Origin of the sequence: Amycolatopsis sp. w19 (assembly GCF_051373225.1) — a bacterium.
GTDB classification, from domain to species: Bacteria; Actinomycetota; Actinomycetes; order Mycobacteriales; family Pseudonocardiaceae; genus Amycolatopsis; species Amycolatopsis japonica.
This window is the reverse complement of sequence record NZ_JBPQFM010000002.1, coordinates 115,344-230,686: the sequence shown is the minus strand read 5'-3', so window position 1 is coordinate 230,686 and position 115,343 is coordinate 115,344. Positions and strand designations below refer to the sequence as shown.

92 protein-coding genes (1 of these 92 only partly in view) are annotated in these 115,343 nt (G+C 69.9%); 56 read left to right on the top strand and 36 right to left on the bottom strand.

What is annotated here, in order from left to right:
• Window positions 1–251, bottom strand: partial view of a cellulase family glycosylhydrolase gene (locus ACSMFO_RS05565; protein WP_436457230.1) — the start only. 1,591 nt of this gene lie to the left of the window's left edge; only the first 251 of its 1,842 coding nucleotides appear in the window; it begins with the start codon at window positions 249–251; its stop codon lies off the left edge, out of view.
• Window positions 252–312: 61 nt separating this feature from the next.
• Between ACSMFO_RS05565 and ACSMFO_RS05560 the strand changes: the two genes are divergently transcribed.
• The 3 genes from ACSMFO_RS05560 to ACSMFO_RS05550 all read left to right on the top strand — a co-directional run bounded on the left by ACSMFO_RS05560 (window position 313) and on the right by ACSMFO_RS05550 (window position 2,345).
• A complete protein-coding gene (locus tag ACSMFO_RS05560) occupies window positions 313–861 on the top strand; it encodes a cysteine hydrolase family protein (protein ID WP_360129377.1) in 549 nt (182 codons plus the stop codon).
• A gap of 63 nt (window positions 862–924) precedes the next feature.
• On the top strand, window positions 925–1,911 hold the full coding sequence (locus ACSMFO_RS05555) for an aldo/keto reductase (RefSeq protein ID WP_436457229.1): 987 nt from the start codon (window positions 925–927) through the stop codon (window positions 1,909–1,911).
• Window positions 1,911–2,345 carry a VOC family protein gene (locus ACSMFO_RS05550; RefSeq protein WP_125737675.1) on the top strand — a complete coding sequence of 145 codons (435 nt, stop codon included), beginning with the start codon at window positions 1,911–1,913 and terminating at the stop codon, window positions 2,343–2,345. Before ACSMFO_RS05555 ends, ACSMFO_RS05550 begins: the two co-directional genes overlap by 1 nt.
• A gap of 2 nt (window positions 2,346–2,347) precedes the next feature.
• Here the strand turns inward: ACSMFO_RS05550 and ACSMFO_RS05545 are convergent, their stop codons facing one another.
• From ACSMFO_RS05545 to ACSMFO_RS05530, 4 genes are all read right to left on the bottom strand, one after another.
• Window positions 2,348–2,932 (bottom strand): hypothetical protein, encoded by a 585-nt coding sequence (locus ACSMFO_RS05545; RefSeq protein ID WP_436457228.1) that lies wholly within the window; start codon window positions 2,930–2,932, stop codon window positions 2,348–2,350.
• A gap of 230 nt (window positions 2,933–3,162) precedes the next feature.
• The gene (locus tag ACSMFO_RS05540) at window positions 3,163–5,472 is read right to left on the bottom strand and encodes a PQQ-dependent sugar dehydrogenase (protein ID WP_436457227.1); all 2,310 of its coding nucleotides are present in this window, start codon (window positions 5,470–5,472) and stop codon (window positions 3,163–3,165) included.
• Window positions 5,473–5,586: 114 nt separating this feature from the next.
• Window positions 5,587–6,009 carry a YkvA family protein gene (locus tag ACSMFO_RS05535; RefSeq protein WP_436457226.1) on the bottom strand — a complete coding sequence of 141 codons (423 nt, stop codon included), beginning with the start codon at window positions 6,007–6,009 and terminating at the stop codon, window positions 5,587–5,589.
• Window positions 6,006–6,578: a Chromate resistance protein ChrB gene (locus ACSMFO_RS05530; RefSeq protein ID WP_436457225.1), complete on the bottom strand. Its 573-nt coding sequence runs from the start codon at window positions 6,576–6,578 to the stop codon at window positions 6,006–6,008. Before ACSMFO_RS05530 ends, ACSMFO_RS05535 begins: the two co-directional genes overlap by 4 nt.
• Before the next feature lie 151 nt (window positions 6,579–6,729).
• Between ACSMFO_RS05530 and ACSMFO_RS05525 the strand changes: the two genes are divergently transcribed.
• Window positions 6,730–7,764 carry a sensor histidine kinase gene (locus tag ACSMFO_RS05525; RefSeq protein ID WP_436457224.1) on the top strand — a complete coding sequence of 345 codons (1,035 nt, stop codon included), beginning with the start codon at window positions 6,730–6,732 and terminating at the stop codon, window positions 7,762–7,764.
• A complete protein-coding gene (locus tag ACSMFO_RS05520; RefSeq protein ID WP_436457223.1) occupies window positions 7,761–8,423 on the top strand; it encodes a response regulator in 663 nt (220 codons plus the stop codon). Before ACSMFO_RS05525 ends, ACSMFO_RS05520 begins: the two co-directional genes overlap by 4 nt.
• Before the next feature lie 386 nt (window positions 8,424–8,809).
• On the opposite strand, the gene ACSMFO_RS05515 is transcribed toward ACSMFO_RS05520, so the two are convergent.
• Together ACSMFO_RS05515 and ACSMFO_RS05510 are read right to left on the bottom strand one after the other, a co-directional pair.
• Window positions 8,810–9,667 carry an alpha/beta fold hydrolase gene (locus ACSMFO_RS05515; protein ID WP_436457222.1) on the bottom strand — a complete coding sequence of 286 codons (858 nt, stop codon included), beginning with the start codon at window positions 9,665–9,667 and terminating at the stop codon, window positions 8,810–8,812.
• Between the two features lie 114 nt (window positions 9,668–9,781).
• Complete coding sequence (locus ACSMFO_RS05510; RefSeq protein ID WP_378418715.1) at window positions 9,782–10,411, bottom strand: TetR/AcrR family transcriptional regulator; 630 nt, start codon at window positions 10,409–10,411, stop codon at window positions 9,782–9,784.
• Between the two features lie 98 nt (window positions 10,412–10,509).
• Here ACSMFO_RS05510 and ACSMFO_RS05505 point away from each other — a divergent pair, with 98 nt between their 5' ends.
• Window positions 10,510–11,952, top strand: coding sequence for an MFS transporter (locus ACSMFO_RS05505; protein WP_436457221.1), 1,443 nt, complete (start codon window positions 10,510–10,512; stop codon window positions 11,950–11,952).
• A gap of 17 nt (window positions 11,953–11,969) precedes the next feature.
• Window positions 11,970–13,136 (top strand): FAD-dependent oxidoreductase, encoded by a 1,167-nt coding sequence (locus tag ACSMFO_RS05500; protein ID WP_436457220.1) that lies wholly within the window; start codon window positions 11,970–11,972, stop codon window positions 13,134–13,136.
• 8 nt (window positions 13,137–13,144) lie between these two features.
• Here ACSMFO_RS05500 and ACSMFO_RS05495 read toward each other — a convergent pair whose 3' ends face one another.
• The gene (locus tag ACSMFO_RS05495; protein WP_436457219.1) at window positions 13,145–13,582 is read right to left on the bottom strand and encodes a hypothetical protein; all 438 of its coding nucleotides are present in this window, start codon (window positions 13,580–13,582) and stop codon (window positions 13,145–13,147) included.
• Between the two features lie 172 nt (window positions 13,583–13,754).
• On the bottom strand, window positions 13,755–14,186 hold the full coding sequence (locus tag ACSMFO_RS05490) for a PPOX class F420-dependent oxidoreductase (RefSeq protein ID WP_436457218.1): 432 nt from the start codon (window positions 14,184–14,186) through the stop codon (window positions 13,755–13,757).
• A 185-nt stretch (window positions 14,187–14,371) separates the two neighbouring features.
• On the opposite strand from ACSMFO_RS05490, the gene ACSMFO_RS05485 reads away from it, so the two are divergent.
• Window positions 14,372–15,151, top strand: a complete 780-nt coding sequence (locus ACSMFO_RS05485) for an endonuclease I family protein (protein ID WP_073842268.1) — start codon at window positions 14,372–14,374, stop codon at window positions 15,149–15,151.
• Here ACSMFO_RS05485 and ACSMFO_RS05480 read toward each other — a convergent pair.
• Together ACSMFO_RS05480 and ACSMFO_RS05475 are read right to left on the bottom strand one after the other, a co-directional pair.
• Complete coding sequence (locus tag ACSMFO_RS05480; RefSeq protein ID WP_436457217.1) at window positions 15,148–15,639, bottom strand: N-acetyltransferase family protein; 492 nt, start codon at window positions 15,637–15,639, stop codon at window positions 15,148–15,150. The two genes, ACSMFO_RS05485 and ACSMFO_RS05480, sit on opposite strands and share 4 nt — an antisense overlap.
• A 34-nt stretch (window positions 15,640–15,673) precedes the next feature.
• A complete protein-coding gene (locus ACSMFO_RS05475; RefSeq protein ID WP_436457216.1) occupies window positions 15,674–16,414 on the bottom strand; it encodes a dienelactone hydrolase family protein in 741 nt (246 codons plus the stop codon).
• A gap of 135 nt (window positions 16,415–16,549) precedes the next feature.
• Between ACSMFO_RS05475 and ACSMFO_RS05470 the strand changes: the two genes are divergently transcribed.
• Window positions 16,550–17,521 carry a GlxA family transcriptional regulator gene (locus ACSMFO_RS05470; RefSeq protein WP_400564309.1) on the top strand — a complete coding sequence of 324 codons (972 nt, stop codon included), beginning with the start codon at window positions 16,550–16,552 and terminating at the stop codon, window positions 17,519–17,521.
• A 61-nt stretch (window positions 17,522–17,582) separates the two neighbouring features.
• Here ACSMFO_RS05470 and ACSMFO_RS05465 read toward each other — a convergent pair whose 3' ends face one another.
• From ACSMFO_RS05465 to ACSMFO_RS05450, 4 genes are all read right to left on the bottom strand, one after another.
• Window positions 17,583–21,239: a DHA2 family efflux MFS transporter permease subunit gene (locus ACSMFO_RS05465; RefSeq protein ID WP_436457215.1), complete on the bottom strand. Its 3,657-nt coding sequence runs from the start codon at window positions 21,237–21,239 to the stop codon at window positions 17,583–17,585.
• A complete protein-coding gene (locus tag ACSMFO_RS05460) occupies window positions 21,236–21,829 on the bottom strand; it encodes a PadR family transcriptional regulator (protein WP_436457214.1) in 594 nt (197 codons plus the stop codon). The genes ACSMFO_RS05465 and ACSMFO_RS05460 overlap by 4 nt, the downstream gene beginning before the upstream one ends.
• Before the next feature lie 141 nt (window positions 21,830–21,970).
• The gene (locus ACSMFO_RS05455) at window positions 21,971–22,267 is read right to left on the bottom strand and encodes a DUF1330 domain-containing protein (RefSeq protein ID WP_436457213.1); all 297 of its coding nucleotides are present in this window, start codon (window positions 22,265–22,267) and stop codon (window positions 21,971–21,973) included.
• Window positions 22,268–22,301: 34 nt separating this feature from the next.
• A complete protein-coding gene (locus tag ACSMFO_RS05450) occupies window positions 22,302–23,639 on the bottom strand; it encodes an MFS transporter (protein WP_436457212.1) in 1,338 nt (445 codons plus the stop codon).
• Window positions 23,640–24,033: 394 nt separating this feature from the next.
• On the opposite strand from ACSMFO_RS05450, the gene ACSMFO_RS05445 reads away from it, so the two are divergent.
• The 8 genes from ACSMFO_RS05445 to ACSMFO_RS05410 all read left to right on the top strand — a co-directional run bounded on the left by ACSMFO_RS05445 (window position 24,034) and on the right by ACSMFO_RS05410 (window position 31,143).
• Window positions 24,034–24,954 carry a phosphotransferase enzyme family protein gene (locus ACSMFO_RS05445; protein ID WP_436457211.1) on the top strand — a complete coding sequence of 307 codons (921 nt, stop codon included), beginning with the start codon at window positions 24,034–24,036 and terminating at the stop codon, window positions 24,952–24,954.
• Window positions 24,955–25,036: 82 nt separating this feature from the next.
• Window positions 25,037–26,506, top strand: coding sequence for a 2-hydroxymuconic semialdehyde dehydrogenase (locus tag ACSMFO_RS05440; protein ID WP_436457210.1), 1,470 nt, complete (start codon window positions 25,037–25,039; stop codon window positions 26,504–26,506).
• Window positions 26,503–27,435, top strand: coding sequence for an acetaldehyde dehydrogenase (acetylating) (locus tag ACSMFO_RS05435; protein WP_436457209.1), 933 nt, complete (start codon window positions 26,503–26,505; stop codon window positions 27,433–27,435). Before ACSMFO_RS05440 ends, ACSMFO_RS05435 begins: the two co-directional genes overlap by 4 nt.
• Complete coding sequence (gene dmpG, locus ACSMFO_RS05430) at window positions 27,432–28,439, top strand: 4-hydroxy-2-oxovalerate aldolase (protein ID WP_436457208.1); 1,008 nt, start codon at window positions 27,432–27,434, stop codon at window positions 28,437–28,439. Before ACSMFO_RS05435 ends, dmpG begins: the two co-directional genes overlap by 4 nt.
• On the top strand, window positions 28,436–29,203 hold the full coding sequence (locus ACSMFO_RS05425; RefSeq protein WP_436457207.1) for a 2-keto-4-pentenoate hydratase: 768 nt from the start codon (window positions 28,436–28,438) through the stop codon (window positions 29,201–29,203). Before dmpG ends, ACSMFO_RS05425 begins: the two co-directional genes overlap by 4 nt.
• Complete coding sequence (locus ACSMFO_RS05420) at window positions 29,200–29,628, top strand: RidA family protein (RefSeq protein WP_360127787.1); 429 nt, start codon at window positions 29,200–29,202, stop codon at window positions 29,626–29,628. The genes ACSMFO_RS05425 and ACSMFO_RS05420 overlap by 4 nt, the downstream gene beginning before the upstream one ends.
• Window positions 29,625–30,146, top strand: a complete 522-nt coding sequence (locus ACSMFO_RS05415; RefSeq protein ID WP_360127790.1) for a 3-hydroxyanthranilate 3,4-dioxygenase — start codon at window positions 29,625–29,627, stop codon at window positions 30,144–30,146. The genes ACSMFO_RS05420 and ACSMFO_RS05415 overlap by 4 nt, the downstream gene beginning before the upstream one ends.
• A gap of 1 nt (window position 30,147) precedes the next feature.
• Window positions 30,148–31,143, top strand: a complete 996-nt coding sequence (locus tag ACSMFO_RS05410; RefSeq protein WP_436457206.1) for an amidohydrolase family protein — start codon at window positions 30,148–30,150, stop codon at window positions 31,141–31,143.
• A gap of 5 nt (window positions 31,144–31,148) precedes the next feature.
• Here the strand turns inward: ACSMFO_RS05410 and ACSMFO_RS05405 are convergent, their stop codons facing one another.
• The gene (locus ACSMFO_RS05405; protein ID WP_436457205.1) at window positions 31,149–32,072 is read right to left on the bottom strand and encodes a LysR substrate-binding domain-containing protein; all 924 of its coding nucleotides are present in this window, start codon (window positions 32,070–32,072) and stop codon (window positions 31,149–31,151) included.
• 26 nt (window positions 32,073–32,098) lie between these two features.
• On the opposite strand from ACSMFO_RS05405, the gene ACSMFO_RS05400 reads away from it, so the two are divergent.
• Window positions 32,099–33,271, top strand: a complete 1,173-nt coding sequence (locus ACSMFO_RS05400) for a carboxylesterase family protein (protein ID WP_436457204.1) — start codon at window positions 32,099–32,101, stop codon at window positions 33,269–33,271.
• A gap of 353 nt (window positions 33,272–33,624) precedes the next feature.
• Here ACSMFO_RS05400 and ACSMFO_RS05395 read toward each other — a convergent pair whose 3' ends face one another.
• A complete protein-coding gene (locus ACSMFO_RS05395) occupies window positions 33,625–34,182 on the bottom strand; it encodes a hypothetical protein (protein ID WP_436457203.1) in 558 nt (185 codons plus the stop codon).
• A gap of 136 nt (window positions 34,183–34,318) precedes the next feature.
• Here ACSMFO_RS05395 and ACSMFO_RS05390 point away from each other — a divergent pair, with 136 nt between their 5' ends.
• The 3 genes from ACSMFO_RS05390 (at window position 34,319) to ACSMFO_RS05380 (ending at window position 37,813) form a co-directional block, all read left to right on the top strand.
• A complete protein-coding gene (locus ACSMFO_RS05390; RefSeq protein ID WP_436457202.1) occupies window positions 34,319–34,978 on the top strand; it encodes a DUF4255 domain-containing protein in 660 nt (219 codons plus the stop codon).
• Window positions 34,975–36,963, top strand: a complete 1,989-nt coding sequence (locus ACSMFO_RS05385) for an ATP-binding protein (protein WP_436457201.1) — start codon at window positions 34,975–34,977, stop codon at window positions 36,961–36,963. The genes ACSMFO_RS05390 and ACSMFO_RS05385 overlap by 4 nt, the downstream gene beginning before the upstream one ends.
• Before the next feature lie 112 nt (window positions 36,964–37,075).
• Entirely contained in the window at window positions 37,076–37,813 is a 738-nt protein-coding gene (locus ACSMFO_RS05380; protein WP_436457200.1) for an eCIS core domain-containing protein, read from the top strand.
• A 54-nt stretch (window positions 37,814–37,867) separates the two neighbouring features.
• Here ACSMFO_RS05380 and ACSMFO_RS05375 read toward each other — a convergent pair whose 3' ends face one another.
• A complete protein-coding gene (locus tag ACSMFO_RS05375) occupies window positions 37,868–38,914 on the bottom strand; it encodes a HEAT repeat domain-containing protein (protein WP_436457199.1) in 1,047 nt (348 codons plus the stop codon).
• A complete protein-coding gene (locus tag ACSMFO_RS05370) occupies window positions 38,911–42,171 on the bottom strand; it encodes a hypothetical protein (RefSeq protein ID WP_436457198.1) in 3,261 nt (1,086 codons plus the stop codon). Before ACSMFO_RS05370 ends, ACSMFO_RS05375 begins: the two co-directional genes overlap by 4 nt.
• A gap of 189 nt (window positions 42,172–42,360) precedes the next feature.
• Between ACSMFO_RS05370 and ACSMFO_RS05365 the strand changes: the two genes are divergently transcribed.
• The 15 genes from ACSMFO_RS05365 to ACSMFO_RS05295 all read left to right on the top strand — a co-directional run bounded on the left by ACSMFO_RS05365 (window position 42,361) and on the right by ACSMFO_RS05295 (window position 60,551).
• Complete coding sequence (locus ACSMFO_RS05365; protein WP_436457197.1) at window positions 42,361–43,902, top strand: phage tail sheath family protein; 1,542 nt, start codon at window positions 42,361–42,363, stop codon at window positions 43,900–43,902.
• A gap of 15 nt (window positions 43,903–43,917) precedes the next feature.
• Window positions 43,918–44,361: a phage tail protein gene (locus tag ACSMFO_RS05360; protein WP_436457196.1), complete on the top strand. Its 444-nt coding sequence runs from the start codon at window positions 43,918–43,920 to the stop codon at window positions 44,359–44,361.
• Window positions 44,362–44,365: 4 nt separating this feature from the next.
• Window positions 44,366–44,806, top strand: coding sequence for a hypothetical protein (locus ACSMFO_RS05355; RefSeq protein ID WP_073842281.1), 441 nt, complete (start codon window positions 44,366–44,368; stop codon window positions 44,804–44,806).
• On the top strand, window positions 44,803–44,961 hold the full coding sequence (locus ACSMFO_RS05350) for a DUF6760 family protein (protein ID WP_016333592.1): 159 nt from the start codon (window positions 44,803–44,805) through the stop codon (window positions 44,959–44,961). Before ACSMFO_RS05355 ends, ACSMFO_RS05350 begins: the two co-directional genes overlap by 4 nt.
• A 7-nt stretch (window positions 44,962–44,968) precedes the next feature.
• Window positions 44,969–47,299, top strand: a complete 2,331-nt coding sequence (locus ACSMFO_RS05345; protein WP_436457195.1) for a hypothetical protein — start codon at window positions 44,969–44,971, stop codon at window positions 47,297–47,299.
• Window positions 47,300–47,310: 11 nt separating this feature from the next.
• A complete protein-coding gene (locus tag ACSMFO_RS05340; protein WP_016333594.1) occupies window positions 47,311–47,757 on the top strand; it encodes a phage tail protein in 447 nt (148 codons plus the stop codon).
• Between the two features lie 2 nt (window positions 47,758–47,759).
• The gene (locus tag ACSMFO_RS05335) at window positions 47,760–48,524 is read left to right on the top strand and encodes a CIS tube protein (RefSeq protein WP_436457194.1); all 765 of its coding nucleotides are present in this window, start codon (window positions 47,760–47,762) and stop codon (window positions 48,522–48,524) included.
• On the top strand, window positions 48,517–50,337 hold the full coding sequence (locus ACSMFO_RS05330; RefSeq protein ID WP_436457193.1) for a VgrG-related protein: 1,821 nt from the start codon (window positions 48,517–48,519) through the stop codon (window positions 50,335–50,337). Before ACSMFO_RS05335 ends, ACSMFO_RS05330 begins: the two co-directional genes overlap by 8 nt.
• A gap of 183 nt (window positions 50,338–50,520) precedes the next feature.
• Window positions 50,521–50,802 carry a PAAR domain-containing protein gene (locus ACSMFO_RS05325; protein ID WP_037344462.1) on the top strand — a complete coding sequence of 94 codons (282 nt, stop codon included), beginning with the start codon at window positions 50,521–50,523 and terminating at the stop codon, window positions 50,800–50,802.
• Between the two features lies 1 nt (window position 50,803).
• Complete coding sequence (locus ACSMFO_RS05320) at window positions 50,804–51,214, top strand: GPW/gp25 family protein (protein ID WP_037344464.1); 411 nt, start codon at window positions 50,804–50,806, stop codon at window positions 51,212–51,214.
• Window positions 51,214–53,175 carry a putative baseplate assembly protein gene (locus tag ACSMFO_RS05315; RefSeq protein ID WP_436457625.1) on the top strand — a complete coding sequence of 654 codons (1,962 nt, stop codon included), beginning with the start codon at window positions 51,214–51,216 and terminating at the stop codon, window positions 53,173–53,175. Before ACSMFO_RS05320 ends, ACSMFO_RS05315 begins: the two co-directional genes overlap by 1 nt.
• The gene (locus ACSMFO_RS05310) at window positions 53,172–53,711 is read left to right on the top strand and encodes a phage tail protein (protein ID WP_038515057.1); all 540 of its coding nucleotides are present in this window, start codon (window positions 53,172–53,174) and stop codon (window positions 53,709–53,711) included. Before ACSMFO_RS05315 ends, ACSMFO_RS05310 begins: the two co-directional genes overlap by 4 nt.
• Window positions 53,712–53,714: 3 nt before the next feature.
• Window positions 53,715–54,689 carry a zinc ribbon domain-containing protein gene (locus ACSMFO_RS05305; RefSeq protein ID WP_436457192.1) on the top strand — a complete coding sequence of 325 codons (975 nt, stop codon included), beginning with the start codon at window positions 53,715–53,717 and terminating at the stop codon, window positions 54,687–54,689.
• Window positions 54,690–54,700: 11 nt separating this feature from the next.
• Window positions 54,701–58,705: a DPP IV N-terminal domain-containing protein gene (locus tag ACSMFO_RS05300; protein WP_436457191.1), complete on the top strand. Its 4,005-nt coding sequence runs from the start codon at window positions 54,701–54,703 to the stop codon at window positions 58,703–58,705.
• Window positions 58,706–59,231: 526 nt separating this feature from the next.
• The gene (locus ACSMFO_RS05295; RefSeq protein WP_436457190.1) at window positions 59,232–60,551 is read left to right on the top strand and encodes a COG1470 family protein; all 1,320 of its coding nucleotides are present in this window, start codon (window positions 59,232–59,234) and stop codon (window positions 60,549–60,551) included.
• 7 nt (window positions 60,552–60,558) lie between these two features.
• Here the strand turns inward: ACSMFO_RS05295 and ACSMFO_RS05290 are convergent, their stop codons facing one another.
• The 3 genes from ACSMFO_RS05290 to ACSMFO_RS05280 form a co-directional block, all read right to left on the bottom strand.
• Window positions 60,559–61,182 (bottom strand): response regulator transcription factor, encoded by a 624-nt coding sequence (locus ACSMFO_RS05290; RefSeq protein ID WP_436457189.1) that lies wholly within the window; start codon window positions 61,180–61,182, stop codon window positions 60,559–60,561.
• A 99-nt stretch (window positions 61,183–61,281) separates the two neighbouring features.
• Window positions 61,282–61,932, bottom strand: coding sequence for a response regulator transcription factor (locus ACSMFO_RS05285; RefSeq protein ID WP_360127840.1), 651 nt, complete (start codon window positions 61,930–61,932; stop codon window positions 61,282–61,284).
• A 5-nt stretch (window positions 61,933–61,937) separates the two neighbouring features.
• Window positions 61,938–62,615, bottom strand: a complete 678-nt coding sequence (locus ACSMFO_RS05280; protein WP_360127843.1) for a sensor histidine kinase — start codon at window positions 62,613–62,615, stop codon at window positions 61,938–61,940.
• Between the two features lie 364 nt (window positions 62,616–62,979).
• Here ACSMFO_RS05280 and ACSMFO_RS05275 point away from each other — a divergent pair, with 364 nt between their 5' ends.
• A complete protein-coding gene (locus tag ACSMFO_RS05275) occupies window positions 62,980–63,747 on the top strand; it encodes a twin-arginine translocation pathway signal protein (RefSeq protein WP_436457188.1) in 768 nt (255 codons plus the stop codon).
• Window positions 63,748–63,833: 86 nt separating this feature from the next.
• On the opposite strand, the gene ACSMFO_RS05270 is transcribed toward ACSMFO_RS05275, so the two are convergent.
• From ACSMFO_RS05270 to ACSMFO_RS05260, 3 genes are read right to left on the bottom strand one after another with little or no spacing between them, the layout of a single operon-like run.
• Complete coding sequence (locus tag ACSMFO_RS05270) at window positions 63,834–64,703, bottom strand: hypothetical protein (protein ID WP_436457187.1); 870 nt, start codon at window positions 64,701–64,703, stop codon at window positions 63,834–63,836.
• A complete protein-coding gene (locus ACSMFO_RS05265) occupies window positions 64,700–65,935 on the bottom strand; it encodes an RNA polymerase sigma factor (RefSeq protein WP_436457186.1) in 1,236 nt (411 codons plus the stop codon). Before ACSMFO_RS05265 ends, ACSMFO_RS05270 begins: the two co-directional genes overlap by 4 nt.
• Entirely contained in the window at window positions 65,932–66,306 is a 375-nt protein-coding gene (locus tag ACSMFO_RS05260) for a YciI family protein (RefSeq protein WP_037348370.1), read from the bottom strand. The genes ACSMFO_RS05265 and ACSMFO_RS05260 overlap by 4 nt, the downstream gene beginning before the upstream one ends.
• A gap of 267 nt (window positions 66,307–66,573) precedes the next feature.
• Here ACSMFO_RS05260 and ACSMFO_RS05255 point away from each other — a divergent pair, with 267 nt between their 5' ends.
• Window positions 66,574–67,764, top strand: a complete 1,191-nt coding sequence (locus ACSMFO_RS05255) for an NAD(P)/FAD-dependent oxidoreductase (RefSeq protein WP_436457185.1) — start codon at window positions 66,574–66,576, stop codon at window positions 67,762–67,764.
• 27 nt (window positions 67,765–67,791) lie between these two features.
• Here ACSMFO_RS05255 and ACSMFO_RS05250 read toward each other — a convergent pair whose 3' ends face one another.
• Window positions 67,792–68,592, bottom strand: coding sequence for an SAM-dependent methyltransferase (locus ACSMFO_RS05250; protein WP_436457184.1), 801 nt, complete (start codon window positions 68,590–68,592; stop codon window positions 67,792–67,794).
• A 249-nt stretch (window positions 68,593–68,841) separates the two neighbouring features.
• Between ACSMFO_RS05250 and ACSMFO_RS05245 the strand changes: the two genes are divergently transcribed.
• The gene (locus ACSMFO_RS05245; protein WP_436457183.1) at window positions 68,842–69,621 is read left to right on the top strand and encodes a S1 family peptidase; all 780 of its coding nucleotides are present in this window, start codon (window positions 68,842–68,844) and stop codon (window positions 69,619–69,621) included.
• A 52-nt stretch (window positions 69,622–69,673) separates the two neighbouring features.
• On the opposite strand, the gene ACSMFO_RS05240 is transcribed toward ACSMFO_RS05245, so the two are convergent.
• Window positions 69,674–70,651 carry a hypothetical protein gene (locus tag ACSMFO_RS05240; protein ID WP_436457182.1) on the bottom strand — a complete coding sequence of 326 codons (978 nt, stop codon included), beginning with the start codon at window positions 70,649–70,651 and terminating at the stop codon, window positions 69,674–69,676.
• Between the two features lie 1,170 nt (window positions 70,652–71,821).
• Here ACSMFO_RS05240 and ACSMFO_RS05235 point away from each other — a divergent pair.
• From ACSMFO_RS05235 to ACSMFO_RS05200, 8 genes are all read left to right on the top strand, one after another.
• The gene (locus tag ACSMFO_RS05235; RefSeq protein ID WP_436457181.1) at window positions 71,822–75,250 is read left to right on the top strand and encodes a beta-ketoacyl synthase N-terminal-like domain-containing protein; all 3,429 of its coding nucleotides are present in this window, start codon (window positions 71,822–71,824) and stop codon (window positions 75,248–75,250) included.
• Entirely contained in the window at window positions 75,247–78,708 is a 3,462-nt protein-coding gene (locus ACSMFO_RS05230) for an amino acid adenylation domain-containing protein (protein WP_436457180.1), read from the top strand. Before ACSMFO_RS05235 ends, ACSMFO_RS05230 begins: the two co-directional genes overlap by 4 nt.
• A gap of 13 nt (window positions 78,709–78,721) precedes the next feature.
• Window positions 78,722–84,037 (top strand): SDR family NAD(P)-dependent oxidoreductase, encoded by a 5,316-nt coding sequence (locus tag ACSMFO_RS05225; RefSeq protein WP_436457179.1) that lies wholly within the window; start codon window positions 78,722–78,724, stop codon window positions 84,035–84,037.
• 327 nt (window positions 84,038–84,364) lie between these two features.
• On the top strand, window positions 84,365–87,403 hold the full coding sequence (locus tag ACSMFO_RS05220) for a non-ribosomal peptide synthetase (protein WP_436457178.1): 3,039 nt from the start codon (window positions 84,365–84,367) through the stop codon (window positions 87,401–87,403).
• Entirely contained in the window at window positions 87,400–92,829 is a 5,430-nt protein-coding gene (locus ACSMFO_RS05215) for a non-ribosomal peptide synthetase/MFS transporter (RefSeq protein WP_436457177.1), read from the top strand. Before ACSMFO_RS05220 ends, ACSMFO_RS05215 begins: the two co-directional genes overlap by 4 nt.
• Window positions 92,826–94,097: an ATP-grasp domain-containing protein gene (locus ACSMFO_RS05210; protein ID WP_436457176.1), complete on the top strand. Its 1,272-nt coding sequence runs from the start codon at window positions 92,826–92,828 to the stop codon at window positions 94,095–94,097. The genes ACSMFO_RS05215 and ACSMFO_RS05210 overlap by 4 nt, the downstream gene beginning before the upstream one ends.
• Window positions 94,094–95,359, top strand: coding sequence for an ATP-grasp domain-containing protein (locus tag ACSMFO_RS05205; RefSeq protein ID WP_436457175.1), 1,266 nt, complete (start codon window positions 94,094–94,096; stop codon window positions 95,357–95,359). Before ACSMFO_RS05210 ends, ACSMFO_RS05205 begins: the two co-directional genes overlap by 4 nt.
• Window positions 95,356–96,291 (top strand): TauD/TfdA family dioxygenase, encoded by a 936-nt coding sequence (locus tag ACSMFO_RS05200; protein WP_378414866.1) that lies wholly within the window; start codon window positions 95,356–95,358, stop codon window positions 96,289–96,291. The genes ACSMFO_RS05205 and ACSMFO_RS05200 overlap by 4 nt, the downstream gene beginning before the upstream one ends.
• 301 nt (window positions 96,292–96,592) lie before the next feature.
• On the opposite strand, the gene ACSMFO_RS05195 is transcribed toward ACSMFO_RS05200, so the two are convergent.
• Window positions 96,593–97,624, bottom strand: coding sequence for an AsnC family transcriptional regulator (locus tag ACSMFO_RS05195; RefSeq protein WP_436457174.1), 1,032 nt, complete (start codon window positions 97,622–97,624; stop codon window positions 96,593–96,595).
• Between the two features lie 116 nt (window positions 97,625–97,740).
• On the opposite strand from ACSMFO_RS05195, the gene ACSMFO_RS05190 reads away from it, so the two are divergent.
• Together ACSMFO_RS05190 and ACSMFO_RS05185 are read left to right on the top strand one after the other, a co-directional pair.
• Complete coding sequence (locus ACSMFO_RS05190) at window positions 97,741–98,967, top strand: M20 metallopeptidase family protein (RefSeq protein ID WP_436457173.1); 1,227 nt, start codon at window positions 97,741–97,743, stop codon at window positions 98,965–98,967.
• Window positions 98,964–100,301: an MFS transporter gene (locus ACSMFO_RS05185; RefSeq protein WP_436457172.1), complete on the top strand. Its 1,338-nt coding sequence runs from the start codon at window positions 98,964–98,966 to the stop codon at window positions 100,299–100,301. The genes ACSMFO_RS05190 and ACSMFO_RS05185 overlap by 4 nt, the downstream gene beginning before the upstream one ends.
• Window positions 100,302–100,400: 99 nt before the next feature.
• Here the strand turns inward: ACSMFO_RS05185 and ACSMFO_RS05180 are convergent, their stop codons facing one another.
• A complete protein-coding gene (locus ACSMFO_RS05180) occupies window positions 100,401–101,000 on the bottom strand; it encodes a TetR/AcrR family transcriptional regulator (RefSeq protein WP_073842301.1) in 600 nt (199 codons plus the stop codon).
• 83 nt (window positions 101,001–101,083) lie between these two features.
• Here ACSMFO_RS05180 and ACSMFO_RS05175 point away from each other — a divergent pair, with 83 nt between their 5' ends.
• Both ACSMFO_RS05175 and ACSMFO_RS05170 read left to right on the top strand, forming a co-directional pair.
• Window positions 101,084–102,175: an FAD-dependent oxidoreductase gene (locus tag ACSMFO_RS05175; protein ID WP_436457171.1), complete on the top strand. Its 1,092-nt coding sequence runs from the start codon at window positions 101,084–101,086 to the stop codon at window positions 102,173–102,175.
• 162 nt (window positions 102,176–102,337) lie between these two features.
• On the top strand, window positions 102,338–102,655 hold the full coding sequence (locus tag ACSMFO_RS05170) for a GNAT family N-acetyltransferase (protein ID WP_436457170.1): 318 nt from the start codon (window positions 102,338–102,340) through the stop codon (window positions 102,653–102,655).
• 27 nt (window positions 102,656–102,682) lie between these two features.
• Here ACSMFO_RS05170 and ACSMFO_RS05165 read toward each other — a convergent pair whose 3' ends face one another.
• From ACSMFO_RS05165 to ACSMFO_RS05140, 6 genes are all read right to left on the bottom strand, one after another.
• Window positions 102,683–103,189 (bottom strand): tetratricopeptide repeat protein, encoded by a 507-nt coding sequence (locus tag ACSMFO_RS05165; RefSeq protein ID WP_436457169.1) that lies wholly within the window; start codon window positions 103,187–103,189, stop codon window positions 102,683–102,685.
• 90 nt (window positions 103,190–103,279) lie between these two features.
• The gene (locus ACSMFO_RS05160; protein WP_436457168.1) at window positions 103,280–104,677 is read right to left on the bottom strand and encodes a tryptophanase; all 1,398 of its coding nucleotides are present in this window, start codon (window positions 104,675–104,677) and stop codon (window positions 103,280–103,282) included.
• A complete protein-coding gene (locus ACSMFO_RS05155; protein ID WP_436457167.1) occupies window positions 104,670–105,839 on the bottom strand; it encodes a cation:proton antiporter in 1,170 nt (389 codons plus the stop codon). The genes ACSMFO_RS05160 and ACSMFO_RS05155 overlap by 8 nt, the downstream gene beginning before the upstream one ends.
• Window positions 105,832–107,196, bottom strand: a complete 1,365-nt coding sequence (locus ACSMFO_RS05150) for a tryptophan 7-halogenase (RefSeq protein ID WP_436457166.1) — start codon at window positions 107,194–107,196, stop codon at window positions 105,832–105,834. Before ACSMFO_RS05150 ends, ACSMFO_RS05155 begins: the two co-directional genes overlap by 8 nt.
• Window positions 107,196–108,947: an amino acid adenylation domain-containing protein gene (locus tag ACSMFO_RS05145; protein ID WP_436457165.1), complete on the bottom strand. Its 1,752-nt coding sequence runs from the start codon at window positions 108,945–108,947 to the stop codon at window positions 107,196–107,198. Before ACSMFO_RS05145 ends, ACSMFO_RS05150 begins: the two co-directional genes overlap by 1 nt.
• Complete coding sequence (locus tag ACSMFO_RS05140; protein WP_436457164.1) at window positions 108,940–109,671, bottom strand: thioesterase II family protein; 732 nt, start codon at window positions 109,669–109,671, stop codon at window positions 108,940–108,942. Before ACSMFO_RS05140 ends, ACSMFO_RS05145 begins: the two co-directional genes overlap by 8 nt.
• 628 nt (window positions 109,672–110,299) lie before the next feature.
• Between ACSMFO_RS05140 and ACSMFO_RS05135 the strand changes: the two genes are divergently transcribed.
• From ACSMFO_RS05135 to ACSMFO_RS05120, 4 genes are read left to right on the top strand one after another with little or no spacing between them, the layout of a single operon-like run.
• On the top strand, window positions 110,300–111,646 hold the full coding sequence (locus ACSMFO_RS05135; protein ID WP_436457163.1) for an MFS transporter: 1,347 nt from the start codon (window positions 110,300–110,302) through the stop codon (window positions 111,644–111,646).
• Entirely contained in the window at window positions 111,643–112,107 is a 465-nt protein-coding gene (locus ACSMFO_RS05130) for a hypothetical protein (protein ID WP_436457162.1), read from the top strand. The genes ACSMFO_RS05135 and ACSMFO_RS05130 overlap by 4 nt, the downstream gene beginning before the upstream one ends.
• Window positions 112,052–112,783 carry an ROK family protein gene (locus tag ACSMFO_RS05125; RefSeq protein WP_436457161.1) on the top strand — a complete coding sequence of 244 codons (732 nt, stop codon included), beginning with the start codon at window positions 112,052–112,054 and terminating at the stop codon, window positions 112,781–112,783. The genes ACSMFO_RS05130 and ACSMFO_RS05125 overlap by 56 nt, the downstream gene beginning before the upstream one ends.
• The gene (locus tag ACSMFO_RS05120) at window positions 112,780–113,517 is read left to right on the top strand and encodes an SDR family NAD(P)-dependent oxidoreductase (protein ID WP_436457160.1); all 738 of its coding nucleotides are present in this window, start codon (window positions 112,780–112,782) and stop codon (window positions 113,515–113,517) included. The genes ACSMFO_RS05125 and ACSMFO_RS05120 overlap by 4 nt, the downstream gene beginning before the upstream one ends.
• Here the strand turns inward: ACSMFO_RS05120 and ACSMFO_RS05115 are convergent.
• Window positions 113,495–114,358 (bottom strand): aminoglycoside phosphotransferase family protein, encoded by an 864-nt coding sequence (locus ACSMFO_RS05115; RefSeq protein WP_436457623.1) that lies wholly within the window; start codon window positions 114,356–114,358, stop codon window positions 113,495–113,497. The genes ACSMFO_RS05120 and ACSMFO_RS05115 overlap by 23 nt on opposite strands.
• 210 nt (window positions 114,359–114,568) lie before the next feature.
• Between ACSMFO_RS05115 and ACSMFO_RS05110 the strand changes: the two genes are divergently transcribed.
• The gene (locus ACSMFO_RS05110; protein WP_436457159.1) at window positions 114,569–115,213 is read left to right on the top strand and encodes a lytic polysaccharide monooxygenase auxiliary activity family 9 protein; all 645 of its coding nucleotides are present in this window, start codon (window positions 114,569–114,571) and stop codon (window positions 115,211–115,213) included.
• Window positions 115,214–115,343: the final 130 nt, after the last annotated feature.

Below are 115,343 nucleotides of genomic sequence, written 5' to 3'. Positions count from 1 at the left end.
TGGTAGGCGATCTCACCGGCGTGGTGCGCGGCCGGATCGTTCACGCCACCCGAACCGGTCCATGTCCCGCTCGCGCCGTGCCAGTTGGCGGCCTTCAGCTTGAACCGGTCGCCCGCCGCGTCGACGATGTAGCGGCCGCGCGTGCTCAACGGCGCCACCCAGCCCGACGGATCCGCCGAGGCGACGGCGGGCGGGGGAATCACGATTCCGGCGGTCGCCAGGACGGCGAGCAGCACACTCTTGATCCTCACCCGCCGGAGGCTAGCCACTCGCGCGGCCGGTTGTATACGGACGATCGGGTAGCTTGCCCGCATGACCACCGCGTTGATCATCGGTGACCTGCAACGAGGCATCACGGGCACTTACCCGTTCACCGGAACAGTCCTGCCGCCGATCAAGAGCCTGCTGCCGCGGGCGCGGGCGGCCGGTGCGCTCGTCGTGTTCGTCCACTTCGCACTCCGCGGCAACGGGACCGACCTGCCCGCCGGGAACGCTCTGTTCAAGTCGTTCCACGAAGCGGGGGACACCTTCCACGAGGGCTCGGCCGGGACCGAGATCGACCTGCCGGTCGCCGACGAGGACGTGGTCGTGCTGAAACGCCGGGCCAGCGCGTTCGCCGGCACCGATCTCGACCTCGTGCTCCGGGCCCGGGGCGTCGACACCGTCGCGATCGCCGGGGTCGCGACCAGCGCGATGGTGGCCGCGACGGCCTACGACGCGGCGGATCGCGGCTATCACGTGACCGTGCTGCGCGACGGTTGCGCCGACGGGGATCAGGCGATGCACGACTTCTTCGTGGACACGGTCTTCCCGAGCCGGGGGTTCGGGGTCGTGACGTGCGCGGATTGGCCCGGCGAATAAATCGCGCGAGCGCAGCGCCCGGATGTGGCACGGTGATCGGCGAGCTGATCAAGGGGGCCGCGGATGGAGACGAAGCGACTCGGGCGCACCGACGTCGAGGTGACGAGGCTGGGCTTCGGTGGCGGACCGCTCGGGGGCTTGTTCGCGCCGCTGGACGACGACACCGCGGCGGGGGCGCTGGCCGCGGCCTGGGACGGCGGGATCCGGTACTACGACACGTCTCCGCACTACGGGATCGGGCATTCCGAGCGCCGCATCGGCGAGTTCCTGCGTTCGCGGCCGCGAGATTCCTACGTCCTGTCGACGAAGGTCGGCCGACTGCTGATTCCCCAGGATCCGGACGGGAAACCGGATCCGGCGGGCTTCCACGTCCCCGCGGCGCACCGCCGGGTCCGCGACTTCACCCGTGACGGGATCCGCCGCAGTGTCGAGGATTCGCTGGAGCGGATGGGCCTGGACCGGATCGACGTGCTGTACCTGCACGACGCCGAGGAGTACTTCGACGACGCGCTGCGCGACGGCTATCCGGCCCTCGCGGAGCTGCGGTCGGAAGGGATCGTCGGCGCGATCGGCGCCGGCATGTACGACACGGCCATGCTGACCACTTTGGTCAGGGAGACCGATGTCGACGTGGTCATGCAGTCCGGGCGGCACACGCTGCTCGACCACAGCGCGCTCGACACCTTCCTTCCGGCGTGTGAGGAACGCGGTGTCTCGGTGATCGCGGCGTCGATCTTCAACTCCGGGCTGCTCGCCGTGCCACGGCCGGCCGAGGGTGCGTACTTCGACTACGCGGCCGCCACACCGGAGGTCGTGGAGCGGGCGAACCGGATCGCCGACGTGTGCGAGGCGCATGGCGTGACGCTTCCCCAAGCGGCGATGGCCTTCCCGCTGCAGCATCCGGCCGTCGCCGGTATCGCGGTCGGGATGCGGTCCGCCGAAGAAGCGCGAAGCAACTTGGAATCCTTCGAAGTGAAGGTCCCCACACAGGTCTGGGCCGATCTGCGGGCCGCGGGCTTGATCCGTTCGACAGCGATTAGGGTGGACTGATGGTGTCGGTCAAACAGGTACAGGTCACGTTCGATTGCGCGAAACCCGAGCGCCTCGCCCGGTTCTGGTGCGAGATCCTGGGTTACGTCGTGCCCTCGCCGCCGGAAGGATTCGACACCTGGGACGACTACAACCGCACGTTGCCGCCCGAGAAGCAGGACGCCGGCTTCGTCTGCAGTGACCCTACCGGCGTGGGTCCGCGGCTGTACTTCCAGCGCGTTCCCGAAGGCAAGGTCGTCAAGAACCGTGTGCATCTCTGCGTGCGGGCGGGCACCGGCCTGGTGGGGGAGGAGCGCCTCGCCGCGCTCCAGGCCGAATCCGACCGTTTGACGGCGCTCGGGGCGGTGCAGCAGCGTGTCCTGCTCGCCGACGAGGAGAACGAGTCGTGCATCGTGATGCAGGACATCGAGGGCAACGAGTTCTGCCTCGACTGACATCAGCCGGTGGTGCGGATGCTGAAGTTCGTGACGCAGAAACCGCCGTCCGCCTTGAGATCCGAGATCACGATGCCCTTCGCCGACCGTCCTTTGGCGACTCCGGCGACGTCGGCGAGGACGAACCTGGACGTCCCGTTGACAGAGGTCACCTGAACACGTGACCCCAGCGGGATCAGGGAATCGATCTTGTCGTCCATGAACCTCTTCTGCGCCTCGCAGGCCAACGCGATCGCCCCCGGCTTGTCGCTCCCGGCGATCTTGGTGAGGAAGTCCACGATCACCTGAACGCCCAGTGCCGGCGGCGTGGCCGGGTTCCTGGTGGGGGTGATCCTCGGGCGGCTGACCCTGGTGCTGGTCGGGCTTTCCGTGGTGCTCGTTGGCGAGGAGGTCGTCGTCGCCGGGCTGGAGGTGGGGGTGGGCAACGAGAGCCCGGGACCCTTGCGGAGCAGGAAACCGGGAGCGGCGAAGCCGGTGATGCAGAAGGCGACCAGTGCGATCACCGCGACGAGGATCCCGACGGCCACGCCGGGCTTGACGGTCGCGGGGCGGGGGTTCTGCTGGTCGGGCAGGCCTGGGTAGGTCATCGGAGGCACCTTCCGTGCGGGATCTGGATGGGCGATCCGACGGGGTCTCTCCGGTGGGGGTTCCGATCCTTTCGGGGTTCTTACGGCTTCGCGAAAACGTGCTGGCGTGCTCCATTATGGACGGTTTCGGTGCCGCGCCGGGTGGGGTCGGTGGCGGGCTGAAGGCTCCCTTCGCCGAGTCTGATGCGACGAAAGGAGCCTTCGGCCCTACCGCTGAAGCTCACGACCGGTCAGCAGGGGTTCAACAGCCAGCAGAGCCGATAGTTCGCCTGGTAGGTGGTCGACGTGCCGGGCGCGATGATGTTCTGCGTCCGCGCGCCGCCGTGCGCCCAGCCGGTGAAGGCGTACTTCAGGTTGAGCGGGGGCAGTTTCTGCGGGCTGTCCGCGCTGATCGAGTTGGTGGATCCCGCGATCACCGTCCGGGAGAACGGCGTGCGTTGCTGCGTGCCACCGACGGTGAGCGTCGCCTGGCTGGGACTGGAGGCGAAGTTCAGCGACACCGTCTTCGGCTGGAGGTCGACGGTCTTGCTGCCGGTCCGGCCGGTCGAATCGGTCGCGGTGAGGGTCAGCTGCAGGTACGACGGGTAGTCGTGGTCCGGCGCGACGAACGACCCGGACGCGACGCCGGGGAAGTCCTGGACGTTGTGCGTATGGCAGGTGCCGTTGGTCGCGCAGTGCCGGATCGCGAGCCGCCACGACAGCGCCGACGCCGGGAGCTGCCCGTCCTGGGCGTCGACCGCGCGGCCGGAGAAGGACACGGTCTGACCGACCGACCAGGTCAGCGTGCCCGCCGGGCTGTCGATGACCGGCACCGGGTCGAGGCCCTCCGGGTTCCCGACGGTCACGCGCACGGTCGTGGTCGCGCTCGCGCCGTGGGAGTCCGTCACCCGGAGCCCGGCGTCGACGGCGGCTGCCGCGGTGTAGGTCCAGGTGGGGTCGGCGGCCGACGAGTCGTCGTACGCGCCGTCGGCGTCGAGGTCCCAGGCGTAGGACAGGGTGTCCCCGGCGTCCGGGTCGGTGGACGCGGTGCCGTCGAACCGCACCGTCAGCGGCGCCGGTCCGCTCGACGGGGTCGCCGTGGCCACCGCGGTGGGCGGCCGGTTGGTCCCGCCGGGATGGCTGACGCGGCGGAGTTCGCCGCTGCCGAGCGCGACGTAGAACAGATCGCCGCCCGGGCCGGTCAGCACCTGCACCGGGACGTTGACGCCGGTCACGAAAGGCACGAGACGGCTCGCATTCGGCTGGCCGTCGACGGTCTGCATGGCCCAGATGCAGCCACGGGAGGAATCGGCGAAGAACAGCGCGCCGGAGTACTCGGCGGGGTAGTTACTGCCGGATTCGAACGCGATGCCGCTGATCGAAGAGCCGCCCGTGGGGCACGGGTCGCTCGCGACCACCTTGGCGCGGTGGTTGTAGGCGTAGTACGGGGCGGAGTGCCCGCCGGAGGAGTAGAGGGATTCGCACCGGTCGAGGTTCGCGCCGTCGTAACCGGCCTGCCTGGCGTTCCCTTCGAAACAGGGCCAGCCGAAGTTCTCCGCCACGCTGTCGCCGACGTCGGCGACGCGGTTGATCTCTTCCCACGTGTCCCAGCCGACGTCGCCCGCCCAGAGCTCGCTGGTGCCCGGCCGGAAGCCGAAGCGGAACTGGTTCCGCGCGCCGTAGGCGATCACACGCCGGGCGTTGGCGTCGGCGCTGTTCGCGAAGGGGTTGCCGGGGACGCCTTCGCCGGTGTCCGGGTCGATGCGCAGCAGCGTGCCGTTGAGCAGGACCGGTTGCCCGGCGGCGCGTCGCGGCGACTGCGAACGCAGCGCGCCGCCTTCGGCCGACGGCGGCGTCAGGTTCGTCCCGGCGGGCGAGGGCGGATCGGCACAGGGGTTCCCCACCTGGCCGTAGTCGGCGAACGTGAAGCTGGCGCCGTCGCCGCCTCCCGCGTACAGGGCGCCGTCCGGGCCGAAGGCGAGTGCGCCGACCGAGTGGCTCGGGAACTGCTGACACCAGCCTGTGACCAGCGGTTTCTCGCTCACGGCCGTGCCCGCCGAGCCCATCGTCAGCTGGGAGACGCGGCCGGTCACGACGCAACCCTTGTCGGTCGCGCCCGGCGGGGTCGGGCAGGCGTCACCCCAGCGCGGCGCGGTGCCGCCGGGCTCCGCGTCGAGGGTGTACGAGACGTAGACGTACGGCCTGGCGGGAAAGGCGGGGTCGACGGCGAGCCCGAGCAGACCGCGGTCCCAGAAGTCCTGTGTCTGCGTACGGAGGTCGGCGAACACCGTCGCCGTCGGGTCGGCGAGCGAGTCGAAGACCTTGACCAGGCCGCTCTTCTCGGCGACGAACACCCGGCCGTCCGGTGCGAACGCGGTGGCGGTCGGCGAGCTGAGCCCGCTGATCGCCACCGTGTCGGTGAAACCTGTGGGCACGGCGGCGTCGGCCGGTGCCGTGGCGACGAGCCCGACCGCGAGCGCGCCGACCAGCGGGCCGATGACACCCACCGCCAGCGCGCGTCGCGATCTTCGGGGGAACAGGAAACGACGGGATCTCGACACGCGAATCCTCCTGCGGCGGGGACCGGACAGAACAAGACAGCTCTCCGGTATGCCGCAGGAAGGCCGAAAGTTGTTACGCCTCTGACAGAAAATGCGCACAACTCGCTAAACGGATCAGGGTGTGGCGGCGGGAAATCCGGTCAGGCGGGCGAGTGCGTCGAAACCGTCGTCGGTACCGGGCCAGTGCGCGCGGACGGCGTCGAGCCCGGCGCGGCGGACGACGCCACGCAGCACGAGGGTGACGATGATGGCGTCGTCGGCGTAACCCAGAACGGGGATGAAGTCGGGGACGAGGTCGATCGGCAGGGCGAGGTAGACCATCAGCAGCGCGAGCCTGATCCGGACGCCGCGGGGCAGCGTCTTGTCCGCGGCCAGACGGCGGATGAGCCGCAGCACGTCGGGCAGCAGCCGCAGCGCTTCCCGGAGCAGCCCGCCCCGCGGCCGGGCGAGCACGAGTGCCACGACGAGCACGAGCCAGGCCAGGACCAGCGCACCGGCGATGCCGAGCAGCAGATCCCACCAGAACGACCCGGTCATCGCTTCTTCCCCGCCCGGATCTCGGGAGCTTCGGCGCGCAGGGCGGCTTCCTCGAAGGCGGCGAGTTCGGCCGCGGCCAGCTCGACGGCGTCACGGGCTTCCTGGCCGCGTGGGGCGCCGAAGTAGTCGCGGGCGGCGATCTTGGCCAGCCAGCTGCGGAACCGGTGCAAATCGGCTTCGGATTCCTCGACTTCCGCGTAGGTGGCGTTGCCGCGGGCCTGTTCGTCCGCCAGTTCCCGGCGAAGCTCGGGCAGCCGCTCGAGGACCTCGGCGTACTCGGCGTCGCGGGCCGCGTTCAGTTCGGCGATCACCGCACGCTCCTCGGCCGGGTCGGTGAACGCCATCGGCAGCGCGCGGGCCGTCCCGCCCTGATGGCGGACCCGGTCGAGCAGACGGCGGATCTCCCGCACCACCTCCGCCCGCGCGGGCAGCAGGCATACCGATTGCTGCAGGTAGAGCGCGCCGAGGGAGCGGAGTTTGCGCCAGACCTGAACCCGCAGCGAGTCCGGTCCGCCGGCGGTGGACACGCTGATCACCAGCCAGTTCCGGCCGTCGGATTCGTCAGTCACAGTTCCATGTTACGCCCGTAACATCGCCGATCGGCATACGGGCGATTCACCCGTTCGGAATAAGATCCGCTGCGTGGTCAACCTTCGGTGGGTCTCGAGGCAGTGGCGGTGTGGCCCGGTCTGGTACCTCCCGGTCGCTGTGACTCTCTTCGTGGGATCTCTGGTCCCGGCGTTGCAGAGCCACGGAACGCAGTTCGGCGGCCTGCCGAACCGCCCGTACGACGCACTGGCCGTCGTGGGGATCGCTCTGCAATGCGTCCCGCTCGTCGTATGCCACCGGTGGCCCGTCGCCGGTTTCGCCTTGGTATCGCTCGGGTTCGCCGTCGACCAGTTCGGCGGCTATCACTCGTTCGCCGGCACGGCCCTGCCGATCGCCCTGCTGACGGTGGGACTGCGGCTGGAGCGGCACCGCCGCGTGGTGGCGATCGTGTCCACCGCGGCGTTCCTCGTGTCGGCGATCGCGTTCGCTTCGCTCGGCGGGACGGAACCCCTCACCGGCTACGTGACCTTCTATCTCGCGCTGGTGCTGGCCTGGGGGATCGGGACGGCGTTGCGGTCCAACCGGGTCGCGGAAGCGGAACGTCGCCGCAGCGTCGCCGAGGAGACGCGGGCGGCCGAGCGCGCCCGCATCGCCGCCGAACTCCACGACGTCGTGACCCATCACGTCACGGCGATGGTCGTGCAGGCCGAAGCCGCCCGGTATCTCACCGACGCGCGGCTCGACCAGAGCCTGACCGCCGTGGCCGACACCGGACGGCTGGCCATCACCGATCTGCGTCACTTGCTCGACGTGATCGATCCCGGCCGCGGCGCCGAGGCGATCCCGACCCTCGTGGAGCGCACACGCCGGGCAGGGCAACCGGTGGAGTTCTCCGAGCGGGGCGAGCCCACGGCGGGTGACGCCGGACCGGTGGCGTACCGCGTCGTGCAGGAGGCGTTGACCAACGCGCTGAAACACGCGCACGGCAGCCGCACCTCGGTGCTGGTGCACCACGGAGACGGGGAGATCACCGTCGCGGTGGACACGGAGGAAGCCATGTCCACAGTGGACTCTCCAGGCGGTGGACGGGGCCTCGCCGGGCTGCGCGAACGGATCGACGTCCTGGACGGCGAATTCAGTGCCGGCCGTAGAGGGGACGGCGGGTTTTCCGTCCGTGCCCGCATTCCCGCGGGAAACCCGTCGTGACCGCGCCGACGCGGGTGCTGGTCTGCGACGACCAGATGCTGGTGCGCACCGGCCTGGTGACGATCATCGACGCCCAGCCCGACCTCGAAGTGGCGGGCGAATGCGGTGACGGCCGGACCGCCGTCGACCTCGCCGCCCGGCTACGCCCGGACGTCGTGGTGATGGACGTGCGCATGCCGGTGCTCGACGGCATCGAAGCCACCCGCCTGCTGGCGGGCGCCGGCGTGGCCGAACCCGGCAAGGTCCTGGTGGTCACCACGTTCAACCTCGACGAGTACGTTTACCGGGCGCTGCGCGCCGGTGCGAGCGGGTTCCTGCTCAAGGACAGCCCGCCCGACCGGCTGCTGCACGGGATCCGCACCGTGGCCGCCGGCGCCGCCCTGCTGGATCCCGAGGTGACGCGGCAGCTGGTGGGCCGCTACGCCTCCCGGATCCGGCCCGCCGAGGACGAAGGCCCGCCCGAGAACCCGCTGACTCCCCGGGAACTGGAGGTCCTCCGGCTCATCGCGGACGGCCGTTCCAACAGCGAGATCGCCGCGACGCTCATGATCAGCCAGGAGACCGTCAAGACGTTCGTTTCGCGCATGCTCGCGAAACTCGGGCTCCGCGACCGGGTGCAGGCGGTGATTTACGCCTTCCGCCACGGCCTCGTCACCTGACCGTCCTATTCGGACGGTAACTGGACCGCGCGGCCTGGCTCTTCACGAGAGGGCGACTCGCACCTGACCTGGGCCGAAGGCGTCCTTCGCCGCATCAGACGCGGTGAAGGGAGCCTTCAGCCCGCCACCGGCCCCGCCCATGAACACGCCACATTTGCGCCCCTTTGACCAGACGTGTGGTGACGAGGCGTCCCCAATGTCGCATCTGTGACGCTCAGCGTCACAGATGCGACATTGGGGACATCGCGATCGGGTCCTTCGCCGCCGAAACGCCACGCGCGACCCCGTACCCGGCCTGTGCTGAAGGCTCCCTTCGTCGCATCAGACGCGGTGAAGGGAGCCTTCAGCCCGCCAGCGGCCCCGCCCATGAACACGACACGCCGGTCCTATTCGGACCTGGCCTCGTCCGCGACGCGCTGGATCGCCCGGAGGGCGAGGTCCGGCTGGTCGACATAGATGTAGTGCTCGCTGTTCGCCGCGACGCTCAGGTTGCTGCGCCCGGACAGCGCGAGCCACTTCCGCTGCCCCTCCGACCACGCCTGCTCCAGGCCCGCGCCGTACTCGGGAACGGCCGTGAGGTACTGCTTGCCGTGCTGGATCACCTCGACCGGGATGTTCCCGGCGGGGCGGACTTCGGCGTCGGTGACCACCAGCTTTTCGGGGCCCTGTCCCGCGAACACCGCCAAGGTCTGCGCCCGCAGTTCGGCCGCCATCCCGGTGGCCGAATCCGGAATCCGTTGCCGCAGATCGGCTTCCTGGGTCGGCGAGGTGGCGTCCATCAGCACCAGCCCCTTGACCCGGTCCTGGTGGTCGGGGGAGTACCTGGCGGCGATCAGCCCGCCGAGCGAATGCCCGGCCAGGACGACCGGCTCGCCGCCGGCGACCTGGTCGAGCACGCTGGTGAGGATCTTCCCGGTGCTCTCGAAACTCTGCGGCCCGTCGGGCTGGTCGCTGGCGCCCGCGCCGAGCCGGTCGTAGGAACAGACCCGGCCTTGCGCGGCAAGGGTGTTCTGGAGCCCGCTCAGTTTCCCGAGATCGTCGCCCCCGCCGTGCAGCAGGACGACGACCGGCCGCCCTTCGGCCGCGTTCCCCGCGCACGACACGTTCACCGAACGCTCGCCGACCTTGATCTTCTGTGTTCCGGTGAACGCGGACTCCGCTTCCGTGGCTTCGTCGCAGGCCGACAGCGCGACGCCTGCCACTGCGCAGCACAGCGCGATCAGAGCGGATGCCTTACGGGACATGGTGAACTCCTGGTACAGGGGAACGATTCACCTGGCACGCTACGGATCCGGCGGCCGGGAATCGTCACCATGCGGAGGACACCTGCGGGTAGCTCTCAAGGGTGACAAGGCGCGTCAGCGGTAGGCACGCAGGAACACGTCCACCCCGTCGGTGAGGATCTCGAGGATCTCCGCCTTGCCCACCGTCTGGTCCTCGTCCGTCACGTCGAGGACGAGGCGCATGGTCAGGGCGACGAAATGCTGCATGGCACGTCGCGGGTCACTCACCCGAAGCTTGCCGTCCGCCGCGAACTTCGCGAACCGTTCCTCCATCATCCGTTCCGGTTGGTCACGTGCCGCTTCCGGCAACCGCGGCGCCACCGGTGCCTGGGAACCCAGCCGCCGGAACGTCGCGTAGTCCGAAGTCGGGAACATCCCGGTCGTCACCCGCCGCGCGAAGCCGAGCAACGCGTCGCGGATGTCGCGATCTTCGGTGAGCTCCTCGTCGATCGCCTTGCGCACGGTCGCGACCACGGCGTCGTTGGCACGGCCGAGGACAGCGCGGAAGAGGGTCTGCTTGTCGCCGAAGTGGTCGTAGACGGTGCGTTTGGACACCCCGGCCCGTGCGGAGATCGCGTCGACGCTGGTGAGTTCGTAGCCGTCCGACACGAACAACGCCTCGGCGGCGTCAAGGATCGCCGCCTGCTTGGCCTCGGCCTGCAGACGCCTGCCCGGGGTTCGCGCGGTCGCTCGCGGGGTCGCCATGTTCTCATCGTATTCTCAGTTCCAGAAAACTGCACCGTGTAGTGTAGTTTTTGAGGCGGGGGGGCCGCCTTTCCCTGAATCCCGCACAAGGAGTCTTCATGCAGGAGAGCAGGATCGGCGCAGGACCACACACCAGATGGAGCGGGCGGCTCGTCGGCCTCGTCGCGGTCCTGGTGCTCGTCAACTTCATGGTCGACACGGCGATCACCGCGCCGCTGCTCGTCCTCCCGGAAATGCTCGACCATTTCGGCACCGATCAGACGGCGTGGCTCAACGCCAGCGCGATGCTGGCGGGGGTGATGTGGGCGCCGCTGCTCGGCAAGAGCGCGGACGTGCACGGCAAACGCAAAGTGCTCGTACTGACCTTGCTGCTCAGCTGCGCGGGCGCGCTCGTCTGCGCGGTGGCACCGAATCTGTGGGTCTTCGTACCCGGACGTCTGCTGCAGGGTGCGGCCGTGGCCGCGTTGTTCCTTTCCGTCGCGATCGTCCGCGAGCTCTGCGCGCCCCGGATCGCGATGGTCGTCGTCGGCATCGTGACCTCGGGGTCCGCGGTGCTCAACATCGGTTCCCGGTTCCTTACTGAGAAACTCGCCGCCGAGTTCGGCTTCCAGATCTTGTTCGTCGTCTCGGCCGTCGTCGCGATCGCGATGGCGATCTGCGTGCGTGGCGTCATTCCCGAATCCGTGGTCAGGACACCGGGCCGGATCGACGTCGGAGGCGCGCTGCTTCTCGGTGGTGGCCTGGCCGGAGTGCTCGCCTACGTCAGCCTCGGCTCGGAGTTCGGCTGGCTCGCCTTCGCTCCGCTGGTTCTGCTCGCCGGTGGCGGCGCCGCGTTGTCGCGGTGGCTCCTGGTTTCGAGCCGCAGGCCCGATTCGCTGATCGACATCCGGAACATCGGGGCGCCCTTGGCGCTCACGTTGCTCGTGCTCGTGCTGAGCACCGGCTCCTACCAGAGCATGCTCCAGCTCATTCCCCTGGTCAGCGACGTTTCAGTGGACCAGGGCCTCGGGTACGGACTGGCCGGCCAGGGAGCGCTGGCGCTGCTGCTCGCGGCGCCCGGCGTGGGCGTCATGATCGGCGGCCCGGTCGCCGGAGTGCTCGCCACCCGGGGCGGGCCGGCGATGACCTTGGCGGGCGGAATCGCGCTCGGAAGCGTGGGGACCGTCGGGATGTTCGCCGGTGTCTCGCAGTTCCCCGTCGCCGTGTTCTTCGCCTTCCTGCTGGGTTTCACGGTCGGCGTGCTCGGGACCTCCGGCTTCAACCTGGCGGGCAGCCTGGCGCCCGCCGAACGGCAGGGCATCGTCTCCAGCCTGGTGATGGTCGTCGTCGCGATCGGTTCGGTGGTCCTGGATTTCGTGGGCGCCGCGGTGCTCAAGTCGACCGCCGTATCCGTCGGCGGCGAAACGGTGAACTCGGGAACGGGCGTCTTCAGCTACATCGCGATCGCTTCCGTCGCCTTCGCGATGGCCGCGGTCCTCGTCGTCTTGCTGGTGCGAAAGTCGCGCTCCGGCAAGGAAACACAAGTACTGGCGTCTCTCTGAGAGAAATGAGGAAACCCATGAAGGGCACAGTTCTGGTCTCCGGCGCGAGCATCGCCGGTCCCGCGGTCGCGTTCTGGCTGCGACGGCACGGATTCTCCGTGACAGTGGTGGAAAAGGCGAGCGGGTTGCGCGGCGGCGGCTATCCGATCGACGTCCGCGGCACGGCGTTGGAAGTGGCCGGCCGGATGGGAATCCTGCCGCTGCTTCGGGAAGCACGTATCGAGACGCGTTCCCTGACCTTCGTCGACGCCGAGGGTGGCGAGGTCACTTCGCTGAATCCGCAGACGGTGACCGGCGGGGTCGATGGGGACGACGTCGAGGTGCGGCGGGGCGATCTGGCGGAAATCCTGTACGGAGCCACCCGCGACGACGTGGAATACGTCTTCGACGATTCGATCGCGACGCTCACCGAACACGAACACGGCGTCGAAGTCACCTTCCGCGGCGGAACGCGGCGCGAGTTCGACCTGGTGGTGGGAGCCGACGGCCTGCACTCGCGCACCCGGGAACTCGTTTTCGGCCCGGAGCACCGATTCCACCGTTATCTGGGATATTGCTTCGCCGGATTCACCATGCCCAACGAATTCGGCCTCTCACGGGAAGGCGTGATCTGGAACGCGCCCGGCCGAGGGGCGGCGCTCTACGCGGTCAAGGGAAGCGACAAGGTGCACGGATTCCTGGTCGCCGCCCGCCCTGAACCGCCGTACGAGGTACTCCGCGATGCCGGCGCGCAACGTGACCTGATCGCCGCGACCTTCGACGGCGACGGCTGGGAGATCCCGGCCATGATCGGCGCCCTGCGCGACGCGGACGACCTGTTCTTCGACACCGTCAGCCAGATCCACCTGCCGCGCTGGTCCCAAGACCGGGTCGGCTTGGTCGGCGACGCCGCCTACGCGCCGTCGTTCCTGACCGGACAGGGCACCAGCCTCGCACTCGTCGGGGCCTACATGCTCGCCAGGTCATTGGCCACCACCGGCGCTTTCGACGCCTACGAACGGGAGACGCGGGAATTCGTCGAACGGAACCAAGCACAGGTCGGCGTGGGCGACGCGGCGCTCTTCCCGGTCACCGCCGAAGCCCTGGCGCGGCGCGACAGCCGACTTCGAGGCCTGACCGCATCGGCGCCGGACACCGGACGTCCGGCGCACACGGCTCTGGTGCTGCCTGATCCTGTCGCGTAGCCGCAGGATCAGCGCGGCATCAACGTCGGTGCCGCCGGGATCGAGTCGCGGTCCACGGAAAAGACGGTGAGGAAGTAGTTCGCGGTAGCGCAATTGACGTTCTCGCCGCCGGTGAGTTCCGCCCTCAGCGTGTCGCGCTCGATGGTCAGTTCGGCGCCGTCCTCGGCGCAACCGGGCATGACGAAGGCGAAGGCGCGCCGATCGGCCGCCGGTGCGAACGACAAGGCGGCACGGACTTGGTCCGGTTTCGCGACCTTGGCGCCTTCCAGGATGCGCTGGAACTCCTGCCCCTCGGCCGTCCCCAGTTCCGCGGATTTCGACCCCGCCGGCCGAGGGGCCGAGCCGAGTTCCACGAAGGCCTCCAGTTTCACCTGACTTGCGCCGGGTCCGGTGCCGACGCCGCATCCCGCCAGGACCAGGAGTAGGCACAGTGCGATCCATCTCATGTGCCGAGGACGTAGTGGACGGGTCATTCGGTTGCGTCGCCTTGGTCTCGAACCGGCATCCGGCCGCGAAAGCCTCGCGCCGGCGTTGCGAAAGCCACTTTCGCAACCTTCAACGTTGCGAAAGTGGCTTTCGCAACGTGCCACCAGCGCATGCGTCCACAAAGGACTCGCCTCAGCCGAGACGTCCCCGCCGGAAAGGCTCGACCCCGACGACATGGCGGACGCGGGTCGGCTCGACGAGAACCTTCACTCGCCGTTCTCCGGGAATTCGCCATTCGAACCGGTCGGTGCCGACGTATTTCTTCGCCAGCCGGTCCATGCAGCGATCCGCTTCGTCGCCTTCGACGAACTCGACGGCCCGGCCGTGGATCACCACCCGGTCGTAGGGGTCGACCGTGTCCAGGCATGACAACGAGACACGAGGATCGCGGCGCAGGTTCTCCTCCTTCACCCTGCCGATGGCGGTGTTGAACACGATGAAGTCGCCTTCGACGTCGATCCACATGGGGGAGACCTGAGGCGAACCGTCCTGGTTCACCGTGGCCAGATGCCAGAAGTTCGGTGCCACGACCCACTCGCGGATCTGCTCGCTCAACTCGGCCACACGGCCCTCCGGTGAGTCACGATCAGAACGTCGATTGTCGCGTGACCGGCAGCGGATGTCACCAGCCGAAAGTGGGTGTTGACAGACATGACAGTATTTTTCCAACTAGCTGACTAGTGCGTTGCCGGGGCCGTGGTCGAGCGGACGACGATCCGGGTAGGCGCCTCTGGGGAGAGGAACTGTGCATGCAGCCGACCCGCCGTATCTCCTTCGTTCTCGCGCTCGGCGCCGCGGCGGGGCTCGCGTTCGCGCCACCGTCTCTCGCGGGGCCGGTGTCGGGTGACGACTACTACCAGGACGCGCTGGGCAAGACCGGCCCGGAACTCAAGGCCGCGTTGCACAAGATCATCAGCACCAACACGAAACTGACCTACGACCAGGTGTGGGACGGGATCAGGGCCACCGACGAGGATCCGGCCAACAAGGCGAACGTCGTCCTGCTCTACAGCGGCCGTTCGCAGGCGAAGACCGCCAACGGCGGGGGAGTCGACGACTGGAACCGGGAACACGTCTGGGCCAAGTCGCACGGCGACTTCGGCACGGCCGTCGGGCCGGGGACCGACCTGCATCATCTGCGCGCGGAGGACGCGTCGGTCAACAGCACCCGAGGGAACAAGGACTTCGACGCCGGAGGCTCTCCGGTCGAGGAGGCGCCCGGCAGCCTGACCGACGACGACTCGTTCGAGCCGCGGGACGCGGTCAAGGGCGACGTGGCGCGCATGATCCTGTATATGGCCGTCCGCTACGACGGCACCGACGGTTTCCCCGATCTCGAACCCAACGACGCCGTCGACAACGGCTCCAAGCCCAACATCGGCCGGCTCTCGGTACTGCTGACCTGGAACACCCAGGACCCGCCCGACGCCACCGAGCAGCGCCGCAACCAGGTCATCTACGACCAGTTCCAGCACAACCGCAACCCGTTCATCGACCACCCGGAATGGGCGGCCTCCATCTACGGCTAGCCGGTGAGCTTCCGGAAGAAGCACACCCGGTCCTGGCCGGGGCCGTCATAGTCGCAGTGCACGGGAAGGCCGTCGATCACCCGGTCGCCTGTTTCGAGCGTGAACCCCATGGCGCGATGGAAGGCGATGGATCCGGTGTTCGCCGGGGAGGTGATCGCGCGGACCTCCGTGCGGCCCTCCTCGGCGGCGTGCCGGAAGAAGGTCGTGTACAGGCGGCGCGCCGTCCCCTGTCCGCGGAGTTCGGGATCTACGCCGACAAAATGGATATACGCCTCGTAGTCGTTGTCGGGGGCGTGAAAGCCGACAAGAAATGCCCTGATGCCGGTTTCGTCTTCCAGGACCAGGCTCGTCCTGGAGAAGAACTGGAGGAACAGCTTGGGCAGCAGCAGCGAGAGTTCGCGTGCTTCGGCGGGGGTGCGCGAGTCGCCCCACCACCGCTGGACACGGTCGACGATCGCGCTGTGGTCGGCGACGTCGGCTCGGCGCATGTCGTTCTCCTTTCGATGCCATGGCCGTTCGTTTCTACAGGCGCTCGGTGAGGAACGCGAGGATCTCGTCCCTGGCCCGCACCGTGGGGTGGCCTTCGGCGTCGACGAAGTGGGCGGTCACGACGCTGTGCGGGCTGCCGACCACGTCACGGAAGAACGGCGGCGGGTCGGTGTTCGCGGCGGTGTCCGGCAGGACGCGCCCGTCGAAGGCGTCACCGAGGAGAGCCTGGTACGCGGCGAACCGCTGTCCGGTGCACCAGCGGTCGCCCTCGAAGCGATAGGCGAGCACCTTCAGTCCGTCGCGTGAGATCCGGTCCCGGAGCGCGGCCGCGTCATCGTCGCCGAGTTCGAGGCCGCCCGGGTCGTCCAGCGGCAGTGACGGGTGGTTGACCACGGGGGCGATCACGGCGGGTTCGAGCGCCATGGTGAGCGCGAAGTTGCCGGTGAAGCACAGGCCGATCGCGCCGACGCCGGGACCGCCGCATTCCGCGTGGGCGATCCGCGCGAGCCCGCGCAGCCACCGGGTGACGGGGCTGGTGCCGCCTCCGGCGAACGCCCGGAATTCGGCGCTGACGCAGGCGCGGCGGACCACTTCTTCGCCTGCCTCGGCGGCGGGATAGGCACCGTCGACCCCGAAGAGCGAGGGGACGTAAACGGTGAACCCCGCGTCTCGCACCCACCGCGCGAACCGGAGGACGTCGGGACTGATGCCGGGCATTTCCGGCATCAGCACCACGCCGGGGCCGGAACCCGCGACGTGAACGGTCTTCGTCACGCCGTCCACCTCCACCGGGCGGTGGGAGAAGTCGGCGATCGCATCATCGGAGTGTTCGCGCATGACCGCAGCTTCGACGAGGGCCGCGGTCGAGGGAATGGGCCGGATCGCCGGATATCAGGGTAATCTCGCCACGTGTTGCGAGTCGGTGTCCTGGCGTACCCGGGCTGCTTCGCGTCCGAAGTCTTCGGTGTTCCCGATCTGCTCACCATGGCCACGTACGTCGCCGGCCCGGACCATGCCGGGTACGAGGTTTCCGTCGTCTCGCCCCGCCGCCGTGTCGTCGCGTCGGGCGGTGTCACGTTGACCGTCTCGCCGCTGCGCGAGGTCGACGTCCTCGTCGTGCCGGGATTCGAGCACATGCCCGGCCAGGACATCGACGCGAAGCTGGCGCGTCTCGCTGGAGAGGTCGAGGCGATCCGCGCCCACGCGGCCGCGGGCAACGTCGTCGTCTCGATCTGCGTCGGCGCGTTCCTGCTCGCCGAGGCCGGGCTCCTCGACCATCGCCGCGTCACCACCTCGTGGCTCTTCGCGGACGAGCTGGCCCGGCGTCGTCCTGAAGCCCTGGTCCAGCCAGAGCATCTCGTCGTCACCGACCGGGGAGTCACGACGACGGCGGCCTTCAGCGCCATGTACGACTTCGCGCTCGGACTGATCCGGGAACACAACGGTGCCGAAGTGGCACGGAAGACGGCGCGGGTGGCGCTGGTCGACGACGCGCGGTCATCGCAGACGCCGTACGTCGACGCGCGGCTGCTTCCCAGGCCGGGCAACGGGTTCGCCCGCCCGGTCATGCGATGGCTCGACCAGAACCTGGCCGCCCGCTACGACCTCGCCGCGTTGGCCGGACGGTTCAACGTCAGCACCCGGACGATGTTGCGGAGGTTCGCGGCGGAAGCCGGGCAGAGCCCGCTCGAATACCTGCATTCCTCACGGGTCCGGCGCGCCCGCCATCTCCTGGAGACCACGGACCGCACGGTCGCCGGGATCTGTGCCGCCGTCGGCTACCGGGACCCGGGGACGTTCGCCGCTCTTTTCGCGAAGCACACGGGACGGCGGCCCAGGGACTATCGCGCCGCCTTCCGGCGGTCGTCGCCCGGTCCGTGAAGGCCCCCTTGAGGGACCCAGAGTCCCTCAAGGGGGCCTTCACGGACCTGCCACCAGAGGCTCAGCAGCTGATGTACGGCATCACCCAGTCACCCCAGTCATCGGCCGAGCCGTCGCCGGCGTCGTCCACGGCGAGCGCGAGCACCTGCACGCCCGTCAGCGGCACGACCAGACGCTGCGTGGCGTCCCCATGCCGCATGTCCCCTGTGGCCTCCAGTTCGACGCCGTCACCGAGCACCCGGAACCCGAGTGTCCCGTTCGGCCCGCGGTCGTCGACACCGACGGTCGCGGTGAACTGCTTGCATTTGCCGCCGAGGTAGTACCGCACGACCGACGGCGCGTGGGCCCCCAGCCCGCCGCGCGTTTCGACCTTTCCGTTGATCGTGAACGGATGGCCGTTGCCGATACTGTCCCGCTCCACCGGGCCGAGGCCGTTCTCCGTGGAGATCCACGGCTGGGTGCTCAGCAAGCCGTTGCTGTACGGCGGATTCGGCGCGAGCATGAGCGGCGACTCGGCCGACGCGGTCGCGGTCCGCGGGCCCTGCGCGGTCGTGTAGGTCACCGTGGCCGGCATCTTGAACGGCTCGGTCGCGGTCGAAACCGGGCGCAGCGTCACCGCGGTCTCCCAGGTGGCGCCCGGTTCGACGGTCTCCGTGGTCGCTTCGGCGGGGCCGTCGAACTGCCACTGCGCGGGCGCGGTCAGGCGCAGGTGGGCTCCGGTGATCGGCGTCGAGCCGGAGTTGGTGAACTTGACCGTGGTGGTCACCGGCTGGGACGGCGGCACGGAGTCGGGCAGGCCGACGGTCAGCGACGTCCGCGGCGCGGCGGCCACGTTCGTCGGCCACACCCGCAGCACGGTGGCGGCGTGCCGCCCTACAGTGCCGCCGAGCGCGCCGGTCGTCACGGTCTCGTCGCCCGTCCACAGGTCGCGCACGCGATATCCGGACGCGGCGGGGAGTCCGGCGTCGGCAACGGAGGTGGTGATCGGCGCGGCGAGTTCGCCGCGGTTGAACAGCACCAGGACGGCCGAGCCGTCGGACATCGGTTTCGTCCACACCTCGGTCCAGCCCGTGTCGCGGACCTTGTGCCCGGCGACCCCCGCCCAGTCCTGCTGGACGGCGATGATGTCGCGGTTGCTCATCTCGGCGGCGGGAAGCGTGATGTCGGCCGTCAGCGCCATGTCGGCGACCAGTGGCGCGTTGAGCACCGCCCACAGCCCGAGTTTGGCTTGGCGCTCCGCGGTGTCGAGGTAGCTGAAGGTGAACGGGCCCGGCATGTTCCAGCCGCCCGGGCCCTTGTAGCCGTCGAGTCCGTACTGCTTGTCGAGACTGTTCGCCGAGTAGCCGAAGTTGGTGGTCGAGTTCTTGTAGGTGCGCCAGATCTGTGCGCCCGCCGCCCGTGCCCACAACCACGGCTTCTGCTCGCGGTCGTAGTCGTCGATTTCGAGGGTGATCGGACGGCCGGTGCGCTTGATCGCGTCCGCCATTTTCTTGACCCGCGCGGGCGCGTCACCGTTGACGCTGTAACAGGTGTCGTAGCGCAGGTAATCCGCGCCCCAGTCGGCGAAGGTCTGGGCGTCGAGGTCTTCGTGGTCGAGCGAGCCCGCCGCCTGACGGCTGCAGGTCGTCGCCCCCGTACCGCTGTAGAAACCGATCTTGAGCCCGCGCGAGTGCACGTACTCCACCAGCGCCGGGATGCCCGACGGGAAACTGGCGCGGGCGGTGAGCTTGCCGTCGGCGTCACGCTGAGCCGCCTGCCAGCAGTCGCCGAGCATGACGTACTCGTATCCGGCGTCACGCAGCCCCGAGCTGACCAGCTGGTCCGCCGCGGCCTTCACGGCGTTCTCGCTGTATTGGTAGACGCAGTAGGGATCCCCAGTCGCCCAGGTGATTCCCAGCGGGGGTCTTTCGCCGGGAACCGGATCGGACGGTGTATCGGCCGCCGCGGGGACGGCCGTCGCGAGCAGGAAAAGGGCGCAGAGAAGTACGAAGAGTCGTCGCATGGTTCCCCTCCGGAAAAGCAGACAAGACTCCCAGCATCGTCTCGCCGCTTGCCCCAGGTCAAGAGGGGTTTTTTGCCCTAGCGCCGGGGCGGACAGCTGTTCCGCCGTGCTGTCCGGTGCGGCCGGAGCCGGTGGCCGCCTGCGTTTGGCCAGCAGTGCGCAGACGGCGCCGAGGAGCACGGCGGTGATCGGCAGGACCATCGCGCCGTGCATCGCCGCGACGTAACCGCCGGAGAACACCTCGTTCGCCGCCGCCGTGATCTGCCGGGCGACCGCCGGGGTGGTCCCGCTCGGGACCGGCACCGCGGTGCCCGCCTGCAGCTCGGCGAAGTCCAGGCCACTGCCGGTGGCACGCCGTACTCCGTCGACGAATTCCCCGCGTACCTCGGGAGGCAGCGTCGCGGCCACCGACCCGGCGCGCGTCAGCAGGTTGCCGACGAGCTGATTCTGCAGCAGCACACCGAAACCGGCGGTGCCGAGCACCGCGCCGATCTGCCTCGTCGCGTTCAGCACGCCGGCCGCCGAGCTCGCCATCATCGGCTGCACGTCGTACATGGCCACCGTGGTCAGTGGTGCGAACGTCGCGCCGAGCCCGAGCCCCATCACGATCATCGCGGGCAGCAGTGTCCACACCGTACTGTCCACAGTGGACGTCAAAGAGAAGATCAGCAGGCCGAGACCGAACAGCAGCAGGCCGGTGACCACGATCGGCTTGCCGCCCACCTTGTCGCCGAGCCTGCCCGCGTACGGGCCGAGCACCACGGAGATCGCCGACATCGGCAGGCTGATCATGCCCGCGGCCAGCGCCGAGAAGCCCAGCACCGACTGCGCGTAGAGCTGGAAGCCGATCGCCATGCTCATGATGCCGACCGACAGCCCGATGGCGCCGGCGTTCATCAGGCTGAAATTACGGTTGGTCAGCAGCGCGAACGGCACCATGGGCGCGCGCGTGCCGGGCCTGCGCTGGGTGAAGCCGAACGCGACCAGCAAGGCCACGCCCAGCACCAGCAGCAGCGGGATGCTCACGAAGGACCAGATCGTCCCCCAGTGGTAGCGCTGTCCTTCCTGCAGGCCGAAAGCCAAGCAGGACAGGCCGAGGATGACCAGTGCCGCGCCGGGGACGTCGAAACGGCCGGTCCTAGGCGGTTTCGCCCCGGCCGGAATGATCATCGGCGCGAACACCAGGATCAGGATCCCCAGCGGCACGTTGAGGGTGAAGATCCAGCGCCAGTCGAGCGCGCCGACGAGGAAGCCGCCCAGCGGCGGTCCGGTGATGGTGGCGACGCCGGCCACCGCGCCCCAGACGCCGAGCGCGGTTCCGCGCCGCTCCGGCGGGAAGATGCTCATGATGATCGACATCGTCTGGGGGATCAGCAAAGCGGCGCCGAGGCCTTGCAGTGCGCGGGCCGCGATGAGCTGGCCGGGATCCCGCGCCAGCGCGCACAGCAGGGACGCCAGCGTGAACACCGCGACCCCGGCGAGGTAGACGCCGCGTTTGCCGAACATGTCGCCGAGCCTGCCGCCGGTGATCAGGAAGACCGCCAGCACCAGGACGTAGGAGTTGCTGACCCAGAGCACCTCGTTGTAAGACGTGCCCAGCCGCTCGACGATGTTCGGAATCGCGACGCCGACGACCGTCGTGTCGAGCAAGGTCATGAAGAACCCGAGACAGAGGGCCACCAGCACGGCCCAGGGATTCCCCCGCAGTTTGCTCATCCGTCCGCTTTCTCTTCGGTCGCTGATTCGCCGGGCTGCCAATCCAGGCGTCCTTCGTGGATGTCCTGGACGATCGCGCGTGTCAGGTCCAGGTCGGCGCGCAGATGCGCTTGCAGATGCCGGATCTCGACGATGTCGATCGCCGCCACGCCGCGTTTGACGAGCGCGTCGCTCCCGGCCGTCGCCGACGCCAGTGACGCCTCCAGGAGCACGGCCCGGCGCTCCAGCTGGGCGACCGCGTCCTCCTTGGGGAGCAACGACATGAAGGCGAGCGCGGCACAGTAGGTCGGGTACTCCGGCTGGAGCGTGGAAAGCAGTTCCCGTAGCCGTTCGAGGGCGACTTCGCGCCCTTCGTCGGTGATCGCGTAGACCGTCCGCTCCGGACGCTTGCCCTCGCGGGTGGTCTCGACCGTCTCGATCAGCTCGGCCTTCGCGAGCACGTCGAACGTGTGATAGAGCGCGCCGTGGGTGACCTTGATCAGGTGATCGAGTCCTTCTTCCCGCAGGCGCTGCCGGACTTCGTAGGGGTGCTGGGGTTGCCGGCTGAGCAGTCGCAGCACGGCCAGCCCGAGGATGGTGAGGGTTCGCAAGGGCGCTTCTCCGATCTAGTCCGATCAGCATAGTCTAAACAGACTATTTTGTTCGGACGGGTCTGCGATCGGGGTGCGACCAGGGCGGACGCAGAAAACCCGCGCCGGGAGGTCCTCCCGGCGCGGGTGTCGGCTAGAACGTCAGTCGAGGCCTTCGACGATGCGGAAGTCGCGCTCGAACCCTTCGGGGAGTGTGGCCAGCGCCTCCCGGTAGGCCGCGCTCTCGTAGGCGGCGACCGCTTGTTCGAAACTGTCGAACTCGATCAGGACGACGCGCTCGGCGATCCCGGCTTCGTGGGCGACGACCCGGCTGCCGCCGCGGGCGAACGTCCGCCCGCCCGCGGCCTTGACGGCCCGGCCGGCCAGCTTGTTGTAGGCGTCGAGCGCCTCGGGGTCCGCGATGGTGGGGTAGACGCTGACCCAGTAGCCCTTGGGCATGGAACCTCCACTGTCGAGATGCGTGCATCCTGACTTACAGGATGGTCCCGGATGAGCGTTGAAGGGTGTGGCTTTCGTCGCGCGATCCGTCCATTGTGGATTCCGCGGCGCCGGAGGGGACCAGGCGGAACAGGGCCATCGCGCTGACCATGCTGACGCCGCAGATCGCGGCCAGATACCAGGTGATGCCGGTGGTCGAGCCGGTGGAGTTGAGCACCGCGGTGGCGATCATCGGGGCGAGCCCGCCGCCGAGGATCGCGCCGCCCTGCAGCAGCAGCGACATCCCGGAGAACCGGACGTTGACCGGGAAGGTGTCCGCGATGATCGCGCCCTGCACGCAGTGGGTGATCGGGACGACCAGGCCCATGCCCGCCAGCGCGAGCATCGCGAACCCGGTGTTGCCGGTGTTCAGCAACGGGAAGAAGGCGAGGCACCACAGCAGGAGCGCGGCCGATCCGGCGACGAACATGGTGCGCCTGCCGTGGCGGTCGGCGATCCGCGTCCAGAGCGGGATGGTGGCGAACCACAGCACCGCCGATCCGGTCACCGAGAGGATCAGGAACTGCCGGTCGTAGTGGAGGCTCTGGGTCCCGTAAGAGAGCGTGAAGACCATGAACACGTAGGCGACCGCCGAGTTCGCCACGCCGACCAGCAGGGTCAGCGCGAGCCTGCCGAAGCCGACCTTGAACGCCGCGCCGAGGGGGAACCGGACCACCTTGTCGTTCTGCGCCGCCTTGGTGAACGACGGTGATTCGGTGATCCGCAGCCGGATCAGCAGGCCGATCGCGACCAGCACGAAGCTCAGGAGGAACGGGATCCGCCAGCCCCAGGCGGCGAACGCGCTCGCGGGCATCACCGCGCTGCTGCCGAGGAACAGCAGATTCGCCAGCACGAGCCCGGCCGGCGTGCCCATCTGCGGGAAGCCGGCGTACCGGTTCCGCTGGCCGGCCGGCGCGTGTTCCATCGACATCAGCGTCGCTCCCGCGCCTTCGCCGCCGAGCCCGATGCCCTGCACGATCCGCATCGCGACCAGCAGGATCGGGGCCCAGATACCGATCGCCTGGTAGTTCGGGATCAACCCGATCAACGTGGACCCGACGCCCATCAGCATCAGCGAGACCACCAGCGTGGATTTGCGGCCGATCCGGTCGCCGAAGTGGCCGAACACCAGACCGCCCAGCGGGCGGGCGATGAAGCCGACGGCGAAGGTGCTGAAAGCGGCGAGGGTGCCGACCGCGGGGCTGAGCGAGGGGAAGAACTGCTTGTTGAAGATCAGCGCGGACGCGGTGCCGTAGAGGAAGAAGTCGTACCACTCAAGGGTGGTTCCGGCGAGGGTGGCGGCGGCGATCTTGCGGGGCGCGGGTGCGTTCATCTGCGATAACCCAATCGAGTCGGGCGACAGCCGAGCGCGGCTGCTGGCGATTGGGCAGAAGCCTGACATCGTGAGGCATAGGCCACAAATGCCGAATCGACGGTCTGTTATGTCCATATGGGCATAGCTGGCGGCTGATATCAGTGAGTGGGGAGGATTCCGGACGTTCAACGGCCGGAATCCTCCCCACTCGACAGGCTCGTCGATTCCGGACCAAGATCAACGGAGGATTGGGGACACTCAACGTCTCCAATCCTCCGTTGATCTTGGTCCGGGGCGAGTTCGTGTCTCGTTCCGCGCGTGAAGGCCTCCTTCCCTCGGCTCAGCCGAGGGAAGGAGGCCTTCACGCGCAAACCCGGGCGCGGGAGGACGGCGAACCTGGCACAGTCCCCTCGTGGCGTTGAACGATCTACCGGACTGGCTGCCGGTCTGGTGTGCGGAGCATTTGGGGGCCGAGCCCGTCGGCGTCCGGTTCGAACTGCGGTCGATGTCGACGGTCTTCGGCCTGCGGCTGGCGGACGGACAAGACGTCGTGGTGAAGGCGCGCGAGGACGACGGGCGGGCCGCGTCCTGTGTCGCCGCGCAGACCTGGTTGGCGGACAAGGGGTTCCCGTGTCCGCGGCCGCTCACGCCTCCGGTCGGTGTCGGCGCGCTGGCCGTGCACGCCGAGGAGTTCCGCCCCGGCGGTGAGCTGCTGCCCGGCGACTCGCCGGACGTCGCCGCGCGCTACGCGGAGGTGTTCGCCCGGTTGATGGCCGGGCTGGCCGGCTTGGCCGTCCCGCCGCCGTTGCCGAATCCGCGCTGGTCGCGGTGGGATCACCGGGATCCCGGGGTGTGGCCGTCGATCCGGTCTCTCGACGAACTGGATCAGAGCGCGGTGCCCGCGTATGTCGTCGACACGGCGCGCCGGGCGCGCGAGCGGCTGCTGGCCGCGGGCCTGCCGTGCGTGCTGGGCCACGCGGACTTCGAGGCGCAGAACCTCTGCTGGCACGGCACGCAGGTGTGCTCGGTGCACGACTGGGACAGTCTGGCCTGGCAGCCGGAGGCGGCGCTGGTGGGCGGCGCGAGTGGCGTGTTCCCCAAGACCGGTCCCGCGAGGCTGCCGCCGATCGCGAGTTCCGCCGCGTTCCTGGCGGCCTACCAAGACCATCGTGGGCGCCGGTTCACCGAGGAGGAGCAAGAAGTCGCGTGGGCGGCCAGCCTGTGGACGGCGGCGCACGACGTCCGCTGGGAAGCCCTGCACGGCACGGCTCCGAAGGCCGACGACGCTCTTCGTGCGCAGGCCGCTGAACGTCTTCGGCGCGCGAACGCCTGACACTTCGATATGTTCATTTCGGCATATCAGGAGAGCGGATACGCATTTGTTCCGCATGGCCCGGCAGGCCACAGTGGACGGCATGACGCAGTCAGTGCGGTGGATCCGCAACTTCGTGGACGGTGAGTTCGCCGAGCCGGATGGGCCGGGGTTCCCGGCGATCGATCCGGCGACCGGTGCGGAGTTCGCCCGGGTGCACGAGGCGGATCGTGCGCTGGTGCACCGCGCGGTCACCGGCGCCCGCGCCGCGTTGCACGACGGCTGGGCGGACACTCCGGTGCGGGAGCGGACGGCGCTGCTGCGCCGGGCGGCCGACCGCATCGAGGCGCGGTTCGAGGAGTTCGTCGCGGCCGAGGTCGCGGACACCGGAAAGCCGGTCACCCAGGCACGCGAGCTCGACGTGGCCCGCGCGGTGGCGAACTTCCGCACGTTCGCCGACGTGATCGCGGCCGCCGGCCAGGAAGCGTTCGTCACCGATCTGCCGGGCGGGGCGCAGGCGCTGAACTACGCGGTGCGCAAACCGCTCGGCGTGGTCGCGGTGATCGTGCCGTGGAACCTGCCACTGCTGCTGCTGACCTGGAAGGTCGCGCCCGCGCTCGGCTGCGGCAACGCGGTCGTGGTCAAACCGAGCGACCAGACCCCGTCCACCGCGACCCTGCTGGCCGAGGTGCTGGCCGAAGCCGGATTGCCCGCGGGTGCCTACAACGTGGTGCACGGGTTCGGCGGCGATTCGGCGGGGCAGTACCTGACCGAGCATCCCGGCATCGACGGAGTGACGTTCACCGGCTCGTCGGCCACCGGGACCCAGGTGATGCGCACCGTCGCGCCCCGGGTCCGGCCGGTTTCGTTCGAACTCGGCGGGAAGAACGCCGCCATCGTGTTCGAGGACGCCGATCTCGACGAGACGCTCGCCGGGCTGACCCGGTCGGTGTTCGCGAACACCGGGCAGGTGTGCCTGTGCACCGAGCGGGTGTACGTGCAGCGCTCGGTGTTCGAGGACGTGGCGGCCGGACTCGTGGAGCGGGCACGCGGGCTGCGGCTCGGTGACCCGATGGACGAGCGGACCACGACCGGCCCGCTGATCTCGCCGGAGCACCGGCGCAAGGTGCTGGACTACCTCGCGCTCGCCGAGCAGGCCGGGGCCAAGACCCTGACCGGCGGCGGAATCCCCGAGCTCGGACCGGAACTCGACGGCGGCTCGTGGCTGGAGCCGACCCTGTGGACCGGGTTGACCAACGAGGACCGGCCGGTGCGGGACGAGATCTTCGGCCCGGTGGCCGCGCTGATCCCGTTCGACACCGAGGACGAGGCGATCGCGCTGGCCAACGACACCGAATACGGGCTGGCTTCCTCGGTATGGACCGAGAACCTGCGCCGGGGACATCGTGTCGCGCAGGCGATGCACGTCGGCATGTCGTGGGTGAACACCTGGTTCCTGCGCGACCTGCGCTCGCCGTTCGGCGGGATGGGGCTTTCCGGGATCGGCCGGGAGGGCGGCGCGTCTTCGCTGCACTTCTACACCGAGCCGACGAATGTGTGCGTGCGGCTGTGACGGCGACGGTTCCGGTCGCCGTCATCGGCTCCGGCAATATCGGCACCGATCTGATGATCAAGGTGCTGCGGTTGTCGAAGACGCTGCGGATGGCCGCGATGGCGGGTATCGATCCGGCCTCGGACGGGCTGGCCAGGGCGGCCAGGCTCAAGGTGGCCACCACCCACGAAGGTATCGACGGCCTCATCGGGCTGCCGGAGTTCGCCGACGTGCGGGTGATCTTCGACGCGACCTCCGCCGGTGCGCACCGGCGGCACGCGGAACTGGCCGAGGCACACGGCAAGCTGATGATCGACCTGACCCCGGCCGCCCTCGGCCCGTTCGTGGTGCCGCCGGTGAACCTCGACGAGCATCACGCCGCGCCGAACGTGAACATGGTGACCTGCGGCGGACAAGCCACGATCCCGATGGTGGCCGCGGTGTCCTCGGTCGTCCCGGTCGCGTACGCGGAGATCGTCGCGTCGATCTCGTCCCGTTCGGCGGGGCCCGGTACCAGGGCGAACATCGACGAGTTCACCGAGACCACCGCGGCCGCGATCCGCGAGGTCGGCGGCGCCGGGACGGGCAAGGCGATCATCGTGCTGAACCCGGCCGATCCGCCGATCGTCATGCGGGACACGGTGTACTGCCTGGTCGAGGGGGAGCCGGACCGGGAGAAGATCGCGGCGTCGGTCCGGCGGATGGCCGAACGGGTGCGCGAGTACGTGCCGGGCTACACGCTGAAACAGGAAGTGCAGTTCGACCCGGTGGACCGGCAGTGGGTGCCCGAACTCGGCCGGGAGATCTCCGGGCTCAAGATCTCGGTGTTCCTCGAAGTGCTGGGCGCGGCCCACTATCTGCCGGACTACGCGGGAAATCTCGACATCATGACCTCGGCGGCGCTGCGCACGGCCGAGCGGATCGCCGCGTTGAGGGGGTGGCTCGGATGAAGGTCTACCTGCAGGACGTGACCTTGCGCGACGGTATGCACGCGATGGGACATGCGTACACAGTGGACCAGGTCCGGCGCATCGTGTCCGCTGTGGACAAGGCCGGGGTGGCGGCGATCGAGGTCGCGCACGGCGACGGGCTCGGCGGATCCAGCGCGACGTACGGATTCGGCGCGCACACCGACGAGGAGTGGATCACCGCGGCCGCCGAGGTGATCGAGAACGCGACGCTGACCACGTTGCTGCTGCCCGGGATCGGCACCATCGGACAGCTGCGCCGCGCCCGCGACCTCGGAGTGCGCAGCGTGCGGATCGCCACCCACTGCACCGAGGCCGACGTGGCCGCGCAGCACATCGCGTGGGCTCGCGAACAGGGCATGGACGTGTCCGGATTCCTGATGATGAGCCACCTTTCCACGCCGGCCGCGCTCGCCGGACAGGCCAGGCAGATGGAGTCGTACGGCGCGCACTGCGTGTACGTCACCGATTCCGGTGGCAGGTTGACGATGAACGGGGTCGCCGAACGGATCGACGCGTACCGGCAGGTGCTCGACGCGCGAACCGAGATCGGCATCCACGCGCACGAGAACCTTTCCCTTTCGGTGGCGAACAGCGTCACCGCGGTCGAGCACGGCGCCTGCCGGGTGGACGTCGCGCTGGCCGGACAGGGCGCGGGGGCGGGGAACTGCCCGGCCGAGCCGTTCGTCGCGGTCGCCGACCTGCTCGGCTGGGAGCACGGCGCGGATCTGTTCGCGTTGCAGGACGCGGCGGACGACCTGATCCGCCCGCTGCGGGAGCGGCCGGTGCAGGTGGACCGGGAGACGCTGACCCTCGGCTACGCGGGCGTGTACTCGAGTTTCCTGCTGCACGCCGAACGCGCGGCCGCCCGCTACGGACTGGACACCCGGCGGATTCTCACCGAGGTCGGCAGGCGCGAGCTGGTCGGCGGGCAGGAGGACATGATCGTGGACATCGCACTCGACCTGGTACGGAGCAGCACATGATGGCCGTCGCGGAGATCTCGGCGCTCGCCGATCGGCTGGACACCGCGCAGACGACGTGCGCCGACACCCCGAGCCTCGCCGACGACCACGCGCTGGACATCGCCGACGCGTACGCGATCCAGGCGGCGCTGGTGGCCCGGCGGGAGACCCGTGGCGAGCGGGTGCTCGGGGTCAAACTGGGGCTGACCAGCAAGGCGAAGATGGCGCAGATGGGCGTGTCCGAGGTGATCGCCGGCAGGCTCACCGACGCGATGCGGGTCGCCGATGGCGGCGATGTCTCGCTGGCGCGTTTCATCCATCCGAAGGTGGAGCCGGAGGTCGCGTACCGGCTGGCCCGCGATGTGGACCTCGCCGACCCCGCGTTCGACGTGGAGTCCGCTGTGGACGCGATGGCCCCGGCGATCGAGATCATCGACTCGCGGTACCGGGATTTCCGGTTCACCCACACCGATGTGGTCGCGGACAACACTTCGGCCGCCGGGTACGTGCTCGGCCCGTGGCGCGCGTTCGGCGAAGTGGCGGACCGGGCGGTGCGGCTGCGTTCCGGTGGCCGGGAGGTGATCGGCTCGACGGCGGCGATCCTCGGCGATCCGGTGCGCGCGCTGCACGCGCTGGTCGAGCTGTGCCGGAAACGCGACATCCCGCTGCGGGCCGGGCAGGTGGTGCTGGCCGGCGCCGCGACCGAAGCGATACCGTTCGCGCCCGGCGTCGCCGAGGCGGACATCGCCGGGCTCGGCCGGGTTTCGGTACGGGGGCTGGCATGAGCGGGCGCTTGATCCCCGGACTGGCCAAGCCGAGGGGCCGGTTCCCGCATGTGAAGGTCGCGGGAGACCTGATCTTCGTGTCCGGGACCAGTTCCCGGCGCCCGGACAACACGTTCGAGGGCGTCGAGGTGGACGAACTCGGCACCACGAACCTGGACATCCGCGCGCAGACCCGCGCGGTGATCGAGAACATCCGCGGCATCCTGCATGAGGTCGGCGCCGACCTCGCCGACCTCACGCAGATCACCACCTTCCTGGTTTCGATGAACGATTTCGGCGGCTACAACGAGATCTACGGCGAATACTTCGACGAAACCGGCCCCGCCCGCACCACGGTCGCGGTGCATCAGCTGCCGCATCCGCATCTGTTGATCGAAATCCAGGCAATCGCCCAGCTACCGAAAGACACGGAGGTCCCCCGATGACCGGCATTCCCGAGGTCGTCAATTTCCAGGCCTGGATCGCCGAGCACGAGCATCTGCTCAAACCGCCGGTGAACAACCGGACCATGGCGCTCGGCAACGATTTCATCGTGCAGATCGTCGGCGGGCCGAACCAGCGCACCGATTTCCACGTCGACCCCTACGAGGAATGGTTCTACCAGCTCAAGGGCACCATGCACGTGAACATCATGACCGCCGACGGCCAGCAGACCGTCCGCATCTCCGAAGGCGACACCTGGCTGCTGCCGGGCGACATCCCGCATTCGCCGCAGCGCCCGGAGGCGGACTCGATCGGCCTGGTCATCGAGCGGGTCCGCGAGGAGGGCACGCTGGAGAAGTTCCAATGGTACTGCCTGGAATGCGCGTCGCTGGTGCACGAGGTGGAGCTCCAGGTGCGCGACATCGTCGAGGATCTGCCGCCGGTCTTCACCGCGTTCTACGGCGACGAGCAGGCCCGCACATGCGGCGGCTGTGGCGCGCTCCACCCCGGGAAGGGCTGAGATGACCGGCCTGATCGACATCCACACGCACTACGTGCCGAACGGCTGGCCGGATCTGCGCGCGGACGCCGGGCCGGATGCGCCGTGGCTACGCGCGGAGACCGAGTCCGAGGCGATGATCATGATGGGGGACAAGGAGTTCCGCCGGATCGGCGCGGACTGCTGGAACGCGGGGACCCGGCTGCTGGACATGGACGCCGACGGCGTGCGCGCCCAGGTGGTCTCCCCGACGCCCGCGTTCTTCAACTACGGCAGGACCGGCGAGCAGGCGGCCCGGATCGCGCGGATCTTCAACGATCTGGCGCTGGAGATCGTCGCGCCGGCACCGGACCGGCTGATCCCGTTCTGCCAGGTTCCGTTGCAGGACACCGACGCCGCGTGCCGCGAGCTGGAACGCTGCCTGGCCGCGGGGCATCGCGGGGTGGAGATCGGCAACCACGTCGGTGACCACGACCTGGACAGCGCCGGGGTGGAGACCTTCCTGCAGCACTGCGCGTCGCTCGGGGTCCCGGTGTTCGTGCACCCGTGGGACATGGACGGTTCGCCCCGGCTGGACCGGTGGATGGCGCGGTGGCTGACCGCGATGCCCGCGGAAACGCATCTGTCGATCCTGGCGCTGGTGCTCGGCGGGGTGTTCGACCGGATCGACGAGAGCCTGAAGATCTGTTTCGCGCACGGCGGTGGGTCGTTCGCGTTCTGGCTCGGCCGGATGGAGAACGCCTGGCACCGGCGGAACGACGTGATCGGCACCTCGGAGTTCCCGCCGTCGCACTATCTCGACCGGTTCCACGTCGACTCGGTGGTCTTCGACGAGCGGGCGCTGCGACTGCTCGTGGACACCCTCGGCGCAGAGCGGGTGATGGTCGGCAGCGACTACCCGTACCCGCTCGGCGAACGCCCGGTCGGTGAGGTGGTGCGCAAGAGCGGTTTCCTGACCGAACCCGAGCGGCGGCTGATCACCAGCGGGAACGCCGAACGCTTCCTTTCCCTGCCGTGACCGTCCTAACGGGACATTCCGCCGGCGACGTCGGTGAGGCTGCGGATCAGCGCGTCCACCGACGGGCTGAGCGTGCGCTGGGCGGGCAGGGTGAGCCCGACACTGTGCCCGATGGGTTCCAGCGCCAGCGCGACCCTGGTGATCCTCGGATCGTCCTTGGTGATCAGGCTCGGCAGCGCGGCGATCACGTCGGTCTCCAGCAGCAGCTGCCGCACGGTGAGGAACGACGTGGTCTCCACGCGGTTCGCCGGCAGCGGGAAATCGTTGCGGGTGAACAACTGTTCCAGCTCGCGGCGCAGTGCGGTCTCCGCGCAGGGCAGGATCCACGGGTACTCCGCGAGATCGGCCAAGGCGACGTCGGTCGCGCCCGCCAGCGGATGCGCGGTGCGCACCACCAGATCCACCGACTCGTCGTACAGCTTGCGGCGCTCGATCCGCTCGTCCGACGGCGCCGTCAGCCTGCCGATGATCAGATCGACCCGGCCGGCCTCCAGCTCCACCAGCAGCGCTTCCGGAGAACCCTCCCGGACGACGATGGTCAGGTACGGCCGCTCGGTCTTGATCGCCGCGATGGCGCGCGGCAGCAACATGTTCGACCCCGCGAGATGGGTGCCGACCACGACCGTGCCGCGCTCCGCGTCGGCCAGCTCGGCGACGTGCCGTCCGGCCTGTTCGAGCTGGGCGAGCACCGCGCGGGCGTGCCCGGTGAACGCCTCGCCGAACACGGTCGGGGTGACGCCGCGCGGGCCGCGTTCGAACAACCGCACGTCGAGGATCTCTTCGAGTTCGTGCAGACTCCGGGTCGCCACCGGCTGCGTCACGTGCAGTTCGGCGGCGGCCCCGACCACGGTGCCCTGCCTGGCCAGCGCGTCGAGCAGGACGAGATGGCGGAACTTCAGTCGGCCGTCCAGCAGGCGTGGCAAGATCACCGGCCGATCCTACCCGGGAGATGCGTATGACCACGATTGTCCGAACCGGACCGATTCGCTACGCCACGGCGGCCAGGTTCGCGCCGCCGGTCGCCGTTTCGGGGCAGCGGCCGTCGAGCGGGGAGATCAGTCCGCAACCGCCGTCCCGGCTGGACCGGGTGATGGGACCGCCGCGCGATCGGCCGCCGCAGGGCGAGGACTGTCTCAACCTGACGATCAGTACCCCTGGTCTGGACGCCGGGCGCAGGCCCGTGCTGGTGTGGCTGCACGGCGGCGGATTCTCCAGCGGCGGCGGGCTGCTGGACTGGTACGACGGTGGCGCGCTGGCGGCCGAAGGCGATCTCGTGGTGGTCGGCGTCAACTACCGGCTCGGCGCGCTCGGCTACCTGTACCTGGACGGCGTCAGCCCCGGCAATCTCGGGCTGGCCGACCAGCTGGAGGCGCTGCGCTGGGTGCGGGCCAACATCGCGGCCTACGGCGGGGATCCGGACAACGTGACGGTCGCCGGGCAGTCGGCGGGCGGGATCTCCATCCGGCTGCTGATGGACCTGCCCGAGGCACGCGGCCTGTTCCGGCGGGCGATCCTGCAGAGCGCGCCGCTCGGCCTCGCCACCCGGTCACCCGAACAGGCGGACAAGCTCGGCCAGGTGTTCGCCGACGCGCTCGGCACCGACCCTCGTACCGCCGGGATCACGGAAATCCTTGCCGCGCAGAAGGAAACCGCGCTGACGAACCTGCGGCTCAGCGGCGACCCGATGGCGCCCGCGTTCGTTCCGGTGGACATGGCGGAGGGGACGTCTTTCGCGGACAACGTGCGCGACCTGGATGTGCTGTACGGCTGGAACGCCGACGACATGACCGCGTTCCCGGGCGCTGCCGGGACCGACGAGGTCTACATCGGACCGTTGGCCGAATTCGGCGACCGGCTGCGCGGGGCGGGCGCCGGTGCCTGGTCGTATCGCCTGGACTGGCGGCCCGAGGGGTCCGAGTTCGGTGCGACCCATTGTGTGGAACTGCCGCTGCTGCTCGGTACCCGGTCGGCGTGGCGGGACAGTCCGATGCTCGGCGAGGTCCCGTGGGCGGAGGTCGACGCTTTCGGCGCCGCGCTTCGCGCTGTGTGGGCGACCTTCGCCCGTACTGGAAGTCTTGACCCGGCTCCGGTCGCGGGCCTTCCGGTCACGTTCGCCGGACTTGAGTGACGCCAGCGTTTGTGGGCCGGTGGTGGGCTGAAGGCTCCCTTCGCCGAGTCTGATGCGGCGAAGGGAGCCTTCAGCCCAGGTCGGACGCGAAGCCGTGAGTGGCGATTCGGGTCAGGGACAGGGGTGTCTTAGGTACTACCGTCGGGCGGTTTCGCGTGTCTGGAGGGACGGCGCGTGTGATCCGATGGACGACACGCGTGTCCAGGCGGACGACTCTCGGTGAGACCCCGCCGGCACGCGTGTCGTCCATCCCATCACGAGTGTCGTCCGACCAGACACGCGAAAACACCGGCCCGGACACTGAACCCCGCCGCCCAAAACCACCACGCGAAACCGCCTGGACTTGGCAGGCGCTAGGGGACCAGGTCCGGCCGGACTCTCGCGATCTCCTGGGTGAGCTGCCGGACGATGGTGCTGTTCGGCAGTCTCAGTTCCACTTCGGGACCGGGAGTGGACGGGCGCGTGAACAGTTTCGCGTGACGGCTTTCGAAGTACGGGTCCTTGGTGTTGAACACCAGGGCCGACAGGACGACCTTCGCGTTCGGGTCGCCCTGGGGCCGCGGGCGCGGTTCCTGGCCGCGCACCGCACGCACCTCGTTCCATTCGATCAGGTCGGATTTGCGGCCGGCTCGCCACCACAGGCCATGTTCGTCGGCCGCGAAGCGAATCTTATGGGGGACCGAGCCGATCGCCGTCAGCAGACCGCCCACCGCGAGCGCGCCGAAGATGAAGGCCGCGGGTTCCGCGGGCATCTTGATTCTGCGCGACGACGACGGGCTCCCGACGTCCGGGAAGAGGGCGGCCAACCCGAAGAAGACCAACAGCGCCAGTCCGCCGATGAACAACCAGCGACTGGACCGGTACTCGATTACGGGTGTCCCTGGAGTGGGTGACCATGTCTGTTCGGGCACGACCGGCAGCGTAACCGACGGTGGCTCGGTTGCCCGTACGGGCAGCACGGCGTACCCGAAGGTCTGCCGTTGCGAGGCTGGCCGCCCGGCGCCGCCGCGATCATCGTGGGAAGACCGCCGTCCGAGGAGGTCCGCAGTGATCCATGAGGTCGACGAGGCGCTCCGGCGGCTGGTACGGGGCGAGACCCGGCGCGGCAGCGAGATCGACGTCGCGTTCGACGCGCCCAACAAGGAATGGGCATCGCGGCGCAACGCCCCCACAGTGAACGTCTATCTCTACGACGTACGCGAGGACCTTCGACGCCGTTCACGAGGCCTGCTCAACGAGTACGACCAGGTCGGCAAGGTCTCGGCGCGGCACCTGCCGCCCCGGCACATCAAGCTGTCCTATCTGGTCACCGCGTGGACGCAGCGGCCGGAGGACGAGCACCGCGTGCTGTCCGACCTGTTGCTCGGCCTGCTCGCCCACGACGCCGTCCCCGAGTCGGCACTCACCGGGTCGCTGGCCGAGATGGGCCTGCCGGTGCCGATGACGGTCGCGTTACCGCCGCCCGAGGATCGCGCCTTCGCCGACGTCTGGACCGCTTTGGGCGGCGAACTGAAACCGTCGCTGGACGTCGTCATCTCCGCGCCGGTCCACAGTGGACGGGTGTTCCCGGCCGAACAGCCGCCGAAGGAAGGCCTGAAGCTCGACGCCCACGACGGTGAGCTGGTCGGGCACCACGTGGCGGAGAGCGGGGCGGTCGAAGGTCAGCGCCGGGTCGCGATGGCGCGCACCCACCGGAAGTCCCGATGAGCCTGGAGTACCTGTTCGAGCGGCTGGCGCGGCTCGAACAGCGGATCCGCGACGCGGTCGAGAGCCGCCGGGCCGCCGACCCGAACCCCGACGACCCCTTCCGCGGGCTGTACCTGTCGAACGAGACGATCGACGCCCTGCTGGAGGGCCACCGGGAGCCGTTCCCACCGTTCACGGACTCCGTGCCGGGCGGCCGCCTGTATCCCCTGGCGGAGCGCGCGGGACTCACCGGCGTCGACGTCGAACTGCTGCTCGTCGCGCTCGCGCCCGACCTCGACAGCCGGTTCGAGCAGTTCTACGGCTACCTCAACGACGACGTGACCCGGCGGCGGGCGACTGCGGGCTTGGCCTTGCGTCTGTGCGGCGTCCCCGAAGCGTCGGCCGCCGGCCGTGCGCGGCTCGACGCCGACGCCCCGCTGATCACCTGTGGCCTGCTCACCATGGAGGACGAGGAACGTCCCTTCCTTTCACGCACGCTCCGGGTGCCCGACCGGGTGGTGAACCACCTGCTCGGCGACGATCGGCTCGCCCCGGAACTCGCCGGGTGCGCCCACCTCGGCACGAGGGTCACCGACATGGCCGGTGCCGATCGGCTCATCCGGGCGATCAGAGGCCAGGTCGGGTTGGTCTATCTGAGGGAGCATCCCGGCGGCGGTGCCGAAGAACTCGGTGTCGCGGCGCTGACCGGGGCCGGCCATCCCGCGCTGGTGGTCGACGCGGCGCGATGGCAGGCCGAGTCCCGGCACGGCGAGCTCACCGGGTCGCTCGTGCGGGAGGCGTTGCTGCGTGGTGCGGGGCTGGTGCTGGGCCCGGTCGACGACGCGCCGCGTCTGGAGAAGCTCGCTCATCCGGCGGTCCCGTTCGTCGTGCACGGCACCGGGGCCTGGGATCCCCGGTGGAGCGCGATCCCGCCGTTGCAGCTCGACGCCTTCCCCTTGTCCGCGGCGAGCCGCGTGGATCTTTGGCGCAGCCATCTCGACGGCGGGCTCGCTCCTGACGTCGATCCGGGGGAGGCGACCGCGCATTTCGTGCTGGGGCCGGGGCAGATCGCCCGCGCGGCGAAGGCGGCGTCGGTGACGGCGCTGGCCGACGGCGGCCCAGTGCGGACGTCCCACCTGCGCGCGGGCGCGCGGAGCCAGAACGCGGCCGGACTGCAGCGGCTCGCCCGGCGGATCGAGCCCGTGGTCGGCTGGAGCGACCTCGTGCTGCCCGCGGGCGTACTGTCCCTTTTGGACGAACTGGCCGCGCGGGCACGCTACCGGGACCAGGTGCTCGACGAGTGGCGGATGCGGCCGGGCGGTGGCCGCGGCCGGGGTGTGACGGGGCTCTTCGCCGGGGACTCGGGGACGGGAAAGACCATGTCCGCCGAGGTCATCGCCGCCTCGCTGGGGCTGGATCTCTACACCGTGAACCTGGCGACGGTGGTCGACAAGTACGTCGGCGAGACGGAGAAGAACCTGGAACGGATCTTCACCGAGGCCGCCGGAGTCAACGGTGTGCTGCTGTTCGACGAGGCGGACGCGATCTTCGGCAAACGGTCCGAGGTGCGCGACGCACACGACCGGTACGCGAACATCGAGAGCGCGTACCTGCTGCAGCGGATGGAAACCTTCGACGGTATCGCCGTACTGGCCACCAACCTGCGAGCGAACCTCGACGAGGCGTTCACCCGGCGGCTGGACGTGATCGTGGACTTCCCGTTGCCGGACGTCGAGTTGCGGCGTCAGCTGTGGGACCGTTGCCTCGGCGCCCGGATGCCCCGCGCCGACGATCTGGACCTCGGGTTCCTCGCCGAGGCCTTCGAACTGGCGGGCGGACACATCCGCTCGGCCGCGGTCACAGGTGCCTATCTGGCCGCGGAAGCCGGCCGCCCGGTGGCGATGACGGATCTGGTCGGCGCGGTCGCGCGGGAGTATCGCAAGCTGGGCAGACTTTGCCTGGACCGCGAGTTCGGGCCGTACCTGGCGATGGTGACCGACGGCTGACCTGCCCGTTCGGGCAGCCGATGCCGCCCTTCCGGCCGCGCATCGCAACCTGGCGCGCGGCGCGGCGACGGCGCAAGCTGGACGGGCGGCGTAGCGACCGAGGGAGCGGACCATGCGCGGGCACAGTCACGACAACGACCTTGAACCGAGCCTGCGGCCGAAGGGCGACCGGATAGAGCGGGACGAGGGAGGTCTGCTGGGCCGCGCCGCCGCGGCCGGGCGCACCGACGTCCTCGGCCCCGGCGGCATGCTCGATCTGCAGCGTGCCGTGGGAAACGCGGGCGTGAGCACCCTGGTCGAAGAGGAACGTTCGCCGGTGCACGACGTCGTCGGCTCAGGCGGCGGCGCGCCTTTGGACGCCGCGACGCGTACGGACATGGAGGGCCGCTTCGGGCACGACTTCGGCGACGTCCGGGTGCACACCGACGGCGCCGCCCACGATTCGGCGAAATCCGTCAACGCGCAGGCCTACACGGTGGGTTCGAACATCGTGTTCCAGCGGGACAAGTACGACCCCGGTTCGGATTCGGGCAAGCACATGCTCGCGCACGAGCTGACCCATGTCGTCCAGCAACGCAGCGGGCCCGTGGACGGGACCGACGCCGGTGGCGGTGTGAAGGTTTCGGATCCCTCGGATCGGTTCGAGCGCGAGGCCGTCGCGAACGCGGACCGGCTGATGTCGGCTCCAGCGCCTGCCTCCGCCGTGCAGCGTTGTGAGGACGGTGGGCACTCCGCCGAGGATTCCGCCGCTGTTCAGCGCGAGGAAGCTCCTGAAGCCGAGGAAGGCGAAGAGGAGAAGATGGCGCAGACGTATGTGCAGCGCGAGGAAGAAACCGAAGAAGAGGCCTAGTCTGCAGGCAACGGAGGCGAGGCGGATAGCTGCGGTCAGCAAGACCAGGAGTACTTACGATCTCATTATCCGACCCCACTTGACCAGGGCGCCTTCCGGCAGTGCAAGGGCTGCGACCTGTTCGTGAACCTCGTCGATCCGGTTGACCTCGACCAGTTCGTCGATGTCCAGACCGGTGATCGTACGCAGTTCGGGCGCCACATCGGGCCGGTCCCCGGCGGCCAGCAAATCGACCAGGTCGAGAAACCGGATCGGTCGTCCGAGACGGTGGCAGACGTCAGCAGCGAAGTCTTCTCGGAGATCTTGCCATGCAGACTTGAGATCTTCGGCGTCGGTGCCCAGACAGTCCCGGACCCGGATCGCGATCCTCGACGCGACGCTCTCGTCAGGGTCGCCGAGATGTGCGACGAGCAGGTCAATGCACTCCGGCGTGCCCATCAGGAACAGCGGATCGATGGCCTGCTCGCGCACTTCCGGGTCGTCGTCGTCAGCGCAACGGCTGAGCGCGGCGAGCACGGCCGGGCCCGCGAACAGACGGAATCCGCCCGTCGCCCTGGCTCGGGTGGGCGCGAACGGGACGTCCAGTAGTCCGGTCAGGGCGCTGAAGCCGCCGTAGTCGCCGAGTTTGGCCAGTGCGGTCGCGGTCGCGACAACGAGCATCGGCCATTCCTCAACTTCCGGATCCTCGGCCGCTGCTTCCGCGAGCGCCTCGCCGAGCGGCTTAACCGCTTCTTCGAAGCCGAGATCGCCGAGCGCCGCCGCCGCGTGTGCACGCGTTGTCGTGAGCGCATGCTGATCCGACAGCAGTTCGGTGAGCGGCCGCAGGGCGCGGTCGTCACGGGACCGGCCGAGGGCGGCGAGACTGCTCGTGTGCAACTCCCGTTGCTCGGCATCGATGTGTTCGAGAAGCAACGGGACCGCGTCGCTCTGGTGGATCCGCCGTACGACGTAGGGAAGCAGGCCGACCGGGCTGAACCAGGAAGCGCGGGCGAGGGCGTCGAATACAGCGGGCAGTGCGGCCGCCCCGCGGGCGATGAGCTTCCGCGCCGCGGCCTCGTCGTCTCCTGCCGCGTCCTGGACCAGGCGTTCGAGGTCGCTCATTTGATATCCCTCATGATGATGGCCTTGCGGTTGGTCCAGAACGCGGTGAACAGCTGGTGCTCGGATCTCCTGAGGAAGATTAGATTGGTGCCCGCGTTGCTGCCACCCCAGTTGACCGGCTGAATATGGTGCTCGTCCCAATCGAGCAGGTACAGGTCCTTCCAGCCCAGACCGAGTTCGTTCTCAACCGCACGTTTGGCGCCGTTCTCCAGTTCTCGCGCCCGCCAGTCCGGATTCTTCTTCTTCAGTTCCTGCTTGAGCTTTTCTTTCCGGGCGGTGACGGTGTCGCGCCAATCGTCGCGGTTGGGTGAGCCGCCGGTCTGACTGCCCGCCACGGTGTACTGCCCTGACGGCTGCGGCACTTTCCCGTTGGGGTGCCGGTACTTCTGGTTGGCCGGGTGCGCGGTCGCGGTGAAGCTGTTGTAGTTCCCCCAGTTCGGAAAGTTCGCGAAGTCGCCCTTGAATGATGTCGGGGACAGCTTGACCGCCTTGTACAGACCGGGGCCGCCGCCCTTGATGACCTGTCGTGGTCCGCGCTTCTTCGGGTTGACCTCGCCTTCGATGTGGACGACTTCGCCGCCGTCCTCATGCTGGTCGACGACCAGTGTCAGGGACGCCATCTTGTACTTGTCCTTGATGGCGGGCAGTTGCTTCTTGATGTCCTCTTCGGACAGGCCCCGATCGATCAGCGCGGTGGCTTCACCGACACCGCTGTCGAGGGCACGTTGTTTCTCCGCCGGCGAGCGCGGGTCTTGCTCATCCGATTTCTTGCCTTTGACCTTCGACCAGATCTTCTTCCCGGCCTTGACGATCGTCCCGACCACCGTGTCGATCACCTTGCCGACCGGGGCCTGGACCTTCTCCAGGATCGACTTGATCTTCTCCGAGATCCCGCCCAGCCCGAGGAGGCTCGCCAGGAATCCGAGCACCATCGGCAGCGCCTTCGCCAGCGTGCGCTCGATCAGGCCGGCCACCGCGCCCGCGCCGCCCCGGGCGATCGACTCGACCGAGTCCAGCACCGACGAGACGAACTCCTTGATCTGGGCGGCCTTGTCGACGAAGAACATGACGATGTCGTAGATCGCCTTGCAGGCCTTGATGAACGCGGCCGCCGGGTTGAGCATCGAGATGATCCAGGTGATGCCCGCCTTGACGATCTTCTCGATCACGAATTCCTTGATCTGGCCGAGCACCAGCTCCTTGAGATCGCCCAGTTTCTCGATCACCCAGCGCCAGAGCCCCGGCACGCCTTCGGTGATCAGGATCTTGACCACCTCGAACGTCTGCTCCAGCTTGGCGAGCACGGGTTCCGGGATGAAGCGGAGAATCCGCGCGCGGACACTCGCCCAGGTGAGGCCGAGGATCGACATGATCATCTTCAGGATGCCCTTGGCGTCCAAGGTTTCCGGGATCTCGATGCCCGCGCTGGCCAGGTTTCCGAGCAGCCAGGCCTTCAGGCCGTCCTTGAGGTGCTGCACGATGTTCGCGCCGAAGTTCATGACGCCGGTCTTGACCGCGTTGACCAGGTTGCCGAGGAACTCGATCGGTTTGGCGATGATCAGGCCGACCGCGTTCGCCGCCCGCGCCAGCACGCTCAGCAGCATGTCCTTCAGCTTGAGGATCGTGTCGATCGCGCCGCCGATCGCCTCCTTCGCCTTGTCCCACAGGCCTTTGTTCTCCGCCTGCAGCGCCTTGATCTCCTCGTCGACGGCGTTGCGGGCTTCGCTGTACTTCTGTGCCAGATCCTCGACCAGCGACTGCTGCTTCTCGTCGACGGAGTTCGCGAGTTCGTCGAACTGGCCGCCGAACTCCTTGGCGGCCTCGCCCGCGATCTTGCGCAGGGCGGGGGACTGCGAGTCGACCTTCTGCCGCACGCGCTCGCGGCCTTCCGCGATCAGCCGTTTCGTTTCGGTCAGCTGCCGGCCGACGAAATCGGCGATCTCGCCGATGACGCCCTGCATCTTCGACTCGTAGACCTTCTTGGCCTCGAGGAAGAGGTTGTTCGCCTCGGCGGGCAGGCCGGCGAACAGGTCGTAGCTCCAGCGGGCCGCGCCGGTGACGCCGTCGTAGCGTTCGTCCTTGTACTTCTTCATCCGGGCCTGGTGATCGGCGGTGAACGCGGCCTTCGCCGCCGCTTCGCCGGTCTCGAACCGTTTGGCCACCTGTTCGTCGAGCGCGCCGAGGACGCCCTCGACCTTGGTCTTGGTCTCCTCGAAGATCGCCTTGATCTCCGCGGTGATCCGCGCCCGGTCCTGCTCGTCCTTGGCCTTCGTGGCCGACTTCGCCGCCTGCCCGCGTTGCCCGGACGACGACCGCGCGCCGGTCATACCCGCCATCGCGGCCTGGCCGGACGCCTGCGCCGCGCCCGTGACGGCGGCCAGCCGGCCCGCCTCCGACTCGCGGACCGCCGCGGGTGCCGACGCGGTGTGCTGTTCGCCTTCTTGTTTCGCCGCGAGCGCGCCGGTGAACTCGGGTTCGTTGGATTGCGCCAGCTGCTGGTCGGTGACACCGGCCTCGGCCATCTTGCCGTGGGTTTCGCATTGGTCGGCGCGAAGGTCGGTTTGGGCGGGCGGCGCCTTGTCCGGGGTGGCCTTGCGGGCGTCCGGCGGGGACAACGCGGGCGGCGGCGGGGTTTCCGGCAGCGGTTTCACCGGTTTTTCCGTCGCCCTGCTGGTGTCCGGCGCTTCTTTGGTGCGCTCGGTGACGTCCTTGGCGGAAGCGTCCTTGCCGCTGGTGACCTTGCCCATCACTTCGGACTTGATCTGGTCCGCCTTGCCGGACGAAGCGAACTTGTCGGCCTCGTCGAGATTCTGCGGCGCCTGCTTGGCGACGGCGGCGTTCACCGCGGCGACGAAGGCGGCCTTGTCGAATCCGGCCGGTTTGGCGGCGGCCATCTTGTCCGCCTGCGCCGCCTTGGCTTGGGCTTCCTTGTCGTCGGCGGGCGCGACCGCGGCGTCCTGCGCCTTCTTGACCTCCGCGGAGGCGGGCGGATGCGCTTTGGCCGCCTTCGCCTGCCCGCTGACGTCCTTCTTGAGCGACCCGAACTTCGGGTCCGACGCGGGCGTCACCCCGGCGGGTGCGACCGGGGGAGCGGGGCAGCTGCTGCGCTGCAAACCGACGAGGCGGGTCACCGCCGCGTTGCCCGCGGCGGCCTGCAGCCTTAGCAGGGCGGGCGGGGTGGCACGGCGCGCGGGCTTGACCGGCCGCGCGGGTGGCGTGGCCGGAGCCTGTGTCACCTTGTCCCGGCCCGCCGGCATGTCTTCACTTTCGGCGTCGGCGGGTCGATTGCCAACAGCCGGAGGGGCGGGCCCCGCTGCCCGAACGGGCAGTTGCCTTTTCGGGCAGAGATTGGTTCCCGCCGACCTATCCGCTCGGTCGTTCCGCCGTGAACGTCCACCCAGGAGCATCGCCGATGTCAGCGAGTGCACCGAAAAGGGGAGGCACGCATGCCCACCTATCTCACGCCGGGTGTGTACGTCGAGGAGATCGAGGCCGGCGCCCGGCCGATCGAGGGTGTGGGCACCGCCGTCGCCGCCTTCGTCGGCTTCGCGGCGGACGGCCCCTTCAACACGCCCACCCTGGTGTCCAACTGGACCCAGTTCACCCAGACCTTCGGCGATTTCGTCGAAGGCTGCTACCTGGCCCAGTCGGTTTACGGCTATTTCCTCAACGGCGGTGCCAACTGCTACATCGTCCGCATCGGCGGTCCACGAGGGCAGGAGAACGGCGCGGCACCGAAGGCGGCGACGCGCCAGGCCGTGCTCGGCGGCTACCGTTTCGTCGCGAAAGAGCTCACGAGTGGTGGACAGACCGGAGAGCTCACCGTCGAGGTCACCGAACCGACCGGCGAGAACCCCGGCGACGACCGGTTCACCGTGCTCGTCAAGAAGGACGGCAAGGTCGTCGAGACCCACAACGTGACCACCAAGCGCACCAAGGAAAACGTCGTCACACTGGTGCGCGAGAAGTCCAGCTTCATCACGATCGAGGAGCTCGCGACCGGTGGCGCGGTGGCGAAGCCGGACCGTGGCACCGCGGTGCTCACCGAGCCGCCGCAGCCCCCGCCCGTCCCGCGGCGCATCGCGGCCGACGACTACGTCGGCGACGTCGCCGACCGCACCGGTTTCGGCGGCCTGGAAGCGATCGACGAGATCACCATGGTCGCGGTGCCGGACCTGATGGCCGCCCACCAGCGCGATCTGATCGACCTCGACGGCGTCAAGGCCGTGCAGCTGGCGATGATCGCGCACTGCGAGCTGATGGGCGACCGGATGGCGATCGTCGACCCGCCGCCCGCGCTCAACCCGCAGGAGGTCCGCTCCTGGCGGATGGACCAAGCCGGGTTCGACTCGAAGTACGCGGCGTTGTACTACCCGTGGGTGCAGGTGCTCGACGCCGCCAGCGGGACCAACACGTACGTGCCGCCCAGCGGATACATGGCGGGGGTATGGGCACGCACCGACGCGACCCGCGGTGTCCACAAGGCACCGGCGAACGAGGTCGTGCGCGGTGTGCTGGCGCTCGAAACGCATCTGACCAAGGCCGAGCAGGAGCTGCTCAACCCGATTGGCGTGAACTGCGTGCGCTCCTTCGCGGGCAAGGGGATCCGGATCTGGGGAGCACGCACGCTGTCGAGCGACCCGGCGTGGCGCTACCTCAACGTGCGGCGGCTGTTCAACTACCTCGAGGAATCGATCCTCAACGGCACCCAGTGGGTCGTGTTCGAGCCGAACGACGACGCGCTGTGGGCCCGCATCCGGCGCACGATCAGCGCTTTCCTGGTGATGGAATGGCGCAAGGGCGCGCTGTTCGGCCTCACTCCCGACGAAGCGTTCTTCGTGAAATGCGACCGGGAGACCAACCCGGCCGAGGGGATCGATCTCGGCCAGGTGATCTGCGAAGTGGGCATCGCGCCGGTCAAACCGGCGGAGTTCGTGATCTTCCGGCTGGCCCAGATGTCCGGCGGCACCAGCCTGGTCAACGAATAGTGAAAGGGCTCCGAAATGGCACTTCCCGATCTTGACAAGGCCGTCGGCTGCTCCTTCGGGCTCGAGATCGACGGCGTTCAGATCAAGCAGATCTCCGAGGTCTCCGGACTGAAGATGGAGCAGGACGTCATCGAGCTCAAGCAGAACACCGTGGACGGCAAGTACGTCATCAAGAAGCTCCCCGGCCGCCCGAAATCGGGCGAGGTGACGCTGACCCGCGGTCTGACCGAGGACAGCAGCTTCGAGAAATGGGTCAAGGACGCGCACTTCGGCAAAATGGGTTCCGCTCGCAAGGGCGGCGCGATCATCGTCTACGACTACGAAGGCGCCCCGATCAAACGCTACAAGCTCACCAACGCGTGGCCGAAGAGCCTGGAGATCGGCGCGCTGAAGGCGGGCGACACCAGTGTGCTCACCGAGAAGCTCGTGGTCACCTACGAGCAGATGGAAGTCGAGTGAGCCCATGCGCAGGGTGATGGCGTCGGCGCCGGCCGAAGAAGCCCCCGTCGTGCCGGAAGCGCAGGCGCGGCCGAAACTGCGGACCGAGTTCGCGTTCGAACTCCCGCGCGGTTACGTCGACGACGCGGGCAACGTGCACCACTCCGGCGTGATGCGGCTGGCGACCGCGCGGGACGAACTCGTCCCGTTGCGGGACGACCGGGTGCGCGAGAACTCGGCCTTCCTCACGGTGGTGCTGCTGGCCAGGGTGATCACCCGGATCGGCGACGTCACCGACGTGCACGCCGGAGTCATCGAGAACCTGTTCGCTTCGGATCTGGCGTTCCTGCAGGACATGTACCGGCGGATCAACAGCGAAGGCCATACGCGGGCGGGCGTCGCCTGCCCGGAGTGCGGCCACGAGTTCGTCGTCGACGTCGCCGGCGGCCGCCTGGGGGAATCGTGACGTACGCGGCCGGACGGCTGCACGAGGAAGTCGCGTACGTCGCCTACCACCTGCACTGGTCGCTCGACGACATCCTCGACCTCGAACACCACGACCGGTTGACCTACGTCGCCGAGATCGCCCGGATCAACACTCGGATGAGCGAGGGACGGTGACGCTTCTATGTGGACGTGGCGCAGGAAGGAGCCGGGCCCGCCCCCGGAAGCGGCGACACCGCCCTCGCTGCCGGTGACCCGTGCCGAATGGCGAAGCCTGCCGCCGATCCAGCGCGTCGTCGCCGAGCATCCGCTGATCAATCCGGTGCAGAGATTCAGTGCCTCGCTGACGTCCTGGCGGAGCCCGGCGTACCTGGAGCCGTTGGGACATCGGGTCGGTCCGGCGGAACCTTCGGGTGTCATCGACGGTCTCGCGCGGGCGCCGATGACACCGCCGGACATGCCTGTGGTGCAGCGGTCCGCCCGCAAACGTGGTGTGCTGTCGCGTCTTTGGGGAATGTCGGTGCAGCGGGCCGCCGAACCGGACGATCCGGTGACCGAAAGCCCTGCCCTTGAACAGGAATCCGTGCCTGCCGTGCAGTCGTACGAGGAGCCGTTGCCGGACGAGCCGGGGCCGGCTTTCGAGCCGACCGTCGCGCTGGAGCCGACGGCGACGCTCGTGCTGCCGGCCGTCCGGTCGGCGTCGCGTGACGCCGACCGGCCGCCGATGCCGTTGACCACCGCGGGCTCGTCGGCGCGCCCGCCGATGAGGACGGTCCAAGCGATCCGGTCGGAAACCCCGAGCGCTCCGGTCCCCACTCCGGAGCCCGCGGCCGAACCGCGGGCAGTCGAGACATTCGAGCCTGACCACGACCCGGTCGTGTCCACGTCCGAGCCGGTCGATGCCGAGACCGTGCCGGTCCAGGTTCCGGACCCGCTCCCCGCCGAGCCACCCACTTCGGAGGTGGTGACACCGCGGCCCGCGCTGCCGGTCGTCCAGAGGACGGAACAGGTCGAGGCGGCGCCCCGGCGGTTGGGGCTCGGCGCGCCGATCGTGCCGGACTCGGTCCAGGCGGAAATGCCGAGTGCCGACGTACCAGCAGTAGAAGACAACGTCGCCGAGGTCGACGCGCCGCTGGCGGGCGATGTCGAGACCCCGGTGCTGCCCACGGTTCCGGCGCCGACTGAGGTGGCGCGGGAGGAGCGGACTCCTCCGGCCATGCCCGTGGAGACGCCGACGTCGCCGACTTCCGCACCGGCCGTCCAGCGTTCGGTCGCCGAATCGGCTCTGGAACTTCCGTCGCCGAAACATCGGGACGTGTCGCAGGCCGGGGCTTCGGTTCGGAAGCCGGTGCAGCGATTGCGTGATGAATCGCCAGTGGGACCGGTATCGGTTCAGGGGCCGGTGCAGCGCCATGAATCGCCGGGGGAGCCTGCTTCGGTTGAGCGGCCGGTGCAGCGTTTGCATGACGAGGCGCCAGTAGGGCCGCTGTCGGTCGAGCGGCCGGTGCAGCGCTATGAGTCTCCGGGGGATCCTGTGCCGGCTCACCGGCCGGTTCAGCGGTTGCGTGACGAATCGCCAGGGGAGCTGGCTTCGGTTCGGCGGCCGGTGCAGCGCTTGCGGGATGAACCGCCAGCGGGACCGATATCGGCTCAGCGGCCGGTGCAGCGTCGGCGTGACGAATCGCCGGTGGAGCCTACGTTCGTTCAGAGGCCGGTGCAGCGCCTCCGCGACGAACCGCCACAGGAGCATGTAGGGGCGCCGATCTTGGTCGCCCGGGCGCTCGAACCGCCGCCGAGCCTGCCGACGGTCGCCTCGTCGCGTTCTTCACCCGACACCACGTTCCACCCGCCCGAACCACCACGAATCCGGTCCGGGACTACAGCAACCCCAGAGCCGCCCGGGACGCCGGGCGGCTCGGTGAGCGCGCCACCGGCATCGGTGATCTCGACGTCACCGCTGCCGGTGGCACGAGTCGTCGACGGCACGGCCGCGGTCTCGCCCGCACCGCTGGCGGTGGACCAGCGCCCGACCCTGACCGCCTTGCTGAACGGGGGCGGTGCCACTCCGCTGCCTTCCGTATCACCGAGGACTCCGCTCATGCCAGAGACGTTTACGGCCAAGCCGGTTGTTCAACGCCAAGACGCGGAAACCTTCCATCAGCCGACGACGATGCCTCCGCCGGCGAGACCCGCGGAAACGCGATCCGTGCAACGCACTGTGCCCAGCGAGCCCGTCGCCGACGTCAAGAGCCTCGTGCTCAACCTGCCACCCGCCGTCGTGCCGCGGCAGCCTGAACCCCCGGTCGTCCAGCGCGACCCGGAAACACCACCACCGCCGGAGCCCGTCGCGGTGCCGGTGCCCGCGACAGCACAGGCGGCACCGGCGGCACCGGCCGCGCAACCGGAGACCGAGGAACTCGTCAAGAAACTTTTCGACCCGCTGCTGCGGCGGCTGAAGACCGAACTCCGTCTCGACCGTGAGCGCCGCGGCGCGCTCACCGATCGCCCGCACTGAAGGAGAAGCCGATGCCGGACGCGGAAGAAGCCGTCGCCGTTTGCTACGTCGTCAAGCTCGACGACAAGAACCTCGGCAACCTCGGCGCCTTCAGCAGCTGTGACGGGCTGGGCTGCGAGTTCGTCATGGAGCAGCGGGAAGAGGGCGGCAACAACGGAATGGTCTGGCAGCTCCCGACGCGGATCAAGTACTCCAACATCAAGCTCTCCCGCCCGGTCACCGAAGCCAGCTCGCAGATCACGAAATGGTTCGCCGGTATGGCGGGCGGCATCGAACGCAAGACCGCGACCATCGAAGCGCGCACCCTCGACGGCACCGTGATCGCCAGCTGGTCACTCGAAGGGGTCGTCCCGGTGCGCTGGAGCGGGCCGCAGCTTTCGCCCGACTCGCCGAAGGTCGCCACCGAGACGCTCGAACTGGCCCACCACGGCTTCCTCAGCCCGGCGAAGAAGGGCTAGCCATGTCCTCACCCGTCACGTTCACCTCCGCCGGATCCCAGCCGCCCGCGGCGTACGGCTCCGGCGAACCGGCGCCGAACAACCTCCAGCGCGCGCTGCTGGAGGTCCGCAAACCTCCGCAATCCGGCGGCACCGGGCAGCCCGGCGCCAAGCTGTTCGAGATCAAGTTCCAGTTCAACCCCAAGGAACTCTCGCTCACCAAGAACGCCAAATGGGGCCGTGACCCGCAGCGCAACGCGAAGAAGAGCGGACCGCCCGAGTTCAAGGGCTCGGACCCGTGCAAGCTCGCGCTGGAGATGTTCCTCGACGCCACCGACAAGATGGACGACGCCGTCGTCAAGAAGGTCGAGCAGCTCTTCACCTGCTGCGTCGCCACCGAGGAAAGCCGCCAGCACGGCAAGGGTTCGCCGCCGTGGGTGATCTTCAAATGGGGCGGGATGACCGGCTTCCCCGCGTATGTCGCCAGTGTGACCGCGAAGTACACGCTGTTCACCCCGTCGGGTACCCCGGTGCGCGCGGTCTGCACGGTGAACCTGGAGGAGATCGCCGGCGAGCTGAGCGGGCAGAACCCGACCTCGGGTGCGCTGGCGGCACGGGACACCCACGTGTTCGTCGCCGGCGATTCCCTGCAGGCGGTGGCGTTCCGTGCCTACGGCGACGCGGGGAAGTGGCGCGAGATCGCCGACGCCAACGACATCGACAACCCGATGCGGCTGCGGCCCGGCACCCGGTTGCTCGTTCCGGCGCTGGAGGAACTCGATGGCTAACGAGAGCTTCGCGAACAACCTGATCGTCGAGGTCGCCGGGGGTCCGCTGCCCGACGACGTGAAGACGCTGCTCTCCTACGCCTACGTCGACGACAGCCGGAACCTGCCGGACATGTTCGTCCTGCGGTTCCGCGACTCCGGGCACGTGGTGCTGGACAAGGGGAAGTTCACCGTCGGCGCGCAGATCAAGCTGAAGGTGCAGACCTCCGATCCCGAAGCTCCGCAGGAATTGCTCTCCGGCGAGGTCACCGCGGTCGCGATCGACCTCGACCGGATCGGCACCTTCACCGAGGTGCGCGGTTACGACCACGCGCACCGCCTGTTCCGTGGCCGCCGGGTCGCGGTCTACCCGGGGATGTCCCTCGCGGACGTCGTCACCAAGGTGACTCAGCGCGCCGGGCTGAAGGTCGGCAAGGTCGATCAGGTCCCCGGTGTCGGCGGCCGTCCGCACACGCAGTTCAGCCAGGACAACGTCAGCGACTGGGATTTCCTCTCCCGGCTGGCGGAGTCGGTCGGCGCCCAGATCGCCGTGCGCGAGGGCGCGCTGAACTTCCGCCTCGCGGAGAAGCCCTCGGCGGCACCCGCCACCAGCGCGAAGGCCAACACCGACCCGCTGGTACTCGAGGCACACCGGACGCTGGTCAGCTTGCGCGCCAGTGTCACCGCGGCCGAGCAGGTGCCCGAGGTCGAGGCCCGAGGCTGGGACGTCACGACGAAGAAGCCGGTGGTGGCCGCCGAAAAACCGAAGAACGCGGGTACCGAGGTCGAGGGTGTCGACCCGGTCGCGCTCGCGAACAAGTTCTCCAGCCCCAAGTACGTCTCGGCGGATACGCCGCGCCGGACCCAGGCCGAGGCCAAAGCGGCGGCGGTCGCGCTGTCCGAACGGCTCGGTGGCGCGTGCACCGAACTCGACGGGGTCGCCAAGGGCAATCCGAAGCTCCGGGCGGGCGCGGCGGTGACGCTGACCGGCGTCGGAAAGCCGTTCGCCGGCAAGTACACGCTCACCAGCACGCGGCACCTGTTCAACGCGGAAGTCGGCTACACCACCGAGTTCGCCGTCTCCGGCAGGCAGGAACGCTCCCTCTACGGGCTGGTCGCCGGTGGCACCAAGACGTCGGCGTGGCCCGGGGTGGTGCCCGCGGTGGTCACCGACGCCAAGGATCCCGCCGGGCTCGGCCGGGTGAAGCTGACCTTTCCCTGGCTGGATCAGAACTTCACCAGCAACTGGGCACGCACGGTGCAACCCGGCGCGGGCAACGGCCGGGGCGCGATGGTCATGTCCGAGGTCGGCGACGAAGTGCTCGTCGGCTTCGAGCAAGGCGATTTCGAGGCGCCGTATGTCCTCGGCGGGTTGTATAACGGCGTAGACGCGGTGCCGAAGTTCACCGCGTCGCCGATCGACGGCAACAGCGGCGAGATCGCCGTGCGGGGTTTCGTCTCGCGCAAGGGACACAAGCTCGAATTCGCCGAACAGGACGGCATCGTCGTCGCGTCCGGTGACGGGAAGCTCGTGGTCAAACTCGACCAGAAGAACCAGATGATCGAGGTGACCAGCGGCAAGGGGGTCACGGTGAAGGCGCGGAACGGCGTGAGCATCGACGCGGGCAGCGGTCCGCTGGAGCTCAAGGGCCAGAAGGTGTCCGTGAAGTCGGCGACCGAGGCGACCGTCGAGGCGAGCAGCAGCCTGAAGCTGTCGGGCACGGCGGGCGTGAACGTCGAGGGCGCGACGGTTTCGGTCAAGGGACAGGGCCAGACGGAGCTGACCGCGAGCGGTGTCGTGACCGTGCGCGGCGGCGTGGTCAAGATCAACTGAGGGGAGTGGGGCTGGGATGTATTCGACAGACGCTCGTGGCGATGTCGCGAAAGCCACTTTCGAGACATCTGACGTCCCGAAAGTGGCTTTCGCGACACGCAGTCCATTCCGCACACCAGCCAGACCGTCGACCGAGACCGGCCCGGTCTTGAACCGCCGACAGATCAACTGAGGGGAGCAGGCATGCCACCAGCCGCGAGGGTCGGCGACCCGACCGGGCATCCGGGCGTCATCGCCGGACCCGGTGTGCCGACCGTGCTCATCGGCGGGATGCCCGCCGCCACCGTCGGCACGCTGCACACCTGCTCGTTCCCGCCGCCCGCGGTGCATCCCCCGACGCCGATCGCACCGCCGGGGTGCCCGACGGTGCTGATCGGCGGCCTGCCCGCGGCGCGCATGGGCGACCTGGCCGCCTGCGGCGCGCCGATCGTCCTGGGCTGCCCGACCGTCCTGATCGGAGGCTGACATGGATTTCCTCGGCAGGGGACTGGCGTTCCCGGTGCGCACCGACGCGACGGGTTCGATCGCCTTGGTCGGCGGCGAGCGTGAGGTGGTCGAGAGCATCCGGCTGATCCTGGCGACCGCTCCCGGCGAGCGGCCGATGCGCCCGGAGTTCGGCTGCGCCGTGCACGATCTCGTGTTCGCGCCCGCCGACTCGGCCACCGCGGGGCAGATCGCCTACGAGGTGCGCACCGCGCTGGAGCGGTGGGAGCCGCGGATCACGCTCACCGACGTGGTGGTCGGGTTCTCCGAGGCCGAGCGCGGCACGCTGCTCATCGACATCAAGTATCAGCTGCGCGGGACCAACGACCCGCGCAACCTGGTCTTCCCGTTCTACGTCATCCCGCCCCACGAGTCCATTCAGGACGGTGCGTGATGTCGCTGCCCATGCCCAACCTCGACGACCGCCGGTTCCAGGACCTGGTCGACGAAGCCAAGTACCTCGTCCAGCGCAACTGTCCGGAATGGACGGACCACAACGTCTCCGACCCCGGCGTGACGTTGATCGAGACGTTCGCGCAGATGGTCGACCAGGTGCTCTACCGGCTCAACCGCGTGCCGGACCTGCACTACCTGCGGTTCCTCGACCTCATCGGCGTGCGGTTGTTCGCGCCGACCGCCGCGCGCGCCGACGTGACGTTCTGGCTCTCGGCGGCGCGGGACGTCCCGGTGGTCGTCTCCGCGGGGAAGCAGGTCGCGAGTGTGCGCGACGAGGTCGAGGACCCCGTCGTGTTCACCGTGGAGCGCACGCTGACGATCGTGCCGTGTTCGCTCGCGGGCCTGGCCACCGGCGACGCCGACCCCGGTGTGCCGCCGGTCGACCGCACCGACGAGCTGCTGGTCGGCGGGGAACCCGCGTGTTTCGCCGAAAACCCCGCGCCCGGCGACATCGTCTACTTCGGACTGTCGGACGCCGTGCCCGGCTGCGCGGTACTGCTGCGGATGGACTGCGAGGTCGAAGGGCAGGGCGTCGATCCGCACGACCCGCCGTGGGTGTGGGAGGCCTGGGACGGGCACGGCTGGACGGCCGGTGAGATCGACCGGGACAGCACCGGCGCGTTCAACCGGCCAGGGGACGTCGTGCTGCACGTGCCGCCGGGGCATACGGCGTCGGTGCTCGCCGGGCGTCACGCGGGCTGGATCCGTTGCCGCTTGACGGAACCGAAGCAGAATCAGCCGTTCTTCCAGCGATCGCCGCGGCTGCGTTCGGTCGAGGCGTCGACCATCGGCGGCACGGTCGGCGCCGTGCACGCCGAGGTCGTGCACGGCGAGATCGTCGGCACGTCGGACGGCCTGCCCGGGCAGCGTTTCCCGCTCGGCAGGCGTCCGGTGGTGGCGGGCGGGGACGAGCTGATCGTGGAGGTGTCCGGTCCCGACGGCTGGCAGGAGTGGACCGAGGTGTCCTCGTTCGCCGAATCGGGCCCGGAAGACCGGCACGTCCAGCTCGATCGGGTCGCCGGTGAGATCGCGTTCGGCCCCGCCGTGCGCCAGCCCGAGGGCGGCGTCCGGTACTACGGCGCCGTTCCGGCCAAGGCCGCCGCGATCCGGGTGCCCGCCTATCGGGCCGGCGGCGGGCGACGCGGGAACGTCGCCCGTGAAGTGCTCGAGGTGCAACGGGATCCGATCCCGTTCGTCAGCACCGTGGTCAACCGGCGTCCGGCGACCGGCGGGGTGGACGGCGAATCGGTCCGGGACGCGGCGGTCCGCGGCCCGTTGCTGCTGCGCACCCGCGACCGCGCCGTCACTGCCGAAGACTACGAACAGCTCGCGCGCGAAGCGGCGCCCGAGGCGGCGAGGGTGCGCTGTGTCCCCGCACACGGCCCCGACGGGCGCGAGACCGGGGCGATCCGCGTCCTCGTCGTGCCCGCCGTTCCCGACACCGGCGAGCTGAAGTTCGCGACGTTGATGCTCGACCCCGGGATGCGGACCCGGATCGAGCGGTATCTGGACGAACGCCGCTGTGTCGGCGCCCTCGTGTCCGTGGAAGCGCCGTTCTACCACGGGGTCACGGTCGTCGCCCGGCTGCGGTCGCGCCGCCGGACCAGCCCCGGCACCCTCGGCCCGCGGGCGACGCAGGCGCTCTACGACTACTTCAACCCGCTGACCGGCGGACCGGACGGCGACGGCTGGCCGTTCGGGCGGCCGGTGCAGTCGGGCGAGGTCTTCGCGGTGCTGCAACGACTTCCCGGTGTCGAGATGGTGGAGGACGTACGCCTGTTCGCGGCCAATCCGGTCACGCGGGAACGCGGCGAGCAGGTCGACCGGCTCGACCTTCCGCCCCACGCGCTCGCGTTCTCGTTCGGGCACCAGGTCCGGGTCAGGGAGGGTGACCGATGAGGGCGGCCGTGCCGGGACTGCCGAGCCCGCACCCGATCGGCGAGCAACTGCCCTCGGTCTACGCCGAGGACCGGTTCGTCCAGGGCTTCACCGGTGCGCTCGACGAGGTGCTCGCACCGGTCTTCGCCACGTTGGACAACTTTTCGGGTTACCTCGACCCGAATCTGGCGCCGGAGGACTTCGTCGGCTGGCTGGCGCATTGGGTGGCGTTGCGCGTCGACGAAGGCTGGAGCCCGGTCCGGCTGCGCGAACTCGTGACCCGGTCGGTCGAACTGCACCGGTGGCGCGGTACGCAGCGCGGGCTCGCCGAACACGTGCGGCTGCTGACCGGTGGCGCGGTCGAGGTGACCGACAGCGGCGGTGTCGTGGCGTCGCCGGAGCCCGGAGCGCCGCTCCCGGATCCGGGGCCGCCGTGGGTCCACGTACGCGTGCGGGTGCCCGATCGGAGCCGGATCGACGAACGGCGGCTGACGGCGACGGTCGTGGACGCGGTGCCCGCCCACGTGCGCGTCACGGTGGAAGTGGTGGAGGGGTAGCGGATGGTCATCTACCGGGAATGCGGGCATCAGGGCCCCGCCGACGTCGAGTTCTGCGGCGAATGCGGGCGGTACCTGAAATGGGACGACGAGGAACCCGTCGCGGTGCGTCAGCCGGTCGCCCAGGCCCAGGTCGTGCAGCCCGCCGAACCGCTCGCGCCGGTCCGGCAGCCGCAGCAGCGGATGGTCGAGGAGCAGGTCCTCAAACCGGGTGACCTGATCTGCGGCAGATGCGGCAAGGGCAACGTGCCCACCCGTAACTTCTGTGGCCGCTGCGGCGCGTCCCTGGCCGAGTCGGAAGTCGTGAAGACGTCGTGGTGGCGTCGGCTGTTCCGCCGCGGACCCCGTGAGCACAAGGCGGGGGAGCGGCCGGGCAAGGACGGTGTCCGCCGCCGCGCCGGCCGGGCCGGTGCCGCGCGCCGCAGCGTCGGCAAGGCCATCCGCCGGGTGATCGCGGTGATGCTGGTGCTCTCGGCGCTGATCTACGCGCTGTACCAACCGTTCCGTGGTGCGATCAACACCGCCGCGGCCGGTCTGTGGAGTCAGGTGACGGGGATCTTCGAGACGAAGCTGAACCCGGTGCGCCCGAGCAAGGTGACCGCGAACGCGCAGTCGCCCGGCCATCCGGGGAACCTGGTCAGCGACAACGCCAAGAACACCTTCTGGGCGGCGACCGCCCAGGGCGAACCCGTACTGGTGTTCACCTTCGACCGTCCGGTGGATCTGCGGAAGGCGATCGTGCATTCCGGCAACGGCGCGAACTTCCAGGCCGCGCACCGGCCGAAGACCCTGCATCTCGTGTTCTCCACCGGCAAGACCTACGACATGGTGCTGGCCGACACGCCGGACGCCCAGGAGATCCCGATCGAGAACAGCGCGGGCGCGTCGAGCATCGAGCTGCACGTGGTCGGGCTGCATCGCTCGCTGGACGGCATGGACGTCGCGATCTCCGAGATCGAGCTGTTCGAGGCCGGCTGAGGAAGGACTGGATGACCATGCGCCCGAACCGAGCGGTGGCGGCGATCGCGTTCGTCGCGGTGCTGGGCGGAGCGGCGATCACCGGGGTGCTCGCGCCGACCGCGGCGCAGGAGCCCGCGCCTCCCGCCGCGCCCTACCGCGTCGGCTACGTCAGCGCCGCGACCACGGCCCTGTTCCAGGCCTCCGGCGCGGCACTGCCCCCGGGCGCCGGGGGCGTCGATTCCGACGCGTCCGCGGGCAAAGGGGGCCTGGTGTGGGTGAGCAAACGGGCCGTCCGTGACGGCGCCGAGCGCGACGGCGAGATCTGGTACCTGCGCGACGGCACCAAGGTCCCGGTGCGCCTGACCGACGACGCGACCGTCGACACGCATCCGGCGTTGTCACCCGACGGTTCGTCGGTCGCGTTCGTCTCGGAACGCACGGGCAGCAAGGACATCTTCGTGATCGGCGTCGACGGCCGCGGGCTGCGCCAGGTGACGTCGGGACCGGCCGCGGACGATTCGCCGAGCTGGTCGCCCGACGGCCGCCGTCTCGTGTTCAGCGGTACCGGCGAGGATCCGGCCGGTGACCTCTACACCGTGCCGTCGGGCGGCGGCACGCCGACGCGCCTGACCAACGACCCCGCCGCGGACACCCAGCCCGCCTGGGCGCCCACCGGTTCCCGGATCGCGTTCACGACCACCAGATTCGACCCGGCCGGGGATGTCGTGGTCATGGCCGACACCGGCGGCGCCGTCACCCGCGCGGTCCCGGAGCCCGGTGACTCGTCCGAGCCCGCGTGGTCACCGGACGGCGTGCGGCTGGCCTTCACCACCCGGCAACCGGATCCGCTCGGCGACGTCAAACAGGTCGCGGGTGGCCAGGTCTCGGTGATCTCCGCGTTGTCCGGCGTCGGCGAGACCGAACCGACCTTCCGTGCCGACGGGCAGCCGGTGTTCACCCAGCTCCGCGGCGGGGCCACCACCGACATCTGGAGCGCGGACGCGCGCGGCGGCGACCGCCGCGACATCACGAACCGGCCGGACGCGGACGAAGCCGATCCCGCCTTCTCTCCGGACGGGACTTCGCTGGCCTACACGGAATTCGGCACCGGCGAGAGCCGGAACAGTCAGATCGTCGTGGCGAACGCCGACGGCGGCGTGCCGCGACCGCTGACCGCGGCCGAGCGCGGCAAACGGGAGCGTCATCCGGCATGGTCGCCGGACGCGACGAAGATCGCGTTCACCCGGACCGTGTCGGCAGGCGAGGGTTCCGACAGCTTCGTGCGGATCGTTCGCGTCGCGGACGGCCGCGTTCTCGGCGACATCCCGATCCCGGCGCATCTGCGTGGCGACGACTCGCAGCCGGTCTGGTCGGCGGACGGGGCCAAGATCACGCTCACCCGTGCCGCCACCCGGATCGGACCGCCGGGACCGTCCAGAGTGGATCCCGCGACGGTGGACGTGCCGGTCGGCCGCGGCGGGCAGACGCGGATCGGCAAGACGGTGCAGACCGACCGGATCCGGTCCCTGCCGGACGTCGTCCTGCTGATGGACCAGACCGGCTCCATGGGCGGGGTGATCGAAGGGGTCAAGACGAACCTCGGCACGGTCATCGACAGCGTGCGGGAACGGGAGAAGGAAGCGAACTTCGCCGTCGTGGCCTTCGGTGACGCGAAAGATCCGGCCCCGCGGCCGTTCTACGTTCAGCAGCCGCTGACACCGGCGGGTACCGAGGCCGAACGGAAGCTGCTGTCCGACGCGTTCGCCAGGATCAAGGCGGACGGTGGTGGAGACACCGCCGAGGACTGGCTTCTGGCCTTGCAGAAGGTCGCGACCGGAGCCATCACCTTCCGCCCGGGAAGCAGCCGGGTCGTCGTCCTGGTCGGTGACGCGGCGAGCCACGAGACCCCGCCGAACACCCGGACGGAGGTGATCGCCGCACTGAACGCGGCGAAGATCAGCGTCGTGGCCGTTCCCGCGGTCACCGGCGGGTCGAGCACGGATCCCGACCGCGGCCTCGACGCGCGGGGGCAGGCGACCGCGATCACCAGCGCCACCAACGGTGTCCTCACGCCCGACACCGACGCCGGCCGGATCTCGGAGGCGATCATCGCGGGTATCGGTGATCTGCCGGTCAGCGTCCAGCCGGTGAGCTTCTGCGATCCCGGCCTCACGATGACGTTCGATCCCGCGGGCCCGCAGAGTGTTCCGGGCGGCACGACCGCGCGGTTCACCGAAACGGCGACGGTGTCCCAGACGGCCGCGGTGGGCTCATTCCTGCGCTGCCGCGTGGAGTTCCGGTTGAACGGGGAGTCCACCGTGCGGCCGGGATACACCGAAAACGTCACCGTGCGCGTCAAGGATGCGGCTCTGCCCCTGATCACGCTGCACGACCGGACGGTGACCGGGACCGGCCCCACGGCGATCGAGTATCCCGCGACCGCGGTGGACGTGGACGGGAGCCCGCTCGAGCCGAGCTGCACTCCGTTGTCCGGCAGCCTGTTCCCGGTCGGGGCCACCACGGTGACGTGCACGGCGCGCGGGAAGAACGGCACCGCCGTCGAGACCGCGGTCATGGCCGTCGCCCCGCCGGGAGAGGAGCGGCGGAAGCAGTTGTGGCAGGTCACCCTGACCCAGCCTTCGCCCGACGTCGTCGTGCCGGGAGACCAGCGTGACCTTTCGTCGCTGTTCGGGCCGGGTTGCGGGGCCGGCGCGGAAGGCGCGGCGGACCTCTCGCCGGACGGGGCCGCCGTCGCGTTCCAGAGCGGCAACGCGCTGGTCTGCGTGGCTCCCGCCGACGGGGGCGCGGCCCGGATCCTGGTGCAGCGCACGGGATACGTCGACGACCCGGCCTGGTCCCCGGACGGCGGTCTCGTCGCGTACACGAACTCGCCGGGCGAGTCCCCGCCACGGGTCGCGGTCGTTCCGTTCGCCGGTGGTGACGGCCGGACCCTGATCGACGGCCCCGGTGGTGCCTCGCAGCCCACGTTCCAAAGGATTCCCGACCTCGTGGTGAGCACGAGCGCCGTACCCGCCGCGATCCCGTTCGAGGGGCTCACCACGTTCGAGTTCGTCGTGACCAACCGCGGCGCCACCGCGTCGCCCCTGGTGGGGCTGTTCGTCCGGCTGACGGCCGGACTGCGACCGGCGGTGGCCCTCCCCACCAAGGGCACCTGCTCACCCGAACCGGCGTGCGCGTTCGGCACGCTGGTGCCGGGCGAGGAGGTACGGGTGCGGTTCAGCGCGACCGGTCTGGTCGCCGGAGCGCAGGCGGCGACCGGAACGGTCACCACGGCCGGCCCCGACGCCGACGCACGGAACAACTCCGCCACGGCGGTCGTGACGGTCGGCGAAAAACCGGCGCCACCGGTGACCCCCGGATCCTTGTCGGTCGGGATGTCGGTCTCGGCGGTCCCGTTGTTCACCGGCGGCGACGACGTGGTGCTGACCTACTTGGTGCACAACGGTTCCCAGGCCCCGATGCCGGCCGTCCGGCTCGTGACCCAGCTGCCACCACAACTTCCCGCGACTTCGGCCGCCCCCGGCTGTGTGCCCGGCGGTGGAAGTTGCGTGCTCGGAACGCTCGGGCCGGGGCAGACCGTGACGGTCCGGATCTCCTTGGCCGCGAAGGCCGCGTTCGAGGGCCAGGTGTCCGGCACGGTGAGCACGACCGGACCGGACAACAACGCCGGGGACAACACGGCGACCGCGCGTGTGGTCGTCCGGCAGCCGGTGGTCGAGCTGGATCCGAAGATCGGCACGCTCGGCTTCGTCCCGCGGGTGCGGGGAACGGACTTCCCGCCGGGCGCGGTGGTCCGGCTGGCCTGGTCGGCGGGCATCTCCGCGCCAGGGCAGGTCACCGTCGGCGCCGATGGAAGATTCGAGGCGTACTTCCTGATCTTCCACCACGACCTGATCGGCCCGCGCACGGTGAACGTGACCTCGGTCGGCGGCCCGAAATTCGGGACGGCGGCGTCGAATCCGATCCTGGTGGTGCTCCGCACCCTGCAACCCCCGTTCAACACCCGAGGCTGAGGGGTCGCGCCACTCACGACCACCTGGACCGTTCGGCCGCACTCGCGTGATCGACGCCGGAACTCACGTGATCGAAGGCGGAACTCGCGAGTGCGGCCTCCAATCACGCGAGTCACGTCCCTGATCACGCGAGTCACGCCTTTGCGCACGCTGCGCCCTGTGCGCCCAGTCTCCGTTGGTGTGGCAGGCGGGGCAGTGAAGTGAGTGGGGAAGATTCCGGCCGTCCAACGTCCGGGATCTTCCTCCACTCGGTCGTCGCGCCCACGCAGGTCGGACGTAGGTAGGCACAGAGCACCCGGTTGGCTCTAGCCCGAAACGCCACTCACGGCCAGTATCCGGCCGGGGCGAAGGCTCCTTTCGCCGCATCGGATGCGGTGAAGGGAGCCTTCAGCCCACTCGTGACAGCATGAAACCGCTCAGACAGCTTCCGAGCACCGGCCACTGCCCCTATGGGCACCGACCGGCGCACGGCCGCACACCCGTCCGCTGCTGCCGGTCGTCGCGCCGGACGCGCAGACTTCCAGGTATGGGAGCAACGGCGACGCTGTCCGAGGCGGGTCTGGTCGCGGAACCGGGCCAGGAGATCAGCTGCTCGGTGACCGTTCGCAATGCCGGCCGGGTCGTCGATCAGTTCGCGATCGAAGTGGTCGGCGATCCGGGTGCCTGGGCCACCGCGGAACCGGCGACGGTGAACCTGATGCCGGGGGAGGCGGGGACGGTCGTCGTGCGGTTCGCGCCGCCGCGGTCGTCCGACGTCCGGGCGGGCGTGATTCCCTTCGGTGTCAGGGTTTTCTCGAGCGAGGACCCGGCGGGGTCGGTGGTCGAGGAAGGCAGCATCCAGCTCGGCGCGTTCACCGAGGTGACCGCCGAAGTCGTCCCGGCGAAAGTGGAGGCCGGTTCCAAGGCCGATTTCGAAGTCGCCGTCGACAACCGCGGCAACCATCCCGTCGCCGTCGAACTGAGCGCGCTCGACCCCGAGGACGAGCTCGACTTCCAGCTCGAACGGAACCGCGCCGACCTCGCGCCGGGCACGGCCGCGTTCGTCCGCCTGCGGGCCCGGCCGCGGAAACGGTTCCTGCGCGGGCAACCCGTACGGCACCGCTTCCAGGTGTTCGTCGTCGCGGACGACGCCGAACCGCTCAAGACCGAAGGCACCATGGTGCAGCGGCAGTTGCTGCCGAAGTGGTTGCTGCCGGCGCTGGCCGCGCTTCTGGTGTTGCTGCTGGCCTTGGTGACGCTGTGGTTCACCGTGCTGAGGCCCGCGGTGAAGTCGGCCGCTCGTGAAGCCGCGCAGGAGCAGAACCAGGAGGTGATCAAGGCCGCGCAGGACGCCGGTGGCGCCGCGGGGGAGGCGAAGAAGGACGCCGATCAGGCCAAACAGAACTCCGAAGACGCGATGAAGGCCGTCGGGCTGACCCCGCCTCCGGACGGCGCGCCGCCCGGCCCCAGGGCGTCGAACGGTGTCCCGAACCCGGCGGGCAACGCCAACGGGACACCGACCGACTTCCGCGTGGCGGCGGACGCGGCGGTCGACTCGAACGTCAACCGCTTCGCCGAATTCCCCTACGCCGTGCCGGATGCCGCGAAGACGCTGGTCGTCACCGACCTCATCCTGCAGAACCCGCGTGGTGACAACGGAACCCTGCGGCTGTTGCGGGATTCCGGCGGCACCAAGACCGTTCTGCTGGAAGTCGGCCTCGCGAACTTCCGCGACCTCGACCACCACTGGTTGCAGGCATGGCGGTTCGCCCCCGGGGAGAAGATCGTGCTGGCGGTCAGCTGCCAGACGCCGGGAGGCGGCAGCCGGTGCACCCCGTCGGTGTCCTTCTCTGGCCGCATCGAATAGACGCCGATCAGATCAATCCCTCGCGCAAGGCGAACGCGACGGCGTGCGCGCGGTTGCGGAGCTGGAAACGGTTGGTGATGTCGTGCAGGATCGACTTCACCGTCCGCTCGGAATAGCTCAGCTGGTCGGCGATCTCCTTCGTCTCGAAGCCGTCGGCGACCATCCGCAGCACCTTGGTCTCGCGTTGGGACATCCCGGCCAGATCCCACCCGTTCGGTTGCAGCACGTCCCGCTGCAACCGGGACACCCTGGACAGCAGGCGGCCGAGCAGATCCGGCGGCAGCGCGCCTTCCCCGGCGGCCGCGGCCTTCACCAGCCGCACCAGGGTGTCGGGGGTGGCGTCGGCCCGCCGGATGATCGCGGAGACACCGTTGCCCACGACGTCCAGCAGTTCCGAATCGTCCACCTCCCCGGCGACCAGGACGACCCCGGCGCAGCCGGCGCAGTGGAGGCTGCGCAGCAACTGCCGTGCCTCCTCGTTCAGCCGCTCGACGATGACCAGTACGACGGCCGGCTCGTCGGTGTCGTCGGCGAAGCGGATCTCAGGGCGTGTGCGCAGCGCGGCGGTGACACCCGCGTGCGTGATGGTGTCGGTGGCATGGAGCAGCACCGGGATCTGGTCGACGAGCATCGATGAACCCCTCCCGCGAACGGCGTTTCGTCATTCCCAAGGATCGTGCGGACGGGGTGTCGCGAACAGGGATCCGGAGTCCCGATATGTCCCGCTTTGCTACTCCGATCGAGCGACGCCCGCCTTCCTGATCTTGGCGATCGCCTGGGCCCGGTCGGTGACCTGGAGCTTGCGGAAGATGTGGGACACGTGGTTCCGCACGGTTTTCGGGCTGAGCACCAGCTGGTCGGCGATGGAGGCGTTGCCCATGCCCTGCGCGATGAGCCGCATGATCTCCCGCTCGCGCGCGGTCAGCTTCGGGAAGGACTCGTCGCGCGGGGTTTCCGTGCCCAGCAGGGAAAGCACCTGGGTCGCGATCGCCGGGCTGAAGATCGCCTCGCCGTCGCCGATCACCCGTACCGCGCGGACGACCTGCTCGTTGCGCGCCCCCTTGAGCAGGTAGCCGCGCGCACCCGCGCGCATGGCGGCGAACACCGCGGCTTCGTTCTCGAACATCGTCAGCATGAGCACACCGGTGTGCGGGCAGGCCTTCACGATCCGGCGGGTCGCCTCGACGCCGTCGAGGTCCGGCAGGTTCAGGTCCATCAGGATGACGTCGGGTTCCAGCCTGCCCGCTTCCGCGACCGCGGTGAGACCGTCGGCGGCCTGCCCGACGACGTCGATGCCCTGGGTACCGTCGAGCATCGCGCAGATGGCCGTCCGGAAGGCGGGATGATCGTCCACCACGAGGACGCGAAGCGGCGGGAACATCGCGTTCACTCCTGGGTGGCGAGCGGCAGCCAGGCGGCGATCCGGGTGCCGCCCGAGGGCACCGGCTCGACCACGCAGCCGCCGCCGAGATCGACGGCGCGTTCCCGCATCGACCGCAGCCCGGTCCCGCCGACCACGGGCGGCGTCTCCCCGCCCGTCCCGACCCCGTCGTCGACGATCTCCACGCGCAGGTCGCCGTCCAGCGGCCAGAGGCGCACCGTGCACTGCCGGGCACCGGAGTGGCGGGCGATGTTCACGAGCGCCTCGCGGATGATCCGGTACGCGGCGACCTCCACCGCGGCCGACAGCGGCGGCAGCTCGCGGCGGACCTCGACGGTCACCGCGAGTGGTCCGTGCTCGGCGGGTACCCGGTCGGCGAGCAGGCCGGCGTACCGGCGCACGGCCGTGACGAGGCCCGCCTCGTCGAGCGCGGGCGGGCGCGCGTCGGTCACGATGCGGCGCAGTTCGGTGATGGCGCCGTAGAGCTCTTCCTCCAGCCGGGAGAGGAGTCGCTCGGCCCCTGCTCGGTCACGGACGAGCAGATCACGGGCCGCGCGCAGGCCGAGCACGGCCACGGCGAGGGTCGGCCCGACGCCGTCGTGGAGGTCGCTGAGCACCGTCCGGAGCCGGTCCTCGTATCCGGCAGGATGAACGACGTCGGTGACGACGAATGTCCGGCGCATTGTCTCCCCCGTCGGGCGGTGGCGCGGCTCGGTGGTGCGTAGCGTGCTGGTCACTCGCTGTACTAGTCGCGGAAGCCGCTCCCGGCGTTTCCCCGTCTGCCGCGAGTTCAGGTAACGGTTTGGAGCCGATGCGGACGCCTGCCCCCGGCGGCCGCGACCCATGCGGCGGCGAAATGCCGTAATAGGGGTTCGAGAATTCGGGTCATAAAATGATGGTGCTCGCTTCGAAGTATGATGCGCGCGAGTGAACTTTCTCGACAGTGGACGGGCCGTCACGGACAATCGGTTCCGCGCGGCACCCTGCGAGCAAATCCTTCTGTTGCGCTCAGTTCCCTGCTCCCATCATTTGGCGAAAAGGAACCCTATGCATGACGATGACGAACCAGTAGGCCGGGTGCTCGGCAGGCGGCAGGCGTTGATTCTGCTCGGCGCCGCCGGTGCGACACTCGCCGCCGCGGGCTCCGCCACGGCGAGCACCACCACCTCCACCGAGGGCAACCCCGAGGTCTGCACGCTGGATTGTGTGGTCAAGCCAGAGCAAATGGAGGGTCCGTACTTCGTAGACGAGCGGCTCAACCGCTCCGATATCCGCAGCGAGCCGTCCACCGGACAACTGGTTCCCGGTACCCCGCTGGTAATCAATTTCACCGTTCAGCAGGTTCGCCAGCAGCAGTGCACCGCGCTGTCGGGGGCGATGATCGACCTCTGGCAGTGCGACGCTTTCGGGCTGTATTCGGACATTCCGTCCCAGGGCAGCCGCGGCCGCCGTTTCCTGCGCGGTTATCAGAACACCGACCAGGCGGGCACGGCCCGGTTCACCACCATTCTTCCCGGCTGGTACACCGGACGCACACTGCATATCCACGTCAAAATACGCACCATCGGAACCAACGGCCGCCCGTACGAGTTCACGTCGCAGCTCTACTTCACGCCCGAGTTCGGCGCGGCCTATCTGCGGACCGACCCGTACCGGCGGAAAGGCCCGGCCGACACGACCAACAGCCGGGACTCGATCTACCGCAACGGCGGATCCCAGATGCTGTTGCGTCCACAGCAGTCCGGAACCGGCTACACGGCGGACTTCGCCATCGGGCTCGACCTGTCGAACACGCAGGTCGGCCGTCCCGACTAGGGCGCCCGCCGTCGTGTGACACGACTCGGGCCGAAGGCTCCCTTCGCAGCATCAGACGCGGCGAAGGGAGCCTTCGGCCCGGCGACTCAGATCCCCGCCGCGTGGTTCCCGGCGTCGAAGCTGCGCAGGGCGGCTCCGACAGCGGCCGCCACCGTCACCTCGAAGATCTCGTCCTCGCTGTATCCGGCGGCTTTGAGCTGCTCTACCTCGGAGTCGGTGATCCGGTAGGACGCGTCGCGGACGTTCGCGGCGTAGGAGTGCAGCGGTCCGGGCAGTCGTTCACCGGTCAGGGCGGCCGTTCGGATGCTCTTGTCCGTCGTGGCGTGGCTTTCCAGCACGGCGTGACGCAGGTTCCGCGCCACGTCTCCGTGGTCGGTTTTCCGTCCCTCACTGAGAAGGAAGCCGGGGAACCGGTAGCCGAACCGGTGCAGCGACCGGGTCCCGGTCTCCAGCTGGCCGTCGCGCAGGACGAAGCCGAAGGCGTTGGCGAGCCGGTTGACGATGTTCCAGACCAGGTTCACGCGGAGCGCTTCGGCGACGGCTTGCCGCGGCAGTCCGGTCACGAGAGTCGTGTCGATCGAGCCGGGATCGCGGCTGACGGCCTCCAGGAACGTGCGGACGGCCGTGAGCTCGGGGCGCGCCGACCCGGCGTCGTCCGGGTCGATCTCGCCGGTGCCCGCGATGCGGGTGAGCTCGGCGTGGGTGACGGCGCAGAACGGGCATTCGTGCAGCCGTGCGGTGGACATGGCGAGGTATTCGCGTTCGCCGGCGGTCCAGTGGGACGGCCCGCGCATCGCGTCCGCCGTGAGATCGAGCAGAGGCCGGGCGAAGAAACCGGGACGGTACAAAAGCATCTTCACGATGTCGGGCCTGGCCACCCCGGACTGCCGGGAAGTGAGGCCCAGGAACAACTTCGCGCGACGACGATGGCCGTGGTCGAGAATGGACAGTCTCATCGGGACTCCACGGTGCCGAGTTCGGCCAGCCGCTTGGTGAGATAGCGCCGGTCGGCGGGTTTGACGGCGAGTGCGTGCGCGCGCCGGTACGCGGCCGCGGCGTCGGCGCTCCTGCCGAGACGCCGTAGGAGATCGGCGCGGGCGGCGTGCAGGAGGTGGTACCGGTCGAGGCCCTCGATGTCGTCGATGAGCGCGAGACCGTCCGCGGGGGTCGTGGCCATGGCGACCGCGACCGCGTGGTTCAGGGCGACGACGGGGGAGGGGCTCATCGCCAGCAATCGTTCGTAGAGTCCGGCGATCCCCGCCCAGTCCGTCTCGTCGGCCGTCGGCGCTTGGGCGTGCAGCACGGCGATGGCGGCCTGCAGCTGATACGGGCCGGGGTTTCCGTGGCGCAGCGCCCGGTCGAGCAGCCCGACGGCCTCGGCGATCTCGGCCCGGTCCCATCGCGATCGGTCCTGGTCCGCGAGCAGGACGACGTCCCCGTCGGGCCCGTAGCGCGCCGCGGCGCGGGAATCCTGCAGCAGGAGCAACGCGGCCAGGCCGAGCGCCTCCGGCTCGTCGGGCATGAGCGCGGCGACGAGTTCGGCGAGCCGGATCGCCTCCCGTTGAAGCTCCCGGAACTCCGGCTGGTCGCCGTCGGCGGTGTAGCCCTGGGTGAAGATCACGTAGACCACCGCGAGGACTCCGGAGAGCCGCTCCGGCAGGAGATGGTCGGCGGGGACGTCGAGGCTGATCCCGGCGTCGCGGATCTTGCGTTTCGCCCGCACGAGTCGTTGTGCCAACGTCGCTTCACCGACCAGGAACGTGCGCGCGATCTGCCCCGCGGTCGTCCCGGCCACGGCCTGCAAGGTCAGCGCGACCCGCGCCTCCTCGGCCAGCGCGGGATGGCAGCAGGTGAAAATGAGACTGAGCCGCTCGTCCCCGACGCCGAGCAGGCTTTCCTCTCCGATGTCCATTTGCGTCACCTCCGGCGGAAACCCCAGCTCGGCGAGTTTTTCCTGACCGCGGCGCGCTCGGCGCAGCCGGTCGATCGCGCTGTTGCGCCCCGCGGTCAGCAACCAGGCCACCGGATCGTCCGGAGCCGCATCACCCCATTTGCGCAGGGCGAGCGCGCACGCGTCCTGCAGGGCGTCCTCGGCGAGTTCGAAGTCGCCGAGCACCCGGACCAGCGCGGCGAGCATCCGGGATCGATGCTCGCGATACGTCTCCGACAAGACCGGCGCCGACGTCATACGCCGGTCGCCGCCCGGTGGTCGAGAGCAGGCACCCCGGCGATCGGGCGCACCTCGATCGTGCCGTCTTCGGCCATCGGGCACAGCGCCGCCAGCTCCAGAGCCACATCGAGACCGGGACAGTCGAGCACGTAGGTGCCGCCGAGGTGTTCGTGGGTTTCGGGGAACGGGCCGTCGGTGACGAGCGTCTTGCCCTCGCGGACCCTGACCGTGGTCGCGGTGTGCTCGCCCTGCAGCGGATGCCCGGACACGAAGGCGCCGCGGCGGCGGCACTCGTCGGCGAACGCGTTCACCCGGGCCAGCGCCTCGGGGAAACGCGGGTCCTGCGGCTCCGGGCGATCGCAGTTGTAGATCAGCAGCATGTACAGCACATGTCCTCCACTCGCCGGTGTCGCTCTGTCGAAGAGGATGACGAACGGGTCGACGGTAACTCGACAGGTCACCGGTTACCGCGTTGAGACCGACATCGACTGTGTGGATTTTGGGGCGTTGGATGACCAGAAATCCACACAGTGCCCGTGCGGACTTGACCGCCGACGATAATAAGACCAAACTTCATTGGCGAAAAGAAGTGCTGCTCGCGGCCCTGGGCGACGGCGGCAGCCGACCTCCTGACCCGACCATCGAGGAGCGGATAAGTGGAATCGCCGACGTTTGTGATCATCGGTGCCGGCCTTGCCGGTGCGAAGGCCGCGGAAGCCTTACGTGACAACGGATTCGACGGGCGGATCGTGCTGCTCGGCGACGAGGAGCAGCGTCCGTACGAGCGGCCGCCGCTCTCGAAGGACATGCTCACCGGAAAAGCCGACAGTGCCTTCGTGCACGACGAGGGTTGGTACTCCGGCCACGAGATCGACCTGCGGCTCGGCGCCCGCGTGACCGCGATCCACCGGGCGGCCCACGAGGTCCAGCTCGCCGACGGCACCCGGGTCGGCTACACCAAGCTTCTGCTGGCGACGGGTGCCGAACCTCGCGTCCTGCCGGGTATGGAGGGCGCGCTCACGCTGCGCCGCCTCGGCGACTCCGAGCGGCTGCGGCAGGTGCTGGCGGCGGGGTCCCGGCTCGCCGTGGTCGGCGCGGGGTGGATCGGTCTCGAGGTCGCGGCGGCGGCCAGGCAGGCCGGTCTCGACGTGACGGTGCTCGAAGCACTCGAGCTGCCACTGCTGCCCGTGCTGGGGCCCGACGCGGCCAAGGTGTTCGCGGACCTGCACACCATGCATGGCGTCGACCTGCGGCTCGGGGCCAAGGTGGCCGGAACGGGCGCGAAGCACGTCAGTCTCGCCGACGGCACCCGCGTCGATGCCGACGCCGTCCTCGTCGGGATCGGCGCGATCCCGAACACCGCGCTGGCCGAAGCCGCCGGGCTGACGGTGGACAACGGCGTCCGCGTCGACGCCCACCTGTGCACCAGCGACCCGGACATCTTCGCCGCAGGGGACGTCGCCAACGCCGATCACCCGTTCCTCGGCCGGGTCCGGGTGGAGCACTGGGCGAACGCGCTCAAACAGCCCGCAGTCGCGGCCGCCGGGATGCTCGGCAAGGACGAAACCTACGACGAACTCCCGTATTTCTTCACCGACCAGTACGACCTCGGGATGGAGTACCTCGGCCACAACGCCGGTCACGACCGTGTCGTCTTCCGCGGCGACGTCCAGGCCCGGGAGTTCATCGCCTTCTGGCTCAAGGAAGACCGGGTGCTGGCAGGGATGAACGTCAACGTCTGGGACGTCGGCGACCCGATCAAGGCCTTGATCCGCGGCGGACGGCCGGTGGACCCCGACCGGCTCGCCGACACCTCGGTGCCACTCGCGGAGGTCGCCGTCGGCTGAGCCCGGAGGAGCGGCGGGGTCGGACGCTCAGGCTTTGCGTCCGACCCCGGCGTAGACGTCGTCCGGCTCGACGTCGCGGAGGCCCGGTTCCGCATGCCACAGCGGCGCGCTCACGACACCGGGCTCGACCAGGTCCAGCCCGTCGAAGAGGGCGGTGACCTCGGCGTAGGGGCGGAAATACATGGGGTCTCGGCTGTTCTTCATCGCCTCGGTGACCGCCGCCATCGCCTCGGGCGCGTGATCGGCGGTCAGATGCGACAGCGCGACCAGACTGCCGCTCGGCAGCGTTTCGCGGTAGCGGGCGACGATTTCAGCGGGGCGCAGACTGTCCGGGATGAAATGGAAGACGGCCACCATGAGCAGCCCGATCGGCCGGTCGAAGTCCAGCATCCCTTGCGCCGCAGCGGAGTTCAGCACGTCCCCGGGCCGGCAGAGGTCCGCCTCGACGACGGCGGCGTTCGGGTTCCCGTCGAGGATGAGGCGGCTGTGGGCGACGGCGACCTTGTCGTAGTCGACGTAGACCACCTTGCAGCCGGGGTCCATGTCCTGCGCGATCTCGTGCACGTTGCCGACGGTCGGGATGCCGGAGCCCAGATCGAGGAACTGGGTGATGCCCTGGTCGACCATGTACCGCACGGCACGGCGGAGGAACGCCCGGTTGGACGCGGCGACCCGGCGTCCGGACGGCAGGACGGCCACGACCTTCTCCCCGACGGCGCGGTCGGCGTCGAAGTTGTGGCTGCCGCCGAGCAGCCAGTCGTAGACCCGGGCCGCACTGGGCAAGCGGACGTCGACACCCTCTGGAACCCGTTCACTCTGCACGGACACCCCACACCTCACAACGCATCGGCCGGCGGAACCCCTTCGTCCCCAGCACCGTACCGACTCCGATGCCCGTGACAAGCCGGTTACGGCCGAAGGAGCGGACGCCGACCGGGACACCCATCGTGTGGCGCGGTCACGCTGGGTCGGCCATTCGGCCGATGTCGACCCGGCCGATGAGCCGATCCAGTCATGATCTTCGCCCCATAGTGTGACGACTGTCGGTAATTCGTCGTCTACGGGGAGATCGCGATAATGCTTCGCAAAACAGGGGTACTGGCGGTCGGACTGGCCGCGGCGGGAGCGATGCTGATCCCGGGGGTCGCCTCGGCGGCCGGCGGGCCGACGCCCTTCGTCATCGGCGGGCACGACGCGACCGAGGACTACTCGTTCATGGTGTCGCTGCAGCAGGGCGGCAACCATTTCTGCGGTGGTTCGCTGATCAGCGAGAACTGGGTGGTGACCGCGGCGCATTGCGTGAAGGGGGCGCAGCCGGGGGAGATCAGGACCAGGATCGGGGCGCGGCAGCACAACAGCGGGGGCACCGAGACCGGCGTCAGCCGGATCATCGTGCATCCGGACTTCGTCGGGCAGAACCCGCCGGGCGGGGACATCGCGTTGGTGCGGTTGGACAAACCGGTGACCGAGAAGCCGATCAAGATCGCCGGGGCGGTGGGCGGCGCGGGGACGGCGACCCGGATCCTCGGCTGGGGTGAGCACTGCGCCGACCAGACCTGCGGGGCGCCGGAGATCCTCCAGGAGCTGGACACCAAGGTCAGGCCGGCGGAGGAGTGCCGCAATCTGGCCACGGGCAAGGAGATCTGCACCGGTTCCGACACGCCGGACGCGATGGGCTGCTACGGCGACTCGGGCGGGCCGCAGATCAAGGGCAGGCCGGGTGAGTGGGAACTGGTGGGTGCCACCAGCCGCGACGGCGACGCGGACCCGAAATGCGCCAGCGGCCTGGGCATCTGGACCGATGTGACGGTGTACCGGGACTGGATCGCCGAGCAGCAGGCGAGCAGCGTGGCGTGACGAACGGGCGAGGACGGTGATGAGACCGTCCTCGCCCGTTCACCGCGATCCGTCATCGGGGCGCGAGTTGCTCCAAAGAGGACAGTGGCGCCTTGTGCAGGTTCGAGATGATGTTCCTCGGCTTGTCCGCGGCCTTGCTGTAGTAGTGCGCGCCGGACTCGAACGCCAGGTAGACGTTGCTGCCGTAGACCGTCAGCCCCTCGGACATGCTCGGCGCGCGGAAGCAGTGCTTCTTGGCCGTGTCCAGGTCCTTGTCGCCGGCACCGCGCCGGACGACGTAGATGTTGCTGCGGTTGTTCCTGCCGTGCGAAGTGCTGTAGATGAACAGGTCCTTGGTCACGATGAGGCCCTGCGTCTTCGTCGGCACCTCCCACGACCCCGGCCGGTAGCCGAGTTTGCCGTCGGCACCGACGGTGTACGAGTGCATCAGGCCGCGCTTGGCGTCCTCGAACTTGCCTGCCCACAAGGTGTTGGTCGGGCCGTGGCTGGTGAGGAACGAGGAGGCGTAGACGGTCTGCGCCTTTCCCTCCTGCTCGATGGGCAGCGACTTCTTGATCGCGTTCTTGAGCTTCGCCAGCGAATACTTGCGGATCGTGTCGCCCTTGCCCGACACGAACGCCCAGCCCTGCTTCTCGAACACGGCGATCCCGCCGACGTGCGAGTACGCGAGCAGCGCCTGGCCGACCTGCTTGCCGGTCTTGGCGTCGATGCCGATGATGATCGCGCTGCGGTGACCCGACTCGTACGAGGTGACCAGGATCAGGTCGTTCGACCCGTCCCAGTTCGACCAGGTCGCCGTGCCCTGCGGGATGTTGGTCTCCAACGCGGGGATGGGGTGACTCTTGCTGAAGCGGTTGTCGTAGGCGTAGGAGGCGGATTCCCCACGGTAGAAGGGCCCGTCCTTACCGCTGGACTTCGAGTCACAGGTGATGGCCGCGGCCTCAGCGGAGGCGGTGCCCACCATGGTGAGGCCGAGCAGCAGTGTGCTCGCCGCGGCGGTGATCGTCGCCTTCTTGAGTAGCGTCTTCATTCAGTCCCTTGTAGTCGTTGTGCGTCCAGTTCTCAACTGGGACTCGCGGGAGGCGCGGGCGGTTCCGTCGCCGCGTCGGCAGGCGGTCGAGTGTCCACAAACGACATGCTCTGGCGAGCGAATCTGGCATATTGTGGGGTAGGTCAAAGGTGGCGTGGGGTGCCGCGCTCCGCCGGTCCGTGAAGGCCTCCTGCCTGGTCTTCGCGGGTTTTCCGCGTGTCGAACGTGTCGCGAAAGCCACTTTCGAGTCATCTGGCGTCGCGGAAGTGGCTTTCGCGACGCAGGCGCCGGCGGCGAGGTGGCCGGGGCGGGTGAGTGACCGGGGTGAAGGCTCCCTTCACCGCATTAGACGCGGTGAAGGGAGCCTTCACCCCATCATCGACTCGTCCGCGACCACGACACGTTCGCCTTACCCCTCAAAGGGAACCGTCTCGCCACTCACGACCCCGGGCCGGGGGCTCCCTTGGCCGCGTCGGACGCGGCGAAGGGAGCTTTCACCCCGGCGGAGGCCTCGCTCACGAACACGCCACGTTTGCCTTGCCCCTCAAATAGGAGGCCGATGGGGGACGCAACACGTTCGGTGAGGTGGTCTCTCGCCGCTCTCCGCCGCGGGTGTTGCGAAAGCCACTTTCGCAACCTTCAACGTTGCGAAAGTGGCTTTCGCAACACGCCATGTCTGCCTTGCTTGCGCAAAAATGCGCAAAACGGACACCTTGACCTGGCTTCGCGGGGGAGGGCGGGCGAGCGCTCTCGGGTGGGTGCAACGTCGCGGCAGGTGTAAGTCTGTCTCGCGCGATCATGAATGATATTTCTGAATCGATTGTGGAAAATTGTTCACTTTGTTTTGGTGAATGCATTCCGCGGCACGGTGTCGGTTAATGTCCGACACATTACCGAAAGTAGTCGACCGAGTGTCGATGGTGGCCGAAGGGATGGGCCGTGAAGATCGTCAAGGTCGCCGATTGAGCTGGAAGACGCGGCTAGCTGCGTCTTGTGGTCCAAGATCAGTGCGCCATTCGGCCCAAATCGGCGGAAATCGTATTCCTCGTCGCGGCGGATCGTCTTAACCTTGCGTAATTCTTCACCTGCATGGTCACTGGGGAGCAAGATGAAGTCCACGCCGTTGTTGTCGTGCGCCCGAAAAGCCTCGGAGCGACTGCTCGACGCCCGATGAGAGAAGCCGGCTGCGTCAGCCGATTCGATGTGCACGTCCGGAAATCGCCCGACCGGATCGCGGTTTTCGAGCACGGCGCCGGGCTCACCTACGCCCGGCTCGCCGGGTTCGCGGGCGGCCGCGCGCTGCGGTTGCGCGACGCCGGTGTCCGGCCGGGGGAGCGGGTCGGGCTCGTCACCGGGCACGGCAGCGCCGCGATCGCGGCGATCCTCGGCACCCTCGCCGCGGGCTGCACCTACGTCCCGCTGGACCCGACCTTTCCCCGGGAACGTCTCGCGTACCAGCTCGCGGCCGCGCGGGTGACCGCCGTACTCGCGGATCCCGAGTACGTCGAGCTCGCGGAGTCCTTGTGCAGTAACGCATCCGCGCGGCTCGTGCGCTCGGGCACGGAGACCGCGCCGCTCCCGGTTCCCGAAACCGATCCGGACGGTCCGGCGTACGTGCTGTTCACCTCCGGGTCCACCGGCAGGCCGAAGGCCGTCGCGCAGACCCACCGCAATCTCCTGCACGTCGTCGACAACCAGATCACCGCGCTCGGTATCACCGCGGCCGACCGGCTCAGCCTGCTCGCGTCGTTCGGCTTCGACGCGGCGATCCCGGACCTTTACCCCGCCCTGCTCACCGGCGCCGCGCTCGTGCCGGTCGACCTGCGCGCGCACGGTCTCGCCCACGCCGCGCGCGAGCTGGCCAGGCACGAAGTGACCGTCTACCACTCGACGCCGACGGTCTACCGGCACCTGCTCGACGTCCTCGGCGAGACCGGCCTCCCGTCCGTGCGGACCGTGCTGCTCGGCGGCGAGCAGGCGACCCACGCCGACGTCCGCCGCGGCCGGTTCGCGCCGGACTGCGTGTTCGTCAACGGTTACGGCGCCACCGAGGTGACCTTCGCGGCGCACTACCGGACGACCGCCGCCGAGCTGGGCCCGGACGCCGACGGGCCACTGCCGATCGGGCGCGCGCTGCCCGGGTTCACGCTCACCGTGCTGGACAGCGGTGAACTCGAAGTGCGCGGGCGGCACCTCGTCGAGGGCTACCTCGACCAGCCGAGCCCGGCGTTCGGAGTGACTGCCGACGGCGGCCGCCGCTACCGGACCGGTGACCTCGGGCGGCGGCTGCCGGACGGGAACCTCGTCTGCCTCGGCAGGCTCGACCGGCAGGTCAAGATCCGCGGTTTCCGGGTCGAGCTGACCGAGATCGAGGCCCGCCTCGCCGAACAGCCCGGCGTGGCCGAGGCCCGCGCGATCGTGCGCGACGGCGACCTGCTCGCCTACGTGACCGCGGACGGCCCGCGTCCGGACGGCCGGACCTTGCGGGCCGCGCTGGCGGACGTCCTGCCCGCCTACTCGGTCCCCGCCGCCGTCGCGGTGCTGGACGGTTTTCCGCTGACCGTCACCGGGAAACTCGACGAACTGGCCCTGCCGGACCCGCGGGCGGCCGCGACCGTCCCGGCCGAGCGGCTGACCCCGGACGAGGAACGCGTGCACCGGATCTGGTGCGCCGTCCTGGGCCGTGACCGGGTCGGGCGTACCGAGGCGTTCTTCGACGCCGGTGGCGACTCGTTGCGGCTCGGCCGCGTGCAGGCGGGGCTGGCCGACGAATTCGGCGTGGACGTCCCGCTTCTCGCGCTGTTCGAGCGTACGACGATCGCCGGGCAGGCCGCCTGGTTCACGGAGTCCACTTCGGACACTCAGCCGCCGGTCACCGCGGAGGAGCAGACCGGGGATCTCATCGCCGTCGTCGGGCTGGCCTGCCGGTTCCCCGGCGCGCCGGACGCCGCGTCGTTCTGGTGGAACCTCTGCGCGGGCGTCGACTCGATCCACGACTACACCGACGACGAGCTGGCGGCGGTGGGTATCGGACCGGGCCTGCGTGCCGACCCGGCGTACGTGCGTGCGGGCGGGCGGATCGAGGGTGTCGAAGACTTCGACGCCGACTTCTTCGGATTCACCGCAGACGAAGCCGCGCGGACCGACCCGCAGCACCGGCTGTTCCTCGAAACCGCCTGGCAGGCGCTGGAGGACGCGGGCCGCGACCCCGCCGCCGAGACCGGGCCGGTCGGCGTGTTCACGAGCACCTCGGTGAACCGGTACTTCCTGTTCCACCTGTTCGGCAACCCGGCGGTGACCGGCGACGTCGACCCGGACGACTGGGAGGGGCGGCTGCCCGGCCGCCAGCTCGCCGACCACCTGCCGGGACAGGTCGCCTACCGGCTCGGGCTGACCGGGCCGGCGGTGGCCGTGCAGAGCGCGTGCTCCAGTTCGCTCGCGGCGGTGGCGCTGGCCGCGCAGAGCCTCCTCGACTACCGGTGCGACGTCGCGCTGGCCGGCGGGGCGAGCGTGACGTGGCCGCGCTATCGCAGTGGCGGGCTCGTGTCGCCGGACGGCCGGTGCCGCGCGTTCGACGTCGCCGCGGCGGGTGCCGGATTCGGCTCGGGCGCCGGGGCCGTCGTGCTTCGGCGGCTGGCGGACGCCGTCGCCGACCGCGACCACATCTACGCCGTGCTGCCCGGCTGGGCGATCACGAACGACGGCCCGGACCGCGCGGGTTACGCCGTGCCGGGACCGGCCGGGCAGGCCGCCGCGGTGGCCGAGGCGCTGGCCCTCGCGGACGTCGCCCCGGAGGAGGTCGCGCTCCTCGAAGCCCACGGCAGCGGCACTCCGCTGGGCGACGCGATCGAGGTGGCCGCGCTCAACCGCGTCTACCGGGACGTGTCGCCGGAAACGTGTGCGCTGGGTTCGGTGAAGACGAACATCGGGCACCTCGACGCGGCGTCCGGTATCGCCGGGCTGATCAAGGCCGTGTTGTCCGTGCGGCACGGTGTCATCCCGCCGAACCTGCACTTCACGGCCCCGCATCCGGAGGTCGATCTGGCGGGCGGCCCCTGGTACGTCCCGGCGAAGGCCGCCGACTGGCCCGACCGTGAGCGGCGGGTGGCCGGGGTCAGCTCGTTCGGCATGGGCGGCACGAACGTGCACGTGATCGTGGAGGAGGCCCCCGCCGGGCAACCACGGCCGGAGGCGAGCGGGCCGTTCGTCCTGCCGGTGTCCGCGCGCGACTCGAAGGCGTTGCGCGAGGCGGTTTCCCGGCTGCGCGACCGGCTCTCCACGGACGCGCCGGACCTCGGGGACACGGCGTACACGCTTTCGGTCCGCCGGGCGTTCGCGTGCCGGGCCGCCGTGGTGGCGGATTCGGTCGAGTCGGCGGTCGCCGCGCTCGACGCGGTGCTGGCGAACGGAACCGACGTCGAAGGCCCCGCCGGGGCAGAGCGGGACCTGGCCGTTCAGTGGGCCGGGGGCGGCGACGTCGAGTGGGCGGCGGACGGCGATCCCGGCCGCGTCCCCTTGCCGGGTTATCCGTTCCAGCGGGAGCGGCACTGGATCGACCCACCGCGTCAGCACACAACCGACCAGGAGACCCCCCGGTGACCGACACCTTGCCCGTCGTGGGTGGCCACGGCCCACCACTGTCCTATCCGGACACCACGCTCACCGGCCTGATCCTCGCCCAGGCCGCGCGCACCCCCGACGCCGTCGCCGTCCGGCAAGGGGACGCCCGGCTGACCTACCGCGAACTGGTCGCGTCGGCGACCGGCGTCGCGCGGCTGCTGTGGTCCCGGGGTGCCGGGCCGGGCACCCGCGTCGGCGTCTGCGCAGACCGGCGCCCGGAGCTGATCTCGACAGTCGTGGGGGTGCTGCTGTCCGGGGCCGCCTACGTACCGCTCGAACCGGGCGGCCCGAAGGCGCGGCTGGCCGAAATCGCCGCGGACGCCGAGGTCTCCCTCGTCGTCGGCGACCGCGCACGGACCGAATTCGGTGCCACGGTGGGCATCGAGGCGCTCGACGTGCCCCCGCCCGTCGAGGAACCCGTCGAGTGCCCCGCCGGGCCGGACGACCTCGTCCACGTCCTCTACACCTCCGGCTCCACCGGCCGTCCCAAGGGCGTGCTGACCAGTCACCGCAACGTGGTCGCGTTCGTGACCGGGTTCGCCGCCGCCCTCGGGATCAGGCCCGGCGCCCGCGCGCTCGGCATCTCTTCGCTCGCCTTCGACGCCTTCACCATGGACGTGTTCGTCCCGCTGACGAACGGCGGATCGGTGCAGCTCACCGGGGTCGCCGACCGGGCGGACCCCGAACGGCTGCGGCGGTTCCTCATCGAGCACGACGTCGAGTGGGGCTTCGTCACGCCGACACTGCTGTCCATGGTGGACCCCGCGGCCGTCCCCGGCTGGCGTGTCATCGCCTGCGGTGGCGAGCCGGTACCCGCGGAACTCGCCGCGCGCTGGCTGCCGGGACGGCGGTTCTTCAACGCCTACGGGCCGACCGAGACCACGGTCGTGGTCGTCACCGACGAGGTCACCGGCATCCCCGCCGACCCGTTGCCGCTCGGCCGTCCGACGCCGAACCACCGGGCGTACGTCGTGGACGCCGAGCTGCGGCCGGTCGCGCCCGGCGAAGTCGGCGAGCTGCTCATCGGCGGCCCGGGCCTCGCGCTCGGCTACCTCGGCAACCCGGAGCTGACCGCGGCGAAGTTCGTCGACGACCCGATCACGCCGGGGGAGCGGCTCTACCGCACCGGAGACCTGGCCCGCCAGCTGCCCGACGGGCGGCTCGAGTTCGCCGGGCGCGCCGACCGTCAGGTGAAGGTCCGCGGTCAGCGGATCGAGCTGGGCGAGGTGGAGGCCGCGCTCACGACCCATCCGGACGTCGACGCCGCCGCCGTGACGGCCGTTCCCGGACCGGCGGGCACCCGGCTGGTCGCCTTCGTGGCACCGGCTTCCGCACCGTCCGATGTGGACGAACTCGGCCGTGACCGGCTCACCGCGGCGATGCGCCCGGCCGCGGTCCGGGTGCTCGACCGCCTGCCGGTCAACCCGCTCACCGGCAAGATCGACCGGCCCGCGCTGCGCGGCCTGGCCGAGGCGGTGCTGGAGGGCCAACAGGACCTCGGGCCGCTCGGCACCCCGGCCGAACGCGCGGTCGCGGCCATCTGGCGGCGGGTGCTCGGCGACGGCGCGGGGACGGATTTCCTGGCCTCGGGCGGGAACTCGATCGCCGCGATGCGCCTGGTCGCGGCGCTGCGGACGGAGCTGGCCGCCGACGTCGCCACGGAGGACGTCCTGGCCGGGGGCACGCTCGACGAGCTGACCCGGCGGGTCGCGGCCGCGTCGCCGCTGACCGGGCCGGGGCTGACCACCGGGCACGCGCCCACACTGTCCCCGCAGCAGCGGCGGATGTGGTTCCTCGACCAGCTCGCCCCGGACGCCGCGCCGTACAACATCGCGATGGCGTTCCGGCTGACCGGCGCGCTGGACGTCGACGCGCTGCGCCACGCCTTGAGCGCGGTCGCCGATCGGCACGACGTGCTCCGGTGGCGGATCCGCGCCGTCGACGGCGCGCCGGTGGCGGATCGCCTGCCGCCGTCGGACGTTCCGCTGCCGGTGGCGCCGGTGACCGAGGACGGTCTGCGGGCCCGGCTGGCCGCCGACGCCGCGACGCCGGTGCACCTCGACCGTGAGGCTCCCTGGCGTGTGCGGCTCTACCGGCTCGGCGAGACGGAGCACGTACTCGGCTTCACGCTGCATCACGCGGTGTTCGACGGCTGGTCGCAGGATCTGTTGTGCGCCGACCTGTCGGCGGCCTACCGGGGCGAGCCGCTGCCGCCGCCGGTGGCGTCCTATGCGGACTACGCGGTGTGGCGGGCCGGACGCGACGAACGCCGCGAGGCCGTGGATGTCGCGTGGTGGAAAGAACATCTGACCGGTGCTCCGGCCACAGTGGACCTTCCGCGTGATCGGCCGCGCCCGGCCGTGCAGACCTACCGGGGCGCGAGCCTGCGTCAGTCCTTTCCGGACGGTGCCGCCGAATCGGTGCGGGCGCTGGCCGCCCGCACCGGCACGACGCGCGCCGGGGTGCTGCTCGCCGCGTTCGGGCAGCTGCTGCGGCGGCTCACCGGCGCGGCCGACCACCTGGTCGCCACGGTCGTCGCGGACCGGCAACTCGCCGAAAGCCAAGACGTCGCGGGGTTCTTCGTGGACATCGTTCCGGTGCGGCTGAGGGCCGACGACACCGCGGACTTCACCACGCACGTCCGCGACGGCGGCGCGGAACTCCTCGCCGCGACCGCGCATCCTGCCGCGCCGGTCGAGCGGCTCGTCGAGGCGCTCGGCGTGCCCCGCGATCCCGCGCACGCCCCGCTCGTGCAGGTGATGTTCAACGTCCTGAACTTCGCCGAGCCGCGGCTCGACCTGCCCGGCGTGGCTTCGGCGTGGCTGCCGGTCGACAAGCCGGGGTCGCCGTTCGACCTCACGGTGTACGTCCACGACGACGGCGTCGAACTGCTGTACAACCCGGATCTGTTCGACCACACCAGGATGGCCGGCCTCGCCGAGGACTACGTCGCCCTGCTCGGCGCGCTGGCCGCGGCGCCGGACGCGCCGGTCGGGACGAGTGTGCCGGAACTGCCGAGAGCGGGTGTCCGCACCGCCGCTCCGGCCGCGGCGACCCGCGCCAGGGCACGGCCGGTGCCGGTCGCGGCGGACCCGGTGGCGCTCGCGGCGACCGAGGCCGTGATCGCTCGGGCCTGGTGCGACGTCCTCGGCGTCGCCGAAGTCGGGCACACCGACAACTTCTTCGACGTGGGCGGGCATTCGCTCGCCCTCGCCAAGGTGCACGCCCAGGTCACCGCTCGGCTCGCCCGCCGGATCCCGATGGTCGACCTGTTCACGCATCCCACCGTCCGCGCCCTCGCCGCGCACCTGCACTCCGATGGCGCCGCCAGCCCGGAATTGGCTCGTGCCGCCGAACGCGTCGCCGCCCGCCGCGGCCGCACCCAGACCAGAAGACCCCGTCGCACCGCCGGACCGGCCGGACCGGCCGGCCCCTGATAGGAGCACCACCGTGACCCACCTCCCCGAAACCGGCACCGGCGATCCCGGAGCCGAACCCATCGCGATCGTCGGACTGGACGTACGCGTGCCCGGCGCGCGTGACGCGCGGCAGTTCTGGCGCAACCTCGTCGACGGCGTCGAGTCGATCGTGCCCGCCACCCGCGAGGAGATGATCGCCCGCGGCGCCGCACCGGACACAGTGGACGATCCGAGCTGGGTGAACGCCACCGCCGTGGTCGACGGCTTCGACGAGTTCGACGCGGAACTGTTCGGCATGACCAGCCGCGAGGCCGAGATCACCGACCCGCAGCACCGGCTGTTCCTCCAGTCGTGCCACGCCGCGCTGACCGACGCGGGCTACGACCCCGCCCGCTTCGACGGCGCGATCGGCGTCTACGGCGGCTCCGGGGGCACCGGCTACCTGACGGAGAACCTGCTGCGCAACGAGCGGCTCCTCGCCTCTCAGCACGGCGGGATCGGCATTTCGACCGGTAACCAGCCGAGCTACCTGACGACGTCGGTGTCGTACAAGCTCAACCTGCGCGGCCCGAGCCTCGCGGTGTTCACCGCCTGCTCGACGTCCCTGGTCGCGGTGCACCTCGCCTGCGAGGCGCTGCGCAACGGCGAGTGCGACATGGCGCTGGCCGGCGGCGTCAACGTGGAGATGCCGCACGGTGTCGGCTACATGGGCGTCGACGGCTTCACCTCGCCGGACGGCCACGTGCGCGCGTTCGACGCGGACGCCAACGGCACGGTCTGGAGCAGCGGCGTCGGGGTCGTGCTGGTGAAGCGGCTGTCGCAGGCGATCGAGGACGGCGACCACATCCGGGGTGTCGTGCTCGGCAACGCGATCAACAACGACGGCGCCACCAAGGTCGGTTTCTCCGCGCCCAGCGTGTCCGGGCAGACGGAAGCGGTCGCACAGGCCGTCGGCATGGCCGGGGTCGATCCGCGCACCATCGGCTACGTCGAGGCGCACGGCACCGGCACCGCGCTGGGCGACCCGATCGAGATCACCGCACTGTCCACTGTGTACGGAAACGGGATCGCGGACACCGGCTGGTGCGCGATCGGCTCGGTGAAGTCCAACATCGGCCACTTGTCGCAGGCGGCGGGCGTGGTCTCGCTGATCAAGGCCGTGCTCGTCATGGAGCACGGGCTGATCCCGCCGACCATCAACTACCACGAACCCAACCCCGGTATCGACTTCCCGGCGAGCCCGTTCTATCCGGCCCGCGAGGTGACGAAGTGGGAGGCGGACCGGGTGCCGCGGCGGGCGGGCGTCAGCTCGTTCGGTGTCGGCGGCACCAACGCGCACGTCGTGCTGGAGGAGGCGCCGAGCCCGCAGCGGTCCCGGACGCCGCATCCCGCGCATCTGCTGCGGATTTCGGCCAACACCACGGAGGCGCTCTCGGCCGCGGTCGACCAGCTCGCCGAGCGGCTGGCCGGGGACATCGACCTCGACCTCGCCGACGTGGCGTACACCCTGGCCGCCGGACGCACCGAGTACCCGCACCGCGCGGTCGTCGTCGCCCGTGACCCGGAGGACGCGGTCGACGGGCTGCGCGACTCCCGGCGCCTCGTGTCCGCACAAGCCGGGGAGACGAACGTCGCGTTCCTCTTCCCCGGGCAGGGTTCCCAGTACGCCGGGATGGGCGCCGAACTGTACGACGCCGAGCCGGTGTTCGCCGCGGCCGTCGACGAATGCCTGCGGCTGCTCGAAACCGAGCTGCCGGAGCTCCGCGACCTGATCTTCCGGCCCGGTGGCGAGCAGGCGCTGCGGGAAACCCGCGTGACCCAGCCCGCGCTGTTCGTCGTCGAGTACGCGCTGGCGAAACTGTGGCAGAGCTGGGGAGTGCGGCCCGCGGCGATGATCGGCCACTCGGTCGGCGAGTACGTCGCCGCCACCGTCGCCGGGGTCTTCACCCTGCCGGACGCGCTGAACCTGGTCGCCACGCGCGGCCGCCTCATGCAGTCGATGCCCGCCGGGGCGATGCTGGCCGCCCAGCTCGACGAGGAGAGCGTCGCCTCGCGGCTGCCGGACACCCTCGCGATCGCCGGGGTGAACGGGCCCGGCACGTGTGTCGTCGCGGGACCATCGGACGCGGTCGCGGATTTCGCGGCGACGCTCAAGTCCAGCGGCGTGCAGTGCCGCGAACTGGTGACCTCGCACGCGTTCCACTCGCCGATGATGGATCCGATCCTCGCCGAGTTCACCGCGGCCGTCACCGCCGTCACCCGCACCGCGCCCACGCGGCCGTTCCTGTCGAACGTCACCGGCGATTGGATCACCGACGCCCAGGCCACCGACCCGGCCTACTGGGCCTCCCACCTGCGTCAGGCCGTCCGGTTCGGCGACTGCGTCAAGAACCTGTTCGCGCGCGGCGGCCGCTGGGCGCTCGTCGAATGCGGGCCGGGGCATCAGCTGTCCGGGCTGTCCCGGGGCCAGGTGCCGAAGGGTATGCCCGCGCCGCAGCCGAGCCTGCCCGGCCGGACCGAGCGCATCGGCGACGTCGAAACGCTGTACGGCGCGGCCGGTCTCTTGTGGACGAACGGGGTTTCCCTGGAGCCACGGACGTTCGGTGCGCCCGGCAACCGGGTCCCGTTGCCCGGCTATCCGTACGCGCGCAAGCGGTACTGGGTCGACCCGGACCCGGCGACGGCCGTCCAGCCCGTGCGGTCGACCGGTCCGCTGCCGTTGTCCGAGTGGTTCGCGGTCCCGGCGTGGCGGCAGGCGGAACCGGATCTGAGACGCGAGCCCTTCGCGAATGCCCTCGTCTTCGCCGCCGACGACGTCCTGCCCGGTCTGCTGCGCGACGCGGGGGTGGCGGTCACCGAGGTGCGCCCCGGCGACGGCTTCGCCGCGACGAAGACCGGATTCACGGTCCGGCCCGGGGTGCGCGAGGACTACGACGCGCTCGTGGCCGCGCTGCCCACCCGGCCCGAGCGGGTCGTCCACGCTTGGACGCTGGCCGGGGACGAGCGCGGTATGGCCGCCCAGGACCACGGGTTCTTCAGCGTGCTCAACCTTGTCCAGGCGTGGGGCGAGCCGGTGCGGATCGACGTGCTGAGTACCGGCACCGCCGACGTCACCGGCACCGACCTGACCCGGCCCGAGCACGCGACCCTCGCCGGTATCGCGCGAGTGGTGCCGCTGGAGGTGCCGGGCACGGTGGTGCGCCGGATTGACACCGATCGTGTGCAGGATGCCATCGCCGAGCTGTTCCGCCCGGCCGACGCGGCGGCCGAGGTCGCGCTGCGGGCCGGTCGTCGCTGGATGCTGGACTACACCCAGCTCGCCCTGCCCGAGACCGCCGAGCCGGTGCTGCGCGACGGCGGCCGGTACCTGATCACGGGCGGGACCGGCGGTATCGGCATCACGCTCGCCGAGGACCTCGCCCGCCGGGTGCGGGCGAAGCTCGTGCTGCTCACCCGCGCCGGGCTGCCGCCGCGGGCGGAGTGGGACGCGCACCTCGCCGCGCACGGCGGCACCGACCGCGCCGGGCGCGCGATGCTCGCCGTGCGGCGGATGGAGGCCGCGGGCGCGGTGGTGCACGTCGTCGCCGCCGACGTCACCGACGCGGCGCGGCTGCGCGAGGTGCGTGAGCTGGCCGAGCGCGAGTTCGGCGGTCTCGACGGGATCGTGCACGCCGCCGGGCTGCCCGGCGGCGGCGTCGCGGAGGTGAAGGAACGGGCGGCGGCCGAGGCCGTGCTGGCCCCGAAGATCGCCGGGACACTGGCGCTGGCCGAGGCGTTCGCCGACCTGCCGATGGACTTCGTCGCGCTGTGCTCGTCGATCACCGCGGCGGTGGGCGGCATCGGGCAGGTCGACTACTGCGCCGCCAACAACTTCCTCGACGCCTACGCGCGGGGAGGCCACGGCTGGCGGGCGCGGCTGGTTTCGCACGCGTGGGGTGGCTGGGACGAGGTCGGCATGGCCGCTGAGGTGGCCGCGCCGACCACGATCCGCACCACCCGGTCACGGGCGCTCGGCCCGGTCGAGCACCCCGTGCTCACCACGCGCACCGAGGACGGCGCGCACGGGCTCGTCTCGGCGGCCACGCACTGGCTGCTCGACGAGCACCGGATCGCCGGGGTGCCGGTGGTCCCGGGCACAGGACACCTGGAGACCGTCCGCGCGGCGGTGGCCGCGGCGCTGCCGAAGCCCGGTGACGGCTACGTCGTCGAGCTGCGGGACGTCGCGTTCCTGGAGCCCTTCGGCGTCCCGGACGGCTCCACCGCGGAGTACCGCGTGGAGTTCGACGGCGACGACTTCACCGTGACCAGTCACGTCGCCGGCGCGAGCCGGACCCACGTGCGCGGATCCGCCGGATGGGTCGCCGCCGAGGCGGTGTCCACTGTGGACATCGCGGCGGTGACCGGGCGGACCGAGCCGATCGACGACGGGCACGGCTTCGGCACCGGCCGTACCAGCATGGTCACCTTCGGCCCGCGCTGGGCGGCGTTGCGTGAACACCGCATCGGTGCGGAGGAGGAGCTGGCCACGATCACGGCGCCCGAGGCGGCGGCGGGTGACGCGGGCGCGTGGGGGCTGCACCCGGCGCTGCTGGACGTCGCGACCGCGTTCGGCCGCGGCCGGGGGAGCGGTACCTACCTGCCGATGAGTTACGGCCGGATCGTCGTGCACGACTCGCTCCCGGCGAGTTTCCGCAGTCATCTGCGCTACCGCGACTCGGGCGGCGACCAGGTGGTGGCGGCCGACCTCTCGCTGTGTGACGAGACCGGCCGAGTACTCGTCACGATCGAGGATTTCGTGCTGCGCCGGGTCGATCAGGACGCCGTCGGTGGCGGCCTGACCACATCGTCGTCCACTGTGGACGGCGCGGGGACCTCGACCGGGATCCGGCCGGTGGACGGCGCCGAGGCGTTCGTCCGGGCGCTGGCCCCCGGCCTCGGCGGGCACGTGGTGATCACCACCCTGCCGGTGCGGGAGCTGATCGAACGTCAGGTCAGTGCCGAGGAACTGGAGGAACCCGGCGAGACGGCGGTGGTGGTGTCGGAGGACGACTACGTCGCCCCGCGCACCGAGCTGGAGGCCGAGATCGCCAGGCAATGGACCGAGCTGCTCGGCGTGGAGAAGATCGGCGTGCACGACGACTTCTTCGCCCTCGGCGGCAACTCGCTGGTCGCCATCCAGCTCATCGCCCAGGTGCGCAAGGCCACCGGTACGCGGCTGGCGATGAAGACGCTGTTCGAAGCGTCCACAGTGGCCACTCTGGCCGAGCGCATCGAAGAACTGCGTGCCGGCAAGGCCGAGGCTCCAGTCGAATCCGCCCGGACCACCATCCCCAAGCTCGAGCGCTGAGAAGTGACTGTCATCGAGGACAAGACGAACGCGGCGTGTCCGGTCGCTCGCGTGCCCACCGGCCCCGGTGTCGCGAAAGCCACTTTCGGGACATCAGACGTCGCGAAAGTGGCTTTCGCGACACTTTCGAACCTCCGTCGCCCACGCCCCTCGGCTCGGCGCGGGCTGGTGGGTCGACGGCGTTGTGAAAGCCACTTTCGCAACGTTCAACGTTGCGAAAGTGGCTTTCACAACATCCGAAGCCGGTACACCGGTGAGCGAGCAGCACATCTTCGCCTTGCCTCTCGCGAGCACTCCACCTTCGACAGACACTGAGAACAGGAAATCATGAGCGACACGAAGGAATGGACGTTCCCGGCCTCGTTCGGGCAGGAGCGGATCTGGCTGTCCGGCCAGCTCGACCCGGCGTCCCCGGTGTACAACCTGCACTGCCAGGCGCGGCTCGACCGCCCGCTGACCGCGGAGCAGTGGCGTGCCGCGCTCGGCGTCATCGTCGGGCGGCACGAGGCGCTGCGCACGTCGTTCCGCATGGAGGGCGGCGCGCTCATGCAGGTCGTGCACGCCGAGGTGCCGATCGAGCCCGAGGTGCACGACCTGCGGGACCTGCCCGCCGACGCCCGCGAAGCCCGGCTCGCCGAACTCGTCGGCGAGGTTTCGCGTGGGGCCATCCCGCTCGACTCGCCGCCGCCTTGGCGGGCCCAGGTGTGCCGGACGGCCGACGACGAGTGGGTGCTCACGTTCGTCGTGCACCACACCGTGTTCGACGCCGGCTCGGTGCTGGTGCTGGGCACGGAGCTGGGCGAGGCGTGCGACGCCGTGTTCGAGGGTCGTGAGCCGAAGCTCCCCGAGCTGGCCATCCAGTACCCGGACTTCTCGGCCTGGCAGCGCGGGCAGCTCGAAACGTCCAGTGAACAGCTGGACTACTGGCGCAAGCAGCTCGCAGGGCTGCCGCCGGTGCACGGCCTGCCCACCGACCGGCCTCGGCCGTCGGAGCTGACGTTCGCCGGTGATCAAGTGCATTTCACCCTCCCGGACGGTCTGATCGACCGGGTCGGCGAGCTGAGCCGGGAGCTGTCGGCGTCGCCGTTCATGGTGCTGCTGGCCGGTTACGCGGCGCTCCTGTCGCGACTGTCCAGAGTGGACGACGTCGTCGTCGGCGTCCCGGTCGCCGGCCGCGACCTGCCGGAGCTGGCCGACCTGATCGGCATGTTCGTCAACCAGATGGCCGTGCGGATCGACTGCTCGGGCGCGCCCGCGTTCACCGAGCTGGTCGGCCGGGTCCGGACCACGTTGCTGGAGGCGATCGACCACAGCCAGGTGCCGTTCCAGGCGGTCGCCGAGGCGGTCGGGGCCGAACGCGATCCCGGCGTGCAGGCGCTGTACCAGCTGGGGTTCAACTTCCTGCCCGACTCGGGGCTGGAGCCGATCCGTTCGGCCACCGCGAAGGACGACATCGCGATCGACCTGACCTCCGTGGACGGCAGGCTCGTCTACCGCACCGATCTGTTCGACCGCGAGACCGCCGAAGCCATCGCCGAGCGGTACGTGCGGCTGCTCGCCGCGGCGCTGGCCGATCCGGCCGGGTCGGTCGCGGATCTGCCGCTGCTGTCGGACGCCGAGCGCGAGCTGGTCCTGACCGGGTGGAACCCGACGGAACTGTCCACTCCGGACACCAAGACGGTGCACGCCCGGTTCGAGGAACAGGCACGACGGACCCCGGACGCGCCCGCCGTCGACTTCGGCGGGGTCCGCCTGACGTATGCCGAGCTGAACACGCGAGCCAACCGTGTCGCACACCGGCTGCGTGAACTGGGCGCAGGTCCCGGCACCGTCGTCGGCGTCTGTGTGCCGAACTCGGCGGATCTGCTTATCGGTGTGCTCGGGGTGCTGAAGAGCGGCGCGGCCTACGTCCCGCTCGACCCGGCCAACCCGGGTCCCCGGCAGGCGCTGATCCTCGCCGACGCGGGTGTCCCGTTCGCGCTGGTCACCGGTGAGTCCACAGTGGACACCAAGACGCTGGCACTGGACGACCCGGCCGAGTGGTCCGCCGCGGCCACCGAAGACCCGGAACCGGCGGCCGGTCCGGGCGATGTCGCCTATGTCATCTACACGTCGGGTTCGACCGGACGGCCCAAGGGTGTCGAGGTCGAGCACCGGGCCGTCGACGCGTACCTGGCATGGGCGCGTGAGGCGTACCCCGGTCTGGCCGGGCGGGCGTTGCTGCACACGTCGCCGTCGTTCGACCTCACCGTGACGACGCTGCTCGGCACCCTCACCGCCGGGGGCGCGGTCGTCGACGGTGGCCGCCCGACGTTCGTCAAGGCGACCCCGACCCACCTCGCCATCCTCGCCGAGGAGCTGTTCCCGACGGGTGAACTGGTGCTCGGTGGTGAAGCGCTGACCGCCGAGGCCGCCCAGCCGTGGCGGGAGCGCCACCCGAGCACGCTCGTCGTCAACGAGTACGGCCCGACCGAGGCCACGGTCGGCTGCGTCGTGCACCGGATCGAACCCGGGGACGCGCTGCCGTCCGGCCCCGTCTCGATCGGCCGTCCGGTGCCCGGCACCCGCGCGTACGTTCTCGACGAGCGAGGGCAGCCGGTGCCGCCGGGCGTCCCGGGCGAGCTGTACGTCGCCGGGCGCCAACTCGCCCGTGGCTACCTCGGCCTGCCGGACCTGACCGCCGAAAAGTTCGTCGAGGGCCCGTCCGGCCGGAGGTACGCGACCGGTGACCTCGTCCGCTGGCGTCGCGACGGCACGCTCGACTACCTCGGCCGCACCGACGAGCAGGTGAAGCTGCGCGGCTACCGTATCGAGCCCGGTGAGGTCGAAGCGGCGCTGCGTGAGCTGCCGGAGGTGCGGGACGCGGCCGTGGCGGTCCGCGGCGACACGCTCGTCGGCTACGTCGTCGGCAGCACCGAGGGCGCGGCCGAGGCCCTGCGGAAGACGTTGCCGGAGTACCTGGTGCCGACCCGGTTCATGCCGCTCGACGCGCTGCCGATGGCGGCCAGCGGCAAACTCGACCGGGCGGCGCTGCCGGATCCCGAACCCGATGAGGCACCGGCGTACGTCGCACCCCGCACCGCGGCCGAAGAACTCGTCGCCGAGGTGCTCGGGGAGTTGCTCGGCATCGACGACCTCGGCGCGCACGACGACTTCTTCGCCCGTGGCGGCAATTCGCTGCTGGCGATCCGCGCGATGGCCCGGCTGCGCAAACAGATCGAGGTCGACATCCCGGTGCGGGGGCTGTTCACCCTCACCACCGTCGCCGCGCTCGCCGCCGAGATCGAGCGGCGGCTCGAGGAAGATCTCGACCAGCTCAGCGACGAAGAGGTCCAGCGCCAGCTGGCCGAAGGCGGGAACTCATGACCGCGATCGACGAAACCAGCGCGGCCGCGCGCCGCGCTCTGCTCGAACGGCGGCTGCGGCGGCGCGCGGAACCGGCCGCGACCATCACACCGCGCCCCGCCGATGCCGTCGTCCCGCTGTCGTATCAGCAGGAACGCGTCTGGTTCATGGAGCAGTTCGCGCCGGGCACCGGGTCGTACCACATCCCGGTGCCGATCCGGCTGACCGGCAGGCTCGACGTCGCTGCGCTCCAGTCCGCTTTGGACACTCTGCCCGCGCGGCACGAGGCGCTGCGGATGCGGTTCCCGGAAGGGGACGACGGACAGCCGACCGTCCACATCGAACCTTCGGTCACCGTCGAGCTGTCCATAGTGGATGCCGGAAGCGAAGAGGCGGCCCGCGCGGCCGTCGACGCCGCCGCTGCCGAGACGTTCGACCTGGCCACGGGGCCGCTGCTGCGGGCGACGCTGGCCCGGGTGTCCGACGAAGAACACCTGCTGGTCCTGTGCACGCACCACATCGTGGGCGACGGCTGGTCGGTCGACCTGCTGCTGCGCGACCTCGCCGCGCAGTACCACGCACTGAGCACCGGCGGCACGGCCGAGCTGCCCGCGCTGAGCATCGGGTACGGCGACTTCGCGCACTGGCAGCGCCGCACGCTCACCGGCGGCGAACTCGACCGGCAGCTGGAGCACTGGAAGGCCCAGCTCGCCGGTGTCGAGCCACTGGAGCTGCCCACCGACCGGCCCCGGCCGGCCAAGCAGAGCTTCGACGGCGCGATCCACGAGTTCTTCGTCGAGCGCGATCTCATCCGCGCCCTCGGCGACCTCAGCCGTGAGCACGGGGTCACCCTCTTCATGACCCTGCTGGCCGCCTACCAAGTGCTGCTTTCGCGGTACTCCGGCCAGGAGGACTTCGCGATCGGCTCGTCGTCGGCCGGGCGCGGCCTGCCCGAGCTGGAGGGCGTGGCGGGCATGTTCATCAACATGCTGCCGCTGCGTGCCCAGCTGGCGGACGACCCGACGTTCGCCGAACTGCTCGAACGGACCCGGCGGCACGTGCTGGACGCGTTCGAGCACGCCGACGTCCCGTTCGAGCGGCTCGTGAACGCGCTCGGCGTGCCTCGCGACGTCAGCCGCTCGCCGGTGTTCCAGGCGATGTTCGTGCTGCAGAACTACGAAATGGGCCGGATGGGCGAGGCGGGCGAGTCCGAAGTGGACTTCCGCTGGCTGCCGATGGATCTGCCCGCGACCCGGTTCGACTTCGAATTCCACGCGATCGAGCTCGAACGCGGGCTGATCGGCAAGCTCGTGTACAACACCGCGCTGTTCACCGCCGACACGGTCGACGGGATGGCCGGGCGGCTGGTCACCCTGCTGCGTTCGATCGTCGCCGACCCGGGCCGCCGACTGTCCGAAGTGGACATTCTCGACGACGTGCAGCGTGAACTCGTCCTGGAGCGCTGGAACGACACCACCACCGAGTTCCCGCAGACCACGCTGCACGCGCTCGTCGAGGAGCAGGCCGCCCGGACGCCGGACGCGCCCGCGGTGACCTTCCGCGGCGCGTCGCTGACCTACCGCGAGCTGGACGAGCGGGCCAACCGGCTCGCGCACCGGCTGCGTGGGCTCGGTGTCGGACCGGGCGTGCTCACCGGTGTGTTCGCGGAACGGTCGTTCGAGCTGGTCGTCGCGCTTCTCGGCGTGCTGAAAGCCGGTGGCGCGTACGTCCCGCTCGACCCGGAGTATCCGGCCGACCGGCTGGCGTTCATGCTGCGGGACGCGGCCGCGCCGGTGGTGCTGACGCAGGCGACGTTGCGCGAAACGCTGCCGCCGGGGGACGCGACCGTCGTCGTCCTGGACGACCCTTCCGAAACAGCGGAGCAGCCGGTCACCCCGCCCGAAGCTCTCGCCGGCCCGGAAGATCCGGCGTACGTCATCTACACCTCGGGCTCGACCGGTCAGCCGAAGGGCGTGCCGAACGGTCACCGCGGCATCGTCAACCGGCTCGACTGGATGCAGCGCGCGTACCGCCTCGACGGTGCCGATTCGGTCCTGCAGAAGACCCCGGCCGGGTTCGACGTGTCGGTCTGGGAGTTCTTCTGGCCGCTGATCACCGGTGCGCGGCTCGTGCTCGCCGAACCCGGCGGCCACAAGGACGCCGCGTACCTGCGTGAGCTGCTGGCGTCGGAAAGCGTCACTACCGCGCACTTCGTGCCGTCGATGCTCACGCTTTTCCTGGCCGAACAAGGCGTCGAGACGTGCACGGCGTTGCGGCGGGTCGTGTGCAGCGGCGAGGAACTGCCGCTCGACGCCGCCCGCGAGTTCACCCGGCGGCTGCCGGGCTGCGAGCTGCACAACCTCTACGGCCCGACCGAAGCCGCGATCGACGTCACCTCCTGGCACTGCACTCCCGCCGCGCTCGCCGACGTCGCGTCGGTGCCGATCGGGGCGCCGATCCAGAACATCCGGATCTACGTGCTCGACCGTGCCGGGCGGCCCTGCCCGGTCGGTGTCCCCGGCGAGCTGCACATCGCCGGCGTCGGCCTGGCCCTGGGCTACCACAATCGCCCGGAGCTGACGGCCGAGCGGTTCGTGCCCGATCCGTTCCACAGTGGACGGATGTATCGCACGGGCGACCTCGCGCATTGGCGCCCGGACGGGACGATCGCGTTCCTCGGCCGGATCGACCACCAGGTCAAACTGCGCGGTCTCCGCATCGAGCTGGGGGAGATCGAGACGACCCTGCGCGCCCAGCCAGGCGTGCGCGACGCCGCGGTGATCGTCCGCGAGGACACGCCGGGGGACAAGCGGCTGGTCGGGTACGTCGTCGGCGACGCCGAGCCCGGCACGCTGCGGACGGCGCTCAAGCAGAGCCTGCCGGACTACATGGTCCCGCCGTCGTTCGTCGCGCTCGACGAGCTGCCGCTCACCCCGAACGGCAAACTCGACCGCAAGGCACTTCCCGCGCCGGTCGCGTCGAGGGACGCGACCAAGGAACTGGTGGCACCGTCGACTCCGGCCGAGACTCTCCTGGCCGAAATCTGGCGCGACGTGCTCAAGGTGGACGAGCTGGGCGTCGACGACGACTTCTTCGACCTCGGCGGCCATTCGATGCTCGCCACCCAGGTGGTGGCGCGGATCGGCAAGGCGGGCGCCGGGCAGGTCGGCGTCATGGACCTGTTCCAGCACCGCACCATCCGCGAACTGGCGTCCTTCATGGACGGTGACGACGCCGACCGGCCACGGCACCTGCTGTACGAGCTGACCAAGCCGGCGAAGCAGCGGACGCTGACCTACGTCTGCTTCCCCTACGGCGGCGGCAGCGCGATCGTCTACCAGCCCTTGGCCGACGCGCTCCCGGAGGGCCATTCGCTCTACTCGGTCGCCATCCCCGGCCACGACGTCGGGCTGTCCGAGGAAGCCCTGCCCTTCGATGACCTGGTCGAGCGGCTGACCGAGGAGATCCTCGACCGTATCGACGGACCGCTGGCCATCTACGGTCACTGCGGTGTCGGCAACGCGCTCGCCGTCGCCGTCGCCCGGCTGCTCGAGGAGCGCGGCCGCGAGCTGGAGGTCGTCTACATCGGCGCGATCTTCCCGTTCGCCCGGATGAAGGGCGCGGTGGGCACGCTGCGCACCCGGCTGGAGAAGCTGCGCAGCAACCGGTACTACTCGAACTGGCTCAAGGGTATGGGCGTCGACACCGACGACCTCGACCCGGCGCAGGCCGACCGGATCATCACGAACATGCGCGCCGACAGCCGCGCCGCCGAGGAGTACTTCAGCGGCCTGCTCGACGCCCGCGTGGCCAAACTGCGCGCGCCGATCGTGTCGGTCGTCGGCTCCGAGGATCCGGTCACCGACTACTACGCCGAGCGGTACCGGGAGTGGGAGTTCCTCACCGACACGACCGCGCTCGTGGTGCTCGACCAGGCCGGGCACTTCTTCCTGCGTTACCGCGCCGAAGAACTCGCGGAGATCGTCACGCGTGTGCATCCGGCGCTGGACGATCCCGGCGAACTCGACGTCCGGGTCCGCGGCGAGGACGCGGCCTGGGCGGTACACGAGACCCATCGGGCGGTCGTGGACGACAAACCCGAGGTGCGGCCGAGTATGGGCCGGTTCGTCACGATCACGATCGGGCAGCTGGTGTCCTCCACCGGCTCGGCACTGACGTCGTTCGCGGTGCCGATCTGGCTCTACACCCGCACGGGCTCGGTCGCCGACCTCGGTCTGCTGTGGGCGCTCGCGCTGCTGTTCGGCGTGCTCGTCCTGCCGGTGGCGGGCGCGCTGGTCGACCGTGGTGACCGTCGGCGGATCATGATCGCGGCCAGCGGTATCGCGGGCGGGATCCAGCTGATATTGGCGTTGCTGCTGGTCACCGGGCACGTCCAGCTGTGGTTGTTCTACGTGCTGATCCCGCTCGGGTCGGTGGCCTCTTCGTTCCAGCGCATCGCCTATCAATCGTCGGTGGCGCAGCTGGTGCCGAAGCAGTACCTCGGACACGCGATGGGCCTCGCGCAGCTGTCCAACGGGTTCGCCCAGCTGCTGATGCCGGTGCTCGCCGCCGGGCTGCTGGCGGCGATCGAACTGTCCGGCATCCTGATCCTGGACATGGCGAGCTACGTGTTCGCGATCGTGGGCCTGCTGCTGGTGCGGTTCCCGGACATGATGGGCTGGCGCCCGCGCGAGCCGCTGCTGACGGCGATCGCGGGTGGGCTGCGGTACTCGTGGAACCACCGCGGTTTCCGCACGATGTTGCTGTACTTCGCGCTGGCGAACGTCTTCCTCGCTCCCGCGCTGGTGCTCGTCTCGCCGCTCGTGCTGTCGTTCGGTTCGGTCACCGACGTCGCGCAGGTGGCGCTCGCCGAGGCTCTCGGCGCGGTGGCGGGCGGTATCGGGATGGCGCTGTGGGGCGGCCCGCGGCAGCGGCGGATGGTCGGCGTGCTCGCCGGCAACGTCGGGATCGCGCTCGGCAGCCTGGTGATGGGCCTTCGCCCGTCGCTGATCGTGGTCGCGGCCGGGGTGTTCCTCCTGGCCGCCGCGATGGCCGTGTCGCAGGGTATCTACGCGACGCTCGTGCAGGTCAAGGTGCCGCAGCGGTTCCACGGCCGGGTGTTCGCGATCAACCAGACGATCACCTGGTCGACGCTGCCGATCGGGTTCGCCGTGCTCGCACCGCTGGCGGTCGGCTGGTTCTCGCCGCTGCTGGCGCCGGGCGGTGCGCTGACCGGATCGGTCGGCGCCGTGCTCGGCACCGGCGAGACGCGGGGGATCGGGCTCGCCTACGTCGTCTTCGCGCTGATCCTGTTGCTGATCAACCTGGGCGGGTTCTCGCTGCGGCGGCTGCGCCGGTTCGACACCGAGGTGCCCGATTCGCTGCCCGACGATCTGGTGGGGGCACAGGAACGGGAGCGCAAGCTCGCCGGGAAGGAAGCCACATGAGTACGGCAGTGCTGGTCAGGGAGGCCCGCGGGCACTGGGTCGGCGAGGTCGCGCCGTCGATGCGGGCGGCCGGGCACCGTGTGGTGCTGCTCGCCCCGCCGATGGACGAGGCCGAGCGTGCGTCGCTGGACGGCGTGGTGGACGACATCGTCGCCCTCGACGATGTCCACGACCCGGAAGCCGTCGCGGCGAAGGTCCGGGAGATCGACGGCGGCGCGTTGGCCGGGATCTTCACCGGCTCGGACGGCGCCATCGCGAGCACCGCCCATGCCGCGGAACTGCTCGGGGTGGCGCGGTGCCCGGCGTCGGTGTTCGCCTTGTGCGCGAACAAGTTCGCCGTCCGGGAGGCCCTTGCCGCGGCCGGTCTGCCAGGGCCCGCGTACGCCCTGATCTCGTCGGCCGCCGAAGCGGAGACCGTCGCCGCTGCGGTCGGGCTCCCGGCGATCGTCAAACCGGTCAACGGGGCGGGCAGCAACCTCGTCCGCACCGTGTCCACTGTGGATGAGCTGGCCGCCGCGTACGAGCTGCTGGCCGCCCGGTTGCCCGAGTCCGCGGATCCGCGCTACCACCGTCCCTTGGGGACACTCGATCCCGCGAAGACGTTCCTCGTGGAAGGGTTCTTGAGCGGCCCGGAATACGCGGTGGACGTGCTCGTCCGTGACGGGGCAACCGAGCCGGTCGAGATTCTCGACAAGCCGTTGATCGACGAACGGAAGTTCGAGCTGGCGCTGTCGTGCCCACCGGCCGGGCTCGCCGACGACCGGGCCGGACTGGTCACCGCGGCGGCCGTCGCTGCCGTCCGCGCGCTGGGTCTCGACAACACCTGTGCTCACGTCGAGCTGATCGACGACGCCGACCGCGGCCCGACGATCGTCGAGGTCAACGCGGGCAGGCCCGCCGGTTCGATCATGCCGCTGCTGGCGAAGCTGCGCACCGGCATCGACGTGTTCGCCGAGCTGGCCGCGCTCGCGGTCGGTGCTCCGCCGCCGGCGCGGGAACCCGCGAAACTGCCGATCCCGCTGGGCATGCTGATCCTCTACGCGGCCGGTTCGGGCCGGTTGACGAAGATCGGCGGGCTCGACGAGATCGCCGACCTGCCCGAGGTGATCGACGTCGTCACCACCGTCTCGCCGGGACAGGTGCTCACCGACGAACAGGAGACCTACGCGGTCAACCTCGTCGTGGCCGGGTTCGCCGATCACGACGACCTCGCCGCCCTGCACGCGGAGGCGAGCAAGCTCGTCCAGCTGGAACTGGAGGATGTGTGAACACCGCGTTCGTGGTCCGGGAAACCGCCGGACAGTGGATCGCCGACGTCGTGGCCGCCGTGCGGGCGACCGGCCTGCGCGCCGAGCTGGTCACCGAGCCCCTGGAACCGGCCGAGCTCGCGCAGCTGGCCGACCTGGTGGACGGCTTCATCGTCGTCGGCGACGTCCGTGACGCGGAATCCGTGGCCGCGGCGATCCGGGCACGGACCCCGCTCCCGGCCGGGGTGGTGACCGCCGCCGAAGGGATCGTCGCGAGCGTCGCCCGCGCGGCCGAGCTGCTCGGCGTCGCCCGCTGCCCGGCGTCGGTGTTCGCCTTGACGCACGACAAGTTCGCCGTCCGGCAGGCGCTGGCCGCGGCCGGATTGCCGGGGCCGCGCTGCGCGCTGATCTCGGCCGAGGCCGACGCGGCGTCGGTGGCCGAGGCGGTCGGGCTCCCGGCGATCGTCAAACCGGTGAACGGCGCGGCGAGCAACCTCGTCCGTACGGTGTCCACAGTGGACGAACTGGCGGCGGCGTACCGGCTGCTGGCCGAGCGGTTGCCGCTGTCGGAGGACGCCCGGTACCACCGGCTCGTCGGGTCGATCGACCCGCTGAAGGTGTTCCTTGTGGAAGGCCTGCTGCGCGGCCCGGAATACGCGGTCGACGTCCTGGTGCGCGACGGTGTCGCGGAGCCGGTGGCCGTGGTGGAGAAACCGCTGATCGACGAACGCAAGTTCGAGCTGGGCATGGTCTGCCCGCCGCTCGAACTGTCCGAAAAGGACACCGAACGGCTGTTCGCGGCGGCGACGGCCGCCGCGCTCGCGCTGGGCCTGGACAACACCTGCGCTCATCTGGAGCTGATCGACGACGCCGAACTCGGCCCGACGATCGTCGAGGTGAACGCGGGCCGCCCGGCAGGCGGCGCCCAGCCGGTGCTGCTGAAGCTCGCGACCGGCATCGACGTCATCGCCGAGGCCGTGTCGCTGGCCCTGGGAACGCCGCAGCCCAAGCGAGGCGTGGGATTGCCGGTACCGGTGGGCTACCTCATCTTCTACGCCGAGGGCACCGGGCGGCTGGTCCGCGTCGAGGGCACCGACGAGGTCGCCGACCTGCCCGAGGTCCTGGAGGTGGTCACGATCGTGCGCCCCGGCCAGCTGCTCACCGACGACCAGGAGATCTACGCGGTGAACGTGCTCGCCGCGGGGTTCGCCGACACCGAAGACCTCGCCGCGCTGCACGCCGAGGCCGCCAAGCTGATCCGATTCGAACTGGAGGAGTCATGACCGCCGAACTCACGGCGAACCTCGGGCACATCGAGGGCAACGACCACACGAAGCTCGCCGTGTACGCGGCCACGGGCCTGGACTGGGTGCGCGCGCACCGCGAAACGTTGCAGGAGCGGCTACGCGAGCACGGCGCGATCCTGCTGCGCGGGATGCCCGCCGATCTGACGGTGTTCAACCAGGTCACCGAGGAGATCGGCGGCTCGCTGCTGACCTACACGGAACGATCGACGCCGCGCTCGGCGGTTTCCGGCAACATCTACACCTCGACGGAGTACCCGCCCGCCGAGTCGATCCCGATGCACAACGAGAGCTCGTACTCGGCGCACTGGCCGGACCGCCTGTTCTTCCTGTGCGACATCGCGGCCGAAACCGGTGGCGCGACGCCGATCGCCGACAGCCGCGCGATGTACCGGCTGCTGCCGGAAGACCTGCGCGAGCGCTTCGCGGGTGGCGTCACCTACACGCGGGCGTTCCGCGAAGGCCTCGGGCTGAGCTGGCAGGAGGCGTTCCAGACCGAAGACCGGCAGGCGGTGGAGGACTACTGCACCGCCAACGGCCAGACGTACGAGTGGACCGAAGAAGGCTTGCGCACACGGCACGTGCGCCCGTCGTTCGTCGAGGAGCCGCACACCGGCGGGATGGTGTGGTTCAACCAGGCCAACCTGTTCCACGTTTCGAGCCTGGGGGAGGAGGTCAGCGAGGCGCTGCTGGAGCTGTACCCCGTGGAAGACCTGCCCCGCAACGCTTTCTTCGCCGACGGCTCGCCGATCCCGCAGGCGGACCTGGACGCGGTCAAGGCGGCCTACGACGAGGTCAGCTACGCGTTCCCTTGGCAGCCCGGTGACATCATGGTGATCAACAACATGCTGATGGCGCACGGGCGGGAGCCGTTCACGGGTAAGCGGCGGACTCTGGTCGCGATGACCTGACCTCGCGGCGGCTGCGCTCGTGTCGCGAAGCCACTTTCGGGACAGTCGGCGACTGTCCACAAGGGATGCTAGTCCTCGTCAGGCTGCCCGGTTCGGGCGCTTCGTGCGGGGTCGTGAGTGGCAATGGTCGTTCTAACCCTCTTTATCACTCACGACCCCCACCTGGAATCGCGCATATAGGCATGAATCGGGCAGTCGGCCGATACTGAATGTCCTTTGTGGACAGTTATTCGGCGGTCGGCGTCGACCGAGAACCGCCTTGGCCATTGACACGCCCCTTTGTTCTTACCCCGCAATAGCTTCATTCCCGGCGCGCGGGCATGGTGACGACGAAACCCGTGCTGCGCCCCAGATCGTCCAGCAGCCAGCCCATCCGTTTGGCCGTCCGCAGGATCAGCGCCGAGTCGACGATCGACAGCGGGGCCAGGTCCTGCTCCAGATGTTCCTGCATCCGCATCGATTCCTCGATCGAGCGCATCCACGTGGTCACCAGCAGATTCGCCGGGCCGGGCAGGCTCGCGATCTGGCGGATGGCCGGGTTCGCCCGCAGCCGGTCCACGCAGGTCGGCACATGCGCGACGGGCACCTGGCACCACCAGTTGACGACGATCGGCGACGGGGTGAGCCCCTGCGCGATCTCGCACCGGAACGTCAGCGCGTCGGCGGCGATCAGGTGGCCGAGCTGGCGCCGGACGGTCGACACCGGACGGCCGGTGAGCCGGGCCAGGTCGGCGGCGGTGCGGCGGCCGTCCTCGCCCAGCGCGGCGGTCAGCGAGGCGTACGGCTCCTGCCACGGCCGCATCGCCGTCTGCCGTCCACCCGTGCCGCCGGACGGCGGTAGCTGGGACAACGCCTGCACGCGCCCCCGGTCCAGCGCGCCCACCCGCCACGAGCTGCCTTCGACGTGCAAGCGCGACACCAGATGCGAACGGATGTTGAGGACACCGGGAAGGCCGGGTATCGCGTCCAGGAGCAGCGTCGACAGGTCGTGCATGCCGAGGCCGAACACCGTCAGCACCAGGCTGTACTCGCGCGAAGCCTCCTCGATGCTGACCACCGACGGCCAGGCGGACAGCTCGCTGATGAGTGCCCGCACCTGGCCGCTCGCGCAGCGGATCTCGACGTACGCGGCCTGGATCCGGGACCGTCCGGGCACGCGCGGATAGGCCGTCACCCAGGCTCCGCCTCCGTTACGCAGCCGTTCCCACCGCCGCGTCAGCGTCACCGGCGACGAGCTGAGGGCGTCGCCCAGCTGAGCCCAAGAGGCGCGGGGCCGCAGTTGCAGAGCGTGAATGAGCGAAAAGTCCTCCTCATCCAGCGAACCGATCACCATTTTTACGTCCAGGGGTCGATCGTTGAGCGATTCCGACAATTCTAGCCCGATATCGGACGTGGATTCGCACACTCGACGACCAAGACGCCGACGTCCGACGCAGAGGAGATCGACCGGTGGACCTTCACGACGACGCTCGAAGCCTGCAGGACGAGCTGGTCCGGTTGCGGCGCGACCTGCACCGCGAGCCCGAGATCGGTCTCGACCTGCCCCGCACACAGGAGCGGGTCCTGCGTGAACTCGACGGGCTCGGCCTGGAGGTCTCCACCGGGACCGACACGACCTCGGTGACCGCGGTGCTGCGCGGCGAGGGTACGGCCAGGGATTCGGCCCGGCCGCGGACGGTCCTGCTGCGCGCGGACATGGACGCGCTCCCGGTGGCCGAAGCGACCGGCCTGGACTTCGCCGCCACGAACGGCGCGATGCACGCCTGCGGCCACGATCTGCACACCACGTCGCTGGTCGGCGCGGCCCGGCTGCTGCACACGCACCGCGACCGCATCAACGGCGACGTCGTCCTGATGTTCCAGCCCGGCGAGGAGGGCTGGGACGGTGCCGGCGTGATGCTCCGGGAAGGCGTGCTCGACGCCGCGGGCAGGCGCGCCGACGCGGCCTACGGGTTGCACGTCTTCTCGTCGATGCTGCCCAGCGGGCAGTTCGCCAGCCGTCCCGGCACGCTGATGTCCGCGTCGTACCGGCTGCTCGTCACCGTGCACGGCGAGGGCGGCCACGGGTCGATGCCGCACCGCGCCAAGGATCCGATCTCCGCCACCGCGGCGATGATCACCGCGTTGCAGACGATGGTCACCCGGCGGCTGGACATCTTCGATCCGGCCGTGATCACGGTCGGCGTCATCCGCGGCGGCACCAAGCGCAACGTCATCCCCGCCACCGCCGAGTTCGAGGCCACCGTCCGCTGTTTCTCGGACGCCACCGGCGCGCTGCTCGACACGGCGATCCGCGAGACGATCGACGGTGTGGCGCGAGCGCACGGCGTCACCGCCGACGTCGTCTTCGAAAGCGAGTACCCGGTCACCGTCACCGACGTCGACGAGACCGCGTTCGGCGCCGAGGTCGTCCGCGAGACGATCGGCGAGCAGTACTACACCGAACTCCCCAATCCGGTGGCCGGATCCGAGGACTTCTCCCGGGTGCTGGCCGAAGTGCCGGGCACGTTCCTCGGTCTCGGTGCGCTGATGCCCGGGCTCGAACCGGACACCGCGCCCAACAACCACAGCCCGTACGCCGACTTCGACCCGTCCGTGCTGTCCAGGGCCGCCACCGTCTACGCCGAACTCGCCGTCCGCCGTCTCGACCGCTTGGCCGAAGGAGCCACCCGATGAGCGCGACCGCGGGCACCGCCACCATCCCGGACCGCCGCCGCACCCTGTTCGGCCTCGGTGCGGGCAACGCGATGGAATGGTTCGACTGGAACATCTACGCGACCTTCGCGTCGTTCTTCGCCGCGCAGTTCTTCAACGCGCACGACGAGGTTTCGGCGCTGTTGAGCACCTTGGCGGTCTTCGCGGTCGGCTTCGCCGCCCGACCCCTCGGTGGCTTGGTCTTCGGCTGGATCGCCGACCGCAAGGGCCGTCAGCTGTCGATGACGCTGACGGTCGCGATCGCCGCCGGCGGCAGCCTCGTCATCGGCTTTTCCCCCACGTACGGCCAGATCGGCGTATGGGCGTCGGTGATCCTCGTGGTGGCACGGCTGGGCCAAGGCCTCGCGCACGGCGGTGAACTGCCTTCGGCGCAGACCTACATCGCCGAGGTCGCCCCGGCCGGCCGTCGAGGATTGTGGTCGAGCCTGATCTACTTCTCCGGCACTTGTGGCGTGCTAGCCGGCACGCTGCTGGGCGCGGTCCTCTCCGGGGTGCTGAGCCACGATCAGATGCTCTCCTTCGGCTGGCGGATCCCGTTCGTGATCGGTGGCATCTTCGGGATCTACTCGCTCTACATGCGGCTGCGCATGCGGGAGACCGGCGTCTTCCTCGCCGAGTCGGCCAAGGACGAAGCCGCCGGGAAGAAGGCCGAGAAGGGCCGGATCTGGCAGACGATCAAGCAGAACCCGAAATTGCTCGTGCAGGTCGTCGGCCTGACCGTCGGGGCCACGGTCATCTACTACATGTGGGCCGTCGCCGCGCCGTCGTACGCGATCACGGTACGCGGCGTCGACCCGACCGGTGCGCTGTGGGCAGGCGTGTTCGCGAACGTGATCTTCCTGATCGCCTTGCCGTTGTGGGGAAGGCTGTCCGACCGCATCGGCAGGAAGCCGGTCCTGTTCATCGCGATCGTCGGCCTGCTGGTGCTGAGCTTCCCGCTGAATGCGATGGTGGGCGACCAGGCCTGGCAGTTGTTCTTGGCGATGTCGATCGCCCTGGTCTTCATGGCCGGGTTCTCGTCCATCGGCCCGGCGGTCTACGCGGAGATCTTCCCGACGCGTATCCGCACCATCGGCGTCGGCGTGCCGTACTCGATCGCGGTCGCGGCCTTCGGCGGCACCGCGCCGTACCTGCAGACGCTCCTCGCGAAGAACGGCCACCCGTCGCTGTTCGTCGTCTACGGCATGGTGCTGATGGTCATCAGCGCCTTGGTCGTCTTCACGCTCCCGGAAACGCGGGGCGTCGACCTGCACGAGAAGACGAACGCGGACGTCGAGGCCAGGACCGTCGCCTGAGCGGGCTCGGGGCGGGTGAAGGGGACTTTCACCGCATGCGATGCGGGTAAAGCGCCCTTCACCCGCGCCAGGCGCACGACACTGGGCCACCGTGTCCGGTCACGGCGATAGTCGCCAGGGTGCGAGCGCGACTTCGGTCGCGGTCCTCATCGCGGCCTGCAAGGTGGCGGGGTCCGTTCCGTCGGTGTCGTCGAGCAGGGCCTGAAGTGCGCCGGTGACCGCGCCGACGAACGCCCCCGTCAGCGCCGCCGCTCCCACCGGATCGATCCGGTCCGGGAACGCGGCCGCCAGACGCTTCGCGATTTCTCGTTGCGCGGCCAGTTGTTCCTGGAGCGCACGGCCGCGGACGGCGGGCACGGTCTGGATCATCCGCAGCCGCAACGCCGCCAGGGGGCTGACCAATTCGTCACTGGTGGCGGTGACCTGGCTCAGGGCTCGCAGCAGTACCTCGGCCGGGCCTTCGGCCGGTCCGCGAGTGGCGATGGCGTCGATGGCGGCCTGTACGCGCTCGTCGGCGTCCGGGAACAGCAGCTCTTCCTTGCTGGCGAAGTAGCTGAAGAACGTGCGCGCGCCGATCTCCGCGGCCGCCGCGATGTCGGCGATCGTCGTCTCGTCGTAGCCCTTGCGCTCGAAGAGTTCCGTCGCCGCATCGATCAGCGCTTGGCGCGTGCGGGCTCGCTTTCGATCACGGAGGGACATGCGGGGAGCATACGCGGAGCAGCAGTGAGTGCAAACTTGCAGTCATTGCCGAGTTGCACTCACTGCTGATATCGTCGTCCGGCATGGAGAACGTGTTGATCTGCGGCGCTGGAGTCGCCGGCTCGACGCTCGCCTATTGGTTGGCACGTAACGGCTTCAAGGTCACTGTCGTCGAGCGGGCCCAGGGCATGCGCTCCAGCGGTAATCCGGTCGACGTCCGCGGGCCCGCGCTGCCGGTCGTCGAGGCCATGGGCGTCGTAGGGCGTCTGCGGGACGTCGCGACGAGAACGAAAAGGGTGTGCCTGCTCGACGGAGACGGCCGTCGGATCGCCACCGTCGGCCTGTCCGCGGGCAAGGGGGAGGGGCTCGAAGTCCCACGATCCGATCTCGTCACCGTGCTGTACGAGGCGGCCAGCGGCGACGCCGAGTTCCTGTTCGACGACACGATCGCCGCGCTGCGCCAAGACGAGCGCGGCGTCGACGTGACCTTCGACCGGGCCGCACCCCGGCGCTTCGACTTCGTGATCGGCGCGGACGGCCTGCACTCCGCGGTCCGGCGGCTCACCTTCGGCGCCGAGCGTTCTTTCGTGCGCCCCATGGGGATCTTTGTCGCCACGACGTCGTTCGGAGGCTCGGTCGACCACCCCGAGGACGTGCTCCTGCACAACACACCGGGCAGGCTGGTCGCTGTTCACCCGTCACGGGACCACGGCGGCATCGCGTTCATCTTCCGTGCCCAAGCCGAGAATGTGGACCACCGGGACACTGCCCGGCACAAGCGGATCGTCACCGCGGCGTACGGCGATGCCGGATGGCGGGTCCCCGAGCTGCTCGAACGCCTGCAGGAGGCCGACGACGTCTTCTTCGACGCCGTCAGTGTCGTCGACCTCCCGGCCTGGTCACGCGGCCGGATCGCCTTGGTGGGTGACGCGGCCTCCTGTGTTTCCCTGCTCGGCGAAGGCTCCAGCCTCGCGATCGCCGGCGCGTACACGCTCGCCACCGCCCTGACGTCGGCGTCGTCCACCGGTTTCGGTCAGTACGAGGCCGAGCACCGCGCCCGGGTCAGGCCCGCACGGCGTACCGCCAAGATGACCGCGGCCATACTCGTGCCGAAGACCGGAATCGGCTTGGCGACACGAAATCTCGCGGCCCGGGCCTGGCGGTGGAGCGTCTGACCGCATGGGCGTGCGCTAGCTTGCCCGCTATGACCGAGCGTGGATCCGTCGTCTGGCCACCGGCCCCGATCGAGACCGAGCGGCTCGTGCTCCGCGAGTCCGAGGCGCGGGACCGAGCGGCGTTCATCGAGCTGTTCGCCTCGCCGGAGGTTGGACGGATCGATGATCGGCATGCTCACGCTCGATCAGCGCGATGCCGAGCGTCCGGGGCACGTCCGCCCGGACGCCGGGGAGACCGAGCTCGGCTACCTGTTCCTGCCGCGGGCATGGGGACGCGGGTATGCCGCGGAGGCGTGCGCGGCAGCGCTCGGTTGGTTCGCCGACGCGCTTCCCGCTGAATCGGTGGTGCTCTGCACGCAGACTGCGAACGATCCCTCGATGCGGCTCGCAGCGAGGCTGGGATTCATCGAGGTGGAGCGGTTCGAGGAGTACGGCGCCGAGCAGTGGTTCGGCGTCTGGCGCCCCACGAATGACGAATAGCTTGGGCAGGCGCCCGGGGCTACCCGATCACGAGGTTCCTCGAATCGTCTCCAGACTGCTGCGGCAACTGGTGGTGATCGGGTGCCCCGCGCCGAGGGCTTCGCCGCAGACCGCCAGAGTGGCGCGTTGTTCCTGTTCGGCGGCTGCCCGCCGACCGAGGTGGTGGAGAAGCACGCCGTGATTCACGCGGCGGCCGAGGGTGACCGGATCGCGCTCACCGAGGGCGGCCACCGAGGCCTCGACCAGCATGCGTTGCTGGTTCACCGCTTCGCGCAAGTCGCCGGAGTCGAGCAGGAGGTACGCGAGGAGGCTTTGGCTGAACAGGGTTTCCGGGTCGGCAGGGCCGAGTGCGCGGGCGCAGTCGTTCTTGGCGGTTCGCAACTCGCACCCGGCCTCCGCCAGCCTGCCGGCACGGTGCAGGGCGAAGCCGAGCAGATTCCTGGCTTTCAGCGTCTCCCGATGATCCGGGCCGAATCGGCTCGTGGCGAGAGAGACGGCGGTCCGGCGGGCTTGGATCGCATCGACCTCCGACATGCTGCCTCCCCTGGTGGCGAACTGCCCTCTCGATCGAGAGTACGCGCGTCATCCGCTTGCCTGGAGGGGTTCCGCCCTCAACCGGATCGGTCACCCGTCGTAGATGTCGGCACCCCCGGCCGGGGCGAAGCGGGCTTGGAAGAAGCGGAGGTGGGGTGGTTCGTGGGTGAAGGTGAGGCCGTGGGTGATGTCATGGCGGTTCTTGTGGACGCGGACGAGGCTGTCGGCGACGTGGTCGATGTGGCTTTGGGTGTAGACGCGCCGGGGGATGGCGAGCCGGAGGAATTCCAGCGGCGGGTAGCGGTTCTCGCCGGTGGCCGGGTCGCGCCCGGCTGAGACGGTGCCGCGTTCGACGCCGCGGATCCCGCCTTCGAGGTAGACGGCGGCGGCGAGGGTCTGGCCGGGGAGTTCGGTGCGGGGGAGATGGTCGAGGACGGCGGTGGCGTCGACGCAGACGCAGTGCCCGCCGACGGGGTGGACGATCGGGACGCCCGCGGTGTCGAGCCGGTGGCCGAGGTATTCGATCTGGGCGATGCGGGCGCGGATGTGGTGTTCGTCGACGGATTCGCCGATGCCTTGGGCGATGGCTTCCATGTCCCGGCCGGCCATGCCGCCGTAGGTGTGGAGGCCTTCGTAGAGCAGGACGAGCCCGCGTGCCTGTTCGGCGAGGCCGGGGTCGCGGAGGGCGATCCAGCCGCCGATGTTGGCGAGACAGTCCTTTTTGGCCGACATGACGGCGCCGTCGGTGGGGGCGCACAGCGCGAGGAGGATGTCCGCGATCGAGTGGTTCGCCCAGCCCGGTTCGCGTTGCTTGACGAACCAGGCGTTCTCGACGGCGCGGGCGGTGTCGAGGAAGACGGGGATTCCGTGGGCGTGGGCGAGGTCGCAGGCGGCGGTGAGGTTGGCGACGCTGATCGGCTGGCCGCCCGCCATGTTCACCGTGGCGGCGAGTGAGACGTAGGGGATGGCGGCGCCGTGTTCGGCGATGACGGCCTGCAGTTTGGCGAGGTCGACGTCGCCCTTGAACGGGTGTTCGTCGGTGGCGTCGTGTGCTTCGTCGATGATGACGTCGTGGAAGGTGGCGCCGTTGAGTTCCTGATGGGCACGGGTGCTGGGGAAGTACATGTTGCCGGGGACATGGGAACCAGGGCGGATGAGACAGCGGGAGAGGATGTTCTCGCCGCCCCGGCCTTGGTGGACGGGGATGACGTGTTCGTAGCCGTAGTGCGTCCGGACGGCCTGTTCGAAGAGGTAGAAGCTGCGGGCGCCGGCATAGGCCTCGTCACCGCGCATGAGGGCCGACCACTGCCGGTCCGACATCGCGCTGGTGCCGGAGTCGGTGAACAGATCGATGTAGACGTCTTCGGAGCGGAGCAGACAGGGATTCCATCCGGCTTCCCGTAAGGCTTCTTCGCGGTGTTCGCGGGTGGTGGTGCGGATCGGTTCGATCATCTTGATCCGCCAGGGTTCCGCCGGGTGGTCAGGCATCTCGGGTCACCTTGTCTCGTTCTAGGTGGTTGAGGAGCGGGCCGGTCATGGCCGTCGTCACGAGGGCCATGGCGACCATCGCGGTGTAGAAGGCGCTGTCGATGACGCCCAGGCCGAGCCCGATGCTGAGGAAGACGAGTTCGGTGACACCGCGGGTGTTCATCAGGGTCGCGAACACCGCGGCCGGCCGCGGCGGTTGTCCGGCGAGGCGGGCACCGAGGTAGGCGCCGCCGCCTTTCGCGACGACGGCGACCACGATGATCGCGAGGGTTTCGGTCATCAGGGCGGCGTCGAGCCCGCCGAGGTCGACCTTCCGTCCGATGAGGACGAAGTACAGCGGGACCAGCAGGGACGCGGCGGGTGTGATCAGCGCGGCGGGATCGTGCCGGGACACGGGCCTTCCGGCGGCCATGCCGATCAGGAACGCGCCGATCGCGGAATGCAGGCCGATGGCGTCGGTCGTCGCGGCTCCGGCGCAGGCGAGGGCGACCATGGTCACGACCGCGGTCGGCCCGGACAGGCGATCCACCGCCCTGCCGAACCACGGCCGGGCGAGGACGAGCAGGCCTGCCAGGAACGGGACGGCCAGCAGGAGCGTCCAGTCCTGGGTTCCACTGTGGACGGAGGCGACGAGGGCGAGTGCCGCCCAGGCGGTGGCGTCGGTGAGCGCGGCGGCGGTGAGCGCGCAACGGCCGCGGTCGTCGTCCAGCATCCGCCGTTCGGACAGGATCCGCGCCAGTACGGGGAAGGCGGTGACCGCCATGGCCGCGGCGGCGAAGAGGACGAACGGCGTGACCCCGGCAGGGGCGTGGCGTGCGGCGAGCCAGAGCGCGAGCAACGTGCCGAGGACGACCGGGACGACGGTCGCGCCGAGGGCGGGGACGAACGCCGCCGTGATCCGTGCCGCCGTCATCGACGGCGCGAGGCGGGCGCCGACCCCGAACAGGAACAGGATCAGGCCGAGCTGGGCGAGCGCGTCCAGCGTCGTGTCGACCCGGCCGGGCAGGCCCGGGCCGGCTTGCAGGGCGAGGCCGACGACGAGCCCACAGGTGATCTCCCCGAGGACGGCGGGCTGCCCGGCACGGGTGAAGACCCAGCCGAAGCAGCGGGCCATGGCCAGCAGAACGGCGAGCGCGGCGAGCAGCAGGGCCAGGTCAGGCATCGGGCACCCGCCACCGCCTGCCGTCCGCGGTGGGGACGAGCCCGCCGGGGAACATCGGCGGCTCGTCGCCCGCGGCCTCGCCGAGCAGGCCACGCAGCTGGAGCTGCACACCTTCGGCGAGCACGTCGCCGAACATCGCGCGGGAAAAGTCCTGTGAGGACACTCCGCCGACAAGCTCGGCGAAAGCCTCGCCGGCGGTTCCGTGATGGCCGGTCAGCCGTCGCGCCTGCCGGAAGTAGTCGTCCTCGCCGGAGTCCAGCCGGTAGAAGGAGATGAGGAAATCCCGGAACAGCCCGAATTCCCGGCGGTAGCGGGCCTCGAACTCGGCGAAACACCGCTTCTCGTCCGCGAAACCCGCGAGGGTGCTGTTGATCGACCGGGCGGCCAGCAACCCGCTGTAGGTCGCCAGGTGCACCCCCGAGGAGAACACCGGGTCGATGAAGCAGGCGGCGTCGCCGACGAGCACCATGCCCGGCGACCACAGGACGGTCCGGTCGTAGGAATAGTCCTTCCGTACCCGGAGCCGGTCGTACGGTGGTTCGGTCGCGCGGCGTGCGTCGCGGAGGAACTCCTCGATGAGCGGGCAATCCTCGATCAGCGCCGAGTAGGCGGTCTCCGGATCGCCCTGCACCCGGTCCGCCGATTCCTGTTTGACGACGGCGCCGACACTGGTCAACGTGTCCGACAACGGGATGTACCAGAACCAGCCGTCGGCGAACGAGACGCAGAGGATGTTCCCCGCGTCGGGCGCGGGCATCCGGTGGCCGCCCTCGAAGTAGCCGAACAGCGCCAGGTTCCGGAAATGCGGCGAGTACTCGCGGATGCCGCCGACGTCGTGGTGGAGCCGGCTGCCATGCCCGGAGGCGTCGACCACGAACCTGGCCGTCGCGTGCCGTTCGTAGCCGGCGTCGTCGAGGTAGCGGACGCCACCGATCCGCTCGCCCGCCCGGAGCGTGCCGAGTGCCCGATGTCCTTGCCGGATTTCGGCACCGAGACGGCGGGCACCGTCGAGCAGCAGCGTGTCGAACCGGGCGCGCTCGACCTGATACGCGTACGACGTGGGCCCGGCCATGCGATCGGACGCGGCGAAGGAGAACGTCCACGGCTCGGCACCGGTGCCCCATCTGAAGGTGCCGCCCCGTTTGCGGACGAAGCCCGCCCGTTCGATCTCGTCGCGGACACCGAGCATCGCGCAGATCCCGTGGACCGTGGCGGGGAGCAGGGATTCCCCGATCTGGTAACGCGGGAAACGGTCCTTGTCCAGCAGCAGCACCCGGTGACCTTCCGCGGCCGTGAGGCCGGCGACGGTGGAGCCACCCGGCCCGCCGCCGACGACGATCACGTCGTAGTCGTCCATCACGGTGTCCTTCCTTTCTCTGTGGCGGGAACGAGTTCGGCTAGCCGGGCCACGGTGCGGCGCAGCAGGACGTCCCGCAGCGAACAGGGCACACCCAGTGCCCGTAACCGGGCGGCGAGCGCCGCGGCGGAGAGACTGTGCCCGCCGAGGTCGAAGAAGTCGCTGTCCGCGTCGACCACCGGAAGCTCCAGCTGGACGCGGAACGCGGCGGCGACGAGCTCCTGGGTGGAGGTCAGCACGATCGTCCGCCGTACCGCGACGGGCGGGGTGAGAGCGGCCCGGTCGATCTTCCCGGTCGGCCCGAGGGGCATCGCCTCGAGCGGGACGATGGTGGAGGGGAGCAGATACGCCGGCAGCATGGCTCGAAGCCGTTCCCGCAGCTGGTCGACGCTTCCCGTGTCGAGCACGACGTAGGCGACCAGCCGCGGCTCGGAGCCTTCGACCCTGACCGCGGCCTGCCGGACCCCGGGAGAGGTGAGCAGCGCCTGCTCCACCTCACCCGGCTCGACCCGATGACCGCGGATCTTGACCTGATCGTCCAGCCTGCCCAGCCATTCCAGGTGACCGTCGGCCATGAGACGGCACCGGTCGCCGGTCCGGTACCGGCGTTCTCCCGCGGTGACGAACCGGTCCGCGGTCGGCCCCGGCCGCCCGAGATAGCCCAGCGCGAGGCAAGAGCCGCTGATCACGAGTTCGCCGGGTTCCCCGATCGGCACGGGCCGCAGGTGTTCGTCGACGATCCGGGCGGTGGTGTTGCCGATCGGCCGTCCGATCGACGGCGTCGCGTGGTCGTCGAGCCGGCAGGCCGTGGTGAACACCGTGCACTCGGTCGGGCCGTACAGGTTCACCGCGGTGACGCCCGGGGCCGCGCGCAGATACGACCAGAGATCCTGGCCGATGGCCTCTCCGCCCATCACCAGCATCCGCGGACGGCTCCGTCCTTCGAGCAACCCGGCCTCCACCAGTGCCGACATCTGCGCGGGCACCGCCTCCACGACCGACAACCGGTGCTCCCGTACGAAGTCCACATAGGACTCCGGATCCGCGCGAACGGCGTCGGCGAGCAGATGCAGTTCGTGCCCGCCCGCCATCCACAGCAGCGGATTCCATGACGCGTCGAAGAACAGCGGCAATCCGTGCGCCACCCGTTGAGGACCACGGCCCGCGGGGAAGAACCCGTCGGCCAGTTCGCCGTACAGGTTGACCAGGCTCCGGTGTCCCACCAGGACCGCTTTGGGCAGGCCCGTCGAACCGGAGGTGTAGATGAGGTACGCCGGACCGGCGGCGGCCCTGGGCGACCGGTGTCCGGCGTACCCGGCGAGCTCCGCCTGCCAGTCCTCTGTGGACAGGACCAGGTCCGCCCGTTCCGCGAGCCGCACCACATCCGTCAGCACGACGGCGGGGCGGGCGTCGGCGAGAATCGCGTCCAAGCGTGCGGCGGGCAGGGCGGGATCGACCGGAAGGTAGACCGCTCCCACCTTCGCCGTCGCGAGTACGCCCAGCACCGCTCGCACGGACCTCGTCATCGCGCAGGCCACCACCGTCCCTGGCGACGCGCCCGCGTCCCGCAGCATGCGGGCGAGCCGCTCGCTCCCAAGGTCGAGGTCGTGGAAGGTCCAGGCGACCTCGTCGGCCACCAGACAGACCCGGGCGGGGGCCCGCCGGGCCTGAAACTCGAACAAGTCGCACCAGGTCACGTCGGGAATCCGTCGTGCCACACCGCTCACCGTGGACAACGCCGCCTCAGTCATCGCACGGTTCCGAACCGAACCGGACCAGATCCCAGAAGCGGGCTTCCTCGCCTGGCGTGAGAACCGCCAAGTGGCCCCCGGGCACGACGCAGCCGGTGAACCGTCCGGTCGTCCAGGCCCGCCAAGCCCGGATATCCTCGTCGCCGGTCGCGAAGTCCGGGTCGTCCGCGCCCCGGAACGCGACGATCGGGCAGGACAACGGCACTTTCGCGGGGCCCGGGTAGGCGCTGGTCAACCGCAGGTCGCCGAGGAACAGATCGAGCGTGTACTCCCGGAGTTCGGGGGAGTGCCGGTAGTCCGCCGACGAGCGCTCGAGCAGCCTTCCCGCTTCGACTGCGTCCGTCTTCGCGTACTTCCCGGGAACTCGCCGCTGCGGCGCGCACGCGCCCACCACGACCAGGCCCGCGGGGCCGGGTAGCCCTCGGCCGAGGATGCGCTGGGCCACTTCGAGTGCGACGAACGCGCCCATACTGAAGCCGATCAGCACGGTTCGTGAAAAACCTTCGGCACCGAAGCGATCGAGGCAATCCAGGGCGATCTCCTCGGCGAGGATGCCGAGCGATTCGCCGGGCGGCTCGATGAGACGCGCGCCGCGTCCGGGATATTCCACGCCCCATACCGCCGATCCCGCCGCTGCGCGGGCGAGCCCGCGCAGACCGAGAACCGTGCCGCCGGCAGGTGGGAAGCACAGGTATTCGGTACCGTGACCAGGCTGTATGTCCACTATGGACAGTTGACTGACGGCAGTGTTCCTTGCCACGTTCTCTCCCGAACCGTTCGTCAACGGGGGGTCGCCGCCCGTTGAAGACGAAGCCGAAGGGCACGACGCGTCGCCTCGGCGTCCATATCGGACGGAGCGGGCGGTGCGGTTTCGTGCGCTACCAGCGAGTTTTCACGATGTCGCGCCATCCCGGTGAACGTCCGGGCTCCGCGCGGATGACGCGCCTCGGCGAAAACGGGTTTCGCCTCGCCCGCACCTTTGGGGTGCTTCCGCGACCGCGCCGACCGCGGGAAAGATGCGGGCTCCTTCGTGTTCTCTTCCGTTAGGTGGTAACCGTCAGAGGTGGTGGTCCGAAAGATACGACGCCCTTAGGCCGTTCGGGGTAACAGTTTGATGGCGAGACCGAAATTGCTGCAAGCGGCGACCTGTCCGGGGTGCCGCTCACCCGGCCGGGCTACCTCAGTGTGCGTGGTGGCCTTTCCTCGGTTCTCCGTGGAGAACCGGGTGCTTGCCCGATCGGCCCGACTCGGCAGACCGATCGTCCCCGAAGCCGCCGGATACGGGCGGAGGCGGCGGACCCGCTCCTAATTTGGTGTTCGTCGCACGAAAAGCGGGGCGGGGAGGAATCCGGATGGTGTCAGGGATGGCGAGCCGGTCGACGATGTCGCCGAGGCGGGCGCGGTTCGTGCGGAACTGGACCGGCAGGCTCGTCGCGTTCGGCGAGTTCATCGACGGCTACGACCTGCTCGTCATCGGCGCCGCCGTCCTGTTCCTCAAGCCGTCGTTCCACCTCACCGCCTCCCAGGTCGGCCTCGTGACAGCGGCGGCGTTCGTCGGCACGGCGCTCGGCCTGGTGGTCTTCGGTGATCTGTCCGACCGGTTCGGCCGCCGGGTGATCTTCATGATCAACCTGGCGGTCTTCGTCGTGGCCTCCCTCGCCGCGGCGTTCGTCCAGGACGTGTGGCAACTGGTCGCGGCCCGGTTCGTGCTGGGTGTCGCGGTCGGGATGGACATCCCGACCTCCCACGCCTTCCTCACCGAGATCGCGCCCGAATCCCGCCGAGGCCGGATCGCGGGCAGCTTGCCGAACATGATGTGGCTGGGCGGCGCCGTCACATCGGTGTTGCTCGCGCTCGCGCTCCAGCCGTTGTTCGGCGACGAGACCTGGCGGTGGCTGTTCGGGCTGGCCGCGCTGCCCGCGGCCGCGGTCCTGGTGGCGAGGCAGTTCCTGCCGGAGTCACCCCGCTGGCTGAGCGCGCGTGGTCGCGTGGAGGAGGCGCGGCGGATCTACGACGCGCTCGGGTTGGAACCGCCGAAACACGAGGTCCCGGAGCGGCGGAGCTACCGGATGCTGGTGTCCGGCGGTGCTTGGCGGCGGCTGGCGACGGTCACGGCCTTCTTCGCCATCCAGGCCTTCGGCGGCGCGGTGGCGACGGTCGCCGGACCGCTGATCATCATCAGCACCGGCATCGGGGTCTCCAACACCCTCTACTTCTCCCTGCTGGGTTTCGTGGTGGGGCTGATCGCCGTGGTCGCGGGCGCCGCGATCATCGACCGCGTCAAACGGCGCTGGCTGGGCGTGTGGACGTGCCTCGGGGTGTTCGGCGCCGGGCTGGGAATCGCGTTCACCGGCGAGCGCGCCGGTGTCGGACTGGTGGCCTTCTGGGTCGTGTACGCCATGCTGACCTGGTTCGGCCCGGGCGTGCTGTCCTGGGTGTGGAGCACCGAGGCGTTCCCCACTTCGTTGCGGGGCCTGGGATCCGGTATCGCGCAGTGCGTGACCCGGCTCGCGATCGCGCTCAACGTGTTCCTGGCACCCATGCTGGCGCAGAAGCACGGCATCACGGTCGTCGCGTGGTACGCCTGCGCGTTCCTGGTGAGCGCGGTGATCGTGCTGCTGTCGCCGTGGCTGGCCACCACCGGTGTCGAGCTCGAGGAGACCAACGGTGTCGAGTCCGGGAAACCGGAGTCACGATGAACCACCCAGGTCACACCGGAAGCCGGCCGCGCCAAGCCCGGCAGGCCAACACGGCCGCCGTGCTCCAGTTGCTCGTCCGGAGCGGTCCGCTGGCGCGCGGCGACATCGCGAAGGAGCTGTCCCTCAACCACGGCAGCGTCAGCCGGATCATCGAGCCTTTGCTGTCCGCCGGTGTCGTCCGCGAACTCGCCGAGCGGTCCACCGGTGCCCGGGTCGGCAGGCCCCGGGTGCCGGTGGCGCTCGACTCGTCCAGCCGGTACGCGGTCGGTGTGCACTTCGGCCTCGAACGGACCACGCTCGGGCTGATCGACCTGTCCGGGCACTGCGTCAAGACGCACTCCGAGACGCGCGATCCCGGCGGACAGCGCCGCCACCCTGCGGCACGCCGCGGAACTGGCGGCCGGGGTGGCGGACGCCGCGCCGGGACCGGTGCTGGGCATCGGGGTCACCGCGGGCGGTGAGGTGGACCGGGCGACCGGCCGGGTCGTGCGCAACGACGTGCTGGGCTGGGCCGACGTCCGGGTCTCCGACGTGCTACGTGAGCGGACCGGGCTCGACGTCGTGGTGGACGGCAACGTGGCCGCCCTGCTGGGTGCCGAACTCACCTTCGGCGCGGGGCTCGGCGGGCACGAGGTGTCGTATCTGTTCATCGGCAACGTCACGGAGACGGGGTTCCTCAGCCGTCCGGTGGGTACCTGCTCGAACGGCATCGTTCAGGGCGACTTCGGCCGCCTCCTCGTGCCCGAGCTCGCCGGTGGCGGTCACCGGCGCTTCGGCGAATGCGGGACGGACGTGGCGTTGCTCGCCGCCGCCCGGTCCGCCGGGGTCGCGGCGACCTCGCTGACGGAGCTGATCCGCTTGGCGGACACGGATCCGGCTGCGGCGGGGCTTCTCGAGGGACGCAGCGCGCAGGTGGCTCTGGTGGCCGACACGGTGTACGACCTGATGCGGCCGGACCTGATCGTCCTCGGCGGCAGCGGTGCGCCGTCGGACCGATGGCTCGACGCGGTGCGCGCTCGCGTCGAGACGACTCCGCCCCGGGCGCTGGTCCGGCCACTGGCACGGGGCAATCCGTTGGTCGTCGCGGCGGCGGGACTCGTCGTGCGTGCCTTCTTCACCAGTGGGGAGTGGTCGTGAGCGGTGTGGTGGTACTCGGCGGCGCGGGCGGCATCGGCTCGGCCGTGGTCCGCGCGTTGCAGGCGGAGGGACGGCCGGTGGCGGTGGTGGACGTCGCGCCACCGCCACCGGAACACACCGGCGTGCCGTGGATCCGTGGTGACGCGAGCGATCCGGCCGTGATCGGTGCCGCGTTCGACGCACTCGGCGACGTGACCGGACTGGTGCATTGCCTGCTGAGCGAGCATCGCGCCCCCTTCACCGAACAGACGGCGGACGCGCTGCGCAAAGTGTTGGACATCGGCGCGGTGTCGGCGCTGGAACCGTTGCAGCAGTTGGTCGCCCGCGCCGGGGGAAGGCCGTGCGCGGCCGTGCTCGTCAGTTCGATCCACGCCGGTCTGGCCTGGGGCGGACAGGCCCCGTACGCGATGGCCAAGGCCGCGTTGGAGGCGCTGGGCCGCGCGGCCGCCGTGGAACTCGGACCGCGCGGCTTGCGCTGCAACACCGTCCGGCCGGGGTTCGTCATGGTGCCGCGGAACGCGCATCGCTGGCGGGACGCGGGCACCCGCGACACCCTGTCCGGGCTCCAGCCGTCCGGCGAGCTCGCCGGACCGGACGACGTCGCGAGCGTGATCGCCTTCCTCCTCGGCGAACGGGCCAGGTACGTCTCCGGCGAGACCGTCACCGTGGACGGCGCGATGACCGCCGTGCTGCCCGAGCCACCGCCGTCTTTCAACCGAGGAGGGCCTGGGTGATCTGGCGGGTGGTCTGCGCGGCGACACGGGGGTTCACGGCGGCGTAGGAGACATAGGCGTTCAAACCGGTGGCCAAGGCCCAACCACGACCGCGGGTCCAGGTCGCGTCGTCCATATCGAGCGCGGCGCGGAAGGTGGCTCGCGTTTCGGCTGACATGAGGGTGAAGGCGATGATCAGATCGCGAGCCGGATCGCCGACGCCGAGTTCCCCGAAATCGAGGACAGCACTGAGGCGGCCGTTGGTCGTCAACAGGTTGCCGGTGTGGAAATCGCCGTGGAACCAGACCGGCGGACCGCCCCAGCCGGGGGCGGCGAGGGCGGTGTCCCACAGGTCGGTCATCGCCGCGGTGTCGAAGGCATCGCCGACGTTCGTGATGGCGAGCCGCGTCGCTTTATCCCGAGTGGCGAGCGGGCGACCGGTGAGATCCGGGGTCGTTCCGGCGTCGATCCGGTGGAGCGCGGTCAGGAACCCGGCCAACGCCACTGCGGCTTCGTGCGAGCCGGACAGGGCGTCCACGGTCGCCACCTCGCCGTCCAGCCACCGCGACACCGCCCATGGCCACGGATAGCCGAAGTCCGCCGCTCCCACTCCCACCAGTACGGGTACGGCCAGCGGCAGGTGCGGGGCCAGCCGGGGCAACCACTCGGCTTCCTTCGGCGCCTGCTCGATCGCGCCGTCGTGGCGAGGTAGCCGCACGGACAGGTTCTCGCCCAGCCGGTAGATCACATGATCCGAGCCCGCCGGGGCGTACGGAAGCAACGGCAACCCGGACCACTGCGGGAACTGCGTGTCGATCAGACGCCTCGCCAACGCGATGTCGATCGCCGGGGTGGGTTTCACGGTCAAGAGCAGCTCCTGCGGTCGGCTGTGGCAGCGTGTCATGGCCGCTGCGTTGTGATCAACCGATTTGCCGGACTCGCGCGTGAACTGGGCCCAGCCTTCCGGGACATCGACGTGACCGGAGCCCGAACCCGACTTTCGGTCCTACACGCCGGTGCGCCGGGCGCCTACCGTGGCATGGTCTAGACCTCTCATGAGAGGACTCTTGCGATGAAGTTTTCCCGCTCTGTGGTGAAAGTCGCGGTATTGACCGCGGTGTTCGGCGCGGTCTCGGTGTTCACCGCCGTTCCCGCGCTCGCGCATGGCTCGATGGGCACTCCGATCAGCCGGATCATGCGCTGTTTCCAGGAAGGTCCGGAGAATCCGCGGTCCGCCGCGTGCAAGGCCGCCATCGCGGTGGGCGACAGCTGGCCGATTTACGACTGGGACGAGGTCAACATCGGTGACGCCAGCGGCCGTAGCCGCGAGATCATCCCGGACGGCAAGCTGTGCAGTGCCGGCCGGGCCAAGTACAAGGGGCTCGATCTGGCCCGTGCGGACTGGCCGGCGACCACGATGCCGGCCAGCGGCCCGTACACCTTGCGGTATCAGCTGACCGCCGCGCACCCGGGCACCTTCGAGCTGTATGTCACCAAGCCGGGTTACGACCCGACGAAACCGCTCAAGTGGTCCGACCTGGAAGACACCCCGTTCTACAAGCAGAACAACCCGCCGATCGCCGGCAACGCCTATCAGTTGAAGGCGAACCTGCCCGGCGGGCGGACCGGCAGGCATTTGATCTATTCGATCTGGCAACGCCACTGGCCCGATTCCGGCGAGGCCTTCTACTCCTGCTCGGACATCATCTTCACCTGACCTCCGCGGCCCGGCCGGCAAAGGTGGCGAAGACCGATGTCGGCTGGGCAAAGCTCGCCGACCCCGCCCCGATTGTCGGGCGCGGGTCAGATGGCAAGAGGGCCTGAACGGTTTTGGCTCGGGTCGTGAG

Bases quoted from the DNA above. Each gene is read 5' to 3' on its own strand.
- ACSMFO_RS05560 (WP_360129377.1), top strand. From the start codon at position 313: ATGACCACCGCGTTGATCATCGGTGACCTGCAACGAGGCATCACGGGC.
- ACSMFO_RS05555 (WP_436457229.1), top strand. From the start codon at position 925: ATGGAGACGAAGCGACTCGGGCGCACCGACGTCGAGGTGACGAGGCTG.
- ACSMFO_RS05550 (WP_125737675.1), top strand. From the start codon at position 1,911: ATGGTGTCGGTCAAACAGGTACAGGTCACGTTCGATTGCGCGAAACCC.
- ACSMFO_RS05545 (WP_436457228.1), bottom strand. From the start codon at position 2,932: ATGACCTACCCAGGCCTGCCCGACCAGCAGAACCCCCGCCCCGCGACC.
- ACSMFO_RS05535 (WP_436457226.1), bottom strand. From the start codon at position 6,009: ATGACCGGGTCGTTCTGGTGGGATCTGCTGCTCGGCATCGCCGGTGCG.
- ACSMFO_RS05515 (WP_436457222.1), bottom strand. From the start codon at position 9,667: ATGTCCCGTAAGGCATCCGCTCTGATCGCGCTGTGCTGCGCAGTGGCA.
- ACSMFO_RS05510 (WP_378418715.1), bottom strand. From the start codon at position 10,411: ATGGCGACCCCGCGAGCGACCGCGCGAACCCCGGGCAGGCGTCTGCAG.
- ACSMFO_RS05505 (WP_436457221.1), top strand. From the start codon at position 10,510: ATGCAGGAGAGCAGGATCGGCGCAGGACCACACACCAGATGGAGCGGG.
- ACSMFO_RS05500 (WP_436457220.1), top strand. From the start codon at position 11,970: ATGAAGGGCACAGTTCTGGTCTCCGGCGCGAGCATCGCCGGTCCCGCG.
- ACSMFO_RS05495 (WP_436457219.1), bottom strand. From the start codon at position 13,582: ATGAGATGGATCGCACTGTGCCTACTCCTGGTCCTGGCGGGATGCGGC.
- ACSMFO_RS05485 (WP_073842268.1), top strand. From the start codon at position 14,372: ATGCAGCCGACCCGCCGTATCTCCTTCGTTCTCGCGCTCGGCGCCGCG.
- ACSMFO_RS05480 (WP_436457217.1), bottom strand. From the start codon at position 15,639: ATGCGCCGAGCCGACGTCGCCGACCACAGCGCGATCGTCGACCGTGTC.
- ACSMFO_RS05465 (WP_436457215.1), bottom strand. From the start codon at position 21,239: ATGAGCAAACTGCGGGGGAATCCCTGGGCCGTGCTGGTGGCCCTCTGT.
- ACSMFO_RS05455 (WP_436457213.1), bottom strand. From the start codon at position 22,267: ATGCCCAAGGGCTACTGGGTCAGCGTCTACCCCACCATCGCGGACCCC.
- ACSMFO_RS05450 (WP_436457212.1), bottom strand. From the start codon at position 23,639: ATGAACGCACCCGCGCCCCGCAAGATCGCCGCCGCCACCCTCGCCGGA.
- ACSMFO_RS05440 (WP_436457210.1), top strand. From the start codon at position 25,037: ATGACGCAGTCAGTGCGGTGGATCCGCAACTTCGTGGACGGTGAGTTC.
- dmpG (WP_436457208.1), top strand. From the start codon at position 27,432: ATGAAGGTCTACCTGCAGGACGTGACCTTGCGCGACGGTATGCACGCG.
- ACSMFO_RS05425 (WP_436457207.1), top strand. From the start codon at position 28,436: ATGATGGCCGTCGCGGAGATCTCGGCGCTCGCCGATCGGCTGGACACC.
- ACSMFO_RS05420 (WP_360127787.1), top strand. From the start codon at position 29,200: ATGAGCGGGCGCTTGATCCCCGGACTGGCCAAGCCGAGGGGCCGGTTC.
- ACSMFO_RS05415 (WP_360127790.1), top strand. From the start codon at position 29,625: ATGACCGGCATTCCCGAGGTCGTCAATTTCCAGGCCTGGATCGCCGAG.
- ACSMFO_RS05410 (WP_436457206.1), top strand. From the start codon at position 30,148: ATGACCGGCCTGATCGACATCCACACGCACTACGTGCCGAACGGCTGG.
- ACSMFO_RS05400 (WP_436457204.1), top strand. From the start codon at position 32,099: ATGACCACGATTGTCCGAACCGGACCGATTCGCTACGCCACGGCGGCC.
- ACSMFO_RS05385 (WP_436457201.1), top strand. From the start codon at position 34,975: ATGAGCCTGGAGTACCTGTTCGAGCGGCTGGCGCGGCTCGAACAGCGG.
- ACSMFO_RS05380 (WP_436457200.1), top strand. From the start codon at position 37,076: ATGCGCGGGCACAGTCACGACAACGACCTTGAACCGAGCCTGCGGCCG.
- ACSMFO_RS05375 (WP_436457199.1), bottom strand. From the start codon at position 38,914: ATGAGCGACCTCGAACGCCTGGTCCAGGACGCGGCAGGAGACGACGAG.
- ACSMFO_RS05370 (WP_436457198.1), bottom strand. From the start codon at position 42,171: ATGCCGGCGGGCCGGGACAAGGTGACACAGGCTCCGGCCACGCCACCC.
- ACSMFO_RS05365 (WP_436457197.1), top strand. From the start codon at position 42,361: ATGCCCACCTATCTCACGCCGGGTGTGTACGTCGAGGAGATCGAGGCC.
- ACSMFO_RS05360 (WP_436457196.1), top strand. From the start codon at position 43,918: ATGGCACTTCCCGATCTTGACAAGGCCGTCGGCTGCTCCTTCGGGCTC.
- ACSMFO_RS05355 (WP_073842281.1), top strand. From the start codon at position 44,366: ATGCGCAGGGTGATGGCGTCGGCGCCGGCCGAAGAAGCCCCCGTCGTG.
- ACSMFO_RS05345 (WP_436457195.1), top strand. From the start codon at position 44,969: ATGTGGACGTGGCGCAGGAAGGAGCCGGGCCCGCCCCCGGAAGCGGCG.
- ACSMFO_RS05340 (WP_016333594.1), top strand. From the start codon at position 47,311: ATGCCGGACGCGGAAGAAGCCGTCGCCGTTTGCTACGTCGTCAAGCTC.
- ACSMFO_RS05335 (WP_436457194.1), top strand. From the start codon at position 47,760: ATGTCCTCACCCGTCACGTTCACCTCCGCCGGATCCCAGCCGCCCGCG.
- ACSMFO_RS05330 (WP_436457193.1), top strand. From the start codon at position 48,517: ATGGCTAACGAGAGCTTCGCGAACAACCTGATCGTCGAGGTCGCCGGG.
- ACSMFO_RS05325 (WP_037344462.1), top strand. From the start codon at position 50,521: ATGCCACCAGCCGCGAGGGTCGGCGACCCGACCGGGCATCCGGGCGTC.
- ACSMFO_RS05320 (WP_037344464.1), top strand. From the start codon at position 50,804: ATGGATTTCCTCGGCAGGGGACTGGCGTTCCCGGTGCGCACCGACGCG.
- ACSMFO_RS05315 (WP_436457625.1), top strand. From the start codon at position 51,214: ATGTCGCTGCCCATGCCCAACCTCGACGACCGCCGGTTCCAGGACCTG.
- ACSMFO_RS05310 (WP_038515057.1), top strand. From the start codon at position 53,172: ATGAGGGCGGCCGTGCCGGGACTGCCGAGCCCGCACCCGATCGGCGAG.
- ACSMFO_RS05305 (WP_436457192.1), top strand. From the start codon at position 53,715: ATGGTCATCTACCGGGAATGCGGGCATCAGGGCCCCGCCGACGTCGAG.
- ACSMFO_RS05300 (WP_436457191.1), top strand. From the start codon at position 54,701: ATGACCATGCGCCCGAACCGAGCGGTGGCGGCGATCGCGTTCGTCGCG.
- ACSMFO_RS05295 (WP_436457190.1), top strand. From the start codon at position 59,232: ATGGGAGCAACGGCGACGCTGTCCGAGGCGGGTCTGGTCGCGGAACCG.
- ACSMFO_RS05290 (WP_436457189.1), bottom strand. From the start codon at position 61,182: ATGCTCGTCGACCAGATCCCGGTGCTGCTCCATGCCACCGACACCATC.
- ACSMFO_RS05285 (WP_360127840.1), bottom strand. From the start codon at position 61,932: ATGTTCCCGCCGCTTCGCGTCCTCGTGGTGGACGATCATCCCGCCTTC.
- ACSMFO_RS05280 (WP_360127843.1), bottom strand. From the start codon at position 62,615: ATGCGCCGGACATTCGTCGTCACCGACGTCGTTCATCCTGCCGGATAC.
- ACSMFO_RS05275 (WP_436457188.1), top strand. From the start codon at position 62,980: ATGCATGACGATGACGAACCAGTAGGCCGGGTGCTCGGCAGGCGGCAG.
- ACSMFO_RS05270 (WP_436457187.1), bottom strand. From the start codon at position 64,703: ATGAGACTGTCCATTCTCGACCACGGCCATCGTCGTCGCGCGAAGTTG.
- ACSMFO_RS05265 (WP_436457186.1), bottom strand. From the start codon at position 65,935: ATGACGTCGGCGCCGGTCTTGTCGGAGACGTATCGCGAGCATCGATCC.
- ACSMFO_RS05245 (WP_436457183.1), top strand. From the start codon at position 68,842: ATGCTTCGCAAAACAGGGGTACTGGCGGTCGGACTGGCCGCGGCGGGA.
- ACSMFO_RS05240 (WP_436457182.1), bottom strand. From the start codon at position 70,651: ATGAAGACGCTACTCAAGAAGGCGACGATCACCGCCGCGGCGAGCACA.
- ACSMFO_RS05235 (WP_436457181.1), top strand. From the start codon at position 71,822: ATGAGAGAAGCCGGCTGCGTCAGCCGATTCGATGTGCACGTCCGGAAA.
- ACSMFO_RS05220 (WP_436457178.1), top strand. From the start codon at position 84,365: ATGAGCGACACGAAGGAATGGACGTTCCCGGCCTCGTTCGGGCAGGAG.
- ACSMFO_RS05215 (WP_436457177.1), top strand. From the start codon at position 87,400: ATGACCGCGATCGACGAAACCAGCGCGGCCGCGCGCCGCGCTCTGCTC.
- ACSMFO_RS05210 (WP_436457176.1), top strand. From the start codon at position 92,826: ATGAGTACGGCAGTGCTGGTCAGGGAGGCCCGCGGGCACTGGGTCGGC.
- ACSMFO_RS05200 (WP_378414866.1), top strand. From the start codon at position 95,356: ATGACCGCCGAACTCACGGCGAACCTCGGGCACATCGAGGGCAACGAC.
- ACSMFO_RS05195 (WP_436457174.1), bottom strand. From the start codon at position 97,624: ATGGTGATCGGTTCGCTGGATGAGGAGGACTTTTCGCTCATTCACGCT.
- ACSMFO_RS05185 (WP_436457172.1), top strand. From the start codon at position 98,964: ATGAGCGCGACCGCGGGCACCGCCACCATCCCGGACCGCCGCCGCACC.
- ACSMFO_RS05180 (WP_073842301.1), bottom strand. From the start codon at position 101,000: ATGTCCCTCCGTGATCGAAAGCGAGCCCGCACGCGCCAAGCGCTGATC.
- ACSMFO_RS05175 (WP_436457171.1), top strand. From the start codon at position 101,084: ATGGAGAACGTGTTGATCTGCGGCGCTGGAGTCGCCGGCTCGACGCTC.
- ACSMFO_RS05170 (WP_436457170.1), top strand. From the start codon at position 102,338: ATGATCGGCATGCTCACGCTCGATCAGCGCGATGCCGAGCGTCCGGGG.
- ACSMFO_RS05165 (WP_436457169.1), bottom strand. From the start codon at position 103,189: ATGTCGGAGGTCGATGCGATCCAAGCCCGCCGGACCGCCGTCTCTCTC.
- ACSMFO_RS05160 (WP_436457168.1), bottom strand. From the start codon at position 104,677: ATGCCTGACCACCCGGCGGAACCCTGGCGGATCAAGATGATCGAACCG.
- ACSMFO_RS05155 (WP_436457167.1), bottom strand. From the start codon at position 105,839: ATGCCTGACCTGGCCCTGCTGCTCGCCGCGCTCGCCGTTCTGCTGGCC.
- ACSMFO_RS05150 (WP_436457166.1), bottom strand. From the start codon at position 107,196: ATGGACGACTACGACGTGATCGTCGTCGGCGGCGGGCCGGGTGGCTCC.
- ACSMFO_RS05145 (WP_436457165.1), bottom strand. From the start codon at position 108,947: ATGACTGAGGCGGCGTTGTCCACGGTGAGCGGTGTGGCACGACGGATT.
- ACSMFO_RS05135 (WP_436457163.1), top strand. From the start codon at position 110,300: ATGGTGTCAGGGATGGCGAGCCGGTCGACGATGTCGCCGAGGCGGGCG.
- ACSMFO_RS05130 (WP_436457162.1), top strand. From the start codon at position 111,643: ATGAACCACCCAGGTCACACCGGAAGCCGGCCGCGCCAAGCCCGGCAG.
- ACSMFO_RS05110 (WP_436457159.1), top strand. From the start codon at position 114,569: ATGAAGTTTTCCCGCTCTGTGGTGAAAGTCGCGGTATTGACCGCGGTG.